Source organism: Mesorhizobium sp. B2-1-3A (assembly GCF_006442655.1).
Taxonomy (GTDB): domain Bacteria; phylum Pseudomonadota; class Alphaproteobacteria; order Rhizobiales; family Rhizobiaceae; genus Mesorhizobium.
In genome coordinates, this window is sequence record NZ_VFWK01000009.1 from 167,225 (window position 1) to 276,766 (window position 109,542).

A 109,542-nucleotide genomic window follows, 5' to 3' on the forward strand; every position below is an offset into this window, starting at 1 on the left:
CTGCTCGGCGGCCTGTTCTTCGGCAGGTCGCTGCTCGGCTATGTCTTCGATTCAGCCTTCAAGCTGGATGCCGAAGGCTGGAAAAAACTCACCTTCCGCTGGGGCCTGTTCTTCCTGTTCCTGGCCGTCGTCAACGAAGTAGTGTGGCGCAATTTTTCCACCGATGCCTGGGTTACCTTCAAGGTCTGGGGCATCATGCCGATCACGCTTTTGTTCACCTTCAGCCAGATGCCGCTGATCCTGCGCCATTCGCTGGACGACAAGGCGAGCGGGGAAGAGAAGGCAGGCAAGTAGAGCAATTCCAGGAAAAGTGTGAAGCGGTTTTCCCGGGAAAACCGCATCGCGGTTTCCCTAGGGAATTGCGTCAAACTAAAAAAGAGGGGGGAGAGCCATGGAATTCGTCACCACACGCGAGGAATTGCGGACGATCTACAAGACGCCGCGCCCGACTGACGGCTCGATCCGCAAGGAGCTGAAGGCGCTCGACGGCCATTGCCGTTCCTTCATCGGCAAGAGCCCCTTCGTGCTGATCGGCTCGTCCGACGGCGCCGGCAATGCCGACGTGACGCCGAAGGGCGATAAGCCAGGCTTCGCCGCCATTCTCGACGACCGCACCATCGCCATTCCCGACCGGCCAGGCAACAATCGGCTGGATACGCTGGAGAACATCCTGCGCAATCCCTCGGTCGGACTGCTCTTCCTCATCCCCGGCATGAACGAGACGCTGCGCGTCAACGGCGATGCCCGCATCACCGTCGATGCCAATCTGCGCGAGCGCCTGGCCGTCGACGGCAAGGAGCCGCAAAGTGTCATCGTCGTCGCCGTCAAGGCCACCTACATGCATTGCGCCAAGGCTTTCATGCGCTCCGATCTGTGGAAGCCGGAGAGCTGGTACGACCGTGCCACGCTGCCGACACTCGGTCAGATCCTGCGCGACCAGCTGGCGCTCGCCGATTCGGCCGAGGCGACCGACCGCTGGCTCGACGACGATTACAAGCAGACCATGTGGTAGGCTTTTCGGACACGATTCGTCCGAACTGGCCTCGCCGACTGTGCTGAACATCATTGCCATCTCCGGCAGCCTGCGGGCGGCCTCCACCAATTCGGCCTTGCTCGCGGCATTGGCGCGCAACGCGCCGGCCGGCTGCCGTGTCACCGTCCATGACGGGCTCGGCCGCCTGCCGATCTTCAATCCGGACGACGAGGGCGAGCGCACGCCGCGCGAAGCCTCCAGGTTGATCGACGCCGTCACCGGCGCCGACGGCCTCATCGTCTCCTGTCCCGAATATGCCCATGGTGTGCCGGGCGGGCTGAAGAACGCGCTCGACTGGCTGGTCTCGCGCGACGCCGCCGTCGCCAAACCGGCCATGCTGGCCCACGCCTCGCCCCGCTCGCTGTTCGCCCGGGCGGCGCTGGCCGAGATCATGCGCACCATGTCGTTCGCGATGTATGATGGTGGGTTGGAGATCGCCCTGCTCGGCAAGAAGCCAGCGGAGATGGAGGCCATTTTGGCTGAGCCGGAAAAGGTGCTGGCAATGCGCAATGCGGTGCAGGGTTTCGCGGATTTCATCCGCTCGCATTGAGCGGCGCAGCCTTTCCCTTCTCCCAGAAGGGGAGAAGGGAAGAGCTACCCCTTCCGCAGCGTCTCCACATCAGTCTTGCCGACGTACCAGTCGCGGGCGTTGACCTCCTCGAAAACCACCCAGACATCGTCATTGCCGAGCCCGGTGGCATCCATGATGGCCGCCGTGACTTTCTTGGCGATATCAGCCTTCTTGCCTGCCGGATCGGCGGCGATCACTTCCTTGACGATGCGGATGTTGACGAATGGCATGACGCTCTCCCCTTGGGTTTCTCTGGTTCCCGGCAAGAAGCTGCTTTGAAAGCCTCTCCGACGGACTGAATGGTGGCCGCTTCGGCAACTTCGGCAACTTCGGCGCGGCGGGCGCCACTTTTATGCGCAGGAGCGCCATCAAAACCCGCCAAAGAAGAGTGTCCAGCAGCCTCAATAGGTCTTGGCCCCGTTCACCATCAGCCGCACCGAATAGAGCGAGGTGGTGCCCGCGATGTAGAGGCAGTTCAGCTTGGCGCCGCCGAACACGCAATTGGCGGTCACCTCGGGCACCTTGACCTTGCCGATCAGCGTCCCGTCCGGATCGTAGCAATGGATGCCGTCAAAGGCGCTGGTCCAGATGCGTCCGTCGGCGTCGAGCCGAAAGCCGTCGAACAGGCCGGCCGTGCAGTCGGCGAAGACCTTGCCCCCCGAAACCTTCTTGCCATGCTTGCCGACATTGAACACCCGCATATGCGCCGGGTTCTCGGCGCCATGCGTGCGACCGGTGTCGACGACATAGAGCAGGCTCTCGTCGAGCGAGAAGGCAAGCCCGTTGGGCCTGACCATGTCGGTGATGACGGCCTCGACCTCCCCGCTATCGGGATCGACCCGGTAGACGTGGCAGGCGCCGATCTCGCTCTCGGCCTTGTCGCCCTCATAGTCGGTGTCGATGCCGTAGCTCGGATCGGTGAACCAGATCGAGCCGTCGGATTTCACCACCGCATCGTTGGGCGAATTCAGCCGCTTGCCCTTCCATTTGGCGGCGATGGTGGTGACCGAGCCGTCATGCTCGGTGCGGCTGACGCGGCGGCCCGAATGCTCGCAAGTGACCAGCCGGCCCTGCCGGTCGACGGTGTTGCCATTGGAATTGCCCGAGGGCTGGCGGAAGACGCTGACGCTGCCGTCCGTCTCGTCGAAGCGCAGCATGCGGTTGTTCGGAATGTCGGACCAGACGACATAGCGGCCGGCTGCGAACCAGGCCGGCCCCTCCGCCCAGCGGCATCCGGTGAACAGCTTCTCCACCTGCGCGCTGCCATTGAACAGGCGCGCGAAGCGCGGATCGAGAACTTCATAATAGTCTGCGGCCGCCATGCATTTCCTCCCGGCATCACGTGACGGCAGATCAAGCCAGCCTGCGATCGATCTGGCAAGACGGCGCCTTCGCAATTTGTATGACAAAACGGAGAAGAAGCTGCCATGCGGCTCGGCCGGCCCACGACCGTGCGGCCGCGACGCACCTTAGGACTCGATTAACCGGCTATGCGCTGCGTGCAATGGTGCATTGCAACATCTTCTTTTTGCAATGCACCATTCCTATGTCATGCTCCGTATCGATCAAGGGAGGAACAACCGGCCGCGACAAACGCGGCACGAAAGGAACCCTTGCTATGTTCAACGATCTCATGAACCGCGCTCGCAGCAGCATCGCCAAGCGCAAGCACTACAACCGCCTCGTCGCCGAAATCGACAGCTTCTCGAGCCGCGATCTGGCCGACATGCGCGCCGATCGCTCGGAAATGCTCTACCAGATCCACAAGCAGATCTACGGCTGATCTCCCTCGCGCGTTCGTCATCCTCGGGCTTGACCCGAGGATCCATGCCGCGACGCCAGCGAGGAACGCAGCGGCTCGGAACAGCGGTTCTATCCGCGGCGAAGAGTCCCCAATCCTGGTTCGCTTTGCCTGTCACCAACGTCCCGGCATGGATTCTAGGGTCTGCGCCGCGTCGCTTCGCTCCTTGCTTCGCCCTAGAATGACGAAAGAAGGGGGTGCGCTTAACCCGGCGCTGCCAGCGCCTTCTCGATCTGAGGCAACAGCAGATCCCGGGCCGACTCCGCCGTCAGCGGGCCGACATGCTTGTAGGCGATCTTGCCGTCCTTGCCGATGACGAAGGTTTCCGGCACGCCATAGACGCCCCAGTCGATCGCCGCGCGGCCGGCTTCGTCGACGCCGATCGCCTGGAACGGATTGCCGAGGTCGCCGAGGAACCGGCGGGCGTTTTCCGGCTGGTCCTTGTAGTTCAGCGCCGCCATCACGAATCGCTTGTCCTGCGACAGCGCCAGAAGCACCGGGTGCTCTTCCCGGCACGGCGCGCACCATGACGCAAACACGTTGACCAGCGTCACCTTGCCGGCGAACGCTTTCGAATCCAGCCCCGGCAGGTTCGAGCCCTCCAGCGCCGGCAGGTTTGTCGGCGGCGCCGGCAGGCCGATGAGCGCCGACGGCACTTCCGAGACATCGCGTCCGGAAAGCAGCTGCGACAGGAACAGGCCGGCAAGGCCGAGGAAGACCAGCAGCGGCAACAGCACGAACAGGCGTCGACCGCGCGTCGGCGTTTCGGTTTCGCTGCTCATGGCGTGGCCACCTTGTCGGAACGGCGCCGCACGCCGGCTGCTTCGAGTTCGGCGAGTTCGCGCTTGCGGGCCCGCTGGTCGAGCAGGATCCAGACGATCAGCCCGGCCAGCACAATGGCGGTGATGCCATAGGCCGCGGTGACGTAGAGCGCGTGTGCACTCATGCGCCTCGCTCCCCTCCCGCTATCATTTCACCGTACCCGATCATGACCTTCCCTTAGCTTCGCGCCATCGGCTTCGCAATCGGACGCCGCGTCGCGGCCTTCGAGCCTTCGGCGACATCAATCCGTTCCATGCCGCAAGGCCAGCGCCGCCGAGACCGGCCCCAGCACGGCAAGAAACAAGGTCAGCGCGGCAAGAATGAGGAAGGGCTGCAGGAACGGATCGGGATTTGCCGTCGCGCCATAGCTCGCCGAAACGCCGAAGATCAGCACCGGTATGGTCAGGGGGAGCACCAGCACGGAGATCAGAAGTCCACCGCGCGGCAGCGCCACCGCGACGGCCGCACCTGCCGCGCCGATGAAGGTGATGGCCGGCGTGCCGACCAGAAGCGTGAGCGCCGTGGCGCTGATGGCGAGCGGCTCCATGTTCATGAACAGGCCGAGCAGGGGCGCGGCGATGACCAGCGGCAGCACGCTGCCCGCCCAATGCGCGAGGCACTTCACCAGCACGGTCAGCGCCAGCATGTGCCGGTCGTTGCCGAGCACCAGGAGATCGAGCGAGCCGTCCTCGCGGTCGGCCTGGAACAGCCGGTCGAGCCCGAGCAGGCAGGCGAGCAGAGCCCCGATCCACAGGATCGCCGGACCGATGCGGGCAAGCAGCTTCAGGTCCGGCCCGACACCGAAGGGGATGGTGGCGATGACGGCGAGGAAGAAGATGACGCCGGTCAGCGCACCGCCGCCGGCGCGGATGTTGAGGCGGATATCGCGCAGGAAGAGGGCTAGCACTTCACCCTCCCCCTCGTGGGGAGGGTGAATGCCCCATCGCCAATTCCTTCGCTCCCTCGATCCCCAGCGGCAGATGCGTCGCCGCGACGATCATCCCACCAGACCGGCAATGCCTCGTCATCAGCCCCGCGAATCGCTCCTCCGAGGCCTTGTCCAGCCCCGCCGTCGGCTCATCGAGCAGCCACAATGGCCGGTGACTGACCAGGAGTTTCGCGATCGCCGCGCGGCGCCTTTGCCCGGTCGACAGATAGCCGAACGGCAGATGCCCGATGCCACCAAGCCCGACCGTTTCCAGCGCCTCTTCGACCCCGACATCTCCATCGCCGTTGAAGTCGCGCCAGAAGCGCAAATTTTCCGTGACGCTCAGCGCGGTCTTCATCGCATTCTGGTGACCGAGATAGTGACAGGCCGAGGCAATCGAGGGAAAGTCATCGCCGCCGTCTTCTATCAGCAGTCGACCTTCCGCCTTCGGCAGCAGCCCGGCGATGATCCTGAGCAAGGTTGATTTGCCTGATCCATTCGGTCCGGTGACGACCAGCGCCTGGCCATCCCCGAGGTCGAAGCCAATGCCGGAAAACACCGCCTCGCCGCCGCGTTCGCCGCCCAGATTTTCGGCGATAAGCCGCATTCCCCGCCCGCCCTGAAAACAATGTTTCGCGAGCGCTGCCGCATCGCACAAATTTGCTCTCCAACTGTCTAGAACTATTCCAGAAAATTCTCTATATGCGGTGCATCCGTGCCAGCGGTCGGCGCGGGAACAGAATTTGCGCCGAACCAGCGCACGCGCCGCCTTGAACGGCTCGGGTTGCTTGGGAGCGGACAGCGGAAATGGCCGTACCCGCACCTTTGCGCGTGATTGCATGCCATCGGCGTCCGTTCCCTTTCAGGCTGAACAGACAAGGACGGATCGCACGTGTCAAAATCCCTCGATAGCTTCAATTGCCGCCGCACACTGACCGCGGGCGGTACCGAATATGTCTATTTCGACCTCGTCGAGGCCGAGAAGAACGGCCTCACCGGCATCGCCCAGCTGCCCTATTCGATGAAGGTGCTGCTGGAAAACCTGCTGCGCAATGAGGACGGCCGCTCCGTCACCAAGGAATCGATCCAGGCGGTCGCCGGCTGGCTGACCGACAAGGGCACCGCCGGCGTCGAGATCGCCTATCGCCCGGCCCGCGTGCTGATGCAGGATTTCACCGGCGTTCCGGCCGTGGTCGACCTTGCCGCGATGCGTGACGCCATGGCTTCGCTCGGCGGCGATCCGCAGAAGATCAACCCGCTGGTGCCGGTCGACCTCGTCATCGACCACTCCGTCATCGTCGACGAGTTCGGCACGCCGATGGCCTTCGCCCGCAACGTCGAGCTCGAATACGAGCGCAACGAGGAACGCTACAAGTTCCTGAAATGGGGCCAACAGGCATTCCGCAACTTCCGCGTCGTGCCGCCCGGCACCGGCATCTGCCACCAGGTCAACCTCGAATATCTCGGCCAGGTCGTGTGGACCAACACCGAGGATGGCGAAACCACGGCCTATCCCGACACCTGCGTGGGCACTGATTCGCACACCACCATGATCAACGGCCTTGGCGTGCTCGGCTGGGGCGTCGGCGGCATCGAGGCCGAGGCGGCCATGCTCGGCCAGCCCGTCTCCATGCTTCTGCCCGAGGTGATCGGCTTCCGCCTCACCGGCAAGCTGAAGGAAGGTGTCACCGCCACCGACCTGGTGCTGACCGTCACCCAGATGCTGCGCAAGAAGGGCGTCGTCGGCAAGTTCGTCGAATTCTTCGGCCCGGGCCTCTCCAACATGACGCTGGCCGACCGCGCCACCATCGGCAACATGGCGCCCGAATATGGCGCCACCTGCGGCTTCTTCCCGGTCGATTCGGAGACCATCCGCTACCTGACGATGTCGGGCCGCGAGGAAAGCCGCATCGCGCTGGTCGAAGCCTATTCCAAGGCGCAAGGCATGTGGCGCGAGGCGGGCTCGGCCGACCCGGTCTTCACCGACCTGCTCGAACTCGAGCTGAGCAGCGTCGTGCCATCAATGGCCGGCCCCAAGCGTCCCGAGGGCCGTGTCGCGCTGGAAGGCATTCCGGACGGCTTCGCCAAGGCGATGGAGACCGAATACAAGAAAGCGGCGGAGATCTCCAAGCGCTACGCCGTCGAAGGCACCGACCATGACCTCGGCCATGGCGACGTCGTCATTGCAGCCATCACGTCGTGCACCAACACCTCGAATCCGAGCGTTCTGATCGGCGCGGGCTTGCTCGCCCGCAACGCCAACCGGCTCGGCCTCAAGCAGAAGCCCTGGGTGAAGACCTCGCTCGCCCCCGGCAGCCAGGTGGTCGCCGAATATCTGGAGAAATCCGGCCTGCAGAAGGAACTCGACCAGATCGGCTTCAACCTGGTCGGCTTCGGCTGCACCACCTGCATCGGCAATTCCGGCCCGCTGCCGGCGCCGATCTCCAAGACCATCAACGATAAGGGTTTGATTGCCGCCGCGGTGCTCTCAGGCAACCGCAACTTCGAAGGCCGCGTCTCGCCCGACGTCCAGGCAAACTACCTCGCCTCGCCCCCGCTGGTCGTGGCGCACGCGCTGGCTGGAACCGTGACAAAGGACCTCACCACCGAGCCGCTCGGCGAGGACAAGAACGGCAATCCGGTCTACCTCAAGGACATCTGGCCAAGCTCGGCAGAGATCCAGGAGTTCATCGAGAAGAACGTCACCCGCGAGCTGTTTGCCCGCAAATATGCCGACGTCTTCAAGGGCGACGAGTACTGGCAGAACGTCAAGGCGCCGGAAGGCCAGACCTATGCCTGGGACGACAACTCGACCTATGTGCAGAACCCGCCCTATTTCGCCGGCATGACCGCCGGTTTCGGCAAGATCGGCGACATCAAGGGCGCCCGCGTGCTCGGCCTGTTCGGCGACAAGATCACCACCGACCACATCTCGCCGGCGGGTTCGATCAAGGCCGCCTCGCCGGCCGGCAAGTACCTCACCGACCATGGCGTCGGCGTCGCCGACTTCAACCAGTACGGCACGCGGCGCGGCAATCATGAGGTGATGATGCGCGGCACCTTCGCCAACATCCGCATCCGCAACCACATGCTGGGCGAGAACGGACGCGAGGGCGGCTACACCATCCACTACCCGTCGAAGGAAGAGGAATCGATCTACGACGCAGCGATGGAATACAAGAAGGAAGGCGTGCCGCTGGTCATCTTCGCCGGTGTCGAATACGGCAACGGCTCGTCGCGCGACTGGGCGGCCAAGGGCACCAACCTGCTCGGTGTCCGCGCCGTCATCGCCCAGTCCTTCGAGCGTATCCACCGCTCGAACCTCGTCGGCATGGGCGTCATCCCCTTTGTCTTCGAGGAAGGCACCTCGTGGGCCTCGCTCAACCTCAAGGGTGACGAACTGGTCGAGATCGACGGCCTGAGCGCCATCAAGCCGCGCCAGACGATGACCGCCAAGATCACCTATGGCGACGGCTCGGTGAAGAACGTGCCGATCATCTGCCGCATCGATACGCTGGATGAACTCGACTACTTCAAGAACGGCGGCATTTTGCAGTACGTGCTGCGCGACTTGGCGGCATAATCGGAAGGGAATAGGGCAGTAAGGGAGTAGGGAGGCAAGACCCCTACTGCCCTACTGCCCTACTGCCCTACTGCCCTACTGCCCTTCGGCGCGCCATACCGCGCCGCGGCGGCCAGCAGTACGCCCAGCATCAGCCCGTTGAAGATGTGCCACAGGAAATGCGTGCCGAGCGGAAAGCTGGCGCAGACCATCGGGTCGATCATGCGGAAGATGACGGACACCACGAAGATCGCCGACCCGGTCAGATTGTACCAGCCGGCCCGGTTGCCGCTCACCGTCACCCAGATACCGAAGAAGGCGAGCGCCAGGAACGGCGGCAGGTAGCCCGTCGTGCCGTTTGACGCCTGGCGCAGCCAATCCGGCACGGCGAAACTTATGGCCCCGGCCACCGCATAGAAGACGACGAAGATCGCGATCGCCTTGCCCCATTCCATCCCGAGGAAGCGGCGCAGGTTGAACAGCGTGTACGCCAGCGTGAAGCCGGCGATCGGCAGCACGTCGACCCAGACCGTGCCCTTGGTGGCGAAGGTATGGAAGATCGTCGAGCCGATGCCGATCGCCACCACCCACCAGGCCAGCACTTCAGCGAAGGTCCCGGTTTTCAGTCGGCGTACTTCCCGCACACCCCATAGTCCCGCGATAATGAAAGCAAGGTTAGTCAAAGCATTCGTCGGCTCGGCCCAAAGTCCAGGTCCGGTCCGCTCGCAATAGAGATCGACAGGGGTCAGGAGAGTTTGCCACATGGTGATGATGCCATCCCCGAATCGAACCACGTCGTGAAATGCAGTGTCTCTCCTATTGCGCCCTTACCTTCGGTTGCAATGGCAAAAATTTCACCGCAACGTGACTTCCCGTTGACTTCCGCTTCTGCCACATATTTCAACCAATCAAAACAAAGCCGGCGCCACCGGCGGGAATTGGAATGGTCATGGCCTGGCGAAGATCACTGTGGCTGGCAGCGTTTGCGCTGGCCTTCTCGGCTTTTGCCGATGCCGGCCATGCCGGCGAAGCCGAAAGAATCCAGGCCGAGAGAGCCCAGCCCGACAAGCCGCTCGGCGTGGTCGAACTGTTCACCAGCCAGGGCTGCAGTTCCTGTCCGCCGGCCGACGCGTTTTTCGCCGAACTCGCCGCCAGGGAAGATATTGTCGCGCTCTCCTACCATGTCGATTATTGGGACTATCTCGGCTGGAAGGACACGCTGAGCCGCAAGGAAAACACCGAGCGGCAGAATGACTATATGCGCGCCTTCGGCAGCCGCTCGGTCTATACGCCGCAGGCCGTCCTCAATGGCCGCGTGCATGTCAACGGCGCCAATCGTGGCGAGGTCAACGGCGCGCTCGCCCGCATGGCGAAATCCGGCGAAGGCATGCATGTGCCAATCAAGATCAGCCGTACCAGCGACCGCGTGATCATCGATGCAGGCGACGCCGGCACCGGACCCAACGATGCCCATGTCGTGATCGTCTATTTCGAGCCGCCGCAGACGGTCAAGATCGCCCAGGGCGAGAACTCCGGCCGCAAGATGACCTATTGGAACGCCGTCACCAGCATCCAGACCGCCGGCATGTGGCACGGCAAGGCGCAGCGCTATGAACTGCCGTTGAGCGAGATCACCAAGAAGGGCGGCTGCGCCGTCCTTTTGCAGTCGGTCGGCAAGGACGGCATGCCAGGCCCCATCCTCGGCGCCGCCTTCATCCACAAGCCGTAACGCCTCTTCCTTCTCCCCTTGTGGGAGAAGGTGGATCGGCGCGATAGCGCCGAGACGGATGAGGGGTGCTGGACGGATCGCAACGTCGAACTAATCTTGCGCAATGCCGCATCAGCCAGTTCCACCAGCCAAAACGTCGCTTCGCTCGCTCCCTTCGGCGCGACATGACGGAAGCGGAAGACAGGCTTTGGCAAGAGCTGCGTGGCCGCAGGCTCGACGGGATGAAATTCCGGCGCCAGATGCCGGTCGGAAAGTACATTGCCGATTTTGTCTGCGTCGAGGCAGGACTGATTGTCGAGATTGATGGAAGCCAACACGCTGAATCATCTTACGACAACACACGTAGTGCGGAACTGAAAGCGAGAGGCTTTTGTGTGTTGCGCTTTTGGAGCGACGACGTGCTGAAGGATTTGAACGGCGTTTGCGACACCATCATTGCCTACGTACAGGATCTCAACCTGCAACGGTGGCGGTGATCGAACGCCGGCGTCAAGCTGGAACACCCCTCATCCGTCTCGGCGCTGCGCGCCGATCCACCTTCTCCCACAGGGGGAGAAGGAAAAAGGCCAACAAAAAACCGACGTCAGCTTGCTTCTGACGCCGGTCATTTAGGTTTTGGGATCGTCGCACCTGATTTTTCCAAGGAAAAACCGAGGTTGGTTCGATCCGACGCTGACCCGTGGGCGGGGGGCTTGGGGTTTACGAGCCGGTGCCGGACCGAACCGTCTCAGGCAACACGGGTAAATTCGTCGGACATTGGGGCATGAGCGCGGATAAAAAAAGGCAGAAATGTGGCGAAGCATCACCAATTCCAACAGGCTGCGTTACAAAAGTGACTGGACGTGGCAGAAATGGCGCGCCGCCGCACCGCTTCGCCGGCTCTTGCAATTGCAGCGCGAAGGGGCCAACTTTGGTTGGCAAAGATTCATTTTGAAGGATCGAGGCATGAGCGACGACAGCGGCGGGACGGGGGATGGTGACGCATCCGCAATATTGATCCCGCTGCACGAGGCGCGACATGAGCGCCTCGACCAGCCTGTGCGCTTCGACCGGCGTGAACTGGACCAGATCCTCAGGCTCTACGGACGCATGGTCGCCGCCAATGAATGGCGCGACTATGCCATCGATCATCTCACCGACAGGGCCGTGTTTTCCGTCTTCCGCCGGGCCAGCGAAGTGCCGCTGTTCCAGATCGTCAAGGATCCGAAACTGGCCCGCAAACAGGGCGCCTTCGCCGTTATCGCCGCCGGCGGCCGCATCCTCAAGCGCGGGCAAGAACTCGGCCGCGTGCTCGGCGTCTTCGACAACAAGCTCAGGGTTGTGGGAGCTTGAGCGGACAATTGGAATTGAGGAACTCAGGAACTGAGGAACTTAAGAAAAGGCTCGACGCCTGAAGAAACCGCCTTCTTCTTCAGTTCCTCAGTTCTTCAGTTCCTCAATTTCTCTCAGGCCCCGCGGAACTTCCGCTCAGGCAGCGAGGCCGGATCGGGCGGCAACGACGCGCCGCCATTCAGGGACAGCTGCATGAACACCGTGTCCAACCAGCGCCCGTGCTTGTAGCCGGAGCCTTCGAGCCGGCCGGAGTGGCGGAAGCCGAGCTTTTCATGCAGCTTGACCGAGGCGCTGCCTGGATGGCCGTCGCCGATCACCGCGACGATCTGGCGGAAGCCCGCCGCCTCGGCCGCCGCGATCAGGCTGCGCATCAGCATGAGGCCGACACCCTGGCCCTTGGCCTCCGGCGCGACATAGACCGAATCCTCGACGATGAAGCGGTAGGCCGGGCGCGGCCGGAAGGCACCGGCATAGGCATAGCCAAGCACGGCCCCGTCCTTTTCCGCCACCAGATACGGGAAGCCGCCGGCCGTGAGCGTGGCGAATCGCGTGCCCATCTCGGCGCGACCTGGCGGCTCCAGCTCATAGCTCGCCGTGCCATGCGTCACCGCGTCGGCATAGATTTCGGTGATGGTGTCGAGGTCGGCCGAAGTGGCCGGCCGTATCACGATAGTGCACATTCTTTATGCAGGCCTTCTGTCTGCTTCCGATAACAGCAAACGCCGGCGCAAAAGAAAAGGGCGGCCGTTGGGCCGCCCTTCCAAACCCGATGGTCCAGTCAGACCATGAAGCGTGCCTTAGCGGCGGTCGCCCATGAACTGGAGCAGGAACATGAACAGATTGATGAAATCGAGATAGAGCCTCAGCGCGCCCATGATGGCCTTGCGGCCGGCGACATCGGAAACGTCACCCTCGAAATACATCTCCTTGATCTTCTGCGTGTCGTAGGCGGTCAGGCCGGCGAAGACCAGGACGCCGATCGCCGACACGGCGAAGGACAGCGCCGACGACTGCAGGAAGATGTTGATCACCGACGCGATGATGATGCCGAACACGCCCATGATCAGGAACGAGCCCATCGCCGTCAGGTCGCGCTTGGTCGTGTAGCCGTACAGCGACAGCGCGCCGAAAGCGGCGGCCGTGGCGAAGAAGGTCTGCGAAATGCTGGCCGTGGTGTAGACCAGGAAGATCGACGACAGCGACAGGCCGACGAGGCCGGCATAGACCCAGAACGTGGTCTGCGCGGCAGCGACGCTCATCGACTGAATCCTGAACGACAGGAAGAACACGGCGGCCAGCGGCGCCAGCATCACCACCCAGCGCAGCGGCGACCCGAAGATCGCATAGCCGAAGGACGTCAGCATCTCGCCGCTCGGCAGCGTTGCGACAGCCGAGGCCGGATCGGTGGTGGTGGCCAGCATGATCGTGCCGACGGCGGCAAGGCCGGTGATAAGGAGGCCAAGCCCCATCAGATTGTAGACCTTGATCATATAAGCGCGCAGGCCCTGATCGATGTCGGCGCGGACGCCGGGCACCGCCGACGTCTGATAATTGCGAATGGGATCAGCCATTGGAATCCTCTATTGCTTCTGCCCCGTCCGGTGTCGGGCCTCTTGCGGACCCAGGCGCCGCTGGCGGGGCTCCAGCATGCCTGTGGCGAAATATGATGGTTATTCGCGTCAAGAACAAGACCGTAACCGGATGTAACGGTTCGTGAGAGGTCGAAATACCGATTCTCCGGGCTTCCGGGCCGGCATCCTTACCAAGATTTAATTGCGGAGGGCTCGCTCCGCCCCAGAGTCCCGCCAGGGATTAGAGAGTCCGGCCAGGGATCAGAGGTCGCGCAGCACCGGTGCCGCCTTGTGGCCCAGCACCCGCCAGGTGCCGGCAAGACCGATGCCGACCGTGATGACCAGCGCAAAGACGATGGTTGCCACGGCCACCTCCGGCATGAAATGCGACGGCAGCGTCATGATGCGGGCGACGATGTACCAGGCCGCGATGCCGCCGGCGGCCAGCGCGAAGATGGCCGTGGCCAATCCGATCAGCATGTACTCCAGGGAGAACGCCGTTATCAGCGTCCTCCTGGTCGCGCCGAGCGTCTTCAGCACCACGGCGTCGTGGATGCGTGCCCGGTTGCCGGCGGCAAGCGCGCCTGCCAGCACCAGCACCGAAGCGATCAGCGCCACCCCGGCCGCGGCCCGGATCGCGGTGCCGAGCTGGCCGACCAGCCGGTTGACGACATCGAGCGCGTCCTTGACGCGCACCGTCGTTACCGCGGGGAAGGCGCGGGTAACGGCATTGAGGATACGGGCATCGTCGGCCGTCGAGGCACTTTTTTCGGTCAGCGTCGCCATCCAGCCATGCGGCGCGCCCGCGAATGTGTTGGGCGAGAACACCATGACGAAATTGATGCCCATCGTCTCCCACTCGACCTGGCGGAAGTTGGCGATCCTGGCCGTCACGTTGCGGCCAAGCACATTGACGGTGACGGTGTCGCCGAGCTTCAGCCCGATCTCCTTGCCTTCCTGCGCCGAGAAGGAGACCAGCGGCTCGCCGGCATAATTGTCCGGCCACCACTCGCCCTCGGTCAGCGTCGCGTTTTCCGGCTGCCTGGCGTCATAGGTCAGGCCGCGATCGCCTTTCAGCACCCAGGCGCCCTCGGCCGGCACCTTGACCTTGTCGACGGCGACGCCGTTGAGCGCCATCACCCGGCCGCGCAGCATCGGCACCTTGACCAACGTGCCTTGCGGCGCCTCCTTGCCGACCAGGGCCGAGAACGCATCGACATCGCTGCTCTGGATGTCGACGAAGAAGAAGTTCGGCGCCCGCTCCGGCAGGCTGCCGGAGATCTGCTGCCGCAGATTGCCGTCGATCAGCGCCAACGTCACCAGCAGCGTCAGCCCGAGCCCCAGCGACAGCACCACCGATGGCGTCAAGGCGCCTGGTCGATGGATGTTGCCGACGGCGAGACGGAGCGCCACGGAGCGCACGCGCGGGCTCTTCCTTGCCACCCATTGCACCAACGCTCCGACCAGACGCAGCACCAGGAATGAAAAGATGGTGGCGCCGACGAAGATCGAGGCGATGCGCTGGTCGCCGGAAAAGAGGATGGCCAGAACCGCCAGCAGCAGGGCGATGCCGATGGCCGACGCAATATAGACAAGTCGCGGAAGGCCGCGGCCTTCCAGGCCCATCTCCCGAAACAGCGCCGTCGCCGGCACGTCGCGGGCGCGTCCGAGCGGCAGAAGCGCGAAGGCCAACGTCACCAGCAGCCCGAACAGCGCCGCCATGCCGAGCGCGCCGGGGTAGAAGCCGCCTTGCGCCGGCACTGGAATGACGGATTGAAGCGCGGCACTTGCGGCGAAAGGCATCAGCGCGCCGAGCACCAGACCAGCGGCGATACCGAGAGCCGCTATGATCAGGATTTGTACGAGATAGACGGTGAAGACAAAACCGCCGGAAGCACCGAGACTCTTGAAGGTGGCGATGACGCCGCGCTTGCCGTCGAGATAAGCGCGCACCGCATTGGCGACGCCGACGCCGCCGACCACCAGCGCCGTCAGCCCGACCAGCGTCAGGAACTGCGAGAAGCGCTCGATGTTGGACGACAGGGCGGGGGCGGCGTTGCCGCGCGTGCGGATCGACCAGCCAGCTTCCGGAAAATCCCTGGCCGCCTGATCCTGTATGGCCTTGAGCCGCGCCTCGTCGGCATCGGCGGGCAGCCGGATCTTGTAGGCGTTTTCGACCAGGCTGCCCGGTTGGACCAGCCCGGTCGCGGCCAGGCCCTCGGTCGAGATCATCAGCCTTGGCGCGAAGCCGAAACCGTCGGACACGGCATCCGGCTCGGTGACCAGCCTGGCGCGCAATTCGAAGGTGGCGGTGCCGAGCTTCAGCCGGTCGCCGAGCTTGAGATGCAGTCGTTCGAACAGAAGATCGGGCGCCGCCGCGCCAAAGACGCCGAATTCCTCGCCGAACAATTCCTGCTTTGTCAGCGCCGGCTCCGTTTCCAGCGCGCCATAGAGCGGATAGGCATCGTCGACCGCCTTGGCCTCGACCAGAGCCTGGTCGGAGCCGTCTGCCAGACGCGCCATCGAGCGCATGCTGGCGGTGCGCGAAACAACGCCCAGCCCGTCGAGGAAGCCATGTTCGGCCTGGCTGGCATCGCGCTGGTTGACCTGGAAGCGAAGATCGCCGCCAAGCAGCGTCTGGCCCTGATTGGCGACGCCGGCACTGATCGAACGGGCAACCGAATTGACGCCGCCGATCGCCGCGACGCCGAGCGCGATGCAGGCGAGAAAGATCAGGAAGCCGGACAGGCCGCCGCGCATCTCGCGCAACGAAAAGCGGACGGCGAGCTTCAGCGTCCGTGCCAGCGGCATCAGGCGGTGACCTTCAATGGGGTCGGCGGGGTCGGCGCCTCGATACGGCCGGAGCGCATCGACACCTGGCGCGCGCAGCGTGCCGCGAGCGCGGGATCATGGGTAACCAGCACCAGCGTCATGCCGCGCTCGGCCGCCTTGGCGAACAGCAGGTCGGCGACCTGCCGCCCCGTCGCTTGGTCGAGATTGCCGGTCGGCTCGTCGGCGATGAGAATGCGCGGCGAGGGCGCCAGCGCCCGGGCGATCGCCACGCGCTGCTGTTCGCCGCCGGAGAGTTCGCCGGGGTAATGGGTGACGCGGTCGCTGAGGCCCACGGCCGCCAGCTCGCGCGCCGCCACCGAAAACGGATCGGCATGGCCGGCCAGCTCCAGCGGCACCGCTACATTCTCAAGCGCCGTCATGTTGGGGATGAGATGGAAGGATTGAAAGACAATGCCAATGTTTCGGCCACGAAACGAAGCGATCTGATCCTCGCTTTTGCCATTGAGCAGCTCGCCGGCGATTCGTACCGTACCCGAATCGATCCGTTCCAAACCCGCCAACACCATCAGCAAGGTCGACTTGCCGGACCCCGACGGACCGACGATGCCGGTCGCCTCGCCGGGCGCCACCTCGAGGCTGACGCCCTTCAGCACATGGACTGACGACGCGCCCTCGCCGAGCGTCAGGGATACGTCTTTCAGCGCGATGACGGCTTCTGTCAAAATGAAAGCGTCCTATATCAGGGATGATGGCTTTGCTTGCTGGAAGCCGTCGCCGGAAGAATTCCTTGGTCATATGGGGCTTGCCGCATGTCTTTCAAACGCCAGATAGCCGCAGGCCTGGTCCTTTTCCTCGCCATTTGCGGCGCGATTTCGTCGGCGCGTGCCGAGCCCTTCAAGATCGTCGGCTTCGGTGACAGCCTGATGGCGGGCTTCGGGCTTGGACCCGGTCAAGGCTTTACCGACAAATTGCAGGCAGCGCTGCGTGCCAAGGGCCATGACGTGACCGTCGCCAATGCCGGCGTTTCCGGCGACACCACGAGCGGCGGCCTGGCGCGGCTCGATTGGTCGGTGCCGGACGGCACGCAGTTGGTCATCCTCGAACTCGGCGCCAACGATATGCTGCGCGGCATCTCGCCCGACATCGCCAGGAAGAACCTCGACGAGATGCTCGGCAAGCTCAAACAGCGCAAGATCGCTGTGTTGCTCGCCGGCATGCGCGCCGCGCCCAATCTCGGCGCCGACTACCAGAACGCCTTCGACGCCATCTTTCCGGACCTGGCGGGGAAATACGATGTCGCGCTCTATCCGTTCTTCCTTGACGGCGTCGCCGGACAGCCCGGCCTGCAGCTCGAGGACGGCATGCACCCGAGCGCAAGCGGTGTCGACCGGATGGTCGAGCGTATCCTGCCGACGGTCGAGAAGACCATCGCGGCGGTCCCGGGCGGCTCATGAGGCTGGATAAACTGCTTTCCCTTGCGGAAACTTTTGGCAAAGCCTGTGACCAATAAACCTCTTGCTCCATTCGACTATCGATGATTCGCTATGGATGACAGTTCGATTCGAGGAAGGGAGGCTTTTCATGCCGCGTCTTTTCACCGCCCTCGAAATTCCGCGTGACGCCGCCCTTTCGCTGTCCCTGCTCCGGGGCGGCCTGCCCGGGGCGCGCTGGATCGATGTCGAAAACTACCATCTGACGCTGCGCTTCATCGGCGATGTCGAGGGCCATGTCGCCGACGAGATCGCCAATGCGCTGGACCGTGTCCACCGGCCCTCATTCTCGCTGACCCTGTCCGGCGTCGGCGCCTTTGGCCAGAAGAAGCCGCATGCGGTGTGGGCCGGCGCTTCCGCCTCGCCCGATCTGGCCGGGCTTCAGGGCGAGATCGACCGCATCTGCCAGCGGCTCGGCATTCCCGCCGATCCGCGCAAGTTCATGCCGCATGTGACCTTGGCGCGGCTGCGCAATTCGAGCCCGCTGGATGTCGCCCAGTATCTTTCGGCCCGCGGCAATTTCTCCACGCTGCCATTTCGTATCGGCCGCTTCGTCCTGATGTCGTCGCGCGATTCGGTCGGCGGCGGCCCCTATATCGTCGAGGAGGCCTGGCCGCTGTCGGGCACCGACGCCCGCGCGGCCAGCCGTGTCGCCAGCGCCTCCGACGCCTCGCGGATCATGCGATAGACCTCGGCAAAGGCCTCCGGCCCGTCATAATAGGGATCGGGCACATCGCGCGCCTGTCCGTGCGCGAACTCCAGGAAGAGCTGCACCCGGTCCCGCGCGGCCGGAGCCAGCGCCTTGAGGTCGGCGACATTCGAGCGGTCCATGCCAAGGACCAGGTCGAAACGGGAGAAATCCTGCGGCGTGATCTTGCGCGCCCGCTGTCCGGAAATATCGATGCCGTGACGCATCGCGACCGCGATCGAGCGTGGATCGGGGGGCGAGCCGACCTCCCAGCCGCTGGTCGCGGCCGAGTCGAGCCGGATATCGCGGTCCCAGCCGCGCTCGGCCCAAACGGCGCGAAAAACGCCCTCTGCCAGCGGCGACCGGCAGATATTGCCGAGACAGACGAAAAGGATGGAATTTATGGGCGTTATGCTCATTCGATATGCGCCATTTGTGCATTTGGAACCCCAAAACCGCAAAACACTTTTGGGCGACTTGCAGTATGGTGAGGGTCAAAATTCGAGATAGCACGGGAAATCATCATGACGAGAGAAAAACTCAGCAAGGACGCCATCACCGCCGCCCTTGCCGAACTCGGCGGCTGGTCGCTGGCCACGGACGGCGCCTCGATCAGGCGCAGCTTCGTCTTTAACAATTTTTCCGAAGCCTTCGCCTTCATGACCCGCGTCGCGCTGGCGGCCGAAAAGATGGATCATCATCCCGACTGGTCAAACGTCTACAAGACCGTGGACGTGACGCTGAACACCCATGACGCCGGCGGCGTCACGGCGCTCGACATCGCACTGGCGAAGAAGATGAACCGCTTTGCCGGTGGTTGATGCCCGGTATCGCACGGTCGCCAAGACAGCGGAGAATCCCAAATCGGTGCCGGCATCTTGCACCCGAGTTCACCTTTCACCACATTTTCCCCGCGAGGCATGCGCCTGGATGCGCATGAGACCCGCCAGGAGACATTGATGGCGCAACAACCCGGTTTTGATTTCTTCGGCTTTGGCGACAGGCTGGGCGGCGAGGGCGAAGTGCGCGAGAAATTCTGGCGCACGGCGAAGAAGGCCGCGCGGCAGATCCCCTTCATGGAGGACGTCGTCGCCGCCTATTACTGCGCCATGGACAAGAACACGCCGTTGCGCGCCAAGGGCATATTGGTGGCGGCGCTCGGCTATTTCGTCCTGCCGGTGGACCTCATTCCCGACTTCATCTTCGGCCTCGGTTTCACCGACGACATCGCCGTGCTGACCGCAGCGATCACCGCCGTCAGCGCCCACATCACGCCGGCGCATCGCCAGGCCGCCAAGGACGCCATCGCCGACAAGGGCTGAGCGTCTTCGCGCGGTGCGCATCTTGTGGATGGAGGCGTTCGCAGCTCCGGTTGAAAAGTCAAACTCTTGCCGCTTTCGTGGCCTCCAAGTCGCCGAAGGGACGTCGCGCCGGCTGCCGACAAGGGCGGCGGCGCGGGAATGGCGGCGGTTTCCTGGGGTGAGCGTCCTTTTGTTGAGGGAAATTCACCGTTTGGTAACCCAGATTAAATCAAAATGAAGCGACGGCAGGACGCCAGGCGGCCCGCCTCCGCACCATTTGGAATACGGGAAAGACGATGCGCGGATTGATAGCACTAGTTTCGAGCCTGGTCCTGGCGGCCTCAGCAGCGCCGGCACTGGCGCAGCAGGCGACCAAGATCGGCCAGCACAATGCCTGGGGCACCTACAGCTATCAGGCGCAGGGCGGCAAGGTCTGCTACGTGCTGACCGTGCCGACCGACAAGCAGCCGCCGACGCTCGACCATGGCGATATGTTCTTCTTTGTCAGCCAGCGGCCTGGCCAGCAGGTGTCCTACGAGCCGCAGTTCATTGCCGGCTACAATTTCCAGGAAGGTTCCAAGGCAACCGTCACCATCGACAAGAAGTCGTTCTCGATGTTCACCCGCGGCAAGTCGGCCTGGGTCGAGAACGCCGCCGAGGAACCCGTGCTGATCGCCGCCATGAAGACCGGCACCGACATGAAGGTGACGGCGAAATCCGGCCGCGGCAATCCCACCTCCTATGTCTTCTCGCTGAAGGGCATTTCGGCGGCGCTGTCGTCGATCGCCAAGTGCAAATAAGCAGAGCTTAGCTTTGACGCAAAAGGCCGGGCCTTGAGGCCGGCCTTTTGCTTTTCAGGCATGGCCGGATTCCGGCGCGGCCTCCGCCCGCCGACGCCGGATCGCCTCGGCGATGAAGACGCGCGACAGCGCGTGATAGAGCGGCTCGTGCGAGATCATCCGGGCCGTGCCGTAGCCCAGCATCGAGGCCAGCATCAGCGCGATGACATTGTCGTGGTTGCCGGTCATCTCCAGGATGATGACGAAAGCCGTCATCGGCGCCTGCACCACGCCGGCGAAATAGCCGGCCATGCCGAGCAGCGCGGCGGCTCCCGCGCTGGCGCCGAACAAAAGGCCGAGCGAACTGCCGATACCGGCGCCGACCGCCAGCGAGGGCGCGAAAATACCGCCCGGAATGCCCGAAACCATCGACAGCAGCCCGGCCAGGAATTTTTCCACGAAGAAGAGCCATGGCAGCGGCGTACCCTCCACCGCGCCGCGCGCCTGCGCGTATCCGGTGCCGAAGGTCAGCCCGCCCGACGCAATGCCGATCACCGCCACGCCGAGCCCGCAGAATGCGGCCACCAGCAGCGCGCGAGCCAGGGGCTGCTGCGTGTGCCAGCGGCGGATCCGCCGCGTGATCTTTAGCGCCAGTAGCGAGAACAGCGCGCCGAAGCCGCCCCCGATGACGCCGCAGGCAAGCACCAGCGGCCACTCGGCGGCAAACGAGATCGTGTCTCTGGAGATGCCGAAATAGGTGTAGTTGCCGAGCAGGCCGAGCGATGCGATGCCGGCCAGGATGACCGCCGTCAGCACCAGCCCGTTGGTGCGCGCTTCATAGGTGCGACCCATTTCCTCGATGGCGAAGACGATGCCGGCCAGTGGGGTGTTGAAGGCCGCCGCGATGCCGGCGGCCGACCCGGCCAGGATCAGGCCCCGCGCCTGCGCCATGCCGCCCCAGCGCGCCGCCTGCAGCATCAGCGAGGCGCCGACCTGCACGGTCGGGCCTTCGCGACCGATGGAAGCGCCGCAGAACAGGCCGACGATGGTGAGCGCGATCTTGCCGGCCGCAAGCCGCAATGAGAGCAGGTGGTTGCGATCGTCGTCGTCACGCAGATGGCGCGCGGCGATTGCTTGCGGAATGCCGCTGCCTTGCGAGCCCGGAAAGAAAGCCTGGGCCAGCCAGGCGCACAGCACGAAGCCAAGCGGCGTGATCATGAGCGGCAGATAGAAGCGCCAGCCGCCGCCATCACCGATCATGACATGGAACAGCACCTGCGCCTTGTCGGCCAGCACCGCGAACAGCACGCTGATGACGCCGATCGAGACCGCTCCGGCCCAGAACACCAGGCGCGGCTGCCACACGCGCCGCGAGCCCCACATCGCGCGCGAGCGCCGCAGCAGAGGATATTTTCGTGATGTGCCGGCCATGTCTGTCCTCGTGTGGAGGGAATAGGGAGTAGGGCAGTAGGACCTGCCTTGCTACCTATTCCCCTACCCCGGCATGACTCTGCCCTCAACCTGTGCTATGCGCCGCGCTTCAGTTCCCGGCACGATGGATGAAATCGGCCGCAAACCGCTTATATCAGTGCGACCATGACCCTTTCCTTCGACCTCACCACTGAGGGTGCCCGTGACGCGTTGCGCGCCCGCGCCGCGCCCGAAAAGCCGTCGCTGATCGGCCTTACGCGCGCGGAGCTTGGCGAGGCACTCGTTGCGTCCGGCATCGTGCCCGAGCGCCAGGCAAAAATGCGCGCCCAGCAGCTCTGGCACTGGATGTATGTGCGCGGCGTTTCCGACTTTGCCGGCATGTTCAACATCTCCAAGGATCTGCGCGCCGAGCTCGACAGGCATTTCACCGTCGCGCGGCCCGAAATTGTCGAGGAGCAGATTTCTTCCGACGGCACCCGCAAATGGCTGTTCCGCTTTCCGCCGCGCGGCGCCGGCCGGCCGGTCGAGATCGAGACCGTCTATATTCCCGAGGAAGGCCGCGGCACGCTCTGCATCTCCTCGCAGGTCGGCTGCACGCTGACCTGCTCCTTCTGCCACACCGGCACCCAGAAGCTGGTGCGCAATTTGACGGCGGAAGAGATTCTCGCCCAGTTGCTCACAGCGCGCGACCGGCTGGGCGATTTCCCCGACCGCGACACGCCGGACGGCGCCATCGTGCCGGCCGAGGGCCGCAAGGTGTCCAACATCGTCATGATGGGCATGGGTGAGCCGCTCTACAATTTCGAGGCGGTGAAGAAGGCGCTGCTGATCGCCTCCGACGGCGACGGGCTTTCCTTGTCCAAGCGGCGAATCACGCTGTCTACCTCCGGCGTCGTGCCCGAGATTTTCCGCACCGGCGAGGAGATCGGCGTCATGCTGGCGATCTCGCTGCATGCCACCAATGATGATCTGCGCGACCTGCTGGTGCCGATCAACAAGAAGTATCCGCTGAAGGAACTGATCGCCGCCTGCCGTGCCTATCCCGGCCTGTCGAACGCCAAGCGCATCACCTTCGAATATGTGATGCTGAAGGACGTCAACGATTCCATCGAGGACGCCAAGGGCCTGATCAAGCTGCTCAAGGGCATTCCGGCCAAGATCAATCTGATCCCGTTCAACCCATGGCCGGGCACCAACTATCAGTGCTCGGACTGGGAGACGATCGAGAAATTCGCCGACTACATCAACAATGCCGGCTATGCCTCGCCGATCCGCACCCCGCGCGGCCGCGACATCCTCGCCGCCTGCGGTCAGCTCAAGTCGGAATCGGAGCGCATGCGCAAGGTCGACCGGCTGGCACTGGAAGCCATGATGATCGCGGGGCACGGCGAAGCGTGAGCTTTTCTTGGCGACTGGCGGCTGTTGCCATTTCCTATGCATTAGCCTCGCTCGTCATGCCCCTTGTGTTTCTTTTGTACGAAGACGCTTCCATCTTTTGGCGCAGCGGCCGGCTTTTCTTCGATCTGAAAGACCAGGTGGTGGCCTTGGTCGCGGGCACGATAATAGTCGCCATTTATGGCGCGCTGCCCGCGGTACCGCTGATTGTGGTATCGGAACTGACCGGGCGCCGGGGATGGACACTTTCGATCCTCGGCGGCGCCCTGGTGGGGACCGTTATGTTCGCGATCATGCAGATCTATCCGATGGCGCGGACGCGGCCCGCGCTCGACTTGCTGATTACCCTGATCGTCGCGGGTAGCCTGGGCGGCGCCGTCTACCGGCTGGTCATGGGACTGCTTCCGAGCGACACGCGCATCAGGACAGCCCGATGAACCGTCCCCTCGCCGGGCTCAAGCGCTTCGCCATCATAGCAGTCGGTTATGTCGCCGCTGTGCTGACCTCAATCCTGGTGCCTGTGCTGCTGATCACCCTTCTGGAAGGGATCGAATACGGCAACTGGTCCCTGGTCTTCACATTCGACTGGCTGGGTTCGTTCCCGCTCGCCGTGTTGACCGTGGCGATCTGCGCGCTGCTGATCGTCGGCCCCGCGATCTTGCTTGCCGAACGGCTGTCGCTGCGGGGATGGTTCTATTTCGCGGTCACGGGTGCGATCACCTCCATCGCATTTGGCGTTTTTGTTCCCGGCTCGGCTGGAGGCTTTGTGTTCAATCCGGGCTTTCTCGGGTTCCTGGCCACCGCCGGCACCGCCGCCGGGTCGGTCTACTGGCTCCTGGCGGGGCGCAAGTCTGGCCGTCCCCTACAGAGGGATGCGGGATGAACCGCCTCGTCGCCTATATCGTGCGCCTTGCCATGATCCTGTTCGGCTATGTCGTCGCGTCACTGGCGGCGAGCGCCTTCCTCAACATCCTGTTCCTGGCCTCGCTTGGCTATGCGCCGCAGCATGCGCAGTCGGCCGCAACCGCCTCGCTGTATTTTTCGATTCCCTTCGTCGCCCTGTTCGTCGCCTATTTCGCCTTCATGCCGGCGGCGATCGTCATCCTGGTTGCCGAAATCCTCGGCCGGCGCGACTGGTTGTATTATGCGCTGGCCGGTGCGGTGGTGGCGGCCGCCTTCCTTGGCCTGGTCGATCACGCCCAGGAGTCCATCTTCGCCGTGACCGACACCAGCGGCATCATGGCCGTCATCGGTGGTGGCATGGTCGGCGGCATCTTCTACTGGCTCAGCGCCGGGCGCTGGGCCGGAAGCTGGTGGAAGGACGCCCCTACTTCGCCTGGGCGGTCAGGATCCTGAGCGCGAAGGCCGAGAACACGCCGGAGAAGAGATAGTCGACGACCCGCGTGACGCGCGGGCTGGCCTTCATCGCCGCCGAAAACTTTTCCGCCGCCAGCACCGTCGGCACTGTCACCGGGATCGACAGCACGATGAACATGGCGCCGAGGAAGAACAGCTTTCCCGGCGCGTTGGGATCATGCGCGGAAACGAACTGCGGCAGGAAGGTCATGAAGAACAGGATGATCTTCGGGTTGAGCAGATTGACGCCGAGCCCTGCCGCCCAGCTGCGCAACAGCGAGATCTGCGGGCCTGTCTTCTTTTCTGGCGAAAATGCCGAGCCCTTGGCTATCGACTGCCAGGCCAGGAAGACTAGATAACCGGCGCCAAAAATCTTCAGCACGAAGAAGGCCATCGGCGAGGCGACGATCAGCGCCGAGACGCCGACCACCACCAGCGTGGTGTGGATCAGCGTGCCGCACAGCGCACCGGCCATCGAGGCAAAGCCGGTGACGCGCCCCTGGCTCAGCGTGCGCGAGACGAACAGGGTCATGTCGGGACCGGGGGTGATCGCCAGGATCACGGTGGCGACGGCGAACTGGATCAGCGTGGTGGTGTCGGGAATGAAGGACATGGAAGGCCCCTGGGAATGCGCAGGCCTATACAAGATACGTCGCGCCGGCGCCAGATGCGAGACTGGCGCACCCTCCGGCAGAGGTCGCAGCCTGCGACCTGGAGAACGGGAGCAGCGCTGGATCAGCAGTCTGGCGCCGCGCGTGCTTGCTCGCTTTGCCGTTCCTGCTAAAAGGCGCTCCGACAATGCGTGACGCCCTTGCTTCAAGCGTCCGCCATCGACGGAGCCGAAATGTCCAAGACCAAAGACGTCAAGAAAGTCGTGCTCGCCTATTCCGGCGGCCTCGACACATCCATCATCCTGAAATGGCTGCAGACCGAACTCGGTGCCGAGGTCGTCACCTTCACCGCCGATCTCGGCCAGGGCGGCGAGCTGGAGCCGGCGCGCCAGAAGGCCGAGATGATGGGCATCAAGGACATCCGCATCGTCGATGTGCGCGAGGAATTCGTCTCCGACTTCGTCTTCCCGATGTTTCGCGCCAACACCGTCTATGAAGGCACCTATCTGCTCGGCACGTCGATCGCGCGGCCGCTGATCTCCAAGCATCTCGTGGAGATCGCCAAGGAGACCGGCGCCGATGCGATCGCGCATGGCGCCACCGGCAAGGGCAACGACCAGGTGCGTTTCGAACTATCGGCCTATGCGCTGAACCCCGACATCAAGGTCATCGCACCGTGGCGCGACTGGTCGTTCAAGTCGCGCACCGATCTGATCAATTTCGCCGAGCAGCACCAGATCCCGGTGGCCAAGGACAAGAGGGGCGAGGCGCCGTTCTCGGTCGACGCCAACCTTCTGCATTCCTCCTCCGAGGGCAAGGTTCTCGAAGATCCGTGGAGTGAGCCGCCGGAATTCGTCCACCAGCGCACCGTTTCGCCGATGGACGCGCCGGACGAGGTCACCGAGATCGAGATCGAATTCCTGAAGGGCGACCCGATCGCGCTCAACGGCAAGAAGCTGTCGCCGGCGACAATGCTGGCGGCGCTCAACGATCTTGGCCGCGACAATGGCATCGGCCGGCTCGACCTGGTCGAGAACCGCTTCGTCGGCATGAAATCGCGCGGCGTCTACGAGACCCCGGGCGGCGCCATCCTGATCGTGGCCCACCGCGCCATAGAATCGATCACGCTCGACCGGGGTGCGGCGCACCTCAAGGACGAGTTCATGCCGCGCTACGCCGAACTCATCTACAACGGCTTCTGGTTCTCGCCCGAGCGCCTGATGCTGCAGGCGATGATCGACAAGAGCCAGGAAGACGTCGAGGGCACGGTGCGCCTCAAGCTCTACAAGGGCAATGTCATGGTTACCGGCCGCAAGTCGAAAAAGACGCTCTATTCCGACGCGCTGGTCACTTTCGAGGACGACCGCGGCGCCTACGACCAGAAGGACGCCGCCGGCTTCATCCGCCTCAATGCGCTGAGGCTGCGCACGCTGGCCGCGCGCAACCGCAACAAATAGGCATGCGCCGTCTCGGCCTGGTGCCGCTGGTCCTTCTGGCGGCACCGGCCAGGGCCGGGGATTTCGACCCCGCCTCGCTCGACCTTGCAGCGCTCATCGAATGCAGGGCCGACCTGCCGGCCTATAACGGCTTTGCCCTTTGGCTCGCAAGCGAACCCGGGGCGGTGGAGAAGCTCAGCTGGAAAGAGGTTGCGTCAGGCAATCCATTCCTCAGCCAGTATCAATTGCCCGCTCCGGTCCATGTCTTCGGGCTTGAGACGGCGACAATCGTCTTCACCGCGACAGGGCCGATGGCCGTGCTTGACGGCATTGCCGCGCCCGACCTCGCCCGGCAGCTCGGCGTCCCGGCGACGGTCTCGACGCCGGACAAATTCCTCGGCGAGAGAGTCGTGGCCGAAAGCACCGACGAGAGTGGCGACGTGAACCTTTCCACGCGCGTCACGCTCAATGTCTCGACCGTCGATACCCATCCCGGCAGGACGCTGGCCGGCTGCTCCTACGTGATTGATGTGAAATAGAAATCCGGCATTGCACCGAGTTCGATTGAGTCAGGTGAAATACGCCCCGGCTAAGGAATTTGACCGACGCATTGGTGAACCCGCATACCTTGGCGGTTAGCCGGGAACACCACCGCTTCGTCATCCACGGGCGGAGCAAGGAGCGTAGCGACGCGGCGCAGACCCGAGGATCCATGCCGGGACTCCAACGCTTCGCCACGGTGCAGAATCCTGCTCCGCTGCACTCCACGGCCGAGGTCACGGAATGGATCCTCGGGTCTCCGCGACGCCGCTATGCGGCTGCTCCGCCCGTGGATGACGAAGTTAGAGGTCTCGGCCAACTCCGAACATCCGCTACGCTCCCGCGCAACAAAAAGCCCGGCGCATGGCCGGGCTCTTGCTCGAACAGAGGCTTCAATCAGTTGGCATCGATCGCGTCGGCGATGCGGGCGATGGCCTGCTGATAGACGTTTGCCGAATTCCAGCCGGCAATCGCGCCCATATTGGCGCTCGCGCTCGCGCCGGCCCGCCAGCCATGACCCTTGAGGTAGTTGGCGGTGGAAGCCAGCGCTGTGGCCTTGTCGCGCAGGTTTCCGTTGCCGACCGCATATTTCAGGACATTTCCGGGCAGGAACTGCGTGTGGCCGACCTCGCCATGCATGGCGCCGACCGACGAGGAGGTCAACGCGCCGCGATCGACCAGCTTCAGGGCCGCGATGGCATGCGGATGGAAGTAGTCCGGGCGGCGGCAATCATAAGCAAGCGTCAAAATGGCGGAGACCGTATTCTGGTTGCCCATGGAAGCGCCGAAGCCGGTCTCCATGCCCCAGATGGCGAGCAGCACGCCCGGCGACACGCCATAATTCCGTTCGATCTGGCTGAACAGCGCCGCGTTCGACTTCTTCAGCGAGCGGCCCTTGGAAATGATCGCGGCTCCGCCACGGCGCTTCATGAAATCGTCCACCGAGCCGCTGAACGCCTTGTGGATGGCGCGGTCGGCCGAGATCGTCCTTGTTGCGTAGGTCGCGCCGGCCAGCGCGGCCAGGCCCTTCGCGCCGACACCTTCGGCCTTGGCGTCCGCGGCAAAATCCTGCTTCCAGGCATCGAAGCCGGCGCCGGTCTTGCCGCAACTCCCGGCCGCCTGCGCGCCCGTCGCCAGCCCAAGCACCGCCACCAGTGCGGCCGCTAAAATCCTACCCTTGGCAAGTAATGCCATGTCTTTCTCCTGGTTGCCTGATTCACGTCCCGGCGGGAATTTGCCAGCGAAACGCGCCTTTGTCACCGTCCTGTGGCGCGATGCTGGCGAATGCCGGGGAATTTGCTTACGATCAAGTGATTATTGTGGCGGGGTCGAAATAGCCATGGAAGACGTTGATGTCGTGATCATCGGCGCCGGCTCGGCGGGGCTGTCCGCGGCCAAGACCGTGCAGGCCGCGGGCCTCTCCTTCAAGCTGCTCGAGGCCATGGACCGCATAGGCGGCCGCGCCTGGACCAGCGACCGGCATTTTGGCGTCCCTTTCGACATCGGCTGCGCCTGGCTGCATGCCGCCGACCGCAATCCGTATTTTCCCGAAGCCAAGAGTGCCGGCTGGACCCTGCACCACCACGATATGAACGTCGACCACCTCTACTACCGCAAGCGCAAGGCGAGCGAGGCCGAGGAAGCCGAGATGAAGGCAGCCGATGCGAAGCTGTTCGAATTGCTGGCGAAACATGAGGTCGGGGTAGGCGACGACGACCGCCTTTCCGCATTGCTGGAAAAAGGCCATGCGCCACGCGCGGCCGCCACCTTCGCCGGGCCGATGGATTTCGGCGCCGATGAGGACGAGATTTCGATCCGCGACTTTCAGGCCGCCGCCGATCTCGACCCCAACTATTTCAGCAAGGAGGGTTTTGGCGCGCTGGTCGCGCGTTTCGGCGCCGGCTTGCCGGTCGAACTGTCGACGCCGGTGCGCCAGATCCTCTGGGACGTGCCGGGCGTCGCCTGCGTCACCGACCGCGGCACCATCCGCGCCAAGGCGGTGATCGTCACCACCTCGCCGGCGGTGCTTGCCTTCGAGGAGATCGCGTTTTCACCTGCCCTGCCCGACACCCATTTCGGCGCCTTCTTCGACCTGCCCATGGGCATGCTGACCAAGCTGCCGGTCGAAATCACGGGCACGAGGCTCGGCCTGCAGCCCTTCGACGACCTTTTGATCGAACGAATGGCCAGGCACGACATCTATTTCCTGTGTTTCCCATTCGACCTCGACCTGATGGTCGGCTTCGTCGGCGGCGATTTCGCCTGGGAGATGTCGGCCGCGGGTGAGGCCGCCGGCATCGACTTCGTCGTCGACCGGCTGTGCGGGATTTTCGGCGGCGATACGCGCAAACATGTCGGGCGCGCCATGATGACCAATTGGGGCGGCGAACGCTTCGTGCGCGGCGCCTATGCGGCTGCCCGCCCTGGCCGCTCGCAAGCGCGGGCGGCACTGATGCAGCCGGTCGCGGAAAAGATCTTCTTTGCCGGCGAGCATGTCGCCGGCCCGCTGATACAGACTTGCGGCGGCGCGCGGCTGTCGGGCGAGGCGGTGGCCAGGCAGGTCGTCGCCCAGCTTGCGGCGAAATAGTCTCGATGGAATGCGGAACGCCGGCCCGCGGTTCGCGTTTGGGCACGGGCCGCCATGCACACCGTGCCTCCTCTGGTGAATCGAGACAGACATGAAACTCTTCGACTGCCCGCATTGCGGCCACCGTCTCTATTTCGAGAACGCGCAGTGCCTGAACTGCGGGAGCCTCGTGCTCTACGATCCCGAGCATGCCCGCTTTGCCCTGTCGGGGGCGGACGGCACTTTTCAGTGTACCAATGCCGATGAATGCGCCTGCAACTGGATGGCCGAGCCGGGGCAGGTCTTTTGCCGTGCCTGCGGGCTGAACCAGCTGATCCCCGATCTCTCCGTCGACGGCAACCGCCGCCGCTGGATCCGGGTCGAAGCGGCGAAGAAGCGAGCCATCTATTCGCTGCTCGCCTTCGGCCTGCCGGTGGCGCCCAAGCAGGCGCCCACGGACGAGGCCGGCCTCGCCTTCGACTTCCTCGCCGATCCGATCGGCGGCGGGCCCGGTGGCGAACGCATCCTCACCGGCCATGACAATGGCCTGATCACGCTCAATGTCGCCGAGGCCGACTCCGCCGAGCGCGAGAAGCGTCGCGTCGAGATGGGTGAGAACTATCGAACGCTGCTCGGCCATTTCCGCCATGAACTCGGCCACTACTACTGGGACCGCCTGATCCGCGACGATCCACGCAGTCTGGATGCTTTCCGCGCCTTGTTCGGTGACGAGCGCACCGATTACGAACAGGCGTTGAAGACTTACTACGCCAACGGTGCTGCGCCCGACTGGCAGCAAGACCACATCTCGGCCTACGCCACTTCGCATCCCTGGGAGGACTGGGCCGAAACCTGGGCTCACCACCTGCACATCACCGACACGCTGGAGATGGTCCATGCGCTGAACTTCCCGCTCGGCCGGCTTGAGACGGTGGAAGCCAACGATTTGCCGCGGGGCGACACGGGCGGCGAACTGCAGGCGGCCCCTTCGGAACCCGCCAACACGCCCGAGCCCTTCGACAAGATCCTTGCGCGCTGGCTGGTGCTGTCGGAAGCCTCCAACTCGATCAACCGCTGCATGGGTCTGCCCGACCTCTATCCCTTCGTCATTTCGGACGTGACGGCGCGAAAACTGGCTTTCGTTCACGACCTTTTGACCGGCCTGCCGAAAGGTGCGGGAACAAATCGTGAGGCGGCGCAGGCGTTTTAGCCGGAACGCATGCGCGACTGCCCCGTTTTCACCGCCGAGGGACCATGAAAACGGAGAGAAACCATGAAATCCCTATTGTTTCCCACAATCGCCGGGATGATGACCGTGATGTCGGGTGCCGCCTTTGCCGACACTGCCGTCTCGGCCGTCACCGATCTCAACGTGCGCGCCGGACCCGGCCCGCAATATCCTGTCATCGGCGTGCTCGCCGCCGGCCAGTCGGCGACGCTCAATGGCTGCATCGAAAACAGCAAATGGTGCACCATTGCCGAAGCCGGCGGCCAGGGCTGGGTCTATTCCGACTATGTCACGGCCGATTTCAGCGGCAGCCGGGTGGTGCTGACGCAGCGTCCGCACGGCTCCAGCGTCGCTGTCGTCTCGCCGCCGAAAGACATCGGCGACTATTCGACCGACTATACCGGGGCGATCGTCGCCGGCGAGCCGGTCGAGGACGCCTTTCCCCCGCCTCCGGCCGAAGTGCGCACCTATGTCGATACGCATCGCCTCGACCCCGTCTATCTCGACGGCGAGGTGGTGACCGGCGCCACCTTGCCCGACACAGTCGAGCTGCGCGAAATTCCCGACTACAACTACCGCTATGTCTATGTGAACGGCCAGCCGGCGCTGATCGATCCCCAGACACGGCGCATCATGTACGTGGTGCGTTGATGGAAGCCGGCGGTCGCGATCGCGGCTGCTGGCAACAAACGGAATAGCCGTTCCTACCCGCGCGGCGCCTGGGTGCCGCGCGGTGTTTGTTCGCGCATTGAACCCTGACGAATAGCAATTCCGATTTCCGAGGCCATCGGCTAGATCAGAGGCGATGGATTCGGGCGAGGGGCTCAGCGTGAAGATCGACGACACTGCCTTCGAACGCTACCGGCACTCGCCGAACGCCAGGACGACCTTGCTGCGTCTCTTCCTCGGAACGCTGATCGTCGTCCTGCTCTGGGCCGTCACCACCGCGGCCGTGCTGTTCGGCGGCACCTATGCCTACTTCGCCTGGCAGGCGGCTGCTTCGCCGTCCGGCATGCAGGATTTCCTCGCCTCGCCGATCGGCATCCTCAGCGCCCTCGCCTCCTTCGCCGGCATCTGGATCGGCCTGTGGATCGCCATGCGATGGGTGCATGGCGAACCGCTGTCGGCGCTGCTTGGCGTCAGCCGGCGCGTCTCCTGGCCGGACTTCCTCAAGGGACTGGTCGCGGTGCTGATCACCTCGGCTCTGTCCGAAATCCTGCTTTATTTGCTGCAGCCGGAGATCGCGCGCGGCACGATCAGCCTGTCTTCCTGGCTGCTGTTTCTGATTCCGATCGTCGCGCTCACCCTGCTGCAGACCTCGTCGGAGGAGGTGCTGTTTCGCGGCTACCTGCTGCGTGGCCTGGCCAACCGGTTCAGGAGCCCGCTCATCTGGGCGCTGCTGCCGGGCCTGCTGTTCACCTCGCTGCACTGGAGCAGCGCTTCGTCGCTTGCCATCAACGCTTGCGTGCTGGTCTCGATCGCGGCTTTCGCGCTGCTTCTGACGCTCGTGGTCTATGTCACGGGCAACCTCGGTGCGGCGCTGGGCGCCCATCTCGGCAACAATCTGGCCGGCTTCCTGCTGATCTCGCACCAGGAGAGCTACAACTCCTTCGCCCTGTTCATCGCGAGGCCGCTCGAAGGCCCCGGCTGGATGACGTCGGATGCCATTCTCATCGCCCTTATCGGCATCGCCTGCAGCCTGCTGACGATCGTGCTGCTGCTGCACCGCCGCTCGCCGCTGAAGGTCACGGCCGAGCTCCCGAGCGGTGCGAAGGCAGGCTGATCGGGGCGCGAGGAACGGCGCGATCTGGCCCTTGTCTTGACTCTGCGGCCGATTTCCTGTCTACACGCCTCGAATTCCGCGACGAGTATCCCTCCGAGCAAGCCGACCAGGACGCCGAAGCCTCTTTGAGGCGGGTGCTATAAAGAGATCCTGGAGGCCAACACCCGGCAGCGCAATGCGCCCCCGGGTGCTTTTTGGTTTTGGGCTTTGCTTTTGCTTGGACAGTTGGCGTGAACGCATTACCTCTCGGGTCGAATGAACCGAGATCGAAGGACGCAAGATGTTTGAATCGCTGCAGGAGCGCCTTGGCTCCATCCTGAACGGCCTGACCGGCCGCGGCGCGTTGTCGGAGGCGGATGTCTCGGCGGCACTGCGCGAGGTGCGCCGTGCGTTGCTCGAGGCCGACGTGGCACTGGAAGTGGTGCGCTCCTTCACCGACAAGGTCCGCGAGAAGGCCGTCGGCGCCGCGGTGCTCAAGTCGATCAAGCCCGGCCAGATGGTCGTCAAGATCGTCCATGACGAGCTGGTCGACATGCTGGGCGCCGAAGGCGTCGCCATCGACCTCAATGCGCCGGCGCCCGTCGTCATCATGATGGTGGGCCTGCAGGGCTCCGGCAAGACGACCACCTCGGCCAAGATCGCCAAGCGGCTGACCGAGCGGCAGAACAAGAAGGTTCTGATGGCCTCGCTCGACACGCGGCGTCCCGCCGCGCAGGAGCAGCTGCGCCAGCTTGGCGAGCAGGTCAAGGTCGCGACGCTGCCGATCATTGCCGGCCAGAACCCGGTCGATATCGCCAAGCGCGCCGTGCAGGCGGCCAAGCTCGGCGGCCACGACGTCGTCATCCTCGACACCGCCGGCCGCACTCATATCGACGAGCCGCTGATGGTCGAGATGGCCGACATCAAGAAGGTGTCGAGCCCACACGAAATCCTGCTGGTGGCGGATTCGCTGACCGGCCAGGACGCCGTCAATCTGGCGAAGAGCTTCGACGACCGTGTCGGCATCACGGGCCTTGTGCTGACCCGCATGGACGGCGATGGTCGTGGCGGTGCGGCGCTTTCCATGCGTGCCGTCACCGGCAAGCCGATCAAGCTGATCGGCACCGGCGAAAAGATGGACGGGCTGGAGGAATTCCACCCCAAGCGCATCGCCGACCGCATCCTCGGCATGGGCGACATTGTCTCGCTCGTCGAAAAGGCCGCCGAGAACATCGACGCCGAGCAGGCGGCGGCGATGGCCAAGAAGATGCAGTCGGGCAAGTTCGACCTGAACGACCTCGCCCAGCAGCTTCAGCAGATGTCGAAGATGGGCGGCATGGGCGGCATCATGGGCATGATGCCCGGCATGGGCAAGATGAAGGACCAGATGGCCGCCGCCGGCCTCGACGACAAGATGTTCGGCCGCCAGCTCGCCATCATCTCCTCGATGACCAAGGCCGAGCGCGCCAATCCGGATATGCTCAAACACTCGCGCAAGAAGCGCATCGCCGCCGGTTCCGGCACCGACGCGGCCGAGATCAACAAGCTCCTGAAGATGCATCGCGGCATGGCCGACATGATGAAGGCGATGGGCGGCAAGGGCAAAGGCGGCGGCCTGATGCGCGGCATGATGGGCGGCCTCGCCTCCAAGATGGGCCTTGGCGGCATGATGCCCGGCGGCCCAGGGGGTATGATGGGCGGCGGCATGCCCGATCTGTCGAAGATGGATCCCAAGCAGTTGGAAGCCTTGCAGAAGCAGGCGCAGGCCGCGGGCCTCGGCGGCATGAAAGGCCTGCCTGGGGGTCTTCCCGGTGGCGGCCTGCCCGGCCTTCCCGGCGGCATGAAACTTCCGGGGCTTCCCGGCCTCGGCGGAGGCGGACTGCCGGGCCTTGGCAAGAAGAAGTGAGAATACGGATGAATGAAGAAAAGGACATGGCCGACGCCCGCACCATCCTGGCCGGCTATCGCGCCTCGATCGACAACATCGATGCCGCCCTCATCCACATGTTGGCCGAGCGCTTCCGCTGCACCAAGGCGGTCGGCGTGCTCAAGGCCGAGCATGGCCTGCCGCCGGCCGACCCGGCGCGCGAACAGCAGCAGATCGCCCGTCTTCGCCAGTTGGCCAAGGACGCGCATCTCGACCCCGATTTCGCGGAGAAGTTCCTCAACTTCGTCGTCCGCGAAGTGATCCGCCACCACGAACAGATCGCCGCAGCCAACGGCGTGACGAAAACCGGCTGAGAAATCTCAGCTAAATCCAATCAAACGAAATCAGAGCTTTTAGGAGAAAAGAAATGGCACTGAAGATCAGACTGGCCCGTGCGGGCTCGAAGAAGCGTCCTTACTACCACGTCGTCGTTGCCGACGCCCGTTCGCCGCGTGACGGCCGGTTCATCGAGTCGCTCGGCTCGTGGAATCCGCTGCTGCCGAAGGACGGCGAGCGCGTCAAGGTTGACGCCGACCGCGTCAAGCATTGGCTGTCGCACGGCGCCCAGCCGACTGACCGCGTGCTGCGCTTCCTCGACGAGGCCGGCCTTGCCAAGCGCGACGCCCGCTCCAACCCGAAGAAGGCGGAGCCGGGCAAGAAGGCCCAGGAGCGCGCGGCCCTTCTGAAGAAGGCGCAGGAAGACGCCGCCGCCGCGGTTGCCGCCGCTGCAGCAGCTCCGGCCGAGGCGGAAGCCGCCACGGCCGAATAAATATTGCTTCATCGCATCGACGAAACGGCGGGCCTGTGCCCGCCGTTTTGCTATTGTCCGGCAATGCCATGGCATTCAGGCTGGCGGAGCGGATGGGCGAACAGGCAGTCACGGAAGAAATCCTGTCCGGTGGCGTTGCCGGAACGCTGTTGCGATGCGCTGATGCCACGACGGGTGTCGTTGTGTTGAGCGGATCGAGCGGTCGTATCGATGCCGCTCGCGCAGGACTGTTTACCAGGGAAGGGGCATCCGCGCTCGCGCTCCAGTGGTTCGGCGGCGAAGGCCAGGTTCCTGGCATCTGCGAAATCCCTCTCGAGACGTTTTTCGCGGCAACGGACTGCCTTGTCGGGTTGGGCTGCCGCCGCATCGTCTATGTCGGCACCTCGAAAGGCGCCGAAGCATCCTTGCTTGCGGCGGCTCATGACCCGCGCATCGATGCCGTGGCTGCGATCAGCCCGACATCGGTGGTTTGGGGAAATATCGGGCCGGGCCGCGACGGCATGGGCTGGCCCGAGCGCTCTTCATGGACGCTCAAGGGGATTCCACTCCCGTTCGTTCCAACCGACCCGCATTGGAACTCGAGCCGTGTCGATGGCCTTGTGTCCTACAGGGGGCTTTTCGAGCAATGCCTGACAAGCTTCAGGCAGGAGGCAGACAGGGCCGCCATTCCCGTCGAGGCCATTTCGGCGGAGATTGTGCTGGTCGCGGGCGGCGATGACGCACTGTGGCCATCGCTGGATTTTGCCCGGTCGATTGTCCGGCGCCGAAAGGATGCCGGAAAGGCCACGCGCCTCGTTTGCGCCCCCGGCGCGGGCCACCGCATCCTGCTGCCGGGTGAAACCACGCCACGGTCGGGCTCGCACGCACATGGCGGCAATGATCTTGCCGATGCGCATCTCGGCCGTGACGCGTGGCAGGCCATCCTGGAACTGCTGTAGAAACGGCGGGCCTGTTGCCCGCCGTTTTGCCGGCTACAGTCCAGCGCCGGTCAATAGCCGCGCGGGCAGCGGTCTACATAGACACGGCCGTGACGGTCGCGATAGCGGCATTGGCCGCGTTCGCTGGCATGGCCGATCAGGGCGCCGGCAACGGCGCCAACCGCGCCTCCGACGACTGCGCCCTGGACCGGATCGCCGGCCACGGCTGCGCCGATCGCGGCGCCACCAAGGCCGCCTACCGCGGCGCCTTGTTCCGTCTGCGAGCACGCACCGAGCGCCGTCGCCAACACCAGAATAGTCAGGATTTTCTTCATTTTCGTTCCTCTCACACGCGGATCGCCGTCTCGCCGCCGAGTCCTTAACTCTCAGACGGCTGATTTGATCCCGAGGACAATGACGATCTCGACCATGCTCGGTCGAGCGAGCAGTTCGTCCCACGCCGATCATGCCTCGCTGAGACGCTTCAAATTGGCGAGCCCGGCCTCGAAATCCCTGCCGATCAGCGTGTCGAAATTCATGAACAGGCCCATCAGCTTGGCGATGAAGGGGCGGCTGCCGCGCATGGCCCAGCTGACGGCGGTGTTATCGCCCGAAGGCGTCAAGGTGAAGTCGACGCTGTTGCTGGCCCGGAACGGCTTCTCGAAATCGAGCTTGAGCGACACCAGCGAGGACGGCACTGAGTTGACGATCTCCATGCGCCCCTTGCCGGCCTTGCCATTGCCTTCCCAGGCATAAACGGCACCCCTCCCGCTTTGCGCGCCGGAGAGCGTTCGCTTCATGTCGGGGTCGAGCTTTTCGTAAGGCGACCATGCCGGCCAGCGGCTGAAATCATTGATCAGCGGGAAGAGCGCTTCCGGCGGGGCCTTGATGGTGGCGGTGCGGGTGGTAACGAAATCATTGGGCCGCGTCGCGGCATAGATGAGGACGGCGGCGATGATGACGAGCAGAATGATGAGGATGGTGCTGAACATTTTTCTCTCCCTAAAGTAGAAAAGTGTGAAGCGGTTTTCCCGGGAAAGCGCATAGCGCTTTCTCCAGGGATTGCGTCAAAACAGTGAGACTATCGGCTGAACGGGAGCAATGCGCGCAGCCTGGGGTCGCGCAGGAACAGTCCCGCCCACAGGATGACACCGAGATAGACGCCGAACAGCGTGTGCGAGAACAGCGGGCTGTCGATGCGCAGCTTGGTTGCGATGGCGCCGCCCATATAGGCGGTGAGCAGGATGGCGCCGAGCACCGAAGTGCGCGGCCAGGCGTAGAGCGCCGTCGCGATCAGGCCGATGACGCCGAGCATGCGCGCGACGTTCGGATCTGCCGGCCAGCCAAGAGGCACCATCGTCTGGGTGACGATGTCGAGCGGCGGCAATTTGATGGCGCCGTCGAAGATCATGAACAGCACGATGATGCCGCTGAGCACGCGGCCGGTCCACAGGGCGCCAGTCGAAACGGGTGCAACTTCGGAAATGCTCATTGATGTTCCCTCCGGTGATTCAGGTTCAGGCGCCGGCCTTCTTGGCGAAGGTCGATCCAAGGACGCGCGGCGGGACGATGACCCGACACGCCACGGATTCTTTTTGCTGTCCGGTGCGGCGGCCCTCGACGCGACATCGGGACCGCGCTTCGTTCAAAGCGTCTTGAGATAGGCCTCCAGGCGCGCGTAGCTCGCCATCACCATCTGGCCAAAGCCCATCTTCACCGCCATGTCCCGGGCGGCGATGGAGTTGGCGCGGATAGTGGCGACGATCCGCGTCCCGCCGCCGAAATCCTCGAACACGATGGTTGTCACCATGTTGGGCGCGGGCAGGCTGTCCTGCCATTGGCTGCGGTCGAGCGGCGCGTCGCGGTAGACGATCCGCTCCGGCGGGGCAATCTCGAGATAGACGCTGTTGGTCGGATACTCGCTGCCGTCGGCGAAACGCATGGTCAGGCGCCATTCGCCACCCGGCCGCACATCCATCTGGCAGACCGGGTAGCTCGATCCTTCCGGCCCCCAGAACCGCACCAGATGATAGGGATCGGTAAACAGCTTGAATATCAGGGCGCGCGGCGCATCGAACGTCCTGGTGATGATGATCGCCGGGTCGTCGGACGGAAGGTCTATCGACTGATCTGTCACTTTTTTCCCCTCTTTGAATGGGCCGGCGGCTTCAGCTATGGCTGCCGTCGGGATCTCCCTTTTGCAAAGCCTGCAGATAGGTTTCGAGCCGATCGAACCGCCCGTCCCACAGCACGCGATAGGATTCCAGCCACGCGTCGATCTCGCGCAGTGGCTCCGGCTGCAGGCGGCGCGGCCGGAATTGCGCGTCGCGGCCGCGCACCACAAGGCCGGCACGCTCCAGCACCTTGAGATGCTTCGACACCGCCGGAAAGCTCATGGCAAAGGGCTCCGCCAGCTCCGTCACCGAAGCCTCGCCGCGCGACAACCGCGCCAGGATGGCGCGCCGCGTCGGGTCTGCAAGCGCAGCGAGGGTCAGGCTGAGACTGTCGGTCGTCATACTTACCAAACCATATGGTTATATAACCTTTTGGTTCTATACGAGACGCAGGCCGATGCGTCAAGGCCCGCGTTGAGGTGGCCGAAATGCCACCGCACTCGTCAGGGCGCGGGCGGTTCGAATGCCGGCCGAGCCAGGACTTGCTATGAAAAATAGAACTTTTCGGCCGGGAGCATTTTCGGCGGTGTTTCGCCCAATGCCTCGAACACCGAGATTTCGCAGACGCGGCACAGCCCGTCGAGGGCGAGGTCGTTGGCCTCGGTGCCGAAAGGATCCTCGAGCTCTTCCGAAAGCGCGTCGAGGCCGAAGAAGGTGTAGGCGATCAGCGCGGTGAACAACGGCGTCGCCCAGCCCGTGGTCGAGATCAGCCCGATCGGCAGCAGCAGGCAGACGATGTAGGCCGTGCGATGCACAAGCAGCGTATAAGCGAAGGGCAAGGGCGTGCCGGCGATCCGCTCGCAGCCAGCCTGGATGGCGGTGATCGATGCCAGCCTCTCGTCCAGGATGCGGAAGCCGATCGGATCGACTTCGCCGGCACGGCGCTGCGCATTGGCGCGCCGGCCCATGCGCCTGACCATCTCATCCGCCGGATTGGCGAAATTCGCCGCCATCTCCGCTTCCGTGTCGATGAAGGCGCGGGCATCTTTCACGCTGTCGGTCTTGCGCAACTGGCCGCGCAGGAAATGACAGAAGGCCAGCGCCTCCATCAGCAAGGCGCGCCGCTCGGCCGGATCGGGAATGAGACTGGTCGTGGCGCGCGCCAGATTGCGGATTTCGAAGACCAGCGTGCCCCACAGCTTGCGTGCTTCCCACCAGCGGTCATAGGCGGCGTTGTTGCGGAACGACAGATAGATGGACAGCGTCACGCCCACCAATCCGAACGGCGCTATGTTGAAGACGCCCAGATCGAGCTTGAACCACCGCGCCAGGGCAAGGATGACCGCCGAATAGATGGCGAACCCAAAGATCTGCGGCAGGATGCGCGGCACCACGGAGCCGCGCATGATGAAGAACAGCTGCAGGAAGTTGGGGCGCGGGCGAACGATCATGGGCGGGCCTCTCACGGACCGGCATCGGCCCTCAGCTCCTGTATTGTGCGATGCGGCAGATCCGCAAGCCCAGCCGCCAGCGACATCGCAATGTCGTGCGCCCGGTGTGCGGACTATCGGCATGTATAGGTTGCGGATATTGAGAAGCCTGCGGGCCATGGCCCGCCCGATACAGGTGAGAAGAATGGCCGGCGAAACCGATCTGAAGACCCTGTTGGCGTCGATGACGCCGGAATTGCTCGACGGCACCTATGTCTTTGTCACGCAGGCGCCTGGAGTTTCCCAGCCGAGGAACCTCGACCCCGTGATGCTGTTCCGTGAGCGCGAGGGCACGACGCTGATCGTGACGGAGGAGGCAGCAAAGGCAGCCGGACTGACCGCCTCATTCCGTTGCCGGATGATCACGCTGAACATCCACTCGTCCCTGGAAGCGGTCGGCTTCCTCGCCGCCATCACCACGCGGCTCGCCGCCGCCGGCATGGGCGTCAATCCGGTCTCGGCCTTCTATCACGATCATCTGTTCGTACCGGCGGAGCGGGCGGAGGAGGCAATGGTCTTGTTGCGTGGACTGGCGGCAGAGAACGGACGGGTTCAGTAAGCGGTCAACGTCTGCGGACGTACAGAATATCCGGCAGGCCCTCCTCGTTGGTGGTGCCGTCGCCGAACGCTTCCGCACGGAACCCATGGCGCTCATAGAAACGTCGGGCGCCGGTGTTGCCCTGGAAGCAATGGAGTTTCACGATCGGCAAGGTAGCGGTCGAGTCGACCAGCAACCGACTGCCTATGCCTTGCCCAGCCCAGGCCGGGTCGAGGTAGAGCTGTTCCACCCAATCGCCTTTGACGGCGATGAAGCCGACAATCTCGCTGCCGGCTTCGGCGACTGTCACTTGCTGCCGTGGCAGCACGATGTCGCGGATGAAGGCAAGGTCTTCCTCCGGCGTATGCAGCACCGGCATCCAGTCGAAAGCGTTGAGCGACACGCGCATCGTGGTCGCGATGACGGCGGCATCCGAACCGACGGCCGGGCGCAGAGTGATATCTATGGGCTGAGTGCTAGTCATGAATGGAACACCAACGTCTCACTCCGCTGGAACACCCCTCATCCGTCTCGGCGCTACGCGCCGATCCACCTTCTCCCACAAGGGGAGAAGGAAAAGCGCCCCGGCCGAAGGCCGAGCCCGCGACCGCGGGCCGCCGGTCGTCCGGCGCCCTCGCGGAGAGCCCGCCGCGGCAGCGGCGGAACAGCCCGTGAGCGCTAAACAAACCGCCGTCAGGCCGCCTTCTTCTTCGGCTGGATCAGGCCGCGCTCGACCAGCAGCTCGGCGATCTGCACCGCGTTGAGCGCCGCGCCCTTGCGCAGATTGTCCGACACCACCCACATCGACAGGCCGTTGTCGACGGTCGAATCCTCGCGGATACGCGAGATGAAGGTGGCGTCCTCGCCGGCCGATTCGAGCGGCGTGATGTAGCCGCCGTCCTCGCGCTTGTCCAAGACCTGGCAACCGGGAGCGTCACGCAGGATATCGCGCGCCTCGTCGGCGGTGATCGGCTTCTCGAACTCGATATTGACCGCTTCCGAATGGCCGATGAACACCGGCACGCGCACGCAGGTCGCCGTCAGCTTGATCTTGGGGTCGAGCATCTTCTTGGTCTCGGCGACCATCTTCCACTCTTCCTTGGTGAAGCCGTCATCGAGGAAGACGTCGATATGCGGGATGACGTTGAAGGCGATGCGCTTGGTGAACTTCTTGACGTCGACCTGGTCGGCGACAAACACCGCACGGGTCTGGGTAAAGAGCTCGTCCATGCCTTCCTTGCCGGCGCCCGACACCGACTGGTAGGTGGCGACGACGACGCGCTTGATGGTGGCGAAATCGTGCAGCGGCTTCAGCGCCACAACGAGCTGCGCCGTCGAGCAGTTCGGGTTGGCGATGATGTTCTTGCGCGTGAACAGCGAGATCGCGTCCGGGTTCACTTCCGGCACGATCAGCGGCACGTCCTGGTCATAGCGGAAGGCCGACGAATTATCGATGACGACGCAGCCCTGCTTGCCGATCTTCGGCGACCATTCCTTGGAGACGTTGCCGCCGGCCGACATGACGCAGATGTCGGTGTCGGAAAAATCATATTGGTCGAGCGCCCTGACCTTCAGCGTGCGGTCGCCGAACGACACTTCCGTGCCCTGGCTGCGCCGCGAGGCCAGCGCCACCACTTCGCTTACCGGAAAGCCGCGCTCTTCCAGTATGTTGAGCATTTCCCGGCCCACATTGCCCGTGGCGCCGACGACTGCAACCTTGAAACTCATCTGGTATCTCCTGTCCCTCTCCGCTTGGTTTTTGGAGAAAACCCGCCGGCCGATGCGGGTTCCGTCCCCCGGGCCGGACCCGGGAGAGGGTGGTTAGGCCAAGGGAATCACACCGTTTTGGTGGTGGTTTTTTTGGCCGTGGTTTTGCTGGGACGAGGGGACGCGCCGACGCGCCCGGCCCAATGGTTCGCATTGAGGCTGGGGGCATCGAATGCAAGAAGAGCCATCAAAAGGCCGCGCATCGAAAAACGATCCCGTTCGAAGCGGGCTTTTACGCGGTTTGCGGCAGGAGTCAATTGGGACGAGGCGCGGCTTTCCTTCTCCCCCTGTGGGAGAAGGTGGATCGGCGCGTTAGCGCCGAGACGGATGAGGGGTGTTCCAGCGGAGTGAGGCGGCGGCGTTCCCTGGAACACCCCTCATCCGTCGCCTTCGGCGACACCTTCTCCCACAAGGGGAGAAGGGAAGGCAGTGCTGCTCGCCCTGTACAAGAGCGACGCCAAGAAGTACGAACGGCCAAGATTGTTTGGCTGGCGCGGCGCCGGCCCCGGCTCGTGCTCCATGATGAGCGCAGAACCCTGAATTCCGAAAGAGCGAGATGTCCAACTTCGAAGGTATTGTTCCCGCGCTGGCAAAGGCGCTGGAAAAACGCGGCTATGCCGAGCTGACGCCGGTGCAGAAGGCCGTGCTGGAGCTCGGGCAGGCCGACGCATTGGTGTCGGCGCAGACCGGTTCGGGCAAGACTGTGGCCTTCGGTCTTGCCATGGCCCCGACGCTGCTCGACGGCGCGGAACGCTTTGGCGCGGCCACCGCACCGCTGGCATTGGCGGTGGCGCCAACGCGGGAGCTGGCACTGCAGGTGACGCGCGAACTGGAATGGCTTTACGAGCCGACCGGCGCCACGGTGGCGTCCTGCGTGGGCGGCATGGACATGCGCACCGAGCGGCGCGCGCTGGAGCGCGGCGCCCACATCGTCGTCGGCACGCCCGGCCGGCTGCGCGACCACATCACACGGCAATCGCTCGACATGTCGGCGCTCAAGGCCGTGGTGCTCGACGAGGCCGACGAGATGCTCGATCTCGGCTTTCGCGAAGACCTCGAATTCATCCTCGACGCCGCCCCGGCCGAGCGCCGCACGCTGATGTTCTCGGCCACCGTGCCGCGCTCGATCGCGACGCTGGCTCAAGGCTATCAGCGCGATGCCGTGCGCATCTCCGCCGCCGGCGAGGAGAAGCAGCATCTCGATATCGAATACCGGGCGCTCAACGTCGCCCAGGCCGATCGCGAGAACGCCATCATCAACGTGCTGCGTTTCTATGAGGCGAAGAACGCGCTGGTGTTCTGCAACACGCGCGCCGCCGTCAACCATCTCACCGCGCGCTTCAACAACCGCAATTTTTCGGTCGTGGCCCTGTCGGGCGAGCTCAGCCAGAACGAGCGCAGCCACGCGCTGCAGGCCATGCGCGACGGCCGCGCCAAGGTCTGCATCGCAACGGACGTCGCCGCGCGCGGCATCGACCTGCCCAATCTCGAACTGGTGATCCATGCCGATTTGCCGACCAACCCGGAAACGCTGCTGCACCGCAGCGGCCGCACAGGGCGCGCCGGGCGCAAGGGCGTCAGCGCGCTGATCGTGCCAGGCAGCGCCCGCAGGCGCACCGAGCGGCTGCTGCAGAACGCCGGCCTCAAGGCGACATGGGCAAGCCCGCCCTCGGCCGACGACGTGATCCGCCGCGACGACGAGCGCATCCTCGCCGACCCGGCCTTCGATGAGCCGGTGAAGGATGACGAGCGCGGCTTCATCGAAGCGCTTCTCAGCCGTCATGGCGCCGAGCAGGTGGCGGCCGCCTTCGTGCGCCAGTGCCGCGCCAGCCGCTCGGCACCCGAGGATCTGATGGACGTCGCCCCGTTCACGCCTTCGCGCGAAAGACCGGCGGGCGAGAAATCCACGCCCCGCGACGAGGCGCCCAGCCGCCGCGACGATTTCGGCGCCAGCGTCTGGTTCTCGCTGTCGGTCGGACGCCGGCAGAATGCCGAGCCGCGATGGCTGATCCCGATGCTGTGCCGGGCCGGCAGCATCTCCAAGCGCGAGATCGGCGCCATCAAGATGCAGCCGGAGGAGACTTTCGTGCAGATCGCGGCGGATTGGGCCGACCGTTTTCTGGCCGCGATCGGACCCGACCGCAAATTGCAGGGCAACATCGTGGTGAAGCGGCTCGAGGGCACGCCGGATCTGTCGCGCGCCGGCTATCAGCCGCCGAGCCCGGACAAGAAACCGCATCGCGGCAAGGCGCCATTCGATCCGAACGCACCGAAGCGCAAATTCGAAAAGCGCGCACCGGCAGCAGCCGACCAGCGCCCGGCTACCGCGCATGAGCCAAAGCCCTGGGCAAAGAAGCCGGGCAAGCCGAAATTCGACAATGCCGGCCCGCCAAAGCACAAGAAGCCGAAGCGGCCATCGTAAGAAACTGCGGCGGGTTGCAGGCACAGGCGTTCCGCCAGTTCCAGGGCGGATTGCCGCCTTGGCGCCAGGTCAGCTTGGTTGCTGCTGCCGCCTTTCATTCAAACGCATATTTTGTTTGACCATTTGGCTGTCGATCGCCGTCGGGCGGCCATCTTCATCGAAACAGGTTTTGAAATCGAAGGCAAAAGGGCTGGCCTTGTGGTCATGGAGAAATTCGTGTCGGACCACAGCCTCCCCCCAAGCGGGTTTATGGTCCCAGTCGACCCACCAAAGCACATAGGGTGGCCATGCCGGTTTGAGAAACCATTCCCGCCCGTGCCGCATCGCCTCCATGTGAATTCCTGCGTAGGTGAATGCCATTGGTGATGCCAAATCTTTCCACAACGACAGCGTCGATGGCGTCCAGCCGTCTCCCTGCTCACGGTAGAAGCGCGGGAAAACTTGCGTGCCCCAGCTTTCCGGACCAGCTTCTTCCTCATAGCCCGACCTTGCGATGAATCCCTCGCTCGTTTCGGCAATCAGAAAATTGCGATCGTTGCGGTCATGAAAGCCCTGGTTCACGGGATCACTGGCCGGCGCACGGAATATGCCGAAAGTGTACAGGGCAAGTCTTTTGCTCTTCATTTTGCCTCCGCCAGACAGCCCTGTTGCACTCGGTTTTTCCTCATTGTTCCAGGCCGGTAACGGGTCGAAACCGGTCGGCCGCGTGATCCGGTTCGGTCAGGCGTTCGAAGCCCGGGAGACCGACGCCTGCAGACCGGCCTTGATGGCTGCCCAGCTTGCGGAAGGTGGCGTCGGGCGGTGTTGCCTTGCGATGCGCTCCACAAGCGAGGAGCGCCAGTCATGGTCCTCGGCCATCCGGCGGATGGCGGCATACCAGCCGGCCTGATCATTGGAATCGATCGCCGGCATCATCCCGCCGCTCGCCTCGATCAGCGACGGCGCGGTCGACACGATGACCGGAACGCCGAAATCGAGACATTCGGAAGCGCCGTAGCCCCAGCCCTCTATATGCGAGGGAAAGACGCCGAATGTGGCGCTGCGATAATAGCGGATGAGTTGCTCGTCGCTGACCAGCCCGGTGAAGGTGACCGACTGGAGCAATTCGGGATGCGCCTTGAGATAAGCGCGCAGCGGCTCGATCATCCAGCCCCAGCGCCCGGCGCAGATGAGCCTCGGCAGCTTGACGCCTTCCTCCCGCGCCTGCTGCCAGACCCGCGCCAGCAGGATGTGGTTCTTGCGCACTTCGATGGTCGAGCAATAGAGCACGAACGGTTCGCCGGACTCGATGCGCGATGTCGTGCCGGCGCGCGATGCGTTTGCGTGCAGGATGGAGGGCATCGGAAAGCGGTACACAACCGGCGTGGCGATGCCGGCCTCGCGCATGTGATCGGTCAGCGTCGCGCCGACCTCGTTGGAGGCGCAGAATGCCGGTGCGCCACTGCGCTCGAGCTGTTCGAGATAAGAGCCGTAGCGGCCCTCGCCGCCGCTGGTGCCAAGCAGATCGGGGCGCAATTGCGGGATGATGTCGTGGCACAGGAAGGCAAGCTTGCCGGCGGTGCCCGAAACGGCGGAGCGGTCTTCATGGGTGAGGATGTGATGGCTGATCAGCACAAGGCCGGGCTCCGTTTCGGCCAGCGGGGCGGGGGCATATCCGCGCAATCCCGACCAGGCCCAGGCCCTCGCCCGCCGGTACAGGCGATAGGCGCGGATCAGGAGCCGCGTCGCTTGGTAGGCGATTCCCTCGCGGCCATTGGTCACCGTCTTGGCCAGGTGGCGGTCCGTCCCGCGCTCCCAGGGCTGCTGCCGCACCGTCTCGAAAGCTTGCGACAACGCCATGTGCCTCCCCGGCCACCTTTTGACACGATGCACTGAAATGTCCCCTGCCGCGACATGGTCCTGTTCGTAGGCGGCAAGCGGCCGGAACCGGCCGGACCTGAATGCCACCACCTCCACGCTGGGGTCGGGATCCGCCAACGCCGCGTTGACGAGAAAGCTTTCCACGCGCGGAATGCCCGCCAGGCCCTCGCCGGGCGGCCAGAACATCAAGCCTGTGGCGTCGATGGCCAGCCTGGACGGGGTCGGCCCCGGAGGCCTTGCGACCTGCCCATCCTCGGTCGCGGCGCTGGCATCGGAGTGCTCTGCGGTCATCGTCTCTTTGGTGAAAACGGCTGCACTTGAAGCCTTATGCTTCATTTGCCGCTACCATGGTAGCCATGTCGCACGGCTTGCCCATCGGCTCGGCCCTGTGCCACACCTTGGCAGGGACACGGGCGACAAGGGGGTGGGCGATGCGCGGCGAAGTGCTCCACTATGACGAGGACCAGGGCTTCGGCTTCATCACCGGAGCCGACGGCAACCGCTACACCTTCACCCGCGAGAACCTTCGCCGGCAAACCGCCATGCCCAAGGGAACGGCGGTCGAGTTCCAGGCGGGCGTCGGGCAGGCGCGTGACGTTTTTTCGATCGCCGCCCAGGCCGCAAGCCCGGCCGCCGACGCCGCCACCAGCGCCGCACCGGCTCAAGCCCGTCCCGCGCCGGCGGCCGTCGCATCGCAGGCGCAACCCTTCGGCCGGTCGGCCGAGCCAGCCGGGCCCACCGATCTCTGGTCCTATTTCTGGCGAGCGATGACCGGGAACTATTTCAATTTCGCCGGCCGCGCCCGCCGCAAGGAATATTGGGGCTATTGCCTGTTCTGGACGATCGCGCTGCTGGTGGTCATCGGCGTCGGCGTTTTCACCGATGTCCAGATCGGCAATTTCGACAGCATTGAGATGCCGGGGGTGACGATCGGGCTGTTTGGCGCTTTCCTGCTGGCCACGTTCTTCCCCAGCCTCGGTATGATCGTGCGCCGCCTGCACGACCTCGGCCTGTCGGGTTGGCTCTGCCTGCTCATCCTGATCCCGACCTTCGGCAGCCTGATCATCCTGGTCTTCGCCCTGATCCCGACACAGGGACGCGAAAACCGGTGGGGACCGGTGCCGGCGGGGGTCAGCGCTTAATCTTAACGTGCATATTGCAATTGTTCACAACCTAGAATAGTAGGATAAATCCTACGCAAGGGGGGAGCAATGCGCGGAGAAATCTTTCATTACGACCAGGATCAGGATTTCGGTTACGTGAATGGCGTTGATGGCAAGCGTTACATCTTCAGCCGTAGCGACTTGACCCAAGACGTGACCATTGCGAAAGGCATACTGGTCGAGTTCACACCGGACAACGGAACAGCTCACGAAATCGTCGCCGCAAAACCCGCCGCATCGTCACCAAATGGCAGGCCGGAGCAATCTGGCCAGACATTCGAAACGCGCCCCCTCAGGCCCATGGGGCTCTGGGCCTATTTCCTGCGAGCTTTTGGGGACGATTATCGCAATTTCACCGGCCGGGCCGGTCGCAAGGAGCTTTGGGCGTTCTATCTCTGGTTCTACGTCATACTCGTCGCGCTGTTCGGTTTCGGCATTCTCCTCAACCTGGCGATAAGCGGCTTCGACGACGGCCCAAGGACCTCGATCGGTTACATTCCTGCCCTGCTCTTCGTGCTGGCGGGAATCCTGCCGTCGATCGCAGTCGTCGTGCGGCGTCTGCACGACATCGGGCTGACAGGCTGGCTTGTCTTGCTTTGCTACATCCCGGTTTTGGGAGCGTTGGCCTTTCTCATCTTCGGGCTCACTCCCTCTCGGCCCCTGGAGAACCGGTGGGGATTTATGCCGGCGAGGGTGCGAATTTAGCGATCCCGGCAGGAATGCCGAAGGGATTTGGGATGCGTCTCGGCCTTGCCGCAAGATTCCTCTTGCATTTTAATCCGTGCACAGATAGTCTGTTGGCAGATTAAATGAGATGGATGGAGCCAAGACGATGTGGAGCAATGAGTACACCTCGATTTCGCCGCTTCCCGCACAAGCCATCTGGAACGCGCTCAAGGCGTTGCATGAGGGCCGCCTGACCTATGAAGGGTCCGATACCTTCGTGCTGCACGGGCCGTTCGCCAAGGGCACCCGTGTCTCCGTGACCCCGGCCGGACAGGACACGTTCGAATCTCTTATCGTCGATCTCGTCGACAACGTCACTTACGCCGACGAGACTTCGTTCGATGACACGAAACTGCTGTTCCGGCACACGCTGGTGCCGGTTCAAGGCGGCACGCAGGTGACGCACAGGCTGGAAATTTCCGGCCCCTCGGCCGCCGAGGTCGGACCCGAGCTCGGCCCGCAGATCAGCGGCGATTTCGACGTCTCGATGGCCAAATTGTTCGAGCAGGCAAAGGAGTTCGCGAACGGTGGCTGATGGGCAGGATTTGAACACGCGCTTCAGCGGACCTTCGGAGAGCCCCGGCTTGTTGCTGTGGCGAACCACCATGCGCTGGCAGCGTGTCATGACGGCGGCGCTGGCGCCGCTCGACCTGACGCATGTCCAGTTCGTGCTGCTGGCCTCGGCCATGTGGCTCGGCCGCAATGGCGAGCCGCCCAACCAGGTGCAGCTCGCCGCCCAGGCCGGCACCGAAGTGAAGATGACCTCGGACGTCGTCGCCCGGCTCGAGGCAAAGGGGCTGATCGCGCGGGAGGCCGACCCCAGGGATTCCCGCGCCAAGGTGATCCGCGTCACTCCAGCCGGGGCGGCTGCCGCGCAGCGCGCCATCGTCGCGGTCGAGACCGCCGACGCGGCCTTTTTCGAACCAGTTACCGAGGCGCAACTCGTAGGCCTGCTACGGCAGCTCGCCGGCGATATTCGCTGAGACCGCTCCGACAGCGCTAGAGTTGGATAACCAATCCTGGGAAACCATGCCGTCAGGCGCCAGGTTTTAATACCTTCAGCGCGTCGCTCGAAAGCCTGAGAAAAATCTTCTGGCCGTGCCGTTCGGCGCCGAGCCGCGCGTAGAAGCGCAGCGCGCCCTCGTTCCAGTCCTCGGTGGTCAGGTCGATGCGGCCGATGCCGTGGCTGAGGCAATGACCGGCGAGAAAATCGATCAGCGCCCGGCCGACGCCGGCACCGCGGACCTGGTCACGCACAAACAGATCCTTGAGGAACAGCAACCGCTCGAGATCGACGCCCGGATGCGCGATCGCCACCGACGCCAACCCGCTCACCTCATCTTCAACGAAGGCAAGCGCAAAATGTGGATAGGCCGGGCTTTCCTCGCCAAGCCATTTGCGCGCCGCGGACAAAGCCCGATCATGGTCGAGCGGTGGCTGCCGGTAATGTGCCGCCATGGCGCACAGCATGACCGCGAGCGCGGAAGCATCCGCGGCCGTCGCCCAACGGACGTCGACCGGCATGGGATCAGCCCAGGAACTTGGCGATGATCGCGTCACCCATCTCGACGGTTCCGACCTCGGTCATGCCGGCGGAGAGAATGTCCTTGGTGCGCAGGCCATCGTCGAGCACGGCGGCGATTGCCGCTTCAAGCTTGTCGGCTTCCGCGACCATGCCGAAGGAATAGCGCAGGCACATGGCGAAGGACGCGATCATGGCGATCGGATTGGCGATGCCCTTGCCGGCAATGTCGGGCGCCGAGCCGTGCACCGGCTCGTAGAGCGCCTTGCGCTTCTTGGTCTTGACGTCGGGCGCGCCGAGCGAGGCCGATGGTAGCATGCCGATCGAGCCGGTCAGCATGGCGGCGATGTCGGACAGCATGTCGCCGAACAGATTGTCGGTGACGATGACGTCGAACTGTTTTGGCCAGCGCACCAGCTGCATGCCGCCGGCGTCGGCCAGCATGTGGTCGAGCTTGACGTCGGCGTAACGCGCTTTCTGCGTCTGGGTGACGACCTCGTTCCACAGCACGCCCGACTTCATGACGTTGCGCTTTTCCATCGAGGTGACGTGGTTCTTGCGGGTCCGCGCGAGTTCAAAGGCGACGCCCGAAATGCGCTCGATCTCGAACGTGTCGTAGACCTGGGTGTCGATGCCGCGCTTCTGGCCGTTGCCGAGATCGATGATCTGCTTGGGCTCGCCGAAATAGACGCCGCCGGTCAGCTCGCGCACGATCAGGATGTCGAGGCCTTCGACCACCTCCTGCTTGAGCGAGGAGGACGCCGCCAGCGCCGGATAGCAGATGGCGGGGCGCAGATTGGCGAACAGCTCCATGTCCTTGCGCAGCCGCAGCAGGCCGGCTTCGGGGCGCACCTCGTAAGGCACCGCATCCCATTTCGGACCGCCGACGGCACCGAACAGCACCGCATCCGCCGCCATCGCCTTGGCCATGTCGGCATCGGAAATGGCCGCACCATGCGCATCGTAGGCGCATCCACCGACCAGGCCCTCATCGGTGGCGAAGCCGCTGCCGAGCTTTTCGTTCATGGCCGATATCAGTTTCTTGACCTCGGCCATGGCCTCGGGGCCGATGCCGTCGCCGGGGAGCAGGAAAAGATGCTTCGTTGCCATGGAGAAAACCGTCCCAGAAAAAGAATTTGAACCGCGGCCTTGCTAAACGCCAAGCGCTTGCGGCGCAAGCCTGCGCTTGAGACGCGCATTCACCGATGCGAGAGAATGTTGACCAGCCGGCCGAAGGGATCGCGCACATAGAAGCGCCGCACGCCCCAGGGCTCGTCGGCCGGTCCGTATTCGATGGCAAAGCCGGCGCCCTTCATGCCTTCAAGTGCGCCCTCGACATCGTCGACCTCGATCGACAGGTCGGGCACTGGCGTGCCCGAGCCGCCTTGCTCGGCAAAGCTGACCTGCACACCCATGGTCTCGGACGAACCATAGGTGGCGATCCAGCCATGATCCATGAGCAGATCGAGGCCGAGCACGTCCTGATAAAATCGCTTCGCCGCCGCGATATCCGACGTGGCGATGTTGGCAATGATGCGCCGGACCTTCATGCAGTCCGCCGCAGCGCCGTGACTTCGATCTCGATCTTCATTTCCGGCTTGTTGAGCTGGCAGACGATCATCGTCGCGGCCGGCCTGATGTCGCCGAACGTCTCGCCCAGGATCGGGAAGACCGCGTCCACAAAGGCCTGGTCGGTGATGTAGTAATGCGCCCGCACCACGTCGGCCATGTCGAAGCCGCCGTCCTTCAGCGCCTTGCCGATGGTCGCCAGGCAATTGCGGGTCTGCGCCTCGACACTGTCGGGCATCGTCATGGTGGCATAGTCATAGCCGGTCGTCCCGGAGACGAAACACCAGTCGCCCTGCACCACGGCCCGCGAATAGCCGGCGGTCTTTTCGAAGGGCGAGCCGGTGGAGATGAGTTTGCGCATGGCGTCCTTGCAAATGTTCGGTTGTTTAGATCGTCAGGCTCGCAGCTGCGCCAGGACGCCTGCGATATCGCCCATGCCCCAATGCTCGACGATACGACCGTCTTGCACCCGGAAAATGTCGCAGGAGGTGAAGCGCAGCGCCCGGCCGGTCGGTGCGACGCCGAAATAGGCACCCTTGTGCGTGCCGCTGTAGACGAAACTCGCCGCGACATGGTCCTTGTCGGCGACCACGACTTCGATGGCGACCTTGAGATCGGGCATTGCCGCCAGCCGCGCCTTGAAGAAAGCGACAGTCGCCTGTTTCGGGCTGACATTGGCCGGCGGCGGTGCGGCGGCGCTTTGTTGATGATTCACATAGGTGTCGGCGAACAGGTCGGAGAAGCCGTCGATATCGCCCGCGCTCAATGTCGCCGCGAACCGTTCCGCCAGCGATTGCGGCGCGGTCGCCGCCCGGGCGAGGGTCGGTGCCAACAAGCCGCCGCCAAGAAGCAGCGCGGCTGCCGTTACTTGTCGCCTATTCTGCATCGTAGCCTCCGTCCGGAAATGGCGACAGAACGGCAGTCCCTTGGCGACGCCGCTAGTTCGCCTCGCCCTGTGCCTTGTCCAGCGCTGCCTTGACATCGGCCGGCCATGTCTCCAGCGCCGGCCAGCCCTTTGGCTGGCCATCGTCCCCCCGGCGGGCGAAGTAGAGCTTGTGCTTGGCCGGGTCGACCGCCATGAAGCCGTCATTGCCTCCGCAGTCATGCGGCACGCAGCCGCTGGCATAGAAGGCGCCCGAAGCGGTCTTTTCCGTGCCGCCGCCGACCAGCAGGCTGGTCGCCATGTCGGGCATGTCCTTGCCGAGCAACTTTTCGGCTTCCTTGTAGACGGCCTCATTGTGGAAGGCGTCGATGATGTTGTCGTATTTCGACGGGTCGATATCCTTCCAGTCGGTGCCGGGTTCGGGCATGTAGGTCAGATTGCCCGATGTCGTCAGCCCCGATGTCGGCGACCATTGCAAGGCCGGCTTCTCATCACCCGGCAACAGATAGGGCACGAAATAAATGGCGCTGTCGGAGATTGCCGCCGGTGGCGCGCCGCATTCGTCCTGTTCGACCGTTGTGGTCTGGATCTCGCCACCTTGCGGCTTCCACACGATCACCTTTGCCGGGCCGCATTGATTGCCGCCGTCGCCGACATCGACCAGCGCCACATTGACATCGCCGATCTTCACTATCTTGTCGAAGAAGACATCGTAGTTGCTGGCCAGCTGCTTGCCGTCATAGGCGAGCACCTTCTCGCCATCCTGCTCCGGCTGCGTGATGGTCAGTTGGCCGCCCTCGAACGGTATCGGCGCCTGGCTGTCATCGTCGGCGGGCGCCGCGTCACTGGTGCTCGACGATCCCTGGTCGGCCGGCTTCTGGGCTGCCGCGGGCGTCTGCTGCGCGGCGGGCGTCTGTGTCTGCGCAAAGCCGCCCATGGTGGGAAGCAGCAACAAGGCCAGCCCGCAAACGCCGGCAAGAAGCGAACGTGCCATGACTGTCCCTCCCTCAGTCGATGCGAGCCCGGCCTGAAAGCGGCCGGGATCGGATGGTGCCGCTCAGGCCCAGGGGCGCTGCTCGGCGTTGCGCTTCTCGAACGAGGCGATGGCGCCGGCCTTCTCCATGGTCAGGCCGATGTCGTCGAGGCCGTTGAGCATGCAGTGCCGCTTGAAGTCGTCGAGGTCGAAGGCGACGACGCCGCCATCGGGGCCGCGGATTTCCTTGGCTTCGAGATCGATCGACAGAGTTGCGTTGGAGCCGCGCGAGGCGTCATCCATCAGCTTCTCGAGATCCTCGGGGCTGACGGTGATCGGCAGCACGCCGTTCTTGAAGCAGTTGTTGTAGAAGATGTCGGCGAACGAGGTCGAGATAACGCAGCGTATGCCGAAATCGAGCAGCGCCCACGGCGCGTGCTCGCGGCTCGAACCGCAGCCGAAATTGTCGCCGGCGACCAGGATCTGCGCCTTGCGGTAGGCCGGCTTGTTGAGCACGAAATCCGGGTTTTCCGAACCGTCATCCTTGTAACGCATTTCGGCGAACAGGCCGGTGCCGAGCCCGGTGCGCTTGATCGTCTTCAGATAATCCTTCGGGATGATCATGTCGGTGTCGACATTGACGATCGGCATCGGAGCGGCGACGCCGGTGAGCTTGGTGAATTTTTCCATGGCTTTGGCCCGTGTTTTCGTTGCGGGGGATTTGCTGAAGCTCCGTGTACACAAAGCCGCGGGCAAATAAAAGCCAACTGTTCGTGCGCGCCGGCACAAGGGGGATGCATGGTGCGAGATCTTGCCGCTTGACATGCAACCAAATGGTTGCATATTAAAGCCATGAGCATGGATGCAGTCTTTCGCGCGCTGGCCGACCCGACACGCCGGCAATTGCTGGACAGCCTCCACGCCAGGAACGGGCAGACGCTGAACGCGCTGTGCGCGGAGATGGACATGACGCGCCAGGCGGTGACCAAGCATCTGGCGATCCTGGAGGAAGCAAACCTCGTCACCGCCATCCGCAAGGGGCGCGAGAAGGAGCACTACCTCAACCCGGTTCCGATCAACGAGATCGCCGAGCGCTGGATCGGCAAATTCGAGCGGGGGCAATTGACCGCCCTCAGCGACTTGAAGAGACGCCTCGAAAGGAAAGACTGATGAGCAACAGCTTCGTTTACGTGACCTACATCCGTACCACGGCCGAAAAGCTCTGGGAGGCCCTGACCGACCCGGAGTTCAACCGGCAGTTCTTCCTCTGCTCCTATCAGGAGAGCGAGTGGAAAGTGGGCTCCAGCTGGAAGCTGATCCTGCCTGACGGACGTGTCGCCGATAGCGGCGAGATCCTCGAGATCGACCCGCCGCGGCGCCTGGTCATCAAATGGCGCAATGAATGGATGCCCGAGGTCAGGGAAGACGGCTACACGCGCTGCACCTTCACCATCGAGCAGGATGGCGAGCTGATGAAGCTTGCCGTGACCCATGAAGCCGACGGGCCGCACAAACTGATCGGCAATGTCGCCAGGGGCTGGCCGCTAGTGCTGGCCAGCCTCAAGAGCCTGCTTGAGACCGGCAAGGGTTTTGAGCGCCCGCCATCGAAGGAATGAAAGGACCGTTTCGGTAACGAAACAAATTTGCGCGAAGGTATCGACGATGCATGATCCCTGGGTGCGGAGCATGACCAATGGCGAGACGATCATGGCATCGGCCGAGATCGAGGCGCCGCCGGAACGCATCTTCCGGGCACTGGTCGGCGAGGAAGTCGAGCAATGGTGGGGGTCCGCCGACAGCTACCGGATGGTCGATTGGTCGGCTGACCTTCGCGTCGGCGGCCGCTGGACGGTCACCGCGCGTGGCGCCGACGGCAGGGACCTGCCGGCCAGCGGTGAATTCGTCGAGATCGAGGCGCCGCGCCGGATCGTGCAGACGCGAGCTTACGCATGGGATCATCCCACGCTTGGCCGGCGGCAAACCACGCTTGCCTGGCTGCTGCAGCCGACCGCCAGGGGCACGCGCCTGACCATCTGCCATGGCGGTTTCGCCGGGCTGGGCGAAGCGGCGACCGAGCATGCCGAGGATTGGGGCCGGGTGCTGGCCTGGCTGCAGGCGTATGTGCAAGCCGGGAGGCTGGCGGCGGCTTGAGAAGCAGGTCAGTGGCAGCGATTCTTCACGCACTCTCGCCTTGACCCGCACCGCCTCTGGTCCACATCCCCATGCATGGAAAAACAGGAATGCTTCATAGGCACGGCTGGCTGGGGAATCCCAACCCGGCACAAGGAAGACTTCCCGCAGCCCGGATCACATCTCGAACGTTACGCCAAGCGTTTTCCGATCGTCGAGATCGACACGTCCTTCTACAAGCCGCATCGCCGCGAGACCTATGAACGCTGGGCAAACTCCGTCCCGGAGCACTTCCGCTTCGCCGTGAAGACGCCGAAAGCCATGACCCATGAGCATCGTCTCGTGGATTGCGATGCGCTTGCCGAAATGTTTCTCCAGCAGGTCGAAGGTCTCGGCGAGAAGCTGGGCGTGCTTCTGGTGCAACTGCCGCCGAGCCTGCCGTTCGAGCCGGACATCGCCGGCGGCTTCTTCGACATGCTGAGCAAGCGGACAAAGGCAAGGCTGGCCTGTGAACCACGCCATCCCAGTTGGTTCGAAGCGGCGGCGGAAACGCTTCTCGCCGGCCGCCAGATTGCACGTGTGGCCGCCGACCCGGCTCCGGTCCCTGCCGCGGCAGTGCCGGGCGGCTGGTCCGGCCTTGCCTATTTTCGCTGGCATGGCGTGCCGCGTGTCTATTACTCGGACTACGATGCCGGAAGCCTCGACCGGATCGGCCGTCAGGTGCAGGAAACAGCCGCATCGGGTGCCGAGGTCTGGGGCATCTTCGACAACACGGCCGAAGGCCATGCGCTTGGCAATGCTCTCAAGGCTGATGCGATGGTTGCAAAGACTTCGTCATTCCAGGGCGAAGCAAGGAGCGAAGCGGTGAAAACCCTGGAATGACGAAGAAACTGGGACGCTTTGGCAATCCCGAAGATCGTAGCCCGTCTTGCTCAAATCACGTTCAGTTCCCGGAACGCCCTTCCTTCGGCCACGCGTTCGTAGCCGAACGCCGAGCAGTCGATCGTCCGATAGCCGCCATGCACGATCAGTTCCGCCAGCGCCTTGCCCACCGCCGGCGCCTGCTGCAGGCCGTGGCCGGAAAAGCCATTGGCGAAGAGGAAATTGCCGACCTCGGGATGCGGGCCGATCACCGCGTTCTGATCCAGCGTGTTGTAGTCGTAATGCCCGGCCCAGGCGCGGGTCGGCTTGATCGCCTCGAAGGCCGGAATGCGGGTCGCCAGCGCCGGCCAGATCACCTCTTCGAACAGCGGCCAGTTGACCTCGAAATCCCCGGGATCGGCCGGGCCGTCGCCCTCTTCCGGCTCGGCGCCGCCGGTGAGGTAGACCGAGCCCTCCGGCCGCACATAGATGCCCGAGGGGTCGACCAGCAGCGGCATGTCGGCATATTTCTCGCGCGCCTCGAAGACGAAGACGTTGCGCTTGCGCGGCTCGACCGGCAGCGAAAGTTGGGCAAACGCCGCGACCTTGCCGGCGTTCGGCCCGGCGGCGTTGACGACGATGCCGGCAGCAAGCGTCTGGCCATTGTCGAGGGAGACGCCGGTGATGCGGTTGCCCTCGCGCGCAATGGCGGTGACCGAAGCGGTTATGAAATCGATCTTCTTGTCGCGCAGCGCCTTGCGGAACAGCATCAGCATCGCATGCGCGTCGAACCAGCCTTCGCCGGTCCGGCCATAGGCGCCGGCGGAGATGCCTTCGGTCGACAGCCACGCGAAGCGCCGCGCCAGCTGCTCGGCGTCCTCGAGCACGATGTCGGCGCCCTCGGCCATCTGCGCCTCGTGATTGGCCTTGAGGATCGGCAGGCCGTTCTCCCCGGCGAGGATGAGGTAGCCGCCCTCGCGAAATCCGATATCGGCGTCCGCGCCGAATTCTTCCTTCAGCCGCCGGAACAGTTTCAGGGTGAATTGCGACAGGCGGATGTTTTCCGGAATCGAGAATTGCTGGCGGATCGAGGCCAGGGACAGTGTCGTCGCCGCATGCGCGAATTGCGGATCGCGCTCGATCAGCGCGATCGAGCCGGAAAACCCTTCCTCGCGCAGATAATAGGCAATGGAGGACCCAACGATGGCTCCGCCGATGATGACGATGTCGTAACGCATTTTTTCTCCGATCCGGTCGGCGGCCCGTCTATGCCGCCGGCAAGATGATCTCGAAGCGCGTGCCGCGCTCGCTGTCAACCAGCCTGATCATACCATCATGCGCTTTCAGGAGGGCCAGCACGATGCCGAGGCCCATGCCGGTGCCGCCAGTATCGCGCCGCGTGGTGAAGAACGGCTCGAAGATGCGCGCACGGTTGCTCGGCGAAATGCCGGCGCCGTCGTCGCCGACCAGCACCGTCGCCTTGCCGCCGGCACTTGCGGCTGTGATCGAAACCCGCGTCGCGCCGTGCCTGGCGGAATTGTCGATGAGATTGGCAAGCACGATTGCTCCGTTCTCGCCCGATATGCGCAGGGCCAGATCGCCGCCGGCCTCGACGCGGACCGCCAGCCTGCTGTCGACGGGCAGCAGCGACAGCGCGGCATCGATCGAGGTGCTTTCGCCGCTGGGTGCGAGGTTTTCGGCTTTCGCCAGATCGAGGAGCCGGCGCACCAGCAGATTGAGCCGCCCGGCATCGGTGACGATATTGTCCGAGAAGCGCCGCCGCTCGGCATCGTCCATCGCGCTGCCGGAATCGCGCATCAGTTCCGCCGCGCCCTGGATCGCCGTCAGCGGCGATTTGAGCTCGTGCGAGACATGGGTGGCGAAAGTCTGGATCGAGTCCGAGCGCGCCTGCAGCTTTTCGGCCATGTCGAGGAAGGCGGCGGAAAGCTCTGCCATCTCGTAGGTGCCGTGATGGTCGAGCGGCCGGATCGCGTCGCGCTCGCCGGCGGCGATACGCTGGGTGCGGTCGATCAGCGCATAGATCGGCCGGCTGACGGTGCGCAGGAAGACGAGGCCGATGAGTAGCGTGCCGCCCAGAATGGCGATCGCCGCCAAGGTCACCTTGCCGCGTTCGCCATAGAGATGTTTGACGATGTTGTTGGGCGTCCGTGACACGTAAACCACGCCGGCAACCTTGCCGTCGACGGCCACCGGCATGGCGACGAAGACACGCACCCTGGTGCCGCGACTGACCGAATAGAGAGGCGGCGCAGGTTGGTCGGGGATGCGCAGCCGGAGCGCGCTGGCATAGTGGCCGGCAAGTGCGTCGCGCACCTCCTGGACCTCGGCCAGCGACTGCCCGACCTCCTCGCGCCCGGCAATGACGACGCCCCTGGCGTCAAGCAGCCGGAAGCCGGCCAGCGTGGTTTTCTGCGTGGCGTCGAGAATGCCGGACAGGCGCGCACCGATCGCGGCGAAGGCGGGATCGGCGGTGGCTGATATCGCCGCCGGCCGGGTCGGCAGCACGGTGTCGGAGGCGAGATCGAGGCGCGGCTCGATCGGCCGGTAGGGCCCGTCGGGGCTGGCGCCTCGGCCGGCACTTCCGTCCGGCCGCGGCATCGGCGCGCCAAGCTTGTCCAGCACAATGCCGGCGTCACGCACCTCTTGCGCATAGATGGCGGCAATCGCCGCGCCTTGCGCGATCAGTTCCGCCTCGGTCTGGCGGATCAGCTGGTTCTCGTAGAGGCGGAAGAAGAACAGGCCGACCAGCGGCAGCGCCATCACCAGGATCAGGATGGCGACGACGACCGTGGCAAGCCGTGGCCGCCATTTGCGGCCGATCCACTTGCTCGTCAGCCGCATCGGCCGAGCCGGAAGCCGACGCCATGCACGGTCTCGATGGCGTCGAGGCAACCCACCGCCGCCAGCTTGGCGCGGATGTTGCGGATATGGCTGTCGACTGTACGGTCGGCGACATGGACCTTGCCGGCATAGGCGTTTGCCATCACCGCGTCGCGGTCGAGCACATGCGTCGGCCGCGCCAGAAACCCTCTCAGGATCGAGAACTCGATCCCCGTCAGGGCAAGCGGCTGGCCGTCGAAGCTGGCGGCGTGGCTCGCCGGCGCCAAAGCGAGCTTGCCGTGCGCGAACTGCCTGTCGTCGATCGGTTCCGGCGCCGCCGGGCGCGCGCGGCGCAGGATGACGTTGACACGGGCGACGAGCTCGCGCGGGCTGAACGGCTTCGTCACATAGTCGTCGCCGCCCATTTCGAGACCGAGGATGCGGTCGATCTCTTCGTCGCGCGCGGACAGGAACAGCACCGGCACGTCGGATCGCTGCCTGAGCCGCCGGCAGACCTCCAGCCCGTCCATCTCGGGCATGCCGATGTCGAGCACGATGAGGTCGGGCGGATGCCGTTCGACCGCCTGCAAGGCGGCGGCGCCATCGGAAACGGCTGAAGTCTTCATGCCGGCCTTTTCCAGCGCGAAGCAGATCACTTCGCGGATATGCGGATCATCGTCGGCGACGAGGATGTGATGCGGCATGGATCAGCGGCCCGTCCCGTACGGTTTGGTGGCATCAGGAACCACGAACGACCCCCTGGTGTCGAGATATCGAAGCAGGCGCCAGTCGCGAAAGCTCCAGGCCCGCCAGTTTTCCTGGACGGTTCGGTACCAGCCTTCATCGATGGCACGCAGTCTCGCCAGTTCGAGTGTGGCGCCGGCTTCAGCCGTCCTGCTTTGATGATCGAAGAAGCGATCGAGCGCCGGAAACGCGCCCGGACCGAGCGAGCGCAGATACCAGGCGTCGAGGGGAATGCCCTGGCCGGTCATTTCGAAGGAATGGTCGACATTGTAGTTGGCGATCGTGGCGGCGAAGTTGATGAAACAACAGGCATAAAACATCGCCGATAACGTCAGAAGATTGGCGGACAGGAGCCATTCATTGGATTTTCCAAGCGCGATGCGGGCGATGATAAGCGCAAGGCCCGCCGCCACCAGTACCATCCAGACGAAGGCGGCGATGCGCCAGTAGGTCAGCGCGTAGATGCCGACATAGAGGTCGAGCCGCAGGATCGACGAGATGACCAGCATGATGTTCTGCGCCACCCAGGCATAGACCAGCCGGCGGATGAGCGGATCCGCCGAGGTTTCGCTTCCGGGCCTGAGCGCCGCAAGGACGAAACCGGCGGCAAGCAGCGCCGTGACGATCAGGGGATAGGCGCCGCGATGCGCATAGGCGGCGTAGCTCAACCCGTCGGGAAGGGCTGCCCCACCCCACAGGTAGGTGGCGTCGAGCCCGGTCTGCAGCGCGAACAGGATGTTGAAGACGACAAGCGCGCGCAGGATGGCTGCCTTGCCGAACACTATATCCTCGACGACATGCCTGTCCGGGACGGCCGCCGGCTGGGCATCGGCAGGGGGATGGTTCGGCCGAGGGAGGCGCTGCCGGAATCGCGGCAGGCGTGGCCGCAGAAAGGCCCAGACGCCGGCGAGCACGAACAGCCAGAAGGCAATACGCGCCAGCTGGATGAGATCGAGCAGCTTCATCAGGTCGATCAGCGACAGCCAGTGGTCGATGACCGGATTGGCGGCGCCGAACAGCGCCAGGAAGACGGCGCCCAGCGTCAGCGGCATCACCCAGACCGCGATCGCCGCCAGCCGGATGCGGCGGCCGCCGAACCGGCGCGCGGTCTTGCGCCAGCGGATGAAATCATTGGCGAACCGGAACGGCGCCGCCAGCCAGAACAGTGCGATCTGGCCGGCAATGCGGGCGATGCGGTGTCGCAGGCGGCCGCTCAGCGAAAGCGCGAACACGACCAGGGCCGACAGTGCGATCGCGACCGACAGCGCGCTGACGTTTTCGGCGAGCGGCAGCAACGCGACAAGCAAGGCGGCGGGCTTGAGCCAGACCCTGCCGTCGCTGAAGGCCGCGGGGTGCACGGCCACGATCGCCGCGGCGATCAGGAGGGCGAACAGGAAAACCGCGATGCCGGCGGGCTGGCCATAAAACAGAAAATCCGCCAGCACGACCAGCAGCACGGCAACGCCGAAGCGGCTGCAATAGTTTGGTGCCGCTGTGAAGAACGATGTCATGAGCGGACCTTCCTGATCGCGGGCGACCGCATGGCCGGCAAGCTCTTGCGGACAAAGGGAATGAGGATCGCCGCGGGATTGGCGCGCGGCGGTTCGACCAGCCACCAGCCTTCGCTGCGCAGCCGGTAGGGCAGGGACCAACGGGGTTTTGCTCGCTTTTGCATGCCGCCTGTCTCGCAGGCCGGCAGGGAGACGGCAGGGCGGATCCGAGGAGCTTTTCCGCAGGCCTGTGCAGTTTTCGTGCAGGGCCTGTGCCAACTTCGGCGATTGGCTCGTGTCAGGCACCGGTCGGACGCTTGCCTCGACCATCCACAGACGGCATAGATCGGATATGACCGAACCCTACCGCCCGCGCCGCTCGGTGCTCTATGTCCCGGCCTCCAGCGACAAGGCATTGGCCAAGATCGCGCAGCTTGCCTGTGATGCCGTCATCATCGACCTCGAGGATGCCGTCGCCCCGGCCGACAAGGTCGCCGCCCGTGAAAAGCTGGCTGGCATTTTCGCCAATCGCCCGGTCGCCTCTGGCCGCCGCTGCGAGATGGTGGTGCGCGTCAACGCGCTGGCCAGCGAATGGGGCGCCGACGACCTGCTGGCCGCGGCAAAATTCGAGCCCGACGGCATCCTGTTGTCCAAGGTCGCCACACCGCGCGACATCCTTGAGGTCGGCGACGTGCTGGATGACAATTTTGCCCCCGACAGCGTGAAGCTGTGGGCGATGATCGAGACGCCCAAGGCCATGCTCAACATCGGCGCGATCGCCGAGCTTGGCCGCGATCCGGCCTCACGGCTCAATTGTTTCGTTGCCGGAACGAATGACCTGGCCAAGGACACCGGCGTGCTGGCGACGCCGGACCGGCGCTATCTCGTGCCGTGGCTGATGCAGATGGTGCTGGCCGCGCGCGCCGGCGGTCTCGACATGCTCGACGGCGTAGCCAACGATTTTCGCGACCTCGACGCCTTTGCCCGCGAGTGCGCGGAAGCGGCGGCCATGGGCTTCGACGGCAAGACCCTCATCCATCCGGCCCAGATCGACGCGGCGAACCGCGCCTTCGCGCCGTCGCCGGCAGCGCTGACCGAGGCGCGCCTGGTGAAGGACGCGTTTGCCCTCGCCGAAAACAGCGGCAAGGGCGTGATCGCGCTGAATGGCAGAATGGTCGAGCGGCTGCATCTGGCGCAGGCCGAAAAACTGCTGGCGAAGGCCGCCGCCATCGGCGCATGATCGCGGCCAAGTTCATTCACGACAGGACTTGAGAAAATGAAACTCTACCGCTTTCTGACCGGCCCGGACGACGCCAGCTTCTGCCACAAGGTGACGGCGGCGCTGAACAAGGGCTGGCACCTGTTCGGCTCGCCGACCTATGCCTATGACAAGAAAGCCAAGACCATGCGCTGCGGCCAGGCCGTGGTGAAGGATGTCGATGGCCAGGAATACGGGCCGGACACCAAGCTCAGCGACTGGTAGGGGCTTCCTCTCTTCGTCGTCCTAGGGCGAAGCAAGGAGCGAAGCGACGCGGCGCAGACCCTAGGGTGATGAAGGTTCGAGCCTATTCAGCCGCTTCCTCGATCCGCTCCATATCATCGTCCGACAGGCCGAAATGGTGGCCGATCTCGTGGATCAGCACATGGGTGACGATGTCACCCAGCGTTTCCTCGTTTTCGGCCCAGTAGTCGAGCATGGCGCGGCGGTAGAGCGTGATGCGGTTCGGGCCTTCGCCGGTCTGCGGGTTCCAGCGCTCGGCGATGCCGCGTCCCTCGAACAGGCCGAGCAGGTCGAACGGCGTTTCCAGCGACAGGTCGTCCATGATTTCGTCGGTCGGGAACTCGGCGATCTGGATGACGATCTCGCCGGTCAGCTTGCGAAACTCCTCCGGCAAATGGGCATAGGCCTCCAGCGCGAGGAACTCCAGCTCCTCCATCGAGGGCGCAAGTTCGCCATGCCAGGTTCGGGTTTTGTAGATGCGGGCCATGCTTTATCCTTTGATCCCGGCATATAGGCTTTCGCACCGGTCGAGGCAAATAACAGGGCTGAGGCGCACGGCATGAGGAATAAATTCCTTGTGACTCTGCTTGACTCTTCAACCGCCCTCTGGAATCTATAAGAACATAACAGGAACAATTGTGAGTGGAAGCTGACCGTCATGGCGATGAGCGCCGTGGCGCGGGAGACTGTTTTTGCCCTGCGCCGCCAGATCGCGAAAATCGAGGGAACGCTGCCCGAGCGCCTGCAGGTGCCGGCTGGCGCGCCGCTTGATGCTGGCGTCAGCGCCGATGTCACGTCCAATGCCGATCTCACGATCGTCCGGCGCGGCCTTGCCGCGGCCCTGCCGGATGCCTTCCTGCCCACCGGCGTCGAACGCCTCGATGCCGCCCTGAGCGGCGGCCTGCCGAAAGCCGCCTTGAGCGAAATCCATGGCGGGCAAACCCGCGATGCCGGAGCCGTTGCCGGCTTCGCTCTGTCGCTCACCAGCCTGATCCTGAAGCAGGCACACGGACTGCCGGTGCTGTGGATCGGTACATCGGAGATCTTTGGCGAGGCCGGCTTTCCCTATGCCAGGGGGCTGCATGCCGCGTTCGGCATCGAGCCCGGGCAATTGCTGTTTTCCGAGGCGCCCAGGCTCGTCGATGCGCTGTGGGTAGCCGAGGAGGCCGCCCGGATGACGGCGCTCGCCGCCGTCATCCTGGAGATTCGCGGCAACCCGCAGCGGCTGGACCTGACCGCGACGCGCCGGCTGCATGCAAGGGCGGCAAGTGCCGGCCGGCCGGTGTTCCTGCTGCGGCAGGCGGCCGAGCCCGAACCGACCGCGGCGCCAGTCCGCCTCATTGTCGCATCGGCGCCTGCCGTGCCGCGCGCCACGATCACCGGGCCGCTCGCCGGTTCGATCGGCCGCCCCGCCTTCACCATCACCATCGGCAAGAGCCGCACGGCCCTGCCCGGACAATTCACACTGGAGTGGAACCCCGATGAACGCGCATTCGACGAGAGATGGGGCGAAGAAAGACGAAGCGAGGAAAGACGGGCAGGCCGGCCAAAGAATCCTGTCCCTGTGGTTTCCCTACCTCGCGGCCGAAAGGATCCTGCGGCAGCGTCTGGGGCGGTCCTGGCGTTCCCGGCCGTCGGATCACCCGACGCCATCTCACCCACCGCTCGTGATCAGCCACCGCCAGGGGAACGCGCAGCGCATTTCGGCCCTCGACGAGCGGGCTGAGGCACTGCACCTGAAGCGCGACATGGGCATTGCCGATGCGCGCGCCATGCATCCGTCGATCGACATCGTCGAGGCCGATCCGGAAGCCGACCGCCGCCTGCTCGAAGGCCTTGCCGACTGGTGCGACCGCTACACCCCGCTGGTGGCGCTGGATGGGACGGACGGCCTGTTCCTCGATGTCACCGGCTGCACCCATCTGTTCGGCGGCGAACGCGCCATGCTCGACGACATCCTGTCGCGCTTCTTCCATCAGGGGTTCGATGTCCGCGCCGGCCTTGCCCCGACGCCGGGAGCGGCCTGGGCGGCGGCACGCTTTTGCGGCGACCGCATCGTCGCCGGCGGCGAGGAGGAAGCACTGCTGGCACCCTTGCCGCTCGCAGCATTGCGCATAGCGCCGGAAACCCGAGCCAGCCTGGAGAGCGTCGGCCTGCGCACGGCGGGCGCCGTCATGGCGGCACCGCGCGCGCCGCTCGCCCGCCGCTTCGGCGCCACCCTGCTGCTGCGCCTCGACCAGGCGCTTGGCCGTCTCGACGAGGCGGTCTCGCCCCGCCTTCCCGTCGCGCCGCTTTCTGTCGAGCGCCATCTCGCCGAGCCCGTCACGCTGACCGAGGACATCGAGCGGCTGGTCGGCCTGCTGGCGACGACCTTGAAGACCGATCTCGAGCGCCGTGGCGAGGGCGCCCGGACGCTGGCGCTGCTGCTCTTCCGCGTCGACGGCGCGGTCAGCCGCATTGCGCTCGGCACCTCGCGGCCGATGCGCGATCCCCGGCTGATCCAGAAGCTGTTCCATGAAAGGCTGGCGGCACTCGAGCAGAGTATCGATGCCGGCTATGGCTTCGACCTGGTGCGGCTTTCCGTACTGGCCGTCGCCGCTTTCGACATGGCGCAGGCCGACCTGACGGGCGACGTGGCCGATGACGGCGCCGATATCGCGCTGTTCGCCGACCGCATCCGCGCCCGGCTCGGCGAAGGCGCGGTCCTGCAGCCGGTCGCCGTGGAAAGCCATCTGCCGGAACGCGCCGTCGCCATCATCCCCTTCACCGAGGCGCCGCGCCGGACCACGCCGCCGAAGAAGCCGGACAGGATGCAGGCGCCCAAAACCATCTTCCCGCCGGAGCGGCCGATCCGGCTGTTCCGCGCGCCCGAACTCATCGAGGTGCCTGCCACCGAAATGCCGGAGGGGCCGCCGCTGCACTTCCGCTGGCGGCGCGCGCTCTACCGCGTCACCCGGGTCGAGGGTCCGGAACGCATCGCCGCCGAATGGTGGCGTGAGGCGTCAAGCGATCCGGCGACATCCACCCGGGACTATTTCCGCATCGAGGATGCCGACGGCCGCCGCTTCTGGCTCTACCGGCAAGGCCTTTATGGCAACCCGCAGGTGCCGCCGCGCTGGTTCATGCACGGGGTCTTCGCATGAACGCGCTGACCGTCATCCCCTATGCCGAGTTCGGCATCCAGTCGAATTTCTCCTTCCTGCGCGGCGCCTCCAAGCCGGAGGAGCTGGTGGTCGCGGCCAAGCTCCTGGGTTTCTCCGCGATCGGCCTTGCCGACCGCAACACGGTTGCCGGCGTGGTGCGCGCCTGGCAGCAGGCCAAGGTCGAAAAACTCTTCTATCATCCCGGCTGCCGGCTGGTTTTCGGCGACGGCACGCCGGACATTCTCGCCTATCCCCGGAACCGTGCGGGCTGGGGGCATCTGTGCCGCATGCTCACCCAGGCCAATCTGCGCGACGAAACCGAAAAGGGCGCCACGCTTCTCCAGCGCAGCGATCTCCTGGAATGGGGGGACCTGATGTCGCTGGCGATCCTGCCCGATCTGGTGGCGGAGGCGCAAGGCACTCTTGCCCTGCTTCGCCAGCTCAAGGATCGTTTCGGCAAAGCCCTGCGGCTTGGCGTCTCGCCCGACTATGCGGGCAATGACCGTTTCCGGATCGAGCAGGCGGCGGCGATGGCCGAGAGTGCCGGCATCCCGCTGATGGCGACCAACGATGTCCTCTACCACACGGCCGAACGGCGCCCATTGCAGGACGTGCTGACCGCGATCCGCCTCAATACGCCCGTCGCCGAGGTCGGCCTCGAACTCACCGCCAACGCCGAGCGTCACCTGAAGCCGCCGTTGGAGATGGCGCGCCTGTTCCGCAGGCACCCGCAAGCGCTGGCCGAGACGCTGCGTTTCGGGGAGAGTCTAGAGTTCTCTCTGGAAGAGCTGAAGCACAACTACCCGGAAGAGACCACCGAGGCAGGCGTCGACCCTCAGACCGAACTGGAAAGATTGACTTGGGATGGCGCCAGGAAACGTTACCCCGAGGGCATCCCTGACAAAGTGGAAGGTCTCATCCGGCATGAACTCACAATTGTTGGCCTGAAGAAATATGCCCGTTATTTCCTTACCGTTCGCGACATCGTTCGGTTCGCGCGCTCGGAGGGTGTTCTGTGTCAGGGACGCGGCTCCGCCGCAAACTCCGTCATTTGTTTTTGCCTTGAGATTACGGAAGTTGATCCCAGCCTTCTGGACGTTCTTTTTGAGCGTTTTGTTTCAACGGAACGTGACGAGCCCCCAGACATTGATGTCGATTTCGAGCATGAAAAGCGCGATGTCGTCATCCAGTATATTTACAACAAATACAGTGCCAAGCGCACGGCACTTGCTGCTGCTGTCATCAGCTATCGCGGTCGCTCGGCACTACGCGAAGTGGCGAAGGCGATGGGCCTCTCCGAGGATGTCAGAAGCGCATTGTCGAGCACGATCTGGGGCTGGTCAACCTCTGAGCTTGGCGAGAAGGAGGCTCACGCCGGCGGCATCAACCGTGCCGATCCACTGGCGAGACTGGTGATCGAGCGCTCCAACGATATTATGGGCTTTCCTCGTCATCTGTCCCAGCATGTCGGCGGCTTCGTCATCACCAAGGATCGGCTTGACGAGATCGTCCCCATCGTCAAGACGGCGATGGACGAGCGCAAGATGGTCGAATGGGACAAGGATGACCTCGACAATGTCGGCATCCTCAAAGTCGATGTGCTCGCGCTAGGGATGCTGTCTTGCCTGAGGCGCGCCTTTGATCTGCTGGAAACTCACTACGGTGTGAGAGACAAATATGGCCGGCGCCTGACCCTAGCGACGATTCCGCAAAAGGATGGCCGCGTCTACGATATGATCTGCCGTGCCGACACGCTTGGGGTTTTCCAGATCGAATCGCGCGCCCAGATGTCCATGCTGCCGCGTCTCAGGCCCCGCACATTCTATGATCTGGTCATCGAAGTGGCGATCGTTCGGCCCGGCCCGATCCAGGGCGATATGGTTCACCCCTACCTCCGCCGACGGCAAGGGAAAGAGAAGGTTGAGTATCCGAGCAAGGAGCTTGAAGCCATTCTCAAGCGGACGCTCGGTGTGCCGCTGTTTCAAGAGCAAGCAATGAAGATCGCCATTGATGCCGGGGGCTTCTCTCCCGGCGAGGCAGATAAGCTAAGGCGCGCGATGGCCACCTTTAAACGCAATGGCACGATCGGGAACTATGAAACGCTAATGATCGAAGGGATGGTCAAGAAAGGCTACAAACGAGACTTCGCCGAGCGCTGCTTCAAGCAGATCGAAGGCTTTGGCGAATACGGCTTTCCTGAAAGCCACGCCGCCTCCTTCGCTCTGCTCGTCTATGCCTCGTGCTGGTTCAAGACCTTCTATCCCGACGTGTTCTGCGCCGCGATCCTGAATTCGCAGCCGATGGGATTCTACCAGCCGGCGCAACTGGTACGCGACGCGCGCGACCATGGTGTCGACATCCGCGAGGTCGACGTCAATTATTCAGTCTGGGACTGCACCCTGGAAAAGGCAGCTTTCGATCCGGCCCGCATCCTGCCGCGCCATGCCGAGATGCGTGGGGTCATCGAGACAAATCATGCGCTGCGCCTCGGTTTCCGGCAGATCAAGGGGCTTTCCAAGGAACGCATGGAGCAATTCGTCACGCGACGCGGCTCAGGCTACGAGACCGTCCGGGATGTCTGGCTGCGCTCCGGCCTCGATGTCGACGAGATCGAGCGGCTGGCGCAGGCCGATGCCTTCCGTTCGATCGGCCTCGACCGCCGTGCCGCACTGTGGGAGGTGCGCGCGCTGGGCGCCAGGAGTGCGGCCGAAAAACTGCCGCTGTTCGACCAGCCGGCATTGCGCCTGCGCGAACTCGAGCCCGAGACGAAGCTGCCGAAAATGCCGCTCGGCGAACACGTCATCCACGACTACCGCTCGCTCGGCCTGTCGCTGAAGGCACATCCCGTCGCCTTCCTGCGCGAACGGCTCGACCGCGCCGGCGTCACGCCCAATGCCAACCTGCCTTCAATACGCGACGGCAGGCGGGTTTCCGTCGCCGGCCTCGTGCTGGTGCGCCAGCGCCCCGGCAAGGGCAACGCGATCTTCCTGACGCTGGAGGATGACAAGGCTGTCGCCAATGTCATTTTCTGGGAGCGGACCTTTACCCGCTTCCGCCCCATCGTCATGGGTGCGCGGTTCGTGAAGGTCAGCGGGAAATTGCAGTCGGAATCGGGTGTGATCCATATCGTGGCGGAAAAGATCGAGGATCTGACGCCCTGGCTGACCGTGCTCCTGGAGAAGGTCAGCGGGGCCGGAGCGCCTGGCGCCTCCCCGGCGCCCGCCAAGGCAGAGGCTCCGGGTCGCGACAGCAGACCCGCGCCACGCAATGCGCCGGCCGGACAGGATATTGCAATGCTGTCGGAAGAGGCGGAACGCGTCATGCCCAAGGGCCGCAATTTTCAGTAGGTGCGGCCCTTACCTTCGTCATCCACGGGCGGAGCAGGAGCGAAGCTCCGTCGCGCAGACCCCGAGAATCCATGCCGCGACTTCAAACGAAGAGTGTCACGGTCCAGAATTGCGTCTCTATATCGTGGGAAGAAAGGCACCTGGTTCTGGACCGCTTCCGCACGTCACATACGTCGCGGCGTGGATCCCAGGGTCTCCGCGACGCCGCTGCGCGGCTGCTTCGCCCTGGGATGACGAAGCGACTACGAAGGCCCACCCAGCCGCGGCGGCGCCAGCACATCCTCCGCCGAGATGGTCCGCGCCTCGGAGGGCAGCATGATCGGGATGCCGTCGCGCACCGGATAGGCGAGCTTGGCGACCCGCGAGATCAGTTCGCCCCGCTCCGGATCCCAGGCCAGCGGCCCCTTGGTCAGCGGGCAGGCCAGGAGCTCCAGCAACTTGGGGTCGACATTGAAATTCTTTCCGTCACGCCCATCCGCCGCCACCGTGTCGCCTCCTGACCAACCATCGGAAGATGCGTTGAGATTCAGGCCAGGCCGGGTCGAAAAGTGGCCGGCATCACCTGAATATCGGCACATCTTACTGCAGACTCGAGCCAAAATCCTCATTCTCGCGCGCCAGCGCCATTTCGGTGATGGCGATCAGCGTTTCGGCCCTTGTCTTCAGGTCGGCGGCCTCGAGCAGCGCCTGTTTCTCGGCCGGACCATAGGGCGCCATCATCGACAGCGCGTTGACCAGCATGGCATTTTCGGCGCGGCTGACGCTTTCCCAGTCGGCTTCGAGATCATTGGCCTGCAGATAGGCGCGAAACGCCCTCAGCAGCGCCGGCCGGTCGATCTCGTTCGCCGCCGGATCGTCATCGAGATCGGCGAGGAAAGGCGCCGGTTTCGCCTGGCGAAACGGCGTCTTGACCGTCAGTTCATGGCCGATGCGAAACCGGCACACGCCCTGCAGCGAAATCAGGTAGCGGCCGTCGCCGGTCTCGGAAAAGGCGATGATGCGGCCGGCGCAGCCGACATTGCAGAGCTGAGGCTCGCCATCGTCGCGCAAGGCGCCGTCAAGACTGGGCTGGATGACACCGATGAGCCGCGAGCCGGCGACCGCCTCGTCCACCATTTGCAGGTAGCGCGGCTCGAAGATGTTGAGCGGCATGCGGCCGCCCGGCAGCAGAAGCGCCCCCTCGAGCGGAAAGATCGGGATCGTCGAGGGCAGATCCTTGGCGAGCCGGTAATGCGCGTTTCCCGCTTGCACCATAGTCCTCCCATCGACTTCTACAGCTTCCCGCCGCCGGGATCATCGGCGAACCGGCGCCAGCTTCCTAATCTGGCGCGGCCACCGCCGACGCCAAGCCCATGCGACGAAACAGCCGCCGGCTCAGGAAAACAGCAGCGCCGACAATTTGCGCCGCGCCGCCAGCGTCGCCTCGTCGGTCATGCCCCAGGCCTCGAAGAACTGCAGCAATTGCGTCCTGGCGCCATCCTCGTTCCAGGCGCGGTCGGCCTTGATGATGGCCAGCAGATTGTCGGCCGCCGCCGTGCGCTCGCCCTTGGCGTTCTGGATCATGGCCAGATCGAAACGGGCCTGATGATCCCCGGGATTTTCCGCCAGGCGCCGCTCGAACTCCGCCGGATTGCCGAGCGTCGCCGCTTGCGCGGCAAGCGCCATCTTGGCACGCAGGGCGGCAAGCGCCGGCGCATCCTTCTTGGCCTCAGGCGCCGTCGCCAGCAACGCCTCGGCGCCTTCCGTGTCGCCGGCCTCGAACAGCAGGTCACCCAGCCCGGCGATCGCCTCGACCGTCTCCGGCGCCTGCGCCAGGATGGCGTCAAAAATGTCGGCGGCGGTCTGCATGTCGCCGGCGTCGCGGGCTTCCGTCGCCGCCGCCAGCGCCTCGGCCACGGCCGGGGCGCCATTGCCCTTGCCGCCGACCTTGGTGATGAATTCGGCGATCTGGCTCTCCGGGATCGCGCCCATGAAGCCGTCGACCGGCTGGCCGTCCTTGAAGGCGATGACCGCCGGAATGGACTGGATGCCGAGCTGGCCGGCGATCGAGGGGTGATCGTCGATGTTCATCTTGACGAGCTTGACCTTGCCGCCGGCGGCCTTGACCGCCTTTTCGAGCTGCGGCGTCAGCTGCTTGCAAGGCCCGCACCATGGCGCCCAGAAATCGACCAGCACCGGCTGGCGGCGCGATTCCTGGATGACGTCGGCAGCGAAGGCGGCGGTCGTCGTGTCCTTGATGACGTCGCCAGCGGCAGGAGGCGCGTCGCCAAGCGCGACCTTTGCCGGCGCGGGTGCGGTTCCGCCATACTGCACTGATGTGGCATACTGGCCGCCATTGCTGCCGAATGACCCGCCAAACGGATTGTTGTCGCTCATCTCGTCACCCTTTCGGTCGCGCCGCCGGCCCGCGGGTCGGCGCAATGTCTTCACTGGAAGTCGGTTTCGCCATCCATGTGGCGATCATGCCGAGACTTTCAAGATAGCAGCATCATGCCCGGTTGCCTCGACGAATCTGATGAGGTCGGCCGCCGCGATCGATGTCGTCGCCTCATTGGTCAGCGGATGCGCATTGATGACGGCATGATCCATCAAATCCTTGTCGAGCACCAGCTTCACCTTGTTTGCCGTGTCGTTGATGACGCCAAAGACGGTGACCGCGCCCGGCGAAACGCCCAGAAGCTCCATCAGCATCTCCGGTTTGCCGAACGAAACACGGCTGGCGGCGCCGATCAGCTGATGGATCTGCTTCAGGTCGACGACAGCGTCCTCGCCGACGGTGACCAGGAAGAAATTGTCCTTCTTGTCCTTCAGGAACAGGTTCTTAGTGTGCCCGCCGTCGATTTCGCCGCGCAGCGCCTGCGAATCGGCCACCGTATAGAGCGGCGGATGGCGTTTCGTCGAAACGGCGATGCCCAGTTCGGCAAGAAAGGCAAAAAGCTCGGCTTCTGTCTTCGGCATTGGTTTCTTCTTTGTCCGTTTCCTGCCTTGCCGTTTACGGCCAATGAGCCGTCAGACACAAGACTATCGCGCGATGGCACAATGAAATCCGCGCATCGCGGCGGTTTGCCGGCATCACTCGAGAGGTTGTAAAAAGGCTGCGATTTCCCTGTTGCAATCGCCGCGCTCTTAAGCCATATAGGCCCGGCTTGCGGCCAAGACGCCGTGTGAGCGGGTGTAGCTCAGGGGTAGAGCACAACCTTGCCAAGGTTGGGGTCGAGCGTTCGAATCGCTTCACCCGCTCCAATTTCCTTAAGGAAATTAAGCATCGAAAAGCCGCGGTCCGCCGCGGCTTTTTCGTTTTTGGGGGCGGGCTGAACCCCGGCGCCAAGGGCCGGTCGTCACTTTTGGGACTGTTGGAAGCCCGCAACATCGTACTGAGATACGCTCTTCGGATTCTTGGAGTTCTGCGGCTGGGTCCCCGCGTAATGCGTTCCAGCGTTTCCGTTCGGGTTGAAGGCTGAACCCGGGGCGGTGCTGGCATTGCCAGGCGTGGCAGTCCCTGTCTGGGGGGTGCCGATTGTCTGATTGGGCTGACCCTTCGTCCCCGTTACCGAGTGGACATTGGCGGCCAAGGCCGGGCCGGCGGAGGTTGCAAGCAAGCCCAGCACCATGGGAATGAGGCGATGTTTCATCGTTGTTCTCCCAAAAGCGGTTGATTCAAGGGCGCTCGGGGTCTCAGGAGCACCCGGCGAACTAACGATTAAACGCTCCTGGGACCACCGTTCATCCCGAACATTTCGAATCCGTGATGTGGGGCGACACTGACATGGCTTGTTGCATAGGATAACCCGCGCCGGTCTGATGGATGCGCGAGACATCCGGAATTCCGGCGCCGACTTGGAATTCGCACCCGCAAGCCAATTTTCAGGCGGCGTTGTGCCGGCCTGTCGTCGGGCCGGCTCTTTTCGTTTTCAGACGGGCGGCCGCCCTTACCCCGCCTTGCGCAGCGACGCCTGGTGCACCAGCGAGGTCCAGCTGTTGGTCGAGGCGAGGTGGCAGTAGAGCAGGGTGAGCGCGCCGGATTTCCTCAGGTCGAGGAAGGCCTCGTCGCTCAATTTGTTGAAGGCGTCCTCGTCGATCACCTGGAAATCGGTGAGGTTGAGGGTTTCGCCGCCTTCCAGCGTCACCGTGCTCTGGCGCGGCGCGAACAGGCCATGCGCGTCGATCCTCTCGACCATCGCGCGGGTGGCCCTGAAGTCGATCTGGAACTGATTGCAGAAGGCCAGCGCCTGCCTCGTCGCTTCCGTCGGCTCGGCGCCCTTGAAGAAGGGGGCTATCTTGTCGTCACGCAGTGGCGACAGGCCCTTGTCGACGACCCGCTCGCTTGCCCTGTCCACGCACAGCGTCAGCCGGCCCGCCGTGGTCGGGTCCTCGGCCAGGATGAAGGGATAGCGGCGGACATAGGCGGGAATGTAATGCGGCGCGGTCCACCGGCCGTCGGTGCCGACGAACAGGTTCTCGCCCTGACGCACGCCGGTGATGATCACCGGTGCCTTGGCCGGACCGATGAAGACGATCGGATAGGAGCGCATCGCCGCCGGCATCTCCGACGCCACCACCGGAATGGCATGCACCCCGCGCGCGAAGGAAAGGTCGCTGCGCGCGGTCAGGCCCAGCGAGCCGTGCCGTGCCGGGTTGAGCGCCTCGGGCCTGGAATAGAACAGCGGCATGGCATCGCTTCCCGGCACCGCCTCCGTCTTCGCCGCCTTGTCCGCCATGGTCGATCCCTTTCTCACGCCAGCCGATCGAGCCGGCTTCTTCAGCATCGGACCCCGAAGACCGGAATCCGCTTTTGCCGCGCTGATCTTGCTTGGGCAAGAATCCGGCGCGGCAGCAAGCTACTACAGTGTCCATTGGCATGGAATCGGTCACCCCGCACCATCCCGGTGTCGCTGGCCGGCTTTACCAGCCATCGCCAAGCCGGAGCCGATCAAGCAAACGATTTCATCGGCATTGCCGCCCGGTCGGTATTTGCCCCTTGATCGTCGCTGCCCGCAATGCTCCGTTGCCGCTTCGGACATCGGGAGAAGACATGACCGGCTTTGTCGACCGCCAGCGCGCCGCGCATTTGATGGAACGCGCCGGCATCGGGGCGCTGGTGCTGTCCGCGCCCGAGGCCTTCCACTATGCGACCGGTGCGTGGATCGGCCCGGCGGGACTGTTCCGGCGCGCTGGCGGCGGCTTCGTCGTCATCCCGGCCCGGCAGGATCTGCCGATCGGCATCGTCGTCGCGGACTTCAACGCCGCGCAGCTGCGGCTCGCCGCGCCCGAAGCGATTGTGCGTTCGCACCCGATCTGGATCGAAACCGCGCCACTGGAGACAGGCACTCACGGTCTTCTGGCGGAACGCATCGAGGCCGGCCTCGCCTTGCTTGGCCGCGCGCCGGATTTCTCGAGGCCCGCCACCTTCGATCTCGCCGGCGCGGTGCACCAGCTGCGGGCTCTGCTGGACGACTTCGGACTGGCGCGTGCGACGCTCGGCGTCGACCTCGACTTTATTCCGGCCGCCGATTTCGCGGCCATCCGGGCGCTGCTACCGGATAGGCCGATGGTCGACGGTTCACCGGTGCTGGACCGGCTCAGGGCCATCAAGACGCAGCGCGAGATCGATTTGCTGCAACAAGGCATCATCCTGTCGGAAGCCGGGCTGGAGCGCTTGCAGGTCGACGCCATGGCCGGCATGCGCCAGGCCGATCTCGTCGCGCTTTACCGGAAAGGCGTCGCCGAGGCCGCGGCCGGGCTGTCGCATCCGGTCGCCACGGCCGAATATGTGACGCTGGGCGCCAGGGCCAAGGGCGCCGATGCCAGGGCCGTGGCCGGCGACCCGCTGAAATGCGACATGGTCTGCACGGTCGGCTTCTACGCCTCCGACATGTCGCGCAATTTCATCTTCGGGCCGGCTTCCGCCGACCAGGCCGAACTGCATGCGATCGCCGAGCGCGCTTTCGAGGACGGGCTGGCCGCGCTGATCCCCGGAAACACGCTCGCCCATGTCCACCGCGTCACCACCGAAAGCCTGGCGCGGCAAGGGCTGCGCTCGTACAGCCGCGGCCATTTCGGCCACAGCGTCGGCCAGTCGGTCTTTTCCGAACAATGGCCGTTCATCGCGGCCGACAGTGATGTCGTCATCGAAGCCGGCATGGTGCTGGCCTTCGAAATCCCGCTCTACATCGACGGCCTCGCCAGCTTCAATCTGGAGGATCAGTTTCTGATCACCGCGGACGGGCCGAGGCCGATGAACCGGCTGCCGAGACGGCTGGAGATGGTTGGGTAGGCGAGGGGTCCTTTGTCGCCGCTGGCGCTCTACGACGCCCCCTCTGCCCTGCCGGGCATCTCCCCCACGAGGGGGGAGATCGGCTGTCGTAGCCGCTTTCGCCAATTTTCAACTTTGCAAGGATGGGGCCGCCGCGGAAGCTGCCAATCTCCCTCCTTGTGGGGGAGATGTCCGGCAGGACAGAGGGGGGCGCCGTGGAGCGCGACGGTGGAAGCCTCTGTTCACCGCTCCATCCTCGCCGTTCCGCAAAATTATGCACTCACTGGCGGCCGCCGATCCCTCCACGGCATCTCCTGCTCCAGCTGCGCCGACGCCGCCAGCACCGTCGCCTCGTCACCATAGCGGCCAACCAGCTGCACACCGATCGGCACGCCGCCCTTCGACCATCCGAGCGGCAGCGAGATCGCCGGCTGGCCCGAAATGTTGAAGGGGAAGGCAAACACGGAATCCGCCCATTTGGCGTTGTAGCGGTCGATGTCGGTTTCCGACATGTCGTAGTAGCCGAGCGGACGCGGCAGCTGGGTCAGTGTCGGCGTGATGAAAAGGTCGTAGGCGTTGAGGTCGCCGACGATGTCGCGGCCGACCTGCCTGAGCTGCTCGACATCTGAAATGTGCCTGACACCGCTCGTCGCGCGGCCGCGCTCGATGATCGCCCAGGTCACCGCTTCGACGTCGCCTGGGGTCACCGGCCGGCCGATCACCGTTTCGAGATAGTCGAACGTCGCCGCCGTCTGCACGCAGGTCATGTTGGTGTAGGTCGCCCAGACGGCATTGGCGTCGAGCGGCATGTCATGCGCCTCGACATCGTGGCCCAGCCGCTCGAGCGTCGCAACGGTTGCCAGCACCGCCGCCTTCACCTCCGGATCGATGGCGGTGCCGTTGGGCGGCGTGACGGAGAAGCCGATGCGCAACCTCTTCGGCGCCCGCGCCGACAGGCTAAGCCAGGAGCCATCCGGCACCGGTGGCGTGTAGGGATCGCCAGGCAGCGCGCCGGACACCGCGTCGAGATAGGCCGCCGTGTCGCGCACACTGCGCGAGCAGCAGAGAAAATAGGCGCCGCCATACCAATAGTCGCCGAACGGCGCGAGGCTGACGCGGCCGCGCGACGGTTTCAGGCCGACAATGCCGCAGCAGGAGGCCGGAATGCGGATCGAGCCGGCGCCGTCGCTGGCCTCGGCGATCGGCACCATGCGCGACGCAATGGCCGCCGCCGCGCCGCCGCTCGAGCCGCCGGGCGTGATGCCTTCCTTCCACGGATTCTTCGTCACCCCGTAGAGTTTCGGTTCCGTCGTGATCGACCAGCCGTTTTCAGGTGCATTCGACTTGCCGACCAGCACCAGCCCCGCCGCCTTCATGCGGCGGACCACTTCGGTGTCGAAGTCGGCGACGACATCTTTCAGATAGAAGGAAGAATTGGTGTTGGGCGCACCTGTCCAGGACGAGGCCAGCTCCTTGAGCAGGAACGGCACGCCGGCAAAGGGCGCCGATCTGTCGACCGTCCCGGCCTGCGCGCGCGCCATGTCGTACAGGCGATGGATGACCGCGTTCAGCGCCGGGTTGAGCCGCTCGACCAGTGTGATCGCCGCCTCGACAAGTTCGGCCGGCGAAACCTGGCCACCGCGCACCAGTGCGGCGAGGTCGAGCGCATCGGACTCGGCATAGGTTTTCAACAGACTGTCGGTGACCATGTCTCTCTCCCAGTTTCCATGCCTCGACACCGCGCCTCAAATGCGCGCTGTCCCTGCCAGCCAATTGCAAATGTAAGCGCCGCCCCTCATCCGCCTGCCGGCATCCTCTCCCCGTATAGGGACGGGGAGAGGATGAAACTCCCGCGGCGCCGGCACCTCCTCCAGCACCAGCGGCCGGATTGCGTCAGGCCAGCTCGACGGTCCGGCCGAGCTCGATGCTCTGTTCGGCGGCGAGCACGATGCGCAGGCTGTTGACCGCCGCGTCCATCTGCTCGGTCAGATCGAGATCCTCGCGAATGGCGCGCAGGAAGAAGGCCTGCTCGCGGTCGCACAGCTCCTGGTGGCCGGGCTCGTCCTCCATGCTGACGATCTCGTCCGGTTTCTTGAAGTTCTTGTCGCCGTCGACGGCGGCATAATGGATCTTCAGCGCATCGGTCTTGGTATGCCGGTCGATGTCGGCCGAATTGGAGACCTCGGCATCCGAGGCCGTGCTTGCGGCCTGGCCGGCGACGATCGACACCGCGCCCTTGGGGCCCACCACATCCTTCACGAAATAGGCCGTCTCGCTCATCATCGGGCCCCAGCCGGCTTCATACCAGCCGACGGAGCCGTCATCGAAGGTGACGTGCAGATGGCCGTAATTCTGCTTGTCGGCCTCCGCCCAGAGCTTGGCGCCGATGCCGTGCACGCGTACGGGCTTGGCGCCCGTCAGCTGGCACATGACGTCGACATAGTGCACGCCGCAATCGACGATCGGGATCAGCGAATCGATCAGGTTCTTGTGCCAGTGCCAGGCGCTGCCGCTGCTCTGCTGGTTGAGGTTGAGGCGCATCACCAGCGGCTTGCCGAGCGTCTTGCCGACCTCGATGAACTTGATCCAAGAGGGATGGACGCGCAGGATGTAGCCGAGCACCAGCTTGCGGTTCTTGGCCCGTGCCGCCGCCACGACCTTTTCGGCGTCCTCGATATTGGTGGCGAGCGGCTTTTCCATGAACACATGGCAATTGGCCGCGATCGCCTTCAGCGCGTATTCGGCGTGGGTGTTCGGCCAGCTGTTGATCGAGACCGCGTCCGGCCTTGTCTCCTTCAGCGCCAGGTCGAAATCCTCGTAGAGCGGATAGCCGGCTAATTCCGCCGGGATCTTGGTGTTGCTCTTGATCGAGCGGCTCATGATGCCGACGATCTGAAAACCCTCGGAGCGGTGATAGGCGCTGGCATGCGACGCACCCATATTGCCCAGACCCACCACCAGCACCTTTACCTTGTCGGCCACATCAGCCTCCCATGCTTTTTCCAATGAAGTGCGGGCGGCAACCCTGTCGCCGCCCGATTTTGCTGCCGGCAGTTCCTACTTGACCGCCGAATCGAACAGATGCGCCTTGATCTTCTCGACATCGAGCGCGGCAAAGCCTTCCGACAGCTTGACGCCGTCGGCATCGGCCTTGACCTTGGCCTTGTCGAAGTCGTTGGCCGCCGGGATCAGGTCGTTGGTGCAGACATCCTCGGCCTTCACCGGATTGGTGATCTGGCCGATCTTGTGGATCTCGTCGAAGAAGCCCTGCCAGCTCGCCATGTCGTGCGAGCCCCAGCCGCCGCGCTTGTCCATGTCGCCACGGAAGACGTTGATCTGCTGCAGGATCGAGGTGGTGCCGAGCTCCGGCCCGAGATTCTTGGCCAGCGTCGGGAACTGCTCGAACACCGCTTCGACCGCCGCGCGCGGGTTCTGGTAGCCGAATTCGAGACCCATCGCCCAGCCGCGCAGGTACTTTTCCAGGAACGCCTTCTTGTCGGGATCCTCGAGATCGGCGCTGCGCACGACGAAGGTGTTGGCCGGCAGCTTGGAATGCTCGACGCCGAGCCAGTATTCGAAGTCGAGGCCCTTGGCGATCCATTCGGCGCGCAGCCCCTCCCACGACAAGGCCGCGTCACCCTGGCCGCCGGCAAGTGCGGTACCCCAGGTCGGCCAGCCGGCCTCGACATATTTGACCTTCTTGATGTCGACGCCTTGCGCGGCCAGCAGCGGATCGGTGATCGACTGCCAGGCGGCGGAGCCGAGCAGGATGGTCTTGCCTTCGAGCTTCTTCAGGTCGTTCGATCCCTCGCCCTTGCGGAAGGCGATGCTGAACGTGTCGCGCGCGCCCATATGGAACACCGACTTCAGCTTCATGCCGTTCTGGATGGCGAAGGAGAACACGCCGGGCGAGGGGAAGCCCATATCGGCCTGGCCGACATCGACGAACTTCACCGTCGCCGTACCGTCCGACGGACCCGGCTGCATGTCGGTGTCGAGCCCGTCGAAATAGCCGGCCTTCTTCGCCGCCCAGTAGGGATAGTCGTCGAGCACTTCGAGCGTGCCGCGCGGCGAGATCCAGGTGAACTTGCCATAGGCCTCGGCCCTGGCCTTGAGGCCGGTGGCGCCGAGCGCCGTTGCCGTCACCAGGCCGGCGCCGGTGACCTGCAGGAAATAGCGGCGGGAGATCCCCGCCTGGCGGATCGAATTGTCTTTGGTCATCGCTTTCCCCTTTTTGTTTGACGTCAGTCTGTTGCCGCCCGCCTCCCGGGCGCCGTCGTTGCGTGTTGCCTATGCCTCCCAGCTCGCCCATTTCTTGCCGATGAGGAAGAACAGCACGTAGATCAGGATGCCGAGCGTCGACAGTATCAGCACCACGGCGAAGAACTGCGGCATCTGGATCATCGACGAATAGGTGGTCAGCCGGTTGCCGAGGCCGAAGCCGCCACCGACCATCTCGGCGCCGACGGCGGTGAGCAGGCCGAAGATGGCGCCGATCATCAGCCCGACCAGGATCATCGGCAGCGCCATCGGCGCGCGGATCTTCCAGAAGATCTGCAAGGTGCTGGCGCCGTAGGAGCGGGCGAGCGCGATCTTGGCGCTGTCGACGCGGCGGAAGCCTGTGGCGGCGTTGATCATCACCATCGGCCCGGCCGCCAGCGCCACAGCGATGATGCGCGGCGTGTAGCCGAAGCCGAAGCGCAGGATGAGCAGCGGCACCAGCGCCAGCATCGGCGTGGTGACCAGCAGCAGGATGTAGGGCGCGACGATCTTTTCCGCGAAAGGGAACTGGGTGATGACGGCGGCCAGCACCAGCCCGACGGCGGCGCCGATGGCAAAGCCGGACAAGAGCTCGACCAGCGTATAGCCGAGATGCGGCGCGATCAGCGGGAACTCGTCGAACAGCGCATAGGCGATCGAGCTTGGCGGCGGCATGATGTAGAGCGGCACGTGGAACAGCCGCAGCGCCAGTTCGATGCCGCCGATGATGATCACCGCAACGGCGATGATGGCCGCCACTTCCTTGCCCGACTTGATGCCGGGGCCGCTGGCGAAGGCCGACAGGTTGGTCAGGCTGACATCCTTGCCGTCGCCCGGCTTGGATTTGGAGAATTCGGGGATCGCGTCGCTCACGGCCTGATCCTCACGATCTCGGCGCTGGTGCGCTCCTGTTCCGGTGCCTTCGGCCTGGCGCGCTCGCCGACAATGTCCATCTTGATCCGGTTGGTGAGGTCGAAGACTTCCTTGGTCGCCATGATCTCCAGCGAGCGCGGCCGCGCCAACGGCACGCGATACTCCTTCGCGACCCGGCCTGGCCGGGCGCTGAGCACCACCACACGGTCGGAGAGAAAGATCGCTTCCTCGATCGAGTGGGTTATGAAGACGATGGTGGTCTTGGTGTCGAGCCAGATCTCCTCGACCAGCCGGTTCATCTCTTCGCGGGTAAAGCTGTCGAGGGCGCCGAACGGCTCGTCCATCAACAGCACCGACGGCTTCAGCGCCAGCGCCCGCACGATCGCCGCGCGCTGCTGCATGCCGCCCGAAAGCTCGCGCGGGAACTTGCCGCCAAAACCGTCCAGGCCGACCCGGTTCAGGAGATGCGCGATCCAGGCACGGTCTGGCGTCTCGCCCTTGATCTCGAAGGGGAAGCGGATGTTGGCGTCGAGATTGCGCCAGGGCAACAGGTTCGCCTCCTGGAAGACGATGCCGATATCGGGATGCGGGCCGGTGATCGCCTTGCCGTCCAGCCGGATCTCGCCGCTGGTCAGGCCGTGCAGGCCCGACATCGACCACAGAAGCGTGGTCTTGCCGCAGCCGGACGGGCCGACGATCGAGACGATTTCATTGGCTCGGATGTCCAGGCTGCAGCGGTCCAGCGCCAGCAGGTCGCCGGATGCCGTGTGATAGATCTTGGTCGCTGCCTGCACGCCAAGTTTCGGCGTTGTTGTCTCGCCCGCGTTCATCCGCCCCTCGGAGATTGCGCGATGATCCAATGGTCATCGGACTGCCAAAAATCAGTGTGTAACTATCCTACTTTGCTGTCAAGCGTTCGCGGTAATACCCGTATCACCAAAACCCATATCCATGTTCAGCGCATTGTTTTGAAAGGATTTTCGTCGTCTTGAAATGCGTGTTGCTTTCCTACATACTCGGCGAAACGGATGCGAACATGCCCTTGCGGCACGCAACGGTTGCAGCGTGGCCGGGCGCATGGAACGACAGCGTGCAAACATGATAAGAGGTCAGGTCGAAAAGGGCAGGGAAGACCGACTTCATGACCGAAGCTGACAACAGGGAAGACAGCGCCTTGAGCACCGATCCGGAGGAGCGCGAGCCTGTCCGGCGTATTCCCGACATCATCTCGCTGGTCAAGGATTCCTACGCCGAGTTGCGCCCGGCCGAACGCCGCGTCGCCGATGTCGTGCTCGACGATGTCAAATACGCCGTCGACGCTTCCAATGCGGCGATTGCCGAACGCGCCGGAGTGAGCGAACCGACAGTGACCCGCTTCTGCCGCGCCATCGGCTGCGAGGGCGTGCGCGATTTCAAGCTGAAGCTGGCGCAGAGCCTCGTCGTCGGCGCGCTGTACCTGGCCAAGTCGCCGACCGTCAGCAACGACAATGGCATGCCGTTCTGGAACGCCGTCTTCGGCGAGGCGCGCCGGGCGCTGCAGGAGGCCGAACGGCAGCTCGACCCGGGCGAGCTGCAGAAGGCCGCCGAGCTGATCGCCAAGGCGCGCCAGATCACGGTCTTCGGTCTCGGTGGCAGTTCCTCGGCGCTGGCGCAGGAGACCCAGTACCGGCTGTTTCGCTACGGCATCACGGTCAGCGCCCAGTGCGACCCCTATCTGATGCGGATGACCGCCTCGACGCTGAAGCCCGGCGACCTGGTGATCGCCATTTCGGCGACCGGGCGCACGCGCGAGGTGATCGAGGCCGTCGAACTCGCCAAGCATTACCGCGCCAACGCGATCGCCGTGACCGCGCCCGACACCGATCTGGCCCGCGCCTGCGACGTCAGGCTGACCGTGGCGGTGCCGGAATATCCCGACACGCTGAAGCCGACGGCCTCGCGCTTCGCCTTCCTGGCGGCGATCGACCTGCTGGCGGTGGCCTCGGCCTACAAGCTCGACGGGTCCGCACGCGAGACGGTGCGCCGCATCAAATACAACGCCCAGATCCACCGCACCGGCAAGGAGATGGAGCCGCTCGGGGATTAGTTCATTGCAGGAAGAGGGGAAGACATGCTCGAAATAGCACCGACGAAACAGGCAGCCGCATGGCTCGAATCCCTGGCACAGGCGCTCGCAGCCGGCGACGTGGCAGCGGCGGCCAACCTGTTCGTCGACGATTGCTACTGGCGCGATCTTCTGACCTTCACCTGGAACGTCACGACCATGGAAGGCCGCGAGGCCATTGCCGACATGCTCGCGGCAACGCTGGCGACGACAAGACCCACCGCGTGGCGGATCACCGGCGAGGCGACTTCGGACGAAGGCACGATCGAAGCCTGGTTCACATTCGAGACCGCGGTGGCTTCCGGCCAAGGCATCATGCGCCTGCGCGATGGCCGCTGCCGTACGCTGTTCACGGCGATGACCGACCTCAAGGGCTTCGAGGAACGCAAGGGCTCAGATCGGCCGCTCGGCGTGCGCCACAAGGCGGACCCCCAACGCGAGACCTGGGCGGAGGCGAGGGCGCGCGAGACGCGCGAGCTTGGCGCCTCCGAGCAACCCTATTGCCTGGTCATCGGCGGCGGCCAGGGCGGCATCATGCTGGGCGCGCGGTTGAGGCAGCTCGGCGTGCCCACCATCGTCATCGAGAAGAACGCCCGGCCCGGCGATTCCTGGCGCAACCGCTACCGCACGCTCGTGCTGCACGATCCGGTCTGGTACGACCATCTGCCCTATATTCCGTTCCCGGAAAACTGGCCTGTCTTCACGCCCAAGGACAAGATGGGCGACTGGCTGGAAATGTACACGCGCGTCATGGAGCTCAATTACTGGGTCGCCACCAAATGCCTCAGCGCTTCCTACGACGAGGCGGAGAAGGAGTGGACCGTGGTCGTCGACCGTGTCGGCCGGCAGATCACGCTGAAGCCGAAACACATCGTCTTCGCCACCGGCGCCTACGGCCCGCCGCGAGGGATCGACCTGGCCGGCGCCGGCGAGTTCAAGGGCGAGTTGCTGCATTCCAGCCAGTATGCCAGCGGCGACAAATTCCGCGGCAGACGTGTTGCGGTCATCGGCGCGGCAAGCTCGGGACATGACGTCTGCGTCGACCTCTGGGAAAGCGGCGCCGACGTCACCATGGTCCAGCGCTCGCCGACCACCGTGGTCAAGTCGGACACGCTGATGGAGGTCGGCTTCGAGATCTTTTCGGAGAACGCGCTGGCGCGCGGCATCACCACCGAGAAGGCCGACATGATCGTCGCCTCGACGCCATTTGCCCTGGTGCCGAAGGGCCAGCGCGCGCTCTACGATGTCATCCGGGCGCGCGACGCCGCCTTCTATGACCGCTTGCGCGCCTCGGGCTTCGCCATCGATTTCGGCGATGACGAGACCGGCCTGTTGATGAAGGCCTACCGCACCGGTTCGGGCTATTACATCGATGTCGGCGCCTCGGACCTGATCATCGACGGCAAGATCGGCATCCGCAGCGGTGTCGCCATCAAGTCGCTGACCAAGAACGGCATCCTGTTCGAGGACGGTACCGAACTCGAGGCCGACGCCATCATCGCCTGCACCGGCTACCAGTCGATGAACGAGAATGTGGCCGCGCTCGTCTCGCGCGAGGTCGCCGACAAGGTCGGGCCCTGCTGGGGTCTCGGCTCCGGCGTCAAGGGCGACCCTGGCCCCTGGCAGGGCGAGCTGCGCAACATGTGGAAGCCGACGGCGCAGGAAGCGCTGTGGTTCCACGGCGGCAACCTGGCGCTGTCGCGTTTTTACTCCAAATACGTGGCGCTGCAGATCAAGGCGCGTATGGAGGGGATCGCGACGCCGGTTTACGGGAAGCCAAGCAATTCCGGGCAGTGAAGCTGCCCGATCTCCCTCCTCGTTGGGGACGGAGAGGACGGAGACGGCAGATCCGCGAAGACGCGGCAAGGTGCGACGGGCAACGTCAGTCTGTTTGAGACCGTATGGCGGCACGAGCACGTGCGGGCGCGCGGCTTTTTCGATAGTCCTTCCAGTTCGCCGATCGCCCAGGCCGCCGTCGGCGATGTCTTAAATGTGAACGGACGCGCCCTACTCGCTGAGTCTCGGTCCCCTAGAATCCGATGGACGAATTCCGTTCATCCGCCGGTTCCAGGCAGGGATAGAGACATGCTCACGCTTACGATCAACGGACAGTCACGTGATGTCGATGTGCCGGAGGACATGCCGCTTCTGTGGGTCCTGCGCGACCATCTCAACCTGGTCGGCACCAAATATGGCTGCGGTATCGCCCAATGCGGCGTCTGCACGGTGCATGTTGCCGGCAAGCCGGTGCGTTCGTGCCAACTGACCGTTGGCGATGTCGGCACCCGCGCCGTCGTCACCATCGAAGGGATTGGCGGCACGCCCACCGGCGCCAAGGTCCAGCAAGCCTGGATCGAGGCCGCGGTGCCGCAATGCGGCTATTGCCAGGCCGGCCAGATCATGTCCGCCACGGCGCTTCTCAACAACAATCCCCAACCCGGCGACGCCGACATCGATGCGGCCATGGCGGGCAATCTCTGCCGGTGCGGGACCTATATCCGCATCCGCAGCGCCATCAAGAACGCCGCCGCCAAATCGGCCTGACCATGAAGAAGATCATCGGCATTCTCGTCGCGGTCATTGCCGTCGTCGCGCTTGGTTTCGCGGGCTGGCTTTATCTTGGCCGGGATCCGATGTCGTTTGCCGCCGGCTCGACAGTGACGCTGGCCGATTACCATGGCGCCGGTGTCACTGGCGTGCCGTCGCAGCTTGCCAGCGCCGATCTGGTCAAGCGCGGCGAATACCTCATCCATGCGGCCGACTGCCAGGCCTGCCATACCGCGCCGGGCGGCGCGCCCTTCGCCGGCGGCTTCGCCTTCAACATGCCGTTCGGCACCATCTATTCGACCAACATCACGCCGGACAAGCAAACCGGCATCGGCAACTATACGGACGCCCAGTTCCTGGCGGCCGTGCACAAGGGCATTCGGGCAGACGGCGCGAAACTCTATCCCGCCATGCCCTACGCTTCCTACAGCTTGATGACGGATGCCGACGCGCTGGCGATCAAGGCCTATCTGTTCACGCTGGCGCCGGTGAATGCGCCGCCGAAACAGAACCAGCTGTCCTGGCCGTTCAACCAGCGCGGCCTGGTGGCGGTCTGGAACATCATGTTCAATCCCGACGAGCGCTTCCGCCCCAACATCGGCCAGAGCCCGCAATGGAACCGGGGCGCCTATCTTGCCGAGGCGATGGGCCATTGCGGCGAGTGCCATACACCGCGCAACCTGGCTTTTGCGCTGGACAATCACGGCAAATTCGCGGGCGCCCTCACAGCGGGCTGGCGCGCCTACAACATCACCGGCGACAACGTTTCCGGCCTCGGCGACTGGACCGACGAGGATCTCACCTCTTATCTGTCCACCGGTCATGCCAATGGTCATGGCGGTGCCGCCGGCCCGATGGGTGAAGCCGCCGACGACAGTCTGAGCTATCTGGTGCCGGACGACACCCGTGCCCTGGTGACCTATCTGCGCAGCATTCCCGGCCATGCGAGCGACCTGCCGCGCACCGTCACGACGGCGGCGCCCGCATCGTACAAGGAGGGCGTGGCGGCGGTAGCCAATGCGCATGGCGAAAAGATCTTCGCCGGCGCCTGCGCCTCCTGCCACGACTGGACCGGCGTCAGCCCGGTCACCGGCTTTGCCACGCTGACCGGCGTGCGCGCGGTGAACGATCCCAGCGCCACCAATGTGGCGCAGACGGTCATCAACGGCGTCAACCGCAAGACCGCTGACGGCACGATCTTCATGCCGGCCTTCGGCGAGGGCTATTCCGACGACGACATCGCGGCCGTGGCGAATTACGTCACCGCCCGGTTCGGCGCCAAAGGCGCGAACCTGACAGGCAAGGATGTGAGCGCTCTGCGGCAGCAGGCGGCACAGCAATCCAGTGAGGCCCCCCATGGTTGACACCCAGTCCAACTTTGCCCAGTCCGATGCCTACCTCTCGGCGCTGATACGCGGGGTCCGCTCGGCGCCGCCGGCCAGCGCGCCGACGACCATGGGAAGGCGCACCTTCTTCAAGCTGGCAGGCGTTGGCGCGGCGGGGCTGGTGCTGGGCTTCCATCTTGGCGGCGCGGCGTTCGCGGCCGAAACGGCGAACGTCGATACGCCTGACGGCAACGACCAGGCGATGAATGCCTTCATCCGCATCGCTCCCGACAACACGATCACCATCTATTCGAAATGCCCGGAGATCGGCCAAGGCATCAAGACGTCCTTCGGCGTGATCATCGCCGACGAGCTCGACGCCGACTGGAGCCATGTCGTGATGGAGCAGGCGGACATCAATCCCAAGGTCTATGGCAGCCAGGGGGCGGGCGGCTCAACCTCCATCCCGCATGCCTGGGACCAGTTGCGCCAGGCCGGTGCCGGCGCCAGGGCGATGCTGATCGCCGCCGCGGCGGGGCAGTGGGCGGTGGATCCCTCGCAGGTCACCGCCAGGGATTCGATCTTGACCCATGCCGCCAGCGGCAGGTCCGCAACCTATGGGTCGCTTGCCGCGGCGGCAGCGAAGATGCCGGTGCCCGATCCCAAGAGCTTGAAGCTGAAAAGCCGCGCGGACTACCGCCTGATCGGCAAGCGCTATCGCGGCGTCGACGACCCCAAGGTGGTCAGCGGCAAGCCGCTGTTCGGCATCGATGTCCAGCTTACCGGCATGGTCTACGCCACCTACACCAAATGCCCGGCGGCGGGCGGCAAGGTCAGGTCCTTCAATGTCGACGAGATCAAGGGTGAGCGCGGCGTGCTCGACGCCTTCGCCGTGGACGGGACCGGCATGATGGTCGAAGTGATGCCGGGCGTGGCCATCATCGCCAGGGATACCTGGAGCGCTTTCCAGGCCAGGAACAAGCTTCGGGTGGATTGGGACCTGAGCGAGGCGTCGAGCGATTCCACATCGCAATTCTCGGCCCAGGCCCGGAATCTGGCGGCCAGTTTCCCGCAGAAGTCCGATGACAATGTCGGTGACGTGGACAAGTCCTTCGCCAATGCCGCCAAGACGGTGGAAGCTTATTACGAATATCCCTTCGCCGCCCATGTGCCGCTGGAGCCGATGAACACCACGGCGCACTGGCACGACGGCATCATGGAAATGTGGGTGCCCACCCAGCAGCCCGATCGCGGCCTGCCGCTGATTGCAAAGGTGGCGGGCATCGCGCCGGAAAAGGTGGTAATGCACCAGACCCGGGTCGGTGGCGGCTTCGGGCGGCGGCTGGTCAATGACTATGCCTGCGAGGCCGCGGCCATCGCCAGGAAGGTCAGTGCTCCAGTCAAGTTGCAATGGACCCGCGAGGACGATTTCGCCCACGACTTCTACCGGCCCGCCGGCTATCACCAGTTCAAGGGCGCGATCGACAAGGGTGGCCGTCTCGACGCCTGGCGGGAGCATTTCATCACCTTCACCGCCGACGGCAAGAAAGAAGCCTCCGGCGCCAACCTCACCGACAATCTGAGATATTCCATCAAGGCGCCGAACCTGCGCCGCGCCAAGACCATGTTCCCGTTGAGGATCCCCACCGGCGCCTGGCGCGCGCCGGGCGACAATGCCCAGGTCTTCGCAGCGCAGAGTTTCATGCACGAACTGTCGCTGGCTTCCGGCCGCGACCATGTCGAATTCCTGATCGATGCGGTGACCCGCGACGTGCCCGAACTGGTGGCCAAGGACAAGAGCGTCAACTTCAGCCCGAGGCGCGCGGTCGACGTCATCAAGATGTGCGCCGACAAGGCAGGGTGGGGCAAGACGCTGCCGAAGGGCGGCGGCCTGGGCCTCGCCTGGTGTTATTCCCACGCCGGCCATGTCGCGCAGGCGGTTGAGCTGAGTGTCGACGCCGGCAAGCGGATCAGGATCGCGCGCATCGTGGTGGTGCTCGATGTGGGCCCCATCATCGACATGGCAGGCTCCGAAGCCCAGGCGCAGGGCGCCTCCACCGATGCGCTCTCGACCGCCATGGGCCTCAAGATCAACATCGAGAATGGCCGGATCGAGGAACAGAACTACAATGCCTATCCGATCCTGCGCATGCCTTTCGCGCCGATGACGATCGAGCCGTATTTCATCCAGTCGGACAATCCGCCGACCGGCATGGGCGAACCCGCCTTCCCGGCCCTGGCGCCAGCACTCGGCAACGCCATCTTCGCCGCCACCGGAGAGCGGGTGCGCCGGCTGCCGTTGCGCGATCTGGGCTACTCGCTGGCGGCCTGATCGACGGCGACGCTGGACCAGCCGGGACCGAAATCGCTTGCGAAGCACTCGGAACGGAGGATTTCCGCTATAATAGCCGGCAAACTCGGGGGAGGAAGTCCATGGGTCTGCTGAGAGGACTTCGCATAAAACTGGGATTGAAGAAGGACCCGTTACCGCCGCTGCCAGGCGTCGAGATCGGTCGTCATACCTACGGCCTCACCAAGGAATCGTTCTTCGTTCCGCACGAAAACGTTCCGGTGCGAATAGGATCGTTCTGTTCGATTGGCCCAGATGTTCTCTTTATCTGCGCGGCCGAGCACCGCGTCGACACCGCGACCACCTTTCCGATCCAGTTTGCGAACGGCAAGATCCGCAACGCAAATGGAACCGCCGGCAAGGGGCCGATCACGGTCGGCCATGACGTCTGGATCGGTGCTCGCTGTATCGTCCTGAGCGGCGTCACGATCGGCAATGGAGCGGTCCTCGGTGCCGGCAGCATCGTCACCCGGGACATTCCGCCCTACGCGATCGCGGTCGGCAATCCGGCTCGCACCATCCGGTACCGGTTCGCGCCCGATGTCATCCAACGCCTGCAGTCGCTGGAGTGGTGGAACTGGAGCGACGACCTTATCCGTGAACGCATCGAGCTTTTGACGGCGACAGGTATCGAGCGTTTCCTGAGCGTTGTGGGGGCGGCGTGACCGTGTCGACGCTCCGCACCGCGTTTGATCTCACTCGTGCCGATGCCCGAAATGTCGGGCGGCAACCTCGACATGCGTGTGGTTGGCATGCGGCTCGAAGCGCTCGGTTTCGCTGACATCGTTCGCCGCCTCGTTCGGCCACCAGGTGCCGCCGATGACGATGCCTTCCGAGACCAGCCGCTGATCGGCGACCAGCGAAGCGCCGACCGCGTCGACGAAGGTAAAGCGGCCCGGCCGCTGGCGAAGGACCGTGACGTCGCCGACGGTGCCGATCGCCAGCGTGCCGAGATCCGGCCGTGCGATCGCCTGCGCCGGCCCTTGCGTCGCGGCCCGCAAGACCTCGACCAGCGGCATGCCGAGGGCCAGCAGTTTCGACATGCAGACCAGTATGTCGAAGGCCGGCCCGTCGACGCAGTAAAGGTGCACGTCGCTCGAGATGACATCGGGCGCCAGCCCCTCGGCGAGCATGGCGCGGGCGACTTCGAAATCGAACGAACCCATGCCGTGGCCGAGATCGAAGATGACGCCGCGCTCACGCGCCAGCCGCATGTCGGGCCGCACCGCGCCGGAGGCAAAGACCGGCGCGTTGGGGAACGGCCGGAAGCAATGGGTGAGGATATCGCCCCGCCGCAGGCGCGGCAGCACTTCCGAGCGGCCGGGCGGCGGCTCGTCTATATGCGCCATCAGCGGCAGGCCTGCCTTGTCGGCGGCCTCCAGGGCGAGATCGACAGGCGCGATGCCGCTGGTGCCGCCGGCATGCTTGCCCGAGCGAACTTTCACGCCGACGACCACGTCCGCGTGCTCGCGCGCGGCGGCAACCACCTCGCGCGGTTCGCAGAGCCTGAGATCGCTGCACTCGCCGACCGACACGTTCTGCGAGAAACCGAAGATGCCGGCAAAGGAAATGTTGACATAGGCCAGGATGCGCACCCTGGAGCGCTCCATGACATGGCGGCGGAAGCCGAGGAAATTGCCGGCGCCCGCACTGCCGGCATCGATGAAGGTGGTGGTGCCGCTCTTGGCCGCCAGCCGGTCGGCATCGACGCCAAGCGAGGTGCCGCCCCAATAGACGTGGCTGTGCAGGTCGACGAGGCCGGGTGTGACGATGCAGCCGGTCGCGTCGACGACCTGCGCGGCGCGGTCCGCTGGGATGTTGGCGTCGATCGCGGCGACCCGGCCATTGGCGATGGCGACATCGCGCGGCGCGTCGAGCCCGGACGCCGGATCGATCAGCCGGCCACCCCTCAGCAGGAGGTCGAATTGCATGGGGAGACCCTCCGCTTCGTAGCGTCTTTTATCAGACCGGCCGGTAGGCGACCGCCTCGACTTCGATCTTGATGTCGATCATCAGCCGCGATTCCACCGTGGTGCGTGCCGGCGGGTTCTTGGGAAAGTGCCTGGCATAGACCGCGTTGAAGGCGCCGAAATCGCGCGCGTCTTCCAGCCACACGGTGGTCTTCACCACATCGTCCAGGGTGCAGCCTGCCAATGCCAGCGCTGCCTTCACATTGGCAAGTACCTGCTCGGTCTGCTCGGTAATACCGCCCTTGACCACGATGCCGTCGCTACCGACCGGGACCTGGCCTGAGACATAAACGAAGTCGCCGGCCCGCACGGCGGGCGACAGCGGCACATGGGATGTTCCAAAAGTCTGCTTGGGCAAGGGACGACCTCCTCTGATCACACGGGCAGGACACCGGGCGGCGCCCGCTTCGGCGCAGATTTACCGCGATCGGGCCGGTCCCGATAGGGCCCTTGTTGGAAAGCAACATTCTTCGAAATCCGTGTTGCTTTATTACAAGAGCGCTTGCATCGTGCGCGCTTGCCGGACGGCCTCGAGGCCGCGACGGACAGGTGCCTATGCGAGACCGGAGAAACCGAGAATGACTTTCGACAAGAACCCGTTCCCACCAGGCGACGCCGACCGCCACGCGCTGTGGGAAATGCTGGTGCGGCGCGACATCGACGCCTTTATCGGCCAGGACTGGTCCATGGTCGAGAATGACTTCATCGCCGAAAGCTTCTTCGGCATGCATGCCCATTTCCTTCCCAACGCCGATGCCTGGCGGCTGCAGTTCCCGAGGCTGGAAATCTATCGCGACGAGTGGCTGCGCCAGGCCGGGGAGACGGCCGCGACCAAATTCGCCGAGCCGCTGCGCGAGGCGCTGTTTCGCGTCACCAATCTGCGCGACATCGATGTCGACGGCGACCGCGCCGTGCTGCACAAGAAATTCGATGGCTCCGTTGCCAAGGCGGATGGCACCGTCGACCGGCTGAAATGGCAGACGCTGTACTTCTGCCGGAAGGTCGGCGGAACCTGGAAGATCACCGGCTTCGTCGGTTACATGCCTTATCCGCTGGGAAGTTGAGCAGAGATGGGTTAGCGGGATTTCGTCGTTCGTTCGTCGGCTTATCGTAGACGTTCGAGATTTGCCAAGGCGCTCCCCTCTTCGTCATCCCCGGGCGGAGCGGGAGCGAAGCTCCGTCGCGGAGACCCTGGGATCCATTCCGTGACATTAATCAAAGAGTGCAGCGGAGCATAATTCTGGACCGCAGAGGCGCTCTGAAGTCGCGGCATGGATCCTCGGGTCTGCGCCGCGTCGCTACGCTCCTTGCTCCGCCCGTGGATGACGAAGTGATAGGCGTCTAATTCCACCGAACGCTATCGCCCGACCAGCACAGCGGCGCGGTAGGCCGGATTACCGTACCAGGCCATCCGGTCGAGCTCCGCCGCAATGACCGGAAGGTCGACAACGTCCATCTTCTGTTCGAACCGGTCAGGCTCGATCCAGGGATCGTTGAGGAAGTAGATGCCATCGCCATGGCCATGGACGAGCACCCAGTGCGGGCAGGTGTAGCCCATCATCGGCGCCTGATCGATCAGCACCAGCGCCAACAAGCCGCGATCGAGCGCCTGACTGATTTCTTCGATGGCAAAGGCGCGCGTCTCGATCGGCAATGACGCGGCTTCGGCGTCGCGTTTGAAACCGGCTTGCACGAAGCGCATCAGCCCGCGCCTCTCCTCCGAGGCGGCACGGTCGAGGAAAATCGGCTCGGCGCTGCTCATGAACACCCCGACCCGCAACCCGCGCCGGTGCGCCGCCAGCGCCAGGCCGTAGGGGTCGCAGCCGCCCGGGCCGCTTGGACCGATGATGGTTGTGGCCTCGCGCCACAGCTCGACCTCCAGCGAACGATCCGGCAGCAAGGCCGGGTCGAGGCCAGCCATGGCCATGGCGAGCGCCGACGGTCCGCAGGTGAAGCCCGCCGTCTGCGGCCAGGACGGCGGTATCCGCCCCTGCAAACGGGAGGGTTCAATGCCGATCCAGCGTTGCAGAAAACCGTCCCGGCGCTCCCATTGGCCGCCGATGCGCAACGCCACGCCCTCGTCGGCGCGCATGCAGAGCACATCTTGCGCAAGCGCCTCCGTCTCCAGCGTCTCCAGCAGGCACGGGCCGTCGCCCGCGATGAAGCTGGCGGCGGACCAGGACAGGGCAATGCGCATCATCGCCGCCGACGGCCGGCGCTGGCCGACCATTATCGCCTCCGGGCGGCCTTCGCTGTATCGCGCCACGCCGGTGACGCCGGCAATCTCCCGCAGGCCGGCCAGACGATCGCCGATCTCCGCCGGCACCGCCGCCATCAGGTCCGCCCAGACGGACGCGTCCTTGGCAGTGAAGACTGTCACGCCGCCAGCTCGATCGACGGCGTGTTGGAAAGGAAGCCGAACGGCGAATGGTAGCGGAGCTTCTCCGCCTGGGCGGCGATCGCCTGCGCCATCTCCTTGCGGCCATAGCCGATGTTGACGCACCACATGCGGCCGATGCCGTCGACCATCCGGTGGCCGTTGCTGTCGCGGACATGGACGCCATTGCCCTCCTCCAGGATCAGCACCGGCTGCTCGCGGAAATCGGCCCAGGGATGGATCAGGTGGCGCGCGTCGAGCGCTGCGCGTTGGTCGTTGGCGAGGTCCTGTGGCGGCATGGCACGGCTTCCTGCTTTCCTGGCAACCGTTCCTGCGTTTCCGGTTGCGGCCGGCCGATAATCTCGTAGACTGATTGATCAGTCAATGATGATTGTGCCGTTGGACCATCGCATGAAGGGCAGCGCCAACGCTCGGAAAGGGGCGATGGACGACCCGACACCTCCAGTGATCGCCTGCACGCACGGCCATCCACGAAGCATTGCTTGGCCGGCCGAAAACCGGATACGAAACCACTCCAGGGAGAACGGCGCCATTGAGCAAGCCCGACAAGAAAAGCCGCGATGCCGAAAAGGTCGCGCGCCGGCGACAGAGCCTCACCCAGGCGGCCATCACCGTTATCGCGCGAAAAGGCCTGCCGGGCGTGACGCTGGCCGATGTCGCGCGGCAGGCCGGCTGCGGCTACGGCCTGGTCTCGTTCCACTTCGAGACCAAGGACCGCCTGCTGCTGGCCGCGCTCGACGCCCTGGTCGAGGAATACCGCGCGGCCTGGCATGCGCGTAGCAACCCCCATGACGATGCCACGGCCAAGCTCGAGGCGCTGATCGATCTCGACCTCGGTTCCGATGTCACCGATGACAGGCACATCGCTGTGTGGACGGCGTTCTGGGCCGAAACCTCGCGCAACGCCGACTACCGGGCGCGATTCAGCGAACTCAACAGGGCCTATCTGGCGCGGCTCGAACCGCTGATATCGGCCCTCGCCCAAAAGGAGCCGCCGGCCGCGGACTATCGGCTGGTCGCTGGCGGGCTGAGCGCCATTTTCGACGGGCTGTGGATCGAAAGCCAGATCGGTGACGGCCATGGCGAGGCAGACTGGGCGCGTGCCCGCGCCATCTGCCGGACTTATCTCCGCGCCTTCTTCCCGAAAAGTTTCGGTACCGAAACGAGCCAACGGCCATGACCCTGCGCAAGCTGCTGCCCTCGCCAAACGCGATCTTTATGTTCGAGGCAGCCGCGCGCCATCTCAACTTCACCAGCGCGGCGCGTGAGTTCAACGTCACCCAGTCGGCGATCAGCCGCATGATCGCGCGGCTGGAAAGCCATCTCGACGTCAAGCTGTTCCTGCGCACCCCGACGGGGATCGAGCTGACGGATGACGGCCGCATGCTCTACGGCGCTGTCGGCAGCGGCTTCCAGCAGATCGAGATCGCGCTCGACGACATCCGCGCGCGCCAGGGCGAGGCGGGTACGGTGACGCTGTCGCTGTCATCGGCCTTCGCCATGCACTGGTTCATGCCCCGCTTCGACCGCTTCCAGGCCAGCTTTCCCGGCATAGACCTGCGCTTCCAGCTGGTGCGTGGCGAACCGAGCGGCCCCGTCGAGGATGTCGATCTCGCCATCCGCTACAACCAGCCGCCCAATGCCGAGCAGCAAAGCTGGGAACTGATGGAAGAAGTCGTGCTGCCGGTCTGCAGCCCCGGCTACTTGTCCGAACACGGCAGCCTCGACGATTGCGCCGATCTCGGCCGGCACACGCTCGCTCATCTTTCCGGTTCGATCCGCATCCCCTGGCAGCGCTATCTCGCGCAGTTCGACTATCCGCAGCCGACTGGCAGCCGCAGCCTGACCTTCTCCGACTACACGCTGGTCGTCCAGTCGGCGATCAAGGGCCGTGGCATGGCGCTCGGCTGGTGGCACGTCGTGGCCCACGAACTCCTGCAGAAAGGCTTGGTCAAGGGCGGCAAACATGAGTTGCGTACCGGCGACCACTATTACCTGGTGGCAACGGCACGACGCCCGCTGCGCAAGCCGGCCGTGCTGGTGCGTGACTGGCTGCTCAATGAAATGGCCGTGCTGAAACGGGAAATCCTCTCCGGTTGAACCGTCGACGACCGTATTTGCCCTTGCCCCCATGACTCCAGGTCATCGCCTCGTGACTATTCGGAGCGTGCGCGATCGTTTCCCGGTTCTATAGTCGCCATTGGTCCGGCAGCTCGCAAAATCAAAATCGGAGCGCCGGAACGAGATGGCTTTGGGAACGAGCCGTGGGAGGAAGAGATTTGGCTGGGATTCCTGCCGCCCTCGGTGGCATGACGAACGCAGGACATCGCCTCGATCCGCTGTTGCGGCCGGCGTCGATCGCCTTCGTCGGCGCGTCCGTGCGCCCCAACACGCCGGGCAACACCATGGTGCGCGCCGCGGCGATGGACGGCTACAAGGGCCGACTCTACGCCATCAACCCGAAATACGACGTCGTGGAAGGCGTGCCGTGTCTTCCCGATCTGGCGAGCCTGCCGGAGACGGTCGACCATGTCGTGCTCGGCGTCGCCAATGACTATCTCGAGGACAGTCTGCTGGCGGCCGCCCGCCATGGCGCCAGGGCGGTCACCATCTTCGCCAGCTGCGACCTGACCGGTGCGGCCAACGATCCGCTCGCCGGCCGGCTGACCGAAATCGCCCGCGAGGCCGGCATCGTCATTTGCGGCGGCAACGGCATGGGCTTCTGCAACCCCGGCATCGGCCTGCGCGTCTCCGGCTTCGCCTCCCGTCTCGCCATGAAGCCCGGCGGCGTGGCGCTGGTCACGCAATCCGGCTCGGCCTTCTCCGCGCTCGCCTACAACGACCAGCGGCTGAAATTCCAGCTCTGCGTTTCCAGCGGCCGCGAGCTGACGACGACGACATCAGACTATGTCGACTGGGCGCTCGACCAGCCCGACACCTCGGTCATCGGCCTGTTTCTCGAAACCGCGCGCCGGCCGGACGATTTTGCCCGCTGCCTGGAAAAGGCCGACCGGCTCGGCATTCCGGTCGTTGTCCTGAAGGTCGGGCGCACGGAATTGAGCGCTGGCTTCGCCGCCAGCCACAGCGGCGCGATTGCCGGCGACAATGCCGCCTACGAGGCGCTGTTCGACAGATGGGGCGCCTTCAGCGTCGACACGCTGGACCAGCTCGCCGCCAATCTCGCTTTGTTTTCGGCCGGCCGGCCGGCCGCCGGCGGCGGCCTTGCCAGTCTGCACGATTCCGGCGGTGAACGCGAAATGGTCGCCGACCTCGCGGCAAAGGCCGGCGTGCCGTTTGCCGCCATCTCGGAGCGGACGAAGGCGGGGTTGCGTCTGCATCTCGACAGCGGCCTGCAGCCAGCGAATCCGCTCGATGTCTGGGGCTCGGGCCTCGACTTCGAGACGCATGTCGAGGCCTGCATGGACGCCATGCTCGCCGACCCCGACACCGCCATCGGCGTGCTGTTCCAGGACATACGCGACGGCTCCTACGTCGCCGAAGGCTTTACCCGCGCCGTGATCCGTTCCCACGCCAAGACCGGCAAGCCGGTTGCCGTGGTCAGCAACTACGCCACGGTGAACCACCGCGCACTCGCCTTGTCGACCACGGAGGCCGGCGTGCCGGTCATCGACGGCACCGATGAAGGCCTGCAGGCCATCCGCAATCTGCTGGCGTTTCGCGACCGGCGCGCCGCGACCCACACCTATCCCGATGCCGTGGCGCGTGAGGTCCGCGAGCGCTGGCGCCTGCGCCTTGGCCAGGAAAAGCCGTTCGGCGAAAGCGAAGCACTGGCGCTGCTGGCCGACTATGGCATTGTCACGCCGCGCTCGATCGCCGCCGCCACGCCGGATGACGCTGTCGCCGCCGCGCGAAAGATCGGCTTTCCCATCGCCCTGAAGACCGCCGTCCCCGGCATCCAGCACAAATCCGATGTCGGCGGCGTCCGCCTCGGCCTGGCCGATGAACCATCGCTGGCGGTGGCCTATGCCGACATGGCGGCGCGGCTCGGTCCGCAGGTGCTGGTTGCCGAAATGGCGCCCAAGGGCGTCGAGATCGCATTCGGCCTGATCCGCGACCAACAGTTCGGACCCTATCTGGTCATTGCCTCCGGCGGCATCTGGATCGAAGTGCTCAGGGATCGCGCGGTCGCCTTGCCGCCGCTCAGCCTCGAACAGGCGCAAGCCCTGGTCGTCAGGCTGAAGACAAGCCCGCTGCTCGACGGCGGGCGCGGCCGGCCGGCCGCCGACAGGACAGCACTCCATGCCGCCCTCGCCCGTTTCTCGATGCTCGCCGCCGATCTCGGCGACCTCATCGACGAGATGGACGTCAACCCGCTCTTGGTTTCCGACCATGGCTGCATGGCCGTCGACGCGCTCCTGCTCGGCCGCAACGCCGGGCACCCGACACGATGAATTGCTTTTAGAGGACTGCCATGAATTTCGATCTCAGCCCGCGCGAAAAGGAACTGTCGAAGAAGGGGCGCGACTTCTGCGACCAGGTGCTTCTGCCGCTGGAAGCGATCACCGACGACCACGGCGAACTGCCGATGGAGCGCCGGGAGGCTGTCCGGCAGCAGGTGCGCGACTGGGGGCTGGCCGGCATCAACCACTCGAAGGAAAATGGCGGCCTCGGCCTGACCATGGTCGAGCAGACGGCGATCGAGGAACAGCTCGGCCGTGTCACCAACGGCCTGTGGAGCTGTGTCTGGCGTCCGCCGGTGAGCCTGAAATTCGGCACCGAGGCGCAGAAGCAGGATTATCTGATCCCGTCCTCGCACGGCCATCGCCGCGGCGCCTTCGCCATCACCGAGCCGGAGGCCGGCTCCGACCCGCGCCGGGTCAAGACCAGCGCGGTCTTGAAAAATGGCCAGTGGCACCTGACCGGCGAGAAATGGTTCGTCACCTCCTACAACGCATCCGATTTCGTCATCGTGCATGCCCATGTCGACGACGATCCCGACAAGCCGACCTTGTTCCTGGTCGACAAGCCGGTGAACAACATGGTGCATCTGCGCTCGCCGAAATTCATGCACAATTTCGCCTTCGACCATGCCGAATTGCGCTTCGAGGGCACCACGGTCGGCGAGGACAAGATGCTCGGCAAGATCGGCCAGGGGCTCGAGCTGACCAAGGACTGGTTCGTCGAGGCGCGCCTGCAGATCGCCTCGCATGCGGTGGGTGCCGCGACCCGCGCCGCCGAGATCGCCAATGACTACGCCACCTCCCGCCACCAGTTCGACCGGCCTATCCGCGATTTCCAGGGCGTGGAATTCATGCTGGCCGACATGGCGGTCGAGATCTTCGCCGCCAAGTCGATGCTGTACCGCGTCGCCTGGGAGATCGACCAGGGTCTCGACCGCAAGCGCGTGCACGCCCATGCCAGCGCGCTGAAGCTCTACTGCTCGGAAGCCGCCGGCCGTGTCATCGACAAGGCGCTGCAGGTGCTGGGCGGGCGCGGCTACATGCGCGAGAACCCGGTCGAACGGCTCTATCGCGACATCCGCGTCGACCGCATCTGGGAAGGCACGTCGGAAATCCAGCGCGTGGTCGTCGCCGGCCAGATCCGCAAGCGCGGCATAGGCGTCTTCAGCGAGGTGGCCTGGGCGTGACGGCAACAAGCACCTTGCCAGAACCGAGGGCACGGGCCGCCTTGCCGTCGCGCCGGCATGTCGAGACCGCATGCCTGCTCGGCCCGGCGCTGATCGTGCTGGCGTTGCTGTTCGTGGTGCCGCTGGCGCGGCTGTTCTCGCTGGCCTTCACCGACCCGGCCGGACCGTTCACGACTTTCGGCGTGCTCGCCGAAAGCGCGGTCTACCGTCAGGTGATGTGGAACACTTTTGTCGTCGCAATCATGGTGACGGCACTTTGCGTGCTGCTCGCCTGGCCGGTCGCCTATGTGCTGTCGCGCCTCGACGGCGTCTGGTTCGGCATCGCGCTCTACGGTGTGCTGTTTCCCTTCTGGATCTCGGTGCTGGTGCGCACCTTCTCCTGGATGCTGCTTCTGGAGCGCAACGGACCGATCAACCGGTTGTTGATGGCGACCGGCGTCACCGACGCGCCGCTGGCGCTGCTGTTCAACAATGTCGGCATGCTGGTCGGCATGATCCACATCCTCTTGCCCTACATGATCCTGCCGCTCTACGGCGCCATGGTCCGCATCGACCGCCGCCTGCTGCTGGCAAGCGATGGGCTCGGCGCCAGCCTCGTCGACACCTTCCGGCGCATATATCTGCCGCTCTGCCTGCCCGGCCTTGCCGGCGGCGCGACCTTCGTCTTCCTGCTGTCGCTCGGCTTCTTCATCACGCCGGCCCTGCTTGGCGGCTCGAACGCCATCACGCTGTCGATGCTGATCGCCAGCTTCGTCAACGACCGCCTCGCCTGGTCGCTCGCCGCAGCCGGCTCGCTGGCACTGCTCGCCATCGTGCTGGTGCTGATGGCGCTGACCGCCCGGCTGCTGCCGATCGAGAGGGGGCTGTTCGCACGATGAACAGGTTGCCGCTCCTGCTCCGCATATCAGCCAACGCCGGCGCCAGCCTGGTGCTCGCCTTCCTCGTGCTGCCGATCCTTGCCGTGGTGCCGGCCTCCTTCAACAAGGCGAGCTTCATCTATCTGCCGCCGCGCGAATGGTCCGTCGTCTGGTACGAGCGCTTCCTCGCCGATCCGGAATGGCGCACCTCGCTCATCAACAGCGTCGAGGTCGCCACGCTGGCCACGATCATCGCGGTGGTGCTCGGCACGCTGGCGGCAATCGGGCTGCGCCGTATCGATGGCCGCCTGCGCACGCTCGTCACCGGCCTGTTCCTGGCGCCGATGATCGTGCCGGTCATCGTCACGGCGGTGGCGCTCTACCGCAGCGCGCTCGATGTCGGCCTGAGCGGCACCATCCTCGGCATGAGCCTCGGCCATGCCATACTGGCGCTGCCTTTCGTCGTCATCAATGTCGGCATCGCCCTGCGCGCCGTCGACGACAACTGGCTGCGTGCCGCCGCCGGCCTTGGCGCCGGCCCATGGCGAATCTTCCGCACCGTCACATTGCCCAACATCACGCCGGGCATCGTCGGTGGCGCCATCTTCTCCTTTATCACCTCCTTCGATGAAGTGATCATCGCCGTGTTCATGGCCGGCTATGCCTCGAAAACGCTGCCGGTGAAGATCTGGGAATCGATCCGGCTGGAATTCACGCCGGTCATCGCTGTGGCCGCGACGGTGATGATCGCGCTGGCCATCGTCCTGTTCGCGCTGGCGCAGACATTCAGCCGCAAGACTGGCAGCCGCAAAACCGGGAGCCCGAGCCGATGACCGCGATCCATTCGGGACAGTCGCTACGCCTGGCCGGCGTGTCGAAAACCTATGGCAGCTTTCGGGCGCTGGAGCCGACCGACCTCGACGTCAAAGCCGGGGAGTTCCTGACGCTGCTCGGCCCCTCCGGCTCGGGCAAGACGACGCTGCTCAACCTCACCGCCGGCTATATCGAGCCGACGGCGGGTGAGATCCGCATCGGCCAGCGCGACGTCACCCGCATGCCCGCCCGCCACCGCAACATCGGCATGGTATTCCAGAACTATGCGCTGTTTCCGCATATGAGTGTCGGCGAGAACGTCGGCTATGGCCTGAGTGTGCGCCGGCTGCCCAAGCCCGACATCACCAGGCGGGTCACCGACATCCTGGCGCTGATGCGGCTCGACGGCTTTGCCGACCGGCCCGTCCAGCAACTTTCGGGCGGCCAGCAGCAGCGCGTAGCGCTGGCCCGCGCGCTGGTCATCGAGCCCGACGTGCTTTTGATGGACGAGCCGCTCGGCGCGCTCGACAAGCAGCTGCGCCGCTCGGTGCAGCTCGAACTGCGCCGGCTGCACCAGAGGCTCGGCCGCACCACGATCTATGTCACCCACGACCAGGAGGAGGCGCTGGTGCTCTCCGACCGCATCGCGGTGATGGACAGCGGCCGCATCCAGCAATTGGGGACGGTGGACGACCTCTACGACCGTCCCGTCAACGCCTTCGTCGCCGGCTTCATCGGCGAATCCAACCTGCTGCCGGTGCGCGTGCTCTCATCATCCGGCGGCAAGGCCTCGGTCGACGTCGAGGCGTTCCGCAGGACGATCGCCGTCGACGCGGCGCCGGGAACGACGCCGGGCGAGCCGGCGCAGCTGCTGATCCGGCCCGAGCATGTCGAGCTCGGCCGCGGCGGCGAAGGCGTCGCCGCCGAGATCGTCGAGGTGATCTATCTCGGCGAATTGACCCAGCTCACCTTGCGGCTGGAGAGCGGCCAGACGCTCGCCGCCCGGCAGATCACCGACCGGACATTGCAGGCCGGCGCCAAGGTCCATGTCTCGTGGAAGCCTGGCCATGTCCGCGCGGTTCCTCATTCCCCATCCAAACCCACCAAAACGGAGAAAGCTGATGCATAGGCGTACTTTCCTTCTGACGGCAGCGGGCGGCGTGCTGGCCGGCGCGACGGGTCTTCCTCGACTGGCGCGCGCGGCGGACCGGCCTTTCACTTTCACCTCCTGGGGCGGCGCCCTGTCGAACGCCGAAAAAGCGGCTTTCATCGATCCGTTCGGCCAGCTCAAGGGCATTCCGGTGGTCAACACCTCGCCGACCGAGACGGCCAAGATCAAGGCCATGGTCGAGGCCAAGGCGGTCGAATGGGATCTGGTCGACGTCGGCGGCCGCACCGTCTGGCAAGGCGCCAATGAGGGCTTCCTCGAACCGATCGACGTTTCGAAAATTCCCAATGCCGCGGCACTCGAAAAAGGCTGGGTCGCCCCCAACGGCATCGCCACCTCGACCGGCGCCACCGTCATCGCCTGGTCGAAGACGGCATTCCCGGACGCCGGACCGCAATCCTGGGCCGACTTCTGGGACGTGAAGCGCTTTCCCGGCCCGCGCGGCCTCTACCGCTTCTTCTATTACAATTACGAGGCCGCCCTGCTGGCCTCCGGCCTCAAGCCCTCGGAAGTGTTCCCCTACACGACCGAGAAGGCCGACATGGCCATGGCCAAGATCAAGGAGCTGAAACCGCATGTCACCGTCTGGTGGGGCAGTGGCGCGCAGCCGCCGCAACTGCTTTCGTCGGGCGAGCTGGCGCTGTCCTCGGCCTGGAGCGGCCGCGTGCTGGCGGCCGAAGCGGAAGGCGCGCCCGTCGGCTTCACCTACAAGGACGGCATCGCCTGGGCGAACTGGTGGGTCATTCCCAAGGGGTCGCCCAATGTCGAGCTGGCGCATGAGGCGATCGATTTCGCGCTCGCCGAAGCCCAGCAGGCGAAGCTGCTCGCGCTCAGGACCTATGGCCCGGTGCTGAGCAGCGCGACATCGGGCGCCGATGCCGACACGAAGAAGATTCTCGTCATGGCTCCGGACAACATCAAGGATATGCTGATCCTCAACGAGGGCGAAGCCGACAAATATTCGGTCGCCTATGAGGAAAAGTGGAACCAGCTGATGCTGCAGTGAACCGCACCGACCGGCGTGGCTGATCCGAAAACCCGCCACGCCGGAGCATCGGCCCAAGGACGGCGCCCACGAGGCGGCGCATCGCACGACCTCGCCGGAGAAGACATGCCTGTTGACGCACCCCAAGCCCTGCCGGCCAGCCTGTGGGCGGCGACGGCCACCCCCGCCCCGCTCTATGCCGGGGCAAAAGGCGATGCCGTGGCCGACGTCGCCATTGTCGGCGGCGGCTATACGGGCTTGAGCGCCGCCCTTCATTTGTCGCAGGCCGGCAGGAAAGTGATCGTGGTGGAGGCCAGCGAACCTGGCTGGGGCGCTTCCGGGCGCAATGGCGGGCAGATCATCGCCGGGCTGAAGCACGATCCCGACACGCTCGAAGCCAAGTTCGGCCAGAAGCTGGGCAGCGCCATCACCGAGACCTTTGGTGCCGGCGGCGATCTGGTCTTCGATCTCATCGAGAAGTACCGCATCGACTGCCACGCCGAGCGCAGCGGCTGGATCCAGGGCGCGCACGGACCCAGGCCTTTTTCGGACATCGTGACGCCCCGCTTCCGGCAGTGGCGCGCCAGGGGCGTCGAGGCGCGCCTGCTCGACCGCCAGCAAATGGCCGATCTCACCGGCTCGGCGCCCGAGGCCTATCACGGCGGCTGGTTCGATCCGCGCGGCGGCGTGCTGCAGCCGCTGAGCTACGCGCGTGGCCTGGCCGCCGCCGCCATCTCGCAGGGCGCCACCGTGCTGGCGCGGTCGCCGGCGCTTGGCCTCAGGCGCGAAGGTGACAACTGGCGGCTCGATCTCGGACAAGCCTCGATCCGCGCGCGGCAGGTCGTGCTGGCCACCAACGCCTACACCGGGAACCTGTGGCCGGGTCTGCGCCAGACCGTCATCCCGGTGACCAGCTTCCAGATCGCCACGCGGCCGCTGTCGCCGGCGCTGCGCCGCACCATCCTGCCGGGCGGCCAGGGCGTCGCCGACACCAGGCGGCTCCTGCTCTATTTCCGCCTCGACCATGAAGGCCGGCTGGTGATGGGCGGCCGCTCCCCGGTCGACGACAATCCGACCATGGACGATGCGGCACCCCTGAAGGCCGCCCTTGCCCGCATCTTCCCGCAGGCGGCGGGCGCCCCGGTCGAATTCGTCTGGAGCGGCAAGGTCGCGATCACCAAGGACACGATGCCGCATATCCACATGCTGGCGCCTGGCCTGTTCACCGCGCTTGGCTGCAACGGACGCGGTGTTGCTGCCTGCACGACGACAGGCAGGCTGCTTGCCGATCTTGCCCTGGGCATCGCGCCGGCCGACCTGCCGTTCCCGGTCACCGCCCCCGACCGCTACGCGCTGCATGCCTTGCGCAAGGTCGGTGTCTTCGCCTTCAGCCAGTATTACAGGTTGCTCGACAGCCGAAGCGCAGCGTGACAAATTAGCCGGCTAATGGATGGTCAGTAGAGCGTGACGAAGGCCGGGAACAGCATGCCCGTCTCCCGGAAATACTCGATCAGCTCGATGGCCGGGAAGATGGCCAGGAAATAGAGCCCGTCATAGAAGGTGCGCTTGAGCGCGCGCGTCGAGAACTGCAGCTCGTCATTGTCACGGTAGAGCAGCGGGTTCGGCCAGAACCTGGGCGTCGCCTTGATATAAGCCGCATAGGCCGGGCCGAATTTGCCCAGGAGATATTCGGCTTCCTTGCGCGCCGTGACACGGAAGATGAGAAAGCTGGCAAGGCCAAGGATTGCCGCCGCCACCAGCGAGCCATAGAGCAGACCGATGCCGACCGCGCCGACGGTCGAAAAGAAATAGAGCGGGTTCTGGCTCATGGAAAACGGGCCGGTTGAAACCAGTTCCTCGTTCTTCTTGCCGCCGACATAGAGAATGCTCCAGAGCCGGCCGGCGACGCAGACCAGCACCAGGCAGAAACCGAAGAATTCGAGGGCTTCGTGACCTTCCGAGCCCTCGGTGAGCGCCGGCTTGGTGAGAAACAGGAGCAGCACCGCCAGCACCGCCGCCACCCGCACGAAGATCAGCCGTTTGCGTTGGACGAACGCATTCGAAACCGGCTTGAGGGAAGCATAGGTCATTCGGGTTTTCCTGGGGCACGGATTGCAGGTTCGGGCACTGGGGCACGCCATTGATGGCGGATACAAGGCGATAGCTTCTATCAGCGCAGCGCGCGAGGTTCGTAAAGGCCTTTTGCGCGGCCCATTTCCATTCTTACGAATTTGTATGCCGCCGGACAGGCTGGAGTGAAGTCGCTTCCCTATCGTTCGAATGCCAGCCCGCCATTTTGGGGCTGGCTTCAGTTTACGGCAGCCGGACCACCGGCATCAGACAGGGAATGGTTTCATGAGAAAATTTGCACTTGCGGTCGCATTGGGCCTCCTCGCCGCATCCGGTCCGGTTTTCGCGGCCACCGCGCCTTGCGAGGAAACACTGAAGGCGCTGCGCGCGGCGGAGTCGGCGGCCAAGCTCAATGACGCGGACAAGAACAAGGTCTCGGAACTGGAGACCAAGGGAATCGAACGCTGCAACGCGGATGACGACAAGCGCGCCGACGACTTCTTCGCCCAGGCCATGAAGGTCATGGGCAAGTAATCCATGCCGTCCAAAGCACCCTCGGGCATCATCCGAGGGTGCGCGGGCGATTGAGAAGACATGCATCAATAGGGGCGGATCGCATGAATCCCTCGCGATGCGCTTTCATCCCGCCACGACCATCAAAATCAGGACTTCAGCCATGCTCCCCAGCAACAAGCAGCCCGCCGGGCCGGCCCAGAACAGGGTTCCGGATGTCACCTTCGATTTCTGGCTGATCAAGCTGATGGCGGTGACCATGGGCGAGACGGCGGCCGACTATCTGGCCGTCAACCTCGGACTCGGACTGACCGCCACATCGCTGATCATGACCGGCGTTCTGGTCGTTGCCCTTGTCCTGCAGTTCGCCCAGAAACGCTATGTGCCCTGGGCCTACTGGCTGGCGGTGGTACTGATCAGCGTCGTCGGCACGCTGATCACCGACAACCTCGTCGACAATTTCGGCGTACGCCTGCAGACCACCACGATCGCCTTCAGCGTGGTGCTCGCGGCGACGTTCGCGGTCTGGTACGCCAGCGAGCGGACGCTCTCGATCCACACCATCTTCACGACCAGGCGAGAGATCTTCTACTGGCTGGCGATCCTCTTCACCTTCTCGCTCGGCACCGCCGCCGGCGACCTGGTCGCGGAAAGCTTCGACATGGGTTATCTGACCACGGGCCTGCTGTTCGGCGGCGTGATCGCACTCATCGCACTTGCCTACTATCTCCTCCATCTGGACGCTATCCTGGCCTTCTGGCTCGCCTATATCCTGACGCGGCCGCTTGGCGCTTCCTTTGGCGACTTGCTGTCGCAACCGGGCGAATATGGCGGCCTTGGCTTCGGCACCACCTTCACCAGCGTGATCTTCCTGGGCTGCATCATCGCCCTGGTTCTCTATATGACATTGAAGAGAACCGCCGACGATGCCGACGAGATCCTGCTGGAATCGGATTGAGGGTTCGGCATGCGCTGCGTGGCTTGCCATTCCCTGACCGTCCTAGGAAAGGACCCGTCCCGGTGATAGCCTGTCGCCGATATCGGCAAAGACCCGGATAAGCCAATGCGACTTCTTCTTGTCGAGGACGACCACAGGACCGCGGACTACATCGTCAGGGGACTAACCGAGGCCGGCCATGTCTGCGACCTCCTGCGCGATGGCCATGACGCGCTTTTCGCGGCGACCAGCGGCGCCTATGACGTGATCATAGCCGATCGCATGATCCCGGGTCTCGACGGACTGTCGATGATCAAGGCGGTCCGCGCCGCCGGCGTGCGCACGCCGGCCATCTTTCTCACCTCCGTCGGCGGCGTTGACGACCGCGTCGAGGGGCTGGAAGCCGGCGGCGACGACTATCTGGTCAAGCCCTTCGCCTTTTCGGAGCTTCTCGCCCGTATAAACGCCCTTGGCCGCCGCCCGGCGGCGTTGGAGCAGAAGACCGTTCTGCGGGTCGGCGACCTCGAAATGGACCTCATCATGCGCCGCGTTGCCAGGCAGGGCCAGCCGATCGACCTGCAGCCGCGCGAGTTCAGCCTGCTGGAGGTGCTGATGCGCGGCGAAGGCCGCGTGATCACCCGCACCATGCTTCTGGAGCGCGTCTGGGACTTTCATTTCGACCCCAAGACCAGTGTCGTGGAGACCCATATCAGCCGGCTGCGCGCCAAGATCGACAAGCCGTTCGAAACCCAGCTTATCCATACCGTCCGCAACACCGGTTACAGCCTGCACGCACCGCTTGCATCATGACCGGAACCTGGGCCCGCCTGCTGCGCAGCACGCCGTTCCGGCTCGCCTTGACGTTTGCCTTCTTGTTCATGCTGGCCTTCGTGCTGGCGGGCGCCATCGTCTACCAGATGATGAGCGCCGATCTTGCCGAGCAGCTCGATGACAGCATCAAGGAAACCTACTCCGTCGTCGCCGCGACCTATGCCGACAACGACCTCAAGGAGCTGGTGGAGACCGTCCAAAGCCACTCCACGCGCAGCCCGAGGAAGGAACAGCTCTTTTCGCTGACCGACGCGGCCGGCAACCGTCTGGCCGGCAACTTCACCGCGGCGGAGCTTCCCGACGGCTTTTCGATGTTCGGGGCCGAAATGCCCGGCCTGCCTCCCGATACCGAATACCGCGCCTATTCCGGCTCGGTCGGCGGCAACAACCTGACCATCGCCTTCAGCCTGTCCGAGACGGAGGAACTGGAGACGATCATGCTGATGAGCTTCGGCTGGGCAACCCTGATCATCACCGGGCTGGCGATCGCCGGCGGCGCCCTGCTCGCCTCGCGCGTCCAACGCCGTCTCGACGGCATTGCCGCCACCATGGTCGACGTCTCGCATGGCCGGCTCGACACGCGCATCCCGCTGACCGGCAATGGCGACGACATCGACATGGTTTCCGGCCAGGTCAATGCGGCGCTCGACCGGCTGTCGGGCCTGGTCGACGGCATGAAACAGGTCAGCACCAACATCGCGCACGATTTGAAGACGCCGCTCAACCGGCTGCAAATGATCCTGGAAGGTGCCGCCGACAAGGCCGCGCGGGATCAGGACGTCTCCGACGATCTCGCCGATGCGCGCGCGGAGGGCTATCAGATCAACGAGACCTTCGATGCGCTGTTGCGGATCGCCCAGATCGAAGCCGGCGCGCGCAAGGCCCGCTTTACCGATGTCGACCTCGACGAGATCCTGCAGACCATGGCCGAGATCTACGCCGACGTTGCCGAGGATGACGGAAAGGTGCTGTCGTTCTCGCAACTGAACGGAATCGGGGACCGTATCCATGGCGACAGGGAACTGTTGACGCAGATGTTGGCCAATCTGGTCGAGAACGCGCTGCGCCATTGCCCGCCCGGCACGACCATCAAATTGTCGGTGGCACGCCAGGGTGAGCGTGTCCTCGCCAGCGTCGCCGACGACGGACCCGGCATTCCTGCGGAGGAGCGCGAAAGGGTATTTCAGCGGCTCTACCGATTGGACCACAGCCGCTCGACCCCGGGCAGCGGCCTTGGCCTCAGTCTTGTCAGGGCCATCGCCGATCTGCACGGGGCATCCATCGCCCTTGACGATTGCCGGCCCGGCCTTGCCGTGGTGGTGAGCTTCCCAGTCGTAAGGTCGCAAGCGCCATAAGGCCGAAGCGAGTCAAAGCCTGCGAAAGCGGCAATAGCTTACAAAAGCGTATGGGACTGGCGACCCGTCCGTAAGCTTGCAGCTTCATACTGGATGGACCTCACCTTCCATCGAAAGGCCGTGGAAAATGAAACCCCATTTTCGGAAAGCCATCAGCGTCCTGCCGGCGCTCACGGTCGCGGCGTGCCTGGGCACGACAAGTCTGGTTCCGGCGCTTGGTTGCTTGCCGGCCTCGGCCGCCGAGAAGCCCATCCAGCCGGAGAAGAACCCTCCGGGCGACATTCCCGATACGCAGGTCTTCATCGACTATACCTCGCCGGAAGGCTTCACCCTGAAGGTGCCGGAGGGCTGGGCACGATCGGATCGTGCCGACGGCGCCAGCTTCGTCGACAAGCTGGACGGCGTCGTGGTCTCTGTTTCCAATGCGAACGCCGCGCCGACCCTCGACAGTGCCAAGGCGGACTATGTCGCCAAGCTCGAAGCCGCCGGACGCGCGGTGCGGGTGAGCGCCGTCAAGCAGGTCAAGCTGCCGGCCGGCGCCGCGATCCGCATCGTCTACACATCGAATTCCGAACCGAACGCGGTCACCAACCGGCAGGTCCGCCTCGAGAATGAGCGCTATCTCTATTTCAAGGACGGCAAGCTCGTGGCGCTCGAACTCTATGCGCCCAAGGGCGCCGACAATGTCGACCAGTGGCAACTAATGTCCAGCTCGTTCCGGTGGAAATGAGATGCACGCGTTGGACGTGCATGAAATCTATCGTTTTTTCCATATCGGCGACGACGAGACGGCCGCATTGCGAGGCGTCAGTTTCCACGTCGCCGCCGGCGAGATCGTCGCCCTGGTCGGACCCTCCGGCAGCGGCAAATCCACCTTGCTGGCCTGCGTGACCGGCCTCGACG

Annotated in this window: 119 protein-coding genes and 1 tRNA gene (2 of these 120 only partly in view); 66 read left to right on the top strand and 54 right to left on the bottom strand. The window is 64.5% G+C overall.

Features of this window, described 5'->3' with window-relative positions; all coding sequences use genetic code 11:
- The 3 genes from FJ977_RS31650 to FJ977_RS31660 form a co-directional block, all read left to right on the top strand.
- On the top strand, positions 1-294 hold the 3' portion of the coding sequence (locus FJ977_RS31650) for a septation protein A (RefSeq protein ID WP_140776098.1). 381 nt of this gene lie to the left of the window's left edge; 294 of the gene's 675 nt are visible here — the last part of the coding sequence; the start codon falls outside the window, past its left edge; the stop codon is at positions 292-294.
- A gap of 97 nt (positions 295-391) precedes the next feature.
- Entirely contained in the window at positions 392-1,012 is a 621-nt protein-coding gene (locus tag FJ977_RS31655; protein WP_140776099.1) for a pyridoxamine 5'-phosphate oxidase family protein, read from the top strand.
- Positions 1,013-1,052: 40 nt separating this feature from the next.
- On the top strand, positions 1,053-1,583 hold the full coding sequence (locus FJ977_RS31660) for an NADPH-dependent FMN reductase (RefSeq protein WP_140776100.1): 531 nt from the start codon (positions 1,053-1,055) through the stop codon (positions 1,581-1,583).
- 44 nt (positions 1,584-1,627) lie between these two features.
- Here the strand turns inward: FJ977_RS31660 and FJ977_RS31665 are convergent, their stop codons facing one another.
- Entirely contained in the window at positions 1,628-1,834 is a 207-nt protein-coding gene (locus tag FJ977_RS31665) for a 4-oxalocrotonate tautomerase family protein (RefSeq protein ID WP_013892236.1), read from the bottom strand.
- Positions 1,835-2,005: 171 nt separating this feature from the next.
- Positions 2,006-2,926, bottom strand: coding sequence for an SMP-30/gluconolactonase/LRE family protein (locus FJ977_RS31670; RefSeq protein WP_140776101.1), 921 nt, complete (start codon positions 2,924-2,926; stop codon positions 2,006-2,008).
- A gap of 296 nt (positions 2,927-3,222) precedes the next feature.
- Between FJ977_RS31670 and FJ977_RS31675 the strand changes: the two genes are divergently transcribed.
- A complete protein-coding gene (locus tag FJ977_RS31675) occupies positions 3,223-3,387 on the top strand; it encodes a hypothetical protein (RefSeq protein WP_140776102.1) in 165 nt (54 codons plus the stop codon).
- Positions 3,388-3,608: 221 nt separating this feature from the next.
- On the opposite strand, the gene FJ977_RS31680 is transcribed toward FJ977_RS31675, so the two are convergent.
- The 4 genes from FJ977_RS31680 to ccmA all read right to left on the bottom strand — a co-directional run bounded on the left by FJ977_RS31680 (position 3,609) and on the right by ccmA (position 5,762).
- The gene (locus FJ977_RS31680; RefSeq protein WP_140776103.1) at positions 3,609-4,187 is read right to left on the bottom strand and encodes a DsbE family thiol:disulfide interchange protein; all 579 of its coding nucleotides are present in this window, start codon (positions 4,185-4,187) and stop codon (positions 3,609-3,611) included.
- A complete protein-coding gene (gene ccmD, locus FJ977_RS31685; RefSeq protein WP_140776104.1) occupies positions 4,184-4,351 on the bottom strand; it encodes a heme exporter protein CcmD in 168 nt (55 codons plus the stop codon). The genes FJ977_RS31680 and ccmD overlap by 4 nt, the downstream gene beginning before the upstream one ends.
- A gap of 117 nt (positions 4,352-4,468) precedes the next feature.
- Positions 4,469-5,134: a heme exporter protein CcmB gene (ccmB, locus tag FJ977_RS31690; RefSeq protein WP_140776105.1), complete on the bottom strand. Its 666-nt coding sequence runs from the start codon at positions 5,132-5,134 to the stop codon at positions 4,469-4,471.
- Between the two features lies 1 nt (position 5,135).
- Entirely contained in the window at positions 5,136-5,762 is a 627-nt protein-coding gene (ccmA, locus tag FJ977_RS31695) for a heme ABC exporter ATP-binding protein CcmA (protein WP_140776106.1), read from the bottom strand.
- 285 nt (positions 5,763-6,047) lie between these two features.
- Between ccmA and acnA the strand changes: the two genes are divergently transcribed.
- Positions 6,048-8,738, top strand: coding sequence for an aconitate hydratase AcnA (gene acnA / locus FJ977_RS31700; RefSeq protein WP_140776107.1), 2,691 nt, complete (start codon positions 6,048-6,050; stop codon positions 8,736-8,738).
- Between the two features lie 59 nt (positions 8,739-8,797).
- Here the strand turns inward: acnA and FJ977_RS31705 are convergent, their stop codons facing one another.
- A complete protein-coding gene (locus FJ977_RS31705; protein WP_140776108.1) occupies positions 8,798-9,481 on the bottom strand; it encodes a ceramidase domain-containing protein in 684 nt (227 codons plus the stop codon).
- 179 nt (positions 9,482-9,660) lie between these two features.
- On the opposite strand from FJ977_RS31705, the gene FJ977_RS31710 reads away from it, so the two are divergent.
- The 3 genes from FJ977_RS31710 (at position 9,661) to FJ977_RS31720 (ending at position 11,778) form a co-directional block, all read left to right on the top strand.
- Positions 9,661-10,446, top strand: coding sequence for a thioredoxin family protein (locus FJ977_RS31710; RefSeq protein ID WP_140776109.1), 786 nt, complete (start codon positions 9,661-9,663; stop codon positions 10,444-10,446).
- Positions 10,447-10,511: 65 nt separating this feature from the next.
- A complete protein-coding gene (locus tag FJ977_RS31715) occupies positions 10,512-10,922 on the top strand; it encodes a DUF559 domain-containing protein (protein ID WP_246683381.1) in 411 nt (136 codons plus the stop codon).
- Between the two features lie 469 nt (positions 10,923-11,391).
- Positions 11,392-11,778 (top strand): DUF2794 domain-containing protein, encoded by a 387-nt coding sequence (locus FJ977_RS31720; protein ID WP_140776111.1) that lies wholly within the window; start codon positions 11,392-11,394, stop codon positions 11,776-11,778.
- A gap of 113 nt (positions 11,779-11,891) precedes the next feature.
- On the opposite strand, the gene FJ977_RS31725 is transcribed toward FJ977_RS31720, so the two are convergent.
- The 4 genes from FJ977_RS31725 to FJ977_RS31740 all read right to left on the bottom strand — a co-directional run bounded on the left by FJ977_RS31725 (position 11,892) and on the right by FJ977_RS31740 (position 16,864).
- Complete coding sequence (locus FJ977_RS31725; protein ID WP_140776113.1) at positions 11,892-12,458, bottom strand: GNAT family N-acetyltransferase; 567 nt, start codon at positions 12,456-12,458, stop codon at positions 11,892-11,894.
- A 117-nt stretch (positions 12,459-12,575) separates the two neighbouring features.
- Positions 12,576-13,349, bottom strand: coding sequence for a Bax inhibitor-1/YccA family protein (locus tag FJ977_RS31730; protein ID WP_140776115.1), 774 nt, complete (start codon positions 13,347-13,349; stop codon positions 12,576-12,578).
- A gap of 261 nt (positions 13,350-13,610) precedes the next feature.
- The gene (locus FJ977_RS31735) at positions 13,611-16,160 is read right to left on the bottom strand and encodes an ABC transporter permease (RefSeq protein WP_140776117.1); all 2,550 of its coding nucleotides are present in this window, start codon (positions 16,158-16,160) and stop codon (positions 13,611-13,613) included.
- On the bottom strand, positions 16,160-16,864 hold the full coding sequence (locus tag FJ977_RS31740; RefSeq protein WP_140776119.1) for an ABC transporter ATP-binding protein: 705 nt from the start codon (positions 16,862-16,864) through the stop codon (positions 16,160-16,162). The genes FJ977_RS31735 and FJ977_RS31740 overlap by 1 nt, the downstream gene beginning before the upstream one ends.
- A gap of 87 nt (positions 16,865-16,951) precedes the next feature.
- Here FJ977_RS31740 and FJ977_RS31745 point away from each other — a divergent pair, with 87 nt between their 5' ends.
- Positions 16,952-17,596, top strand: a complete 645-nt coding sequence (locus tag FJ977_RS31745) for an arylesterase (RefSeq protein ID WP_140776121.1) — start codon at positions 16,952-16,954, stop codon at positions 17,594-17,596.
- A 127-nt stretch (positions 17,597-17,723) separates the two neighbouring features.
- Positions 17,724-18,320 (top strand): RNA 2',3'-cyclic phosphodiesterase, encoded by a 597-nt coding sequence (thpR, locus tag FJ977_RS31750; protein WP_140776123.1) that lies wholly within the window; start codon positions 17,724-17,726, stop codon positions 18,318-18,320.
- On the opposite strand, the gene FJ977_RS31755 is transcribed toward thpR, so the two are convergent.
- Positions 18,224-18,739: a low molecular weight protein-tyrosine-phosphatase gene (locus FJ977_RS31755; RefSeq protein ID WP_140776125.1), complete on the bottom strand. Its 516-nt coding sequence runs from the start codon at positions 18,737-18,739 to the stop codon at positions 18,224-18,226. The two genes, thpR and FJ977_RS31755, sit on opposite strands and share 97 nt — an antisense overlap.
- A 105-nt stretch (positions 18,740-18,844) precedes the next feature.
- On the opposite strand from FJ977_RS31755, the gene FJ977_RS31760 reads away from it, so the two are divergent.
- The 3 genes from FJ977_RS31760 (at position 18,845) to FJ977_RS31770 (ending at position 20,421) form a co-directional block, all read left to right on the top strand.
- Positions 18,845-19,141 carry a 4a-hydroxytetrahydrobiopterin dehydratase gene (locus tag FJ977_RS31760; RefSeq protein WP_140776127.1) on the top strand — a complete coding sequence of 99 codons (297 nt, stop codon included), beginning with the start codon at positions 18,845-18,847 and terminating at the stop codon, positions 19,139-19,141.
- Between the two features lie 138 nt (positions 19,142-19,279).
- On the top strand, positions 19,280-19,642 hold the full coding sequence (locus tag FJ977_RS31765; RefSeq protein WP_127278702.1) for a YkvA family protein: 363 nt from the start codon (positions 19,280-19,282) through the stop codon (positions 19,640-19,642).
- A gap of 275 nt (positions 19,643-19,917) precedes the next feature.
- A complete protein-coding gene (locus FJ977_RS31770) occupies positions 19,918-20,421 on the top strand; it encodes an invasion associated locus B family protein (RefSeq protein ID WP_140776129.1) in 504 nt (167 codons plus the stop codon).
- A 54-nt stretch (positions 20,422-20,475) separates the two neighbouring features.
- Here FJ977_RS31770 and FJ977_RS31775 read toward each other — a convergent pair whose 3' ends face one another.
- Positions 20,476-21,831, bottom strand: coding sequence for a chloride channel protein (locus FJ977_RS31775; RefSeq protein ID WP_140776131.1), 1,356 nt, complete (start codon positions 21,829-21,831; stop codon positions 20,476-20,478).
- Between the two features lie 165 nt (positions 21,832-21,996).
- On the opposite strand from FJ977_RS31775, the gene rlmN reads away from it, so the two are divergent.
- The 4 genes from rlmN to FJ977_RS31795 are packed head-to-tail and all read left to right on the top strand — an operon-like array spanning position 21,997 to position 24,582.
- Positions 21,997-23,229 carry a 23S rRNA (adenine(2503)-C(2))-methyltransferase RlmN gene (rlmN, locus tag FJ977_RS31780; protein ID WP_140776133.1) on the top strand — a complete coding sequence of 411 codons (1,233 nt, stop codon included), beginning with the start codon at positions 21,997-21,999 and terminating at the stop codon, positions 23,227-23,229.
- Positions 23,226-23,663: a hypothetical protein gene (locus tag FJ977_RS31785; RefSeq protein ID WP_140776135.1), complete on the top strand. Its 438-nt coding sequence runs from the start codon at positions 23,226-23,228 to the stop codon at positions 23,661-23,663. The genes rlmN and FJ977_RS31785 overlap by 4 nt, the downstream gene beginning before the upstream one ends.
- On the top strand, positions 23,660-24,109 hold the full coding sequence (locus FJ977_RS31790; RefSeq protein WP_140776137.1) for a hypothetical protein: 450 nt from the start codon (positions 23,660-23,662) through the stop codon (positions 24,107-24,109). Before FJ977_RS31785 ends, FJ977_RS31790 begins: the two co-directional genes overlap by 4 nt.
- Positions 24,106-24,582 carry a hypothetical protein gene (locus tag FJ977_RS31795; RefSeq protein ID WP_140776139.1) on the top strand — a complete coding sequence of 159 codons (477 nt, stop codon included), beginning with the start codon at positions 24,106-24,108 and terminating at the stop codon, positions 24,580-24,582. The genes FJ977_RS31790 and FJ977_RS31795 overlap by 4 nt, the downstream gene beginning before the upstream one ends.
- On the opposite strand, the gene FJ977_RS31800 is transcribed toward FJ977_RS31795, so the two are convergent.
- Positions 24,554-25,195: a LysE family translocator gene (locus tag FJ977_RS31800; protein ID WP_140776141.1), complete on the bottom strand. Its 642-nt coding sequence runs from the start codon at positions 25,193-25,195 to the stop codon at positions 24,554-24,556. The two genes, FJ977_RS31795 and FJ977_RS31800, sit on opposite strands and share 29 nt — an antisense overlap.
- 231 nt (positions 25,196-25,426) lie before the next feature.
- On the opposite strand from FJ977_RS31800, the gene FJ977_RS31805 reads away from it, so the two are divergent.
- Together FJ977_RS31805 and FJ977_RS31810 are read left to right on the top strand one after the other, a co-directional pair.
- Positions 25,427-26,650 (top strand): argininosuccinate synthase, encoded by a 1,224-nt coding sequence (locus FJ977_RS31805; protein WP_140776143.1) that lies wholly within the window; start codon positions 25,427-25,429, stop codon positions 26,648-26,650.
- Positions 26,651-26,652: 2 nt separating this feature from the next.
- A complete protein-coding gene (locus FJ977_RS31810) occupies positions 26,653-27,168 on the top strand; it encodes a hypothetical protein (RefSeq protein ID WP_140776145.1) in 516 nt (171 codons plus the stop codon).
- A gap of 397 nt (positions 27,169-27,565) precedes the next feature.
- Here the strand turns inward: FJ977_RS31810 and FJ977_RS31815 are convergent, their stop codons facing one another.
- Positions 27,566-28,363, bottom strand: coding sequence for a lytic transglycosylase domain-containing protein (locus FJ977_RS31815; RefSeq protein ID WP_140776147.1), 798 nt, complete (start codon positions 28,361-28,363; stop codon positions 27,566-27,568).
- Between the two features lie 145 nt (positions 28,364-28,508).
- On the opposite strand from FJ977_RS31815, the gene FJ977_RS31820 reads away from it, so the two are divergent.
- From FJ977_RS31820 to FJ977_RS31855, 8 genes are all read left to right on the top strand, one after another.
- Positions 28,509-29,756 carry an NAD(P)/FAD-dependent oxidoreductase gene (locus tag FJ977_RS31820; RefSeq protein WP_140776149.1) on the top strand — a complete coding sequence of 416 codons (1,248 nt, stop codon included), beginning with the start codon at positions 28,509-28,511 and terminating at the stop codon, positions 29,754-29,756.
- Between the two features lie 91 nt (positions 29,757-29,847).
- Positions 29,848-30,945 carry a putative zinc-binding metallopeptidase gene (locus FJ977_RS31825; RefSeq protein ID WP_140776151.1) on the top strand — a complete coding sequence of 366 codons (1,098 nt, stop codon included), beginning with the start codon at positions 29,848-29,850 and terminating at the stop codon, positions 30,943-30,945.
- A 63-nt stretch (positions 30,946-31,008) separates the two neighbouring features.
- The gene (locus tag FJ977_RS31830; protein ID WP_140776153.1) at positions 31,009-31,614 is read left to right on the top strand and encodes a DUF1236 domain-containing protein; all 606 of its coding nucleotides are present in this window, start codon (positions 31,009-31,011) and stop codon (positions 31,612-31,614) included.
- Between the two features lie 178 nt (positions 31,615-31,792).
- Complete coding sequence (locus tag FJ977_RS31835) at positions 31,793-32,746, top strand: type II CAAX endopeptidase family protein (RefSeq protein ID WP_140776155.1); 954 nt, start codon at positions 31,793-31,795, stop codon at positions 32,744-32,746.
- 280 nt (positions 32,747-33,026) lie between these two features.
- Positions 33,027-34,631 carry a signal recognition particle protein gene (gene ffh, locus FJ977_RS31840; protein ID WP_140776157.1) on the top strand — a complete coding sequence of 535 codons (1,605 nt, stop codon included), beginning with the start codon at positions 33,027-33,029 and terminating at the stop codon, positions 34,629-34,631.
- Between the two features lie 8 nt (positions 34,632-34,639).
- Positions 34,640-34,966, top strand: coding sequence for a chorismate mutase (locus FJ977_RS31845; RefSeq protein WP_019862096.1), 327 nt, complete (start codon positions 34,640-34,642; stop codon positions 34,964-34,966).
- Positions 34,967-35,019: 53 nt separating this feature from the next.
- Complete coding sequence (gene rpsP, locus FJ977_RS31850; RefSeq protein WP_010912392.1) at positions 35,020-35,421, top strand: 30S ribosomal protein S16; 402 nt, start codon at positions 35,020-35,022, stop codon at positions 35,419-35,421.
- 92 nt (positions 35,422-35,513) lie between these two features.
- Positions 35,514-36,359: an acyl-CoA thioester hydrolase/BAAT C-terminal domain-containing protein gene (locus tag FJ977_RS31855; RefSeq protein WP_140776444.1), complete on the top strand. Its 846-nt coding sequence runs from the start codon at positions 35,514-35,516 to the stop codon at positions 36,357-36,359.
- Positions 36,360-36,409: 50 nt separating this feature from the next.
- Here the strand turns inward: FJ977_RS31855 and FJ977_RS31860 are convergent, their stop codons facing one another.
- From FJ977_RS31860 to FJ977_RS31885, 6 genes are all read right to left on the bottom strand, one after another.
- On the bottom strand, positions 36,410-36,673 hold the full coding sequence (locus FJ977_RS31860; protein ID WP_140776159.1) for a glycine zipper domain-containing protein: 264 nt from the start codon (positions 36,671-36,673) through the stop codon (positions 36,410-36,412).
- A 129-nt stretch (positions 36,674-36,802) separates the two neighbouring features.
- Entirely contained in the window at positions 36,803-37,330 is a 528-nt protein-coding gene (locus FJ977_RS31865) for an SRPBCC family protein (RefSeq protein ID WP_140776161.1), read from the bottom strand.
- An 89-nt stretch (positions 37,331-37,419) separates the two neighbouring features.
- Complete coding sequence (locus FJ977_RS31870; protein ID WP_140776163.1) at positions 37,420-37,830, bottom strand: DoxX family protein; 411 nt, start codon at positions 37,828-37,830, stop codon at positions 37,420-37,422.
- A gap of 153 nt (positions 37,831-37,983) precedes the next feature.
- Positions 37,984-38,475 carry an SRPBCC domain-containing protein gene (locus tag FJ977_RS31875; protein WP_181180126.1) on the bottom strand — a complete coding sequence of 164 codons (492 nt, stop codon included), beginning with the start codon at positions 38,473-38,475 and terminating at the stop codon, positions 37,984-37,986.
- Between the two features lie 31 nt (positions 38,476-38,506).
- A complete protein-coding gene (locus FJ977_RS31880) occupies positions 38,507-38,854 on the bottom strand; it encodes a metalloregulator ArsR/SmtB family transcription factor (RefSeq protein WP_140776167.1) in 348 nt (115 codons plus the stop codon).
- Between the two features lie 143 nt (positions 38,855-38,997).
- On the bottom strand, positions 38,998-39,903 hold the full coding sequence (locus FJ977_RS31885; RefSeq protein ID WP_140776170.1) for a bestrophin family protein: 906 nt from the start codon (positions 39,901-39,903) through the stop codon (positions 38,998-39,000).
- A 184-nt stretch (positions 39,904-40,087) separates the two neighbouring features.
- On the opposite strand from FJ977_RS31885, the gene FJ977_RS31890 reads away from it, so the two are divergent.
- Entirely contained in the window at positions 40,088-40,501 is a 414-nt protein-coding gene (locus FJ977_RS31890) for an ACT domain-containing protein (RefSeq protein ID WP_140776172.1), read from the top strand.
- 4 nt (positions 40,502-40,505) lie between these two features.
- On the opposite strand, the gene FJ977_RS31895 is transcribed toward FJ977_RS31890, so the two are convergent.
- Both FJ977_RS31895 and FJ977_RS31905 read right to left on the bottom strand, forming a co-directional pair.
- Positions 40,506-40,964, bottom strand: coding sequence for a GNAT family N-acetyltransferase (locus FJ977_RS31895; RefSeq protein ID WP_140776174.1), 459 nt, complete (start codon positions 40,962-40,964; stop codon positions 40,506-40,508).
- Positions 40,965-41,173: 209 nt separating this feature from the next.
- Positions 41,174-42,208, bottom strand: a complete 1,035-nt coding sequence (locus FJ977_RS31905) for an aspartate-semialdehyde dehydrogenase (RefSeq protein ID WP_140776178.1) — start codon at positions 42,206-42,208, stop codon at positions 41,174-41,176.
- Between the two features lie 595 nt (positions 42,209-42,803).
- Here FJ977_RS31905 and FJ977_RS31915 point away from each other — a divergent pair.
- Positions 42,804-44,669 carry a DEAD/DEAH box helicase gene (locus FJ977_RS31915; protein WP_140776182.1) on the top strand — a complete coding sequence of 622 codons (1,866 nt, stop codon included), beginning with the start codon at positions 42,804-42,806 and terminating at the stop codon, positions 44,667-44,669.
- A gap of 69 nt (positions 44,670-44,738) precedes the next feature.
- On the opposite strand, the gene FJ977_RS31920 is transcribed toward FJ977_RS31915, so the two are convergent.
- Together FJ977_RS31920 and FJ977_RS31925 are read right to left on the bottom strand one after the other, a co-directional pair.
- Complete coding sequence (locus tag FJ977_RS31920; protein ID WP_140776184.1) at positions 44,739-45,293, bottom strand: DUF3291 domain-containing protein; 555 nt, start codon at positions 45,291-45,293, stop codon at positions 44,739-44,741.
- A 96-nt stretch (positions 45,294-45,389) separates the two neighbouring features.
- Positions 45,390-46,820, bottom strand: a complete 1,431-nt coding sequence (locus FJ977_RS31925; protein WP_140776186.1) for a glycosyltransferase — start codon at positions 46,818-46,820, stop codon at positions 45,390-45,392.
- A 140-nt stretch (positions 46,821-46,960) separates the two neighbouring features.
- On the opposite strand from FJ977_RS31925, the gene FJ977_RS31930 reads away from it, so the two are divergent.
- The 4 genes from FJ977_RS31930 to FJ977_RS31945 all read left to right on the top strand — a co-directional run bounded on the left by FJ977_RS31930 (position 46,961) and on the right by FJ977_RS31945 (position 49,401).
- Positions 46,961-47,671 (top strand): DUF805 domain-containing protein, encoded by a 711-nt coding sequence (locus FJ977_RS31930; protein ID WP_140776188.1) that lies wholly within the window; start codon positions 46,961-46,963, stop codon positions 47,669-47,671.
- Positions 47,672-47,740: 69 nt separating this feature from the next.
- Positions 47,741-48,397 (top strand): DUF805 domain-containing protein, encoded by a 657-nt coding sequence (locus FJ977_RS31935; protein WP_140776190.1) that lies wholly within the window; start codon positions 47,741-47,743, stop codon positions 48,395-48,397.
- 127 nt (positions 48,398-48,524) lie between these two features.
- Positions 48,525-48,953 (top strand): polyketide cyclase, encoded by a 429-nt coding sequence (locus FJ977_RS31940; RefSeq protein WP_140776192.1) that lies wholly within the window; start codon positions 48,525-48,527, stop codon positions 48,951-48,953.
- Entirely contained in the window at positions 48,946-49,401 is a 456-nt protein-coding gene (locus FJ977_RS31945) for a MarR family winged helix-turn-helix transcriptional regulator (protein ID WP_140776194.1), read from the top strand. Before FJ977_RS31940 ends, FJ977_RS31945 begins: the two co-directional genes overlap by 8 nt.
- 52 nt (positions 49,402-49,453) lie before the next feature.
- Here the strand turns inward: FJ977_RS31945 and FJ977_RS31950 are convergent, their stop codons facing one another.
- From FJ977_RS31950 to leuD, 7 genes are all read right to left on the bottom strand, one after another.
- Positions 49,454-49,942 (bottom strand): GNAT family N-acetyltransferase, encoded by a 489-nt coding sequence (locus tag FJ977_RS31950; protein WP_140776196.1) that lies wholly within the window; start codon positions 49,940-49,942, stop codon positions 49,454-49,456.
- Between the two features lie 4 nt (positions 49,943-49,946).
- On the bottom strand, positions 49,947-51,050 hold the full coding sequence (gene leuB, locus FJ977_RS31955) for a 3-isopropylmalate dehydrogenase (protein ID WP_140776198.1): 1,104 nt from the start codon (positions 51,048-51,050) through the stop codon (positions 49,947-49,949).
- Positions 51,051-51,139: 89 nt separating this feature from the next.
- A complete protein-coding gene (locus FJ977_RS31960) occupies positions 51,140-51,490 on the bottom strand; it encodes a VOC family protein (RefSeq protein ID WP_140776200.1) in 351 nt (116 codons plus the stop codon).
- Positions 51,487-51,870, bottom strand: coding sequence for a RidA family protein (locus FJ977_RS31965; RefSeq protein WP_140776202.1), 384 nt, complete (start codon positions 51,868-51,870; stop codon positions 51,487-51,489). The genes FJ977_RS31960 and FJ977_RS31965 overlap by 4 nt, the downstream gene beginning before the upstream one ends.
- Before the next feature lie 33 nt (positions 51,871-51,903).
- Positions 51,904-52,395: an ester cyclase gene (locus tag FJ977_RS31970; RefSeq protein ID WP_181180127.1), complete on the bottom strand. Its 492-nt coding sequence runs from the start codon at positions 52,393-52,395 to the stop codon at positions 51,904-51,906.
- 52 nt (positions 52,396-52,447) lie between these two features.
- Positions 52,448-53,386 (bottom strand): hypothetical protein, encoded by a 939-nt coding sequence (locus FJ977_RS31975; RefSeq protein WP_140776206.1) that lies wholly within the window; start codon positions 53,384-53,386, stop codon positions 52,448-52,450.
- Positions 53,387-53,449: 63 nt separating this feature from the next.
- Positions 53,450-54,055 carry a 3-isopropylmalate dehydratase small subunit gene (gene leuD / locus FJ977_RS31980; RefSeq protein ID WP_140776208.1) on the bottom strand — a complete coding sequence of 202 codons (606 nt, stop codon included), beginning with the start codon at positions 54,053-54,055 and terminating at the stop codon, positions 53,450-53,452.
- A gap of 168 nt (positions 54,056-54,223) precedes the next feature.
- On the opposite strand from leuD, the gene FJ977_RS31985 reads away from it, so the two are divergent.
- The 4 genes from FJ977_RS31985 to FJ977_RS32000 all read left to right on the top strand — a co-directional run bounded on the left by FJ977_RS31985 (position 54,224) and on the right by FJ977_RS32000 (position 56,377).
- Positions 54,224-54,535, top strand: a complete 312-nt coding sequence (locus FJ977_RS31985; RefSeq protein ID WP_140776446.1) for a metalloregulator ArsR/SmtB family transcription factor — start codon at positions 54,224-54,226, stop codon at positions 54,533-54,535.
- A complete protein-coding gene (locus FJ977_RS31990) occupies positions 54,535-54,981 on the top strand; it encodes an SRPBCC family protein (RefSeq protein WP_140776210.1) in 447 nt (148 codons plus the stop codon). Before FJ977_RS31985 ends, FJ977_RS31990 begins: the two co-directional genes overlap by 1 nt.
- A 46-nt stretch (positions 54,982-55,027) precedes the next feature.
- A complete protein-coding gene (locus tag FJ977_RS31995) occupies positions 55,028-55,516 on the top strand; it encodes an SRPBCC domain-containing protein (protein ID WP_140776212.1) in 489 nt (162 codons plus the stop codon).
- Between the two features lie 75 nt (positions 55,517-55,591).
- Positions 55,592-56,377, top strand: coding sequence for a DUF72 domain-containing protein (locus FJ977_RS32000; protein WP_140776214.1), 786 nt, complete (start codon positions 55,592-55,594; stop codon positions 56,375-56,377).
- Positions 56,378-56,427: 50 nt separating this feature from the next.
- On the opposite strand, the gene FJ977_RS32005 is transcribed toward FJ977_RS32000, so the two are convergent.
- The 5 genes from FJ977_RS32005 to FJ977_RS36005 are packed head-to-tail and all read right to left on the bottom strand — an operon-like array spanning position 56,428 to position 61,616.
- Positions 56,428-57,594, bottom strand: coding sequence for an FAD-binding oxidoreductase (locus FJ977_RS32005; RefSeq protein ID WP_140776216.1), 1,167 nt, complete (start codon positions 57,592-57,594; stop codon positions 56,428-56,430).
- A 28-nt stretch (positions 57,595-57,622) separates the two neighbouring features.
- Positions 57,623-59,218, bottom strand: coding sequence for an ATP-binding protein (locus tag FJ977_RS32010; protein ID WP_140776218.1), 1,596 nt, complete (start codon positions 59,216-59,218; stop codon positions 57,623-57,625).
- Entirely contained in the window at positions 59,209-59,901 is a 693-nt protein-coding gene (locus FJ977_RS32015; RefSeq protein ID WP_140776220.1) for a response regulator transcription factor, read from the bottom strand. The genes FJ977_RS32010 and FJ977_RS32015 overlap by 10 nt, the downstream gene beginning before the upstream one ends.
- Before the next feature lie 3 nt (positions 59,902-59,904).
- Positions 59,905-61,452, bottom strand: a complete 1,548-nt coding sequence (locus FJ977_RS32020) for a DUF4173 domain-containing protein (protein ID WP_140776222.1) — start codon at positions 61,450-61,452, stop codon at positions 59,905-59,907.
- The gene (locus tag FJ977_RS36005; protein ID WP_181180128.1) at positions 61,449-61,616 is read right to left on the bottom strand and encodes a hypothetical protein; all 168 of its coding nucleotides are present in this window, start codon (positions 61,614-61,616) and stop codon (positions 61,449-61,451) included. The genes FJ977_RS32020 and FJ977_RS36005 overlap by 4 nt, the downstream gene beginning before the upstream one ends.
- A 167-nt stretch (positions 61,617-61,783) precedes the next feature.
- Here FJ977_RS36005 and FJ977_RS32025 point away from each other — a divergent pair, with 167 nt between their 5' ends.
- A complete protein-coding gene (locus FJ977_RS32025) occupies positions 61,784-62,671 on the top strand; it encodes a CoA ester lyase (protein WP_140776224.1) in 888 nt (295 codons plus the stop codon).
- Positions 62,672-62,707: 36 nt separating this feature from the next.
- Positions 62,708-62,914: a DUF1737 domain-containing protein gene (locus FJ977_RS32030; protein WP_027047555.1), complete on the top strand. Its 207-nt coding sequence runs from the start codon at positions 62,708-62,710 to the stop codon at positions 62,912-62,914.
- A gap of 82 nt (positions 62,915-62,996) precedes the next feature.
- Here FJ977_RS32030 and FJ977_RS32035 read toward each other — a convergent pair whose 3' ends face one another.
- A complete protein-coding gene (locus FJ977_RS32035; protein WP_056574387.1) occupies positions 62,997-63,419 on the bottom strand; it encodes a metallopeptidase family protein in 423 nt (140 codons plus the stop codon).
- Positions 63,420-63,590: 171 nt separating this feature from the next.
- On the opposite strand from FJ977_RS32035, the gene FJ977_RS32040 reads away from it, so the two are divergent.
- The 3 genes from FJ977_RS32040 to FJ977_RS32050 are packed head-to-tail and all read left to right on the top strand — an operon-like array spanning position 63,591 to position 69,422.
- Entirely contained in the window at positions 63,591-64,658 is a 1,068-nt protein-coding gene (locus tag FJ977_RS32040) for a hypothetical protein (protein WP_140776226.1), read from the top strand.
- Positions 64,600-66,075, top strand: coding sequence for a DUF6504 family protein (locus tag FJ977_RS32045; protein WP_140776228.1), 1,476 nt, complete (start codon positions 64,600-64,602; stop codon positions 66,073-66,075). Before FJ977_RS32040 ends, FJ977_RS32045 begins: the two co-directional genes overlap by 59 nt.
- Positions 66,072-69,422, top strand: coding sequence for an error-prone DNA polymerase (locus FJ977_RS32050; protein WP_140776230.1), 3,351 nt, complete (start codon positions 66,072-66,074; stop codon positions 69,420-69,422). Before FJ977_RS32045 ends, FJ977_RS32050 begins: the two co-directional genes overlap by 4 nt.
- 242 nt (positions 69,423-69,664) lie before the next feature.
- On the opposite strand, the gene FJ977_RS32055 is transcribed toward FJ977_RS32050, so the two are convergent.
- From FJ977_RS32055 to FJ977_RS32070, 4 genes are all read right to left on the bottom strand, one after another.
- Positions 69,665-69,907 carry a Trm112 family protein gene (locus FJ977_RS32055; RefSeq protein WP_127872755.1) on the bottom strand — a complete coding sequence of 81 codons (243 nt, stop codon included), beginning with the start codon at positions 69,905-69,907 and terminating at the stop codon, positions 69,665-69,667.
- A gap of 94 nt (positions 69,908-70,001) precedes the next feature.
- A complete protein-coding gene (locus FJ977_RS32060) occupies positions 70,002-70,673 on the bottom strand; it encodes an LON peptidase substrate-binding domain-containing protein (protein ID WP_140776232.1) in 672 nt (223 codons plus the stop codon).
- Between the two features lie 123 nt (positions 70,674-70,796).
- Positions 70,797-71,798, bottom strand: coding sequence for a thioredoxin (gene trxA / locus FJ977_RS32065; protein WP_140776234.1), 1,002 nt, complete (start codon positions 71,796-71,798; stop codon positions 70,797-70,799).
- Positions 71,799-71,882: 84 nt separating this feature from the next.
- Positions 71,883-72,380 (bottom strand): prolyl-tRNA synthetase associated domain-containing protein, encoded by a 498-nt coding sequence (locus tag FJ977_RS32070; RefSeq protein WP_056574368.1) that lies wholly within the window; start codon positions 72,378-72,380, stop codon positions 71,883-71,885.
- A gap of 210 nt (positions 72,381-72,590) precedes the next feature.
- On the opposite strand from FJ977_RS32070, the gene FJ977_RS32075 reads away from it, so the two are divergent.
- Positions 72,591-72,665: transfer RNA gene (locus FJ977_RS32075), tRNA-Gly, on the top strand.
- A gap of 95 nt (positions 72,666-72,760) precedes the next feature.
- On the opposite strand, the gene FJ977_RS32080 is transcribed toward FJ977_RS32075, so the two are convergent.
- Together FJ977_RS32080 and FJ977_RS32085 are read right to left on the bottom strand one after the other, a co-directional pair.
- A complete protein-coding gene (locus FJ977_RS32080; RefSeq protein ID WP_140776236.1) occupies positions 72,761-73,054 on the bottom strand; it encodes an adenylate cyclase in 294 nt (97 codons plus the stop codon).
- A gap of 297 nt (positions 73,055-73,351) precedes the next feature.
- Positions 73,352-74,140, bottom strand: coding sequence for a SapC family protein (locus tag FJ977_RS32085; RefSeq protein WP_140776238.1), 789 nt, complete (start codon positions 74,138-74,140; stop codon positions 73,352-73,354).
- Between the two features lie 314 nt (positions 74,141-74,454).
- Here FJ977_RS32085 and FJ977_RS32090 point away from each other — a divergent pair, with 314 nt between their 5' ends.
- Entirely contained in the window at positions 74,455-75,696 is a 1,242-nt protein-coding gene (locus FJ977_RS32090) for a Xaa-Pro peptidase family protein (RefSeq protein ID WP_140776240.1), read from the top strand.
- Positions 75,697-75,947: 251 nt separating this feature from the next.
- On the opposite strand, the gene FJ977_RS32100 is transcribed toward FJ977_RS32090, so the two are convergent.
- The 5 genes from FJ977_RS32100 to FJ977_RS32120 all read right to left on the bottom strand — a co-directional run bounded on the left by FJ977_RS32100 (position 75,948) and on the right by FJ977_RS32120 (position 81,638).
- Positions 75,948-77,384 carry an amidase gene (locus FJ977_RS32100; RefSeq protein WP_140776242.1) on the bottom strand — a complete coding sequence of 479 codons (1,437 nt, stop codon included), beginning with the start codon at positions 77,382-77,384 and terminating at the stop codon, positions 75,948-75,950.
- Between the two features lie 184 nt (positions 77,385-77,568).
- Positions 77,569-78,657, bottom strand: a complete 1,089-nt coding sequence (locus tag FJ977_RS32105; RefSeq protein ID WP_140776244.1) for a Gfo/Idh/MocA family oxidoreductase — start codon at positions 78,655-78,657, stop codon at positions 77,569-77,571.
- A gap of 75 nt (positions 78,658-78,732) precedes the next feature.
- Positions 78,733-79,896 carry an ABC transporter substrate-binding protein gene (locus FJ977_RS32110; RefSeq protein ID WP_140776246.1) on the bottom strand — a complete coding sequence of 388 codons (1,164 nt, stop codon included), beginning with the start codon at positions 79,894-79,896 and terminating at the stop codon, positions 78,733-78,735.
- 69 nt (positions 79,897-79,965) lie between these two features.
- Positions 79,966-80,808, bottom strand: coding sequence for an ABC transporter permease (locus FJ977_RS32115; protein ID WP_140776248.1), 843 nt, complete (start codon positions 80,806-80,808; stop codon positions 79,966-79,968).
- The gene (locus FJ977_RS32120; RefSeq protein ID WP_140776250.1) at positions 80,805-81,638 is read right to left on the bottom strand and encodes an ABC transporter ATP-binding protein; all 834 of its coding nucleotides are present in this window, start codon (positions 81,636-81,638) and stop codon (positions 80,805-80,807) included. Before FJ977_RS32120 ends, FJ977_RS32115 begins: the two co-directional genes overlap by 4 nt.
- Before the next feature lie 311 nt (positions 81,639-81,949).
- Between FJ977_RS32120 and FJ977_RS32125 the strand changes: the two genes are divergently transcribed.
- The 6 genes from FJ977_RS32125 (at position 81,950) to FJ977_RS32150 (ending at position 89,799) form a co-directional block, all read left to right on the top strand.
- Positions 81,950-82,894, top strand: a complete 945-nt coding sequence (locus tag FJ977_RS32125; RefSeq protein ID WP_140776252.1) for a MurR/RpiR family transcriptional regulator — start codon at positions 81,950-81,952, stop codon at positions 82,892-82,894.
- 24 nt (positions 82,895-82,918) lie between these two features.
- A complete protein-coding gene (locus FJ977_RS32130) occupies positions 82,919-84,709 on the top strand; it encodes an NAD(P)/FAD-dependent oxidoreductase (RefSeq protein WP_140776254.1) in 1,791 nt (596 codons plus the stop codon).
- Between the two features lie 288 nt (positions 84,710-84,997).
- The gene (locus FJ977_RS32135; RefSeq protein ID WP_140776256.1) at positions 84,998-85,456 is read left to right on the top strand and encodes a (2Fe-2S)-binding protein; all 459 of its coding nucleotides are present in this window, start codon (positions 84,998-85,000) and stop codon (positions 85,454-85,456) included.
- A complete protein-coding gene (locus FJ977_RS32140; RefSeq protein WP_181180138.1) occupies positions 85,447-86,823 on the top strand; it encodes a cytochrome c in 1,377 nt (458 codons plus the stop codon). The genes FJ977_RS32135 and FJ977_RS32140 overlap by 10 nt, the downstream gene beginning before the upstream one ends.
- Complete coding sequence (locus tag FJ977_RS32145) at positions 86,816-89,116, top strand: molybdopterin cofactor-binding domain-containing protein (protein WP_140776260.1); 2,301 nt, start codon at positions 86,816-86,818, stop codon at positions 89,114-89,116. The genes FJ977_RS32140 and FJ977_RS32145 overlap by 8 nt, the downstream gene beginning before the upstream one ends.
- Before the next feature lie 101 nt (positions 89,117-89,217).
- Positions 89,218-89,799 carry a CatB-related O-acetyltransferase gene (locus FJ977_RS32150; RefSeq protein WP_140776262.1) on the top strand — a complete coding sequence of 194 codons (582 nt, stop codon included), beginning with the start codon at positions 89,218-89,220 and terminating at the stop codon, positions 89,797-89,799.
- A 30-nt stretch (positions 89,800-89,829) separates the two neighbouring features.
- On the opposite strand, the gene FJ977_RS32155 is transcribed toward FJ977_RS32150, so the two are convergent.
- On the bottom strand, positions 89,830-91,065 hold the full coding sequence (locus FJ977_RS32155; RefSeq protein ID WP_140776264.1) for an amidohydrolase/deacetylase family metallohydrolase: 1,236 nt from the start codon (positions 91,063-91,065) through the stop codon (positions 89,830-89,832).
- A gap of 31 nt (positions 91,066-91,096) precedes the next feature.
- Entirely contained in the window at positions 91,097-91,462 is a 366-nt protein-coding gene (locus FJ977_RS32160) for a RidA family protein (protein ID WP_027047560.1), read from the bottom strand.
- 220 nt (positions 91,463-91,682) lie between these two features.
- Between FJ977_RS32160 and FJ977_RS32165 the strand changes: the two genes are divergently transcribed.
- Positions 91,683-92,168: a hypothetical protein gene (locus FJ977_RS32165; RefSeq protein ID WP_140776266.1), complete on the top strand. Its 486-nt coding sequence runs from the start codon at positions 91,683-91,685 to the stop codon at positions 92,166-92,168.
- A gap of 293 nt (positions 92,169-92,461) precedes the next feature.
- On the opposite strand, the gene FJ977_RS32170 is transcribed toward FJ977_RS32165, so the two are convergent.
- Positions 92,462-93,484: a peptidase C39 family protein gene (locus FJ977_RS32170; protein WP_246683382.1), complete on the bottom strand. Its 1,023-nt coding sequence runs from the start codon at positions 93,482-93,484 to the stop codon at positions 92,462-92,464.
- Positions 93,481-93,780 carry an aminotransferase class III-fold pyridoxal phosphate-dependent enzyme gene (locus FJ977_RS32175; protein ID WP_140776268.1) on the bottom strand — a complete coding sequence of 100 codons (300 nt, stop codon included), beginning with the start codon at positions 93,778-93,780 and terminating at the stop codon, positions 93,481-93,483. The genes FJ977_RS32170 and FJ977_RS32175 overlap by 4 nt, the downstream gene beginning before the upstream one ends.
- A 254-nt stretch (positions 93,781-94,034) precedes the next feature.
- Between FJ977_RS32175 and FJ977_RS32180 the strand changes: the two genes are divergently transcribed.
- The 9 genes from FJ977_RS32180 to FJ977_RS32220 all read left to right on the top strand — a co-directional run bounded on the left by FJ977_RS32180 (position 94,035) and on the right by FJ977_RS32220 (position 104,364).
- Complete coding sequence (locus tag FJ977_RS32180; protein ID WP_140776270.1) at positions 94,035-94,682, top strand: TetR family transcriptional regulator C-terminal domain-containing protein; 648 nt, start codon at positions 94,035-94,037, stop codon at positions 94,680-94,682.
- The gene (locus tag FJ977_RS32185) at positions 94,679-95,602 is read left to right on the top strand and encodes a LysR substrate-binding domain-containing protein (RefSeq protein ID WP_140776272.1); all 924 of its coding nucleotides are present in this window, start codon (positions 94,679-94,681) and stop codon (positions 95,600-95,602) included. Before FJ977_RS32180 ends, FJ977_RS32185 begins: the two co-directional genes overlap by 4 nt.
- 179 nt (positions 95,603-95,781) lie before the next feature.
- Positions 95,782-97,914, top strand: coding sequence for an acetate--CoA ligase family protein (locus FJ977_RS32190; protein WP_140776274.1), 2,133 nt, complete (start codon positions 95,782-95,784; stop codon positions 97,912-97,914).
- A gap of 20 nt (positions 97,915-97,934) precedes the next feature.
- Positions 97,935-99,110, top strand: coding sequence for an acyl-CoA dehydrogenase family protein (locus FJ977_RS32195; protein WP_140776276.1), 1,176 nt, complete (start codon positions 97,935-97,937; stop codon positions 99,108-99,110).
- Positions 99,107-99,988, top strand: coding sequence for an ABC transporter permease (locus FJ977_RS32200; protein ID WP_246683383.1), 882 nt, complete (start codon positions 99,107-99,109; stop codon positions 99,986-99,988). Before FJ977_RS32195 ends, FJ977_RS32200 begins: the two co-directional genes overlap by 4 nt.
- Positions 99,985-100,800, top strand: coding sequence for an ABC transporter permease (locus FJ977_RS32205; RefSeq protein WP_140776278.1), 816 nt, complete (start codon positions 99,985-99,987; stop codon positions 100,798-100,800). The genes FJ977_RS32200 and FJ977_RS32205 overlap by 4 nt, the downstream gene beginning before the upstream one ends.
- Positions 100,797-101,909 (top strand): ABC transporter ATP-binding protein, encoded by a 1,113-nt coding sequence (locus tag FJ977_RS32210; protein ID WP_181180129.1) that lies wholly within the window; start codon positions 100,797-100,799, stop codon positions 101,907-101,909. Before FJ977_RS32205 ends, FJ977_RS32210 begins: the two co-directional genes overlap by 4 nt.
- Positions 101,902-102,954 (top strand): ABC transporter substrate-binding protein, encoded by a 1,053-nt coding sequence (locus FJ977_RS32215; protein ID WP_181180130.1) that lies wholly within the window; start codon positions 101,902-101,904, stop codon positions 102,952-102,954. The genes FJ977_RS32210 and FJ977_RS32215 overlap by 8 nt, the downstream gene beginning before the upstream one ends.
- 105 nt (positions 102,955-103,059) lie before the next feature.
- Positions 103,060-104,364 (top strand): FAD-binding oxidoreductase, encoded by a 1,305-nt coding sequence (locus FJ977_RS32220; protein ID WP_140776282.1) that lies wholly within the window; start codon positions 103,060-103,062, stop codon positions 104,362-104,364.
- 23 nt (positions 104,365-104,387) lie between these two features.
- Here the strand turns inward: FJ977_RS32220 and FJ977_RS32225 are convergent, their stop codons facing one another.
- Positions 104,388-105,023, bottom strand: coding sequence for an isoprenylcysteine carboxylmethyltransferase family protein (locus tag FJ977_RS32225; RefSeq protein WP_140776284.1), 636 nt, complete (start codon positions 105,021-105,023; stop codon positions 104,388-104,390).
- Between the two features lie 265 nt (positions 105,024-105,288).
- Between FJ977_RS32225 and FJ977_RS32230 the strand changes: the two genes are divergently transcribed.
- The 6 genes from FJ977_RS32230 to FJ977_RS32255 all read left to right on the top strand — a co-directional run.
- Positions 105,289-105,537: a hypothetical protein gene (locus FJ977_RS32230; protein WP_140776286.1), complete on the top strand. Its 249-nt coding sequence runs from the start codon at positions 105,289-105,291 to the stop codon at positions 105,535-105,537.
- A gap of 142 nt (positions 105,538-105,679) precedes the next feature.
- Positions 105,680-106,474, top strand: coding sequence for a hypothetical protein (locus FJ977_RS32235; protein ID WP_140776288.1), 795 nt, complete (start codon positions 105,680-105,682; stop codon positions 106,472-106,474).
- Between the two features lie 105 nt (positions 106,475-106,579).
- Positions 106,580-107,263 carry a winged helix-turn-helix domain-containing protein gene (locus tag FJ977_RS32240; RefSeq protein ID WP_140776290.1) on the top strand — a complete coding sequence of 228 codons (684 nt, stop codon included), beginning with the start codon at positions 106,580-106,582 and terminating at the stop codon, positions 107,261-107,263.
- Positions 107,260-108,639 carry an ATP-binding protein gene (locus tag FJ977_RS32245; RefSeq protein WP_140776292.1) on the top strand — a complete coding sequence of 460 codons (1,380 nt, stop codon included), beginning with the start codon at positions 107,260-107,262 and terminating at the stop codon, positions 108,637-108,639. Before FJ977_RS32240 ends, FJ977_RS32245 begins: the two co-directional genes overlap by 4 nt.
- A gap of 127 nt (positions 108,640-108,766) precedes the next feature.
- Positions 108,767-109,369 (top strand): hypothetical protein, encoded by a 603-nt coding sequence (locus FJ977_RS32250; protein ID WP_140776294.1) that lies wholly within the window; start codon positions 108,767-108,769, stop codon positions 109,367-109,369.
- A 1-nt stretch (position 109,370) separates the two neighbouring features.
- Positions 109,371-109,542: the 5' portion of an ABC transporter ATP-binding protein gene (locus FJ977_RS32255; protein ID WP_140776296.1), read on the top strand. Its footprint extends 491 nt past the window's final position; the window shows 172 of its 663 coding nt (coding positions 1-172); it begins with the start codon at positions 109,371-109,373; the stop codon falls past the right edge of the window.

Excerpts from the sequence above, each read along its gene's own strand:
- FJ977_RS31655 (WP_140776099.1), top strand. The coding sequence starts at position 392 with ATGGAATTCGTCACCACACGCGAGGAATTGCGGACGATCTACAAGACG.
- FJ977_RS31665 (WP_013892236.1), bottom strand. The coding sequence starts at position 1,834 with ATGCCATTCGTCAACATCCGCATCGTCAAGGAAGTGATCGCCGCCGAT.
- FJ977_RS31670 (WP_140776101.1), bottom strand. The coding sequence starts at position 2,926 with ATGGCGGCCGCAGACTATTATGAAGTTCTCGATCCGCGCTTCGCGCGC.
- FJ977_RS31675 (WP_140776102.1), top strand. The coding sequence starts at position 3,223 with ATGTTCAACGATCTCATGAACCGCGCTCGCAGCAGCATCGCCAAGCGC.
- FJ977_RS31680 (WP_140776103.1), bottom strand. The coding sequence starts at position 4,187 with ATGAGCAGCGAAACCGAAACGCCGACGCGCGGTCGACGCCTGTTCGTG.
- ccmD (WP_140776104.1), bottom strand. The coding sequence starts at position 4,351 with ATGAGTGCACACGCGCTCTACGTCACCGCGGCCTATGGCATCACCGCC.
- ccmA (WP_140776106.1), bottom strand. The coding sequence starts at position 5,762 with ATGCGGCTTATCGCCGAAAATCTGGGCGGCGAACGCGGCGGCGAGGCG.
- FJ977_RS31705 (WP_140776108.1), bottom strand. The coding sequence starts at position 9,481 with ATGTGGCAAACTCTCCTGACCCCTGTCGATCTCTATTGCGAGCGGACC.
- FJ977_RS31710 (WP_140776109.1), top strand. The coding sequence starts at position 9,661 with ATGGTCATGGCCTGGCGAAGATCACTGTGGCTGGCAGCGTTTGCGCTG.
- FJ977_RS31720 (WP_140776111.1), top strand. The coding sequence starts at position 11,392 with ATGAGCGACGACAGCGGCGGGACGGGGGATGGTGACGCATCCGCAATA.
- FJ977_RS31725 (WP_140776113.1), bottom strand. The coding sequence starts at position 12,458 with ATGTGCACTATCGTGATACGGCCGGCCACTTCGGCCGACCTCGACACC.
- FJ977_RS31730 (WP_140776115.1), bottom strand. The coding sequence starts at position 13,349 with ATGGCTGATCCCATTCGCAATTATCAGACGTCGGCGGTGCCCGGCGTC.
- FJ977_RS31735 (WP_140776117.1), bottom strand. The coding sequence starts at position 16,160 with ATGCCGCTGGCACGGACGCTGAAGCTCGCCGTCCGCTTTTCGTTGCGC.
- FJ977_RS31745 (WP_140776121.1), top strand. The coding sequence starts at position 16,952 with ATGTCTTTCAAACGCCAGATAGCCGCAGGCCTGGTCCTTTTCCTCGCC.
- thpR (WP_140776123.1), top strand. The coding sequence starts at position 17,724 with ATGCCGCGTCTTTTCACCGCCCTCGAAATTCCGCGTGACGCCGCCCTT.
- FJ977_RS31755 (WP_140776125.1), bottom strand. The coding sequence starts at position 18,739 with ATGAGCATAACGCCCATAAATTCCATCCTTTTCGTCTGTCTCGGCAAT.
- FJ977_RS31760 (WP_140776127.1), top strand. The coding sequence starts at position 18,845 with ATGACGAGAGAAAAACTCAGCAAGGACGCCATCACCGCCGCCCTTGCC.
- FJ977_RS31765 (WP_127278702.1), top strand. The coding sequence starts at position 19,280 with ATGGCGCAACAACCCGGTTTTGATTTCTTCGGCTTTGGCGACAGGCTG.
- FJ977_RS31770 (WP_140776129.1), top strand. The coding sequence starts at position 19,918 with ATGCGCGGATTGATAGCACTAGTTTCGAGCCTGGTCCTGGCGGCCTCA.
- FJ977_RS31775 (WP_140776131.1), bottom strand. The coding sequence starts at position 21,831 with ATGGCCGGCACATCACGAAAATATCCTCTGCTGCGGCGCTCGCGCGCG.
- rlmN (WP_140776133.1), top strand. The coding sequence starts at position 21,997 with ATGACCCTTTCCTTCGACCTCACCACTGAGGGTGCCCGTGACGCGTTG.
- FJ977_RS31790 (WP_140776137.1), top strand. The coding sequence starts at position 23,660 with ATGAACCGTCCCCTCGCCGGGCTCAAGCGCTTCGCCATCATAGCAGTC.
- FJ977_RS31795 (WP_140776139.1), top strand. The coding sequence starts at position 24,106 with ATGAACCGCCTCGTCGCCTATATCGTGCGCCTTGCCATGATCCTGTTC.
- FJ977_RS31800 (WP_140776141.1), bottom strand. The coding sequence starts at position 25,195 with ATGTCCTTCATTCCCGACACCACCACGCTGATCCAGTTCGCCGTCGCC.
- FJ977_RS31805 (WP_140776143.1), top strand. The coding sequence starts at position 25,427 with ATGTCCAAGACCAAAGACGTCAAGAAAGTCGTGCTCGCCTATTCCGGC.
- FJ977_RS31810 (WP_140776145.1), top strand. The coding sequence starts at position 26,653 with ATGCGCCGTCTCGGCCTGGTGCCGCTGGTCCTTCTGGCGGCACCGGCC.
- FJ977_RS31815 (WP_140776147.1), bottom strand. The coding sequence starts at position 28,363 with ATGGCATTACTTGCCAAGGGTAGGATTTTAGCGGCCGCACTGGTGGCG.
- FJ977_RS31820 (WP_140776149.1), top strand. The coding sequence starts at position 28,509 with ATGGAAGACGTTGATGTCGTGATCATCGGCGCCGGCTCGGCGGGGCTG.
- FJ977_RS31825 (WP_140776151.1), top strand. The coding sequence starts at position 29,848 with ATGAAACTCTTCGACTGCCCGCATTGCGGCCACCGTCTCTATTTCGAG.
- FJ977_RS31830 (WP_140776153.1), top strand. The coding sequence starts at position 31,009 with ATGAAATCCCTATTGTTTCCCACAATCGCCGGGATGATGACCGTGATG.
- ffh (WP_140776157.1), top strand. The coding sequence starts at position 33,027 with ATGTTTGAATCGCTGCAGGAGCGCCTTGGCTCCATCCTGAACGGCCTG.
- FJ977_RS31845 (WP_019862096.1), top strand. The coding sequence starts at position 34,640 with ATGAATGAAGAAAAGGACATGGCCGACGCCCGCACCATCCTGGCCGGC.
- rpsP (WP_010912392.1), top strand. The coding sequence starts at position 35,020 with ATGGCACTGAAGATCAGACTGGCCCGTGCGGGCTCGAAGAAGCGTCCT.
- FJ977_RS31855 (WP_140776444.1), top strand. The coding sequence starts at position 35,514 with ATGGGCGAACAGGCAGTCACGGAAGAAATCCTGTCCGGTGGCGTTGCC.
- FJ977_RS31860 (WP_140776159.1), bottom strand. The coding sequence starts at position 36,673 with ATGAAGAAAATCCTGACTATTCTGGTGTTGGCGACGGCGCTCGGTGCG.
- FJ977_RS31865 (WP_140776161.1), bottom strand. The coding sequence starts at position 37,330 with ATGTTCAGCACCATCCTCATCATTCTGCTCGTCATCATCGCCGCCGTC.
- FJ977_RS31870 (WP_140776163.1), bottom strand. The coding sequence starts at position 37,830 with ATGAGCATTTCCGAAGTTGCACCCGTTTCGACTGGCGCCCTGTGGACC.
- FJ977_RS31880 (WP_140776167.1), bottom strand. The coding sequence starts at position 38,854 with ATGACGACCGACAGTCTCAGCCTGACCCTCGCTGCGCTTGCAGACCCG.
- FJ977_RS31885 (WP_140776170.1), bottom strand. The coding sequence starts at position 39,903 with ATGATCGTTCGCCCGCGCCCCAACTTCCTGCAGCTGTTCTTCATCATG.
- FJ977_RS31890 (WP_140776172.1), top strand. The coding sequence starts at position 40,088 with ATGGCCGGCGAAACCGATCTGAAGACCCTGTTGGCGTCGATGACGCCG.
- FJ977_RS31895 (WP_140776174.1), bottom strand. The coding sequence starts at position 40,964 with ATGACTAGCACTCAGCCCATAGATATCACTCTGCGCCCGGCCGTCGGT.
- FJ977_RS31905 (WP_140776178.1), bottom strand. The coding sequence starts at position 42,208 with ATGAGTTTCAAGGTTGCAGTCGTCGGCGCCACGGGCAATGTGGGCCGG.
- FJ977_RS31915 (WP_140776182.1), top strand. The coding sequence starts at position 42,804 with ATGTCCAACTTCGAAGGTATTGTTCCCGCGCTGGCAAAGGCGCTGGAA.
- FJ977_RS31920 (WP_140776184.1), bottom strand. The coding sequence starts at position 45,293 with ATGAAGAGCAAAAGACTTGCCCTGTACACTTTCGGCATATTCCGTGCG.
- FJ977_RS31925 (WP_140776186.1), bottom strand. The coding sequence starts at position 46,820 with ATGACCGCAGAGCACTCCGATGCCAGCGCCGCGACCGAGGATGGGCAG.
- FJ977_RS31930 (WP_140776188.1), top strand. The coding sequence starts at position 46,961 with ATGCGCGGCGAAGTGCTCCACTATGACGAGGACCAGGGCTTCGGCTTC.
- FJ977_RS31935 (WP_140776190.1), top strand. The coding sequence starts at position 47,741 with ATGCGCGGAGAAATCTTTCATTACGACCAGGATCAGGATTTCGGTTAC.
- FJ977_RS31940 (WP_140776192.1), top strand. The coding sequence starts at position 48,525 with ATGTGGAGCAATGAGTACACCTCGATTTCGCCGCTTCCCGCACAAGCC.
- FJ977_RS31950 (WP_140776196.1), bottom strand. The coding sequence starts at position 49,942 with ATGCCGGTCGACGTCCGTTGGGCGACGGCCGCGGATGCTTCCGCGCTC.
- leuB (WP_140776198.1), bottom strand. The coding sequence starts at position 51,050 with ATGGCAACGAAGCATCTTTTCCTGCTCCCCGGCGACGGCATCGGCCCC.
- FJ977_RS31960 (WP_140776200.1), bottom strand. The coding sequence starts at position 51,490 with ATGAAGGTCCGGCGCATCATTGCCAACATCGCCACGTCGGATATCGCG.
- FJ977_RS31965 (WP_140776202.1), bottom strand. The coding sequence starts at position 51,870 with ATGCGCAAACTCATCTCCACCGGCTCGCCCTTCGAAAAGACCGCCGGC.
- FJ977_RS31970 (WP_181180127.1), bottom strand. The coding sequence starts at position 52,395 with ATGCAGAATAGGCGACAAGTAACGGCAGCCGCGCTGCTTCTTGGCGGC.
- FJ977_RS31975 (WP_140776206.1), bottom strand. The coding sequence starts at position 53,386 with ATGGCACGTTCGCTTCTTGCCGGCGTTTGCGGGCTGGCCTTGTTGCTG.
- leuD (WP_140776208.1), bottom strand. The coding sequence starts at position 54,055 with ATGGAAAAATTCACCAAGCTCACCGGCGTCGCCGCTCCGATGCCGATC.
- FJ977_RS31985 (WP_140776446.1), top strand. The coding sequence starts at position 54,224 with ATGGATGCAGTCTTTCGCGCGCTGGCCGACCCGACACGCCGGCAATTG.
- FJ977_RS31990 (WP_140776210.1), top strand. The coding sequence starts at position 54,535 with ATGAGCAACAGCTTCGTTTACGTGACCTACATCCGTACCACGGCCGAA.
- FJ977_RS31995 (WP_140776212.1), top strand. The coding sequence starts at position 55,028 with ATGCATGATCCCTGGGTGCGGAGCATGACCAATGGCGAGACGATCATG.
- FJ977_RS32000 (WP_140776214.1), top strand. The coding sequence starts at position 55,592 with ATGGAAAAACAGGAATGCTTCATAGGCACGGCTGGCTGGGGAATCCCA.
- FJ977_RS32005 (WP_140776216.1), bottom strand. The coding sequence starts at position 57,594 with ATGCGTTACGACATCGTCATCATCGGCGGAGCCATCGTTGGGTCCTCC.
- FJ977_RS32010 (WP_140776218.1), bottom strand. The coding sequence starts at position 59,218 with ATGCGGCTGACGAGCAAGTGGATCGGCCGCAAATGGCGGCCACGGCTT.
- FJ977_RS32015 (WP_140776220.1), bottom strand. The coding sequence starts at position 59,901 with ATGCCGCATCACATCCTCGTCGCCGACGATGATCCGCATATCCGCGAA.
- FJ977_RS32020 (WP_140776222.1), bottom strand. The coding sequence starts at position 61,452 with ATGACATCGTTCTTCACAGCGGCACCAAACTATTGCAGCCGCTTCGGC.
- FJ977_RS36005 (WP_181180128.1), bottom strand. The coding sequence starts at position 61,616 with ATGCAAAAGCGAGCAAAACCCCGTTGGTCCCTGCCCTACCGGCTGCGC.
- FJ977_RS32025 (WP_140776224.1), top strand. The coding sequence starts at position 61,784 with ATGACCGAACCCTACCGCCCGCGCCGCTCGGTGCTCTATGTCCCGGCC.
- FJ977_RS32030 (WP_027047555.1), top strand. The coding sequence starts at position 62,708 with ATGAAACTCTACCGCTTTCTGACCGGCCCGGACGACGCCAGCTTCTGC.
- FJ977_RS32035 (WP_056574387.1), bottom strand. The coding sequence starts at position 63,419 with ATGGCCCGCATCTACAAAACCCGAACCTGGCATGGCGAACTTGCGCCC.
- FJ977_RS32040 (WP_140776226.1), top strand. The coding sequence starts at position 63,591 with ATGGCGATGAGCGCCGTGGCGCGGGAGACTGTTTTTGCCCTGCGCCGC.
- FJ977_RS32050 (WP_140776230.1), top strand. The coding sequence starts at position 66,072 with ATGAACGCGCTGACCGTCATCCCCTATGCCGAGTTCGGCATCCAGTCG.
- trxA (WP_140776234.1), bottom strand. The coding sequence starts at position 71,798 with ATGAGCGACAACAATCCGTTTGGCGGGTCATTCGGCAGCAATGGCGGC.
- FJ977_RS32070 (WP_056574368.1), bottom strand. The coding sequence starts at position 72,380 with ATGCCGAAGACAGAAGCCGAGCTTTTTGCCTTTCTTGCCGAACTGGGC.
- FJ977_RS32080 (WP_140776236.1), bottom strand. The coding sequence starts at position 73,054 with ATGAAACATCGCCTCATTCCCATGGTGCTGGGCTTGCTTGCAACCTCC.
- FJ977_RS32085 (WP_140776238.1), bottom strand. The coding sequence starts at position 74,140 with ATGGCGGACAAGGCGGCGAAGACGGAGGCGGTGCCGGGAAGCGATGCC.
- FJ977_RS32090 (WP_140776240.1), top strand. The coding sequence starts at position 74,455 with ATGACCGGCTTTGTCGACCGCCAGCGCGCCGCGCATTTGATGGAACGC.
- FJ977_RS32100 (WP_140776242.1), bottom strand. The coding sequence starts at position 77,384 with ATGGTCACCGACAGTCTGTTGAAAACCTATGCCGAGTCCGATGCGCTC.
- FJ977_RS32110 (WP_140776246.1), bottom strand. The coding sequence starts at position 79,896 with ATGACCAAAGACAATTCGATCCGCCAGGCGGGGATCTCCCGCCGCTAT.
- FJ977_RS32120 (WP_140776250.1), bottom strand. The coding sequence starts at position 81,638 with ATGAACGCGGGCGAGACAACAACGCCGAAACTTGGCGTGCAGGCAGCG.
- FJ977_RS32125 (WP_140776252.1), top strand. The coding sequence starts at position 81,950 with ATGACCGAAGCTGACAACAGGGAAGACAGCGCCTTGAGCACCGATCCG.
- FJ977_RS32130 (WP_140776254.1), top strand. The coding sequence starts at position 82,919 with ATGCTCGAAATAGCACCGACGAAACAGGCAGCCGCATGGCTCGAATCC.
- FJ977_RS32135 (WP_140776256.1), top strand. The coding sequence starts at position 84,998 with ATGCTCACGCTTACGATCAACGGACAGTCACGTGATGTCGATGTGCCG.
- FJ977_RS32145 (WP_140776260.1), top strand. The coding sequence starts at position 86,816 with ATGGTTGACACCCAGTCCAACTTTGCCCAGTCCGATGCCTACCTCTCG.
- FJ977_RS32150 (WP_140776262.1), top strand. The coding sequence starts at position 89,218 with ATGGGTCTGCTGAGAGGACTTCGCATAAAACTGGGATTGAAGAAGGAC.
- FJ977_RS32155 (WP_140776264.1), bottom strand. The coding sequence starts at position 91,065 with ATGCAATTCGACCTCCTGCTGAGGGGTGGCCGGCTGATCGATCCGGCG.
- FJ977_RS32165 (WP_140776266.1), top strand. The coding sequence starts at position 91,683 with ATGACTTTCGACAAGAACCCGTTCCCACCAGGCGACGCCGACCGCCAC.
- FJ977_RS32175 (WP_140776268.1), bottom strand. The coding sequence starts at position 93,780 with ATGCCGCCACAGGACCTCGCCAACGACCAACGCGCAGCGCTCGACGCG.
- FJ977_RS32185 (WP_140776272.1), top strand. The coding sequence starts at position 94,679 with ATGACCCTGCGCAAGCTGCTGCCCTCGCCAAACGCGATCTTTATGTTC.
- FJ977_RS32195 (WP_140776276.1), top strand. The coding sequence starts at position 97,935 with ATGAATTTCGATCTCAGCCCGCGCGAAAAGGAACTGTCGAAGAAGGGG.
- FJ977_RS32205 (WP_140776278.1), top strand. The coding sequence starts at position 99,985 with ATGAACAGGTTGCCGCTCCTGCTCCGCATATCAGCCAACGCCGGCGCC.
- FJ977_RS32210 (WP_181180129.1), top strand. The coding sequence starts at position 100,797 with ATGACCGCGATCCATTCGGGACAGTCGCTACGCCTGGCCGGCGTGTCG.
- FJ977_RS32215 (WP_181180130.1), top strand. The coding sequence starts at position 101,902 with ATGCATAGGCGTACTTTCCTTCTGACGGCAGCGGGCGGCGTGCTGGCC.
- FJ977_RS32220 (WP_140776282.1), top strand. The coding sequence starts at position 103,060 with ATGCCTGTTGACGCACCCCAAGCCCTGCCGGCCAGCCTGTGGGCGGCG.
- FJ977_RS32225 (WP_140776284.1), bottom strand. The coding sequence starts at position 105,023 with ATGACCTATGCTTCCCTCAAGCCGGTTTCGAATGCGTTCGTCCAACGC.
- FJ977_RS32230 (WP_140776286.1), top strand. The coding sequence starts at position 105,289 with ATGAGAAAATTTGCACTTGCGGTCGCATTGGGCCTCCTCGCCGCATCC.
- FJ977_RS32235 (WP_140776288.1), top strand. The coding sequence starts at position 105,680 with ATGCTCCCCAGCAACAAGCAGCCCGCCGGGCCGGCCCAGAACAGGGTT.
- FJ977_RS32240 (WP_140776290.1), top strand. The coding sequence starts at position 106,580 with ATGCGACTTCTTCTTGTCGAGGACGACCACAGGACCGCGGACTACATC.
- FJ977_RS32245 (WP_140776292.1), top strand. The coding sequence starts at position 107,260 with ATGACCGGAACCTGGGCCCGCCTGCTGCGCAGCACGCCGTTCCGGCTC.
- FJ977_RS32250 (WP_140776294.1), top strand. The coding sequence starts at position 108,767 with ATGAAACCCCATTTTCGGAAAGCCATCAGCGTCCTGCCGGCGCTCACG.